The following is an 88014-nucleotide window of genomic DNA, read 5'->3' as shown; positions in this document are numbered from 1 at the left end:
ACGACACCTTATATGATCCCGATCACCACCTCAAAGTAGCTCAACAATATCAGACTGCATAAAATTTCTACCCAAAAAGTTTGGTGGTTAGCATAAATAGCCCGGATGTCGAGGGGCGAAGCCCCGAAGACTCCGGGAAAGAAGAGCTCGGGAAAGATATACGACCCCGCCAGGGTGTCGCACTTACCCAGTCAGTCAATCAGTGCGACACCCTGGCGGGGTCGAGGATTGCTTGCGAGGCCGGGTCCACGGGTCTTCGGGGCTACGCCCCTTGACCCGTGGCTAAACACCGTGCACCCCTGCCGGGGTGCCTCGTTCCCCACCCTTCATAATGAGTTGATGGACTTCTGTGCTACTCAAATGCGTCACCCCTGCACCCCTCGTCGACCTGGGGCTTGTTGCTGAGGACTTTAGCTATATTTGCGTAGAGCTGAAAACCACTTGAGCAACCAACCACTATGCGTCAGACGTTCGTCAGAGGGCTCTTGGCTACCCTCTTTATACTCACTTCACTCACCGCTATGTCACAAGTCCACATCTACCAGGGCGCGTACCCGTACAGCAACGAGATCCTCTACACCTGGGATGGAAAGCATCTCTATCAGGGAGCTTACGCCTATAGCACCGAGATCCTCTACACGTGGGACGGGAAGCACCTCTACCGGGGCGCTTATGCCTACAGCACCGAGATCCTCTGCACCTGGGACGGGAAGCACCTCTACCAGGGCGCATACCCGTACAGCACCGAGATCCTCTACACCTGGGATGGGGAGCATCTCTACCAGGGCGCGTATGCCTACAGCACGAGTATCCTCTACACGTGGGACGGGAAGCACCTCTACAGGGGCGCTTACGCCTACAGCACGGAGATACTTTACACGCTGGACGGAGCGGTGCCGGTGCCTGTCTTAGTCGCGGGGCTGCAGCTTTAGGCTCTTGATCGAATTGGTTATCTTTGTCGAAATGAGACAAAAGCTTATGAGATCATCCTTCCTATCCCTCGCCGCACTCCTCCTGACCGCCTGTACTGCCACGGCTCAGGTGCGTGTGCAGCAGTATAATGTCTCCACCCTGCCGGACAATAGTGTCGTCTATGCCCTGCCGGAGACGCACCTCTATGCGACCGTCACCTACCGGATGGTGGTACGACAGCCGGGCGAGCTGGCTCTCTACGCCGATCGTTACCTCGGCGTGCGGGATGCGATCCTGGAGCCCTCCACCTCCTATCAGCTGGTGAGTGTCGACCTCGGGAGCTATGGCGTGCCGAGCGACTCGCTGAGATATGCCGTGGAGATGCACCGCAATAGCAGCGCTGCCAATGTCGCCCTGACGGAGGATGGTCGGCTTGTGGCGGTCAATGTCGACTCTACCATTGAGCTTCCCTCCCTGCCGGTCGAGAAAACGATTGAGGCGGTCCATGATAAGGACTTCGGTGACCTGAAGAGCCTCCCCTCGGACTACATCCGCGCCACCACCACCTCCAAGCGTGCTGAGATCGCGGCACAGGAGATCTATCGCCTCCGGGACAGCCGCACGGCGGTGCTATCCGGTGAGACCGATCAGCCCTTCGCGGACGGTCAGGCACTCCGTATCGCCGTGCAGGGGCTGGATGCCGCTGAGCGAAGCCTCACGGAGCGCTTCATCGGCACTACAGATACCATCACGTACGTCCGGCTCATCCACCCACTCGATATAGTGGAGGGACAGCAGGTGGCAATGCGCTTCTCTGAGCGGGAGGGGCTCCTCTCACCGGACGACCTAAGAGGCGAACCGATCTACCTGGATACGAAGATCACCGAGCGCGCACCGGTGCTCGCCGAGAGGGATCAGAAAAAGAAGGAGAAACAGCTCCGCAAGGGCGTCGTCTACGTCGTCCCCGGCTCAGCCGACATCCGGCTCCTCTATCGTGGCAGCCGCATCGCCGGTGGCAGCTTCCCGATAGCGCAGCTCGGTTCGCTCGAGGCACTTGAGGGCGGGCTCTTCACCGACAAGCGGATGGAGACCTCCGTCCGCTTTGATCCCGCCACTGGCGCCATCCTCAAGGTCGACTCCCGTCCCCGCCAGTAAGTTTGCTCTACACCGGAAGGAATAAAAAAAGTCCTCGCAGTGCTGTGTGTACTGCGAGGACCTTTTTCCATTACATGTCCGTATTGAGCCGGCGGTATAGAGACTGGAAGTAGGGGGCGGCGTAGTCGGCGGGGCGGAGGACCTGGTCGTCGCAGAGGACGACATCGAGGTCGAGTGCCACCTCTCCGCCCGGGGTGCGGACGCGCCCCGCTCTCTCCTCCAGCTCTTTCATCCGCCGGGCGAGCACGTCCGGTTCCTCCCGGCTGTCGAGGATCAGCAGCGCATTTCGGTAGAGTCGCCCACTACCCTTGGCATCCTCCGACGTCATCGCCTCCGTCAGCTGCGCCTCGGGGAGAGCCTCAAGGATCAGCTCCCGTAGAGACCTTGCCCGATCCGCATCATAGGTGGTCCCGGCAAGGATGATATAGTGATGCGAAAAGGGCACTCCCAGTCCCTCCAGCCGAAGCCCGATGAGCAGCTGGACAAAGCCACGCGCTGCGAGGTAAAGGAGGAAGGCAGTCATGAGCCGCGCATTACCGTCCTCAAACGGCATGCCGAAGTCTACCACAAAGAAGAGCACCACCGCCACCAGCATACTCCACATCATCTCCCGCGTCGCCGTCATGCCGATGAAGACACCGTCCATCACGAAGCCTATGCAGCCAGCCAGCGGGATCACCACCACGTAGGGCAGATACAGGAGCGCCTGCTGCAGCACCTCCTCCCGGTCGGTCAGGAGTGCCAGCAGCTCCCCTCCCGCGACGGCATAGATCGCTGTGACGATCAGCCCGAGCCCGATCCCCCAGCCGAGCAGTCGCCGCACCGCCGTGCGCACTGCCTCCCGCGACCGCTGCCCATAGGCGTCTCCCACGATCGCCTCGCCCGCATTGGCAAAGCCGTCGATGAAGTAGGAGAAAAGGGTGAAGAACTGGTACAGCAGCGCATTCCCCGCCAGGGTCAGCGTCCCCATACGCGTCCCGGCGTAGACAAAGTAGACGCTCACGCACGCCATCAGCAGGGTGCGGAAAAAAATGTGGACATTCGTCGAGAAGTACCGCTCCAGCTCCTCCCCGAGGGCGCTCAGCCGGTGTGGCAGCGTCACCTTTCCCCTCCGCACATAGAGCAGCAGGACACCGCCGGCGAGCAAGAGCATCCCTAGCCACTGCGCCACCAGAGTACCGATGGCGATGCCCTCTATCCCCCGCCCCTCGCTCAGCACGAGGAAGGCCGAGAGCCCGATATTGACGAGGTTGGTGATGATGCTGACCGCCATCGGGTACCAGCTGTTTTGCATCCCGATGAACCACCCATTCATCGCATTCGTCGTCAGTATCGCCGGCGCCCCCATCACTACGATGGCGAAGTAGATCAGCGCATACCGCTCCACCTCCGCCTCCGGAGCGAGCACGGAGAGGATCATCCGCGAGAGAGGTGTCTGCAGGAGGATGATCAGTAGTCCGCCGACCAGCCCTATGAGGAAGGACTGCGCCAGCGTCCGTCCCATGCGCTCCCGGCTGCGGCTCCCGTAGGCCTGCGCCGTGAGGCCGGAGGTCCCCATACGGAGGAAGGAGAAGACCCAGTAGATGAGGTTGAAGAGCGTCGTCGCTATCGATATGCCGGCGATCGGCGCCGCATCCTCCAGGTGACCCGTCAGCCCCATATCCACCAGCCCGAGGAGGGGCACGGTGAGATTGGAGACAATATTGGGGAGGGCGAGCCTCAGTATGCGGCGATCGAGGGAGCGACCGGAGGCAGACGACATAGGGTGGACTACTTTGTGAGTGGTTTCTCTAAGAGGTTACTGTCCCCGTAGGAGAGGAAGCGGAAGTCGTGGTCGAGCGCAAAGCGGTAGATCTCGCGCCACTCCTCGCCGACAAAGGCCGCCACAAGGAGCATCAGCGTCGAGACCGGCTGGTGGAAGTTTGTGATCAGCTTGTCCACCAGGCGGTAGCTGAAGCCTGGCTCGATGATGATCTGCGTGTCGCCGATCAGTGCCGGGCTCCCACTTCGCTCCAGATAGTCGATCAGCGCATCGAGTGCCTCCGGCACCGACACCTCATAGGTCCGCTCGTAGGGCATCCACTGACCGACGTGGAGCGGCTCCTCCACACCCTCCAGGACGTTGATCCCCATATAGTATAGGCTCTCCAGCGTGCGGGTGGAGGTGGTGCCCACGGAGACGATCTTTCGCCCTGCCCGCTTCTGCTCGGCGATGGTCCGGAGTGCCTCCACCGGCACCTTGATCACCTCCTTGTGCATCTCGTGACCGCCCATGGTGCTGCTCTTGACGGGGGCAAAGGTCCCCGCTCCCACATGCAGCGTCACGCGCGTCTGACGGATCCCTCGCTCCTCCAGCTCCCGTAGCACCCGGTCGGTGAAGTGCAGCCCGGCGGTCGGAGCGGCGACACTCCCCTCGATCCGTGCGTAGACGGTCTGATAGGTGACGAGGTCGGAGGCCTCGGTGTCGCGATTGAGGTAAGGCGGTATCGGCAGCTCGCCCACCTCCTCGAGGATGTCGGCAAAGGAGCCATCGGTATCCCATGCGAAGCGAACCAGTCCGTCGCCCACTCGCTCCACGGAGAGCGTGCCGCCCGAGATCGGTCGCGTGAGACGCTCCTCCTTCCACTTCGACGCATTACCGATCATGCAGTGCCAGGTGACGCTGTGGTGCGAGGCAAAGGACTCCTCATAGAGTTTCGGCTCGTAGGGATCGAGGCAGAAGACCTCGATGCGTGCGCCGGTGGAGCGGTGGAAGACGACGCGGGCATTGATCACGCGCGTGTCATTCATCACCATCAGGTCCTCTGGTGAGAGCAGGCTCGGCAGATCGTAGAAGTGGTGCTCGCTGATCGTCCCCTCGGGACTGAGGTGGAGTAGCTTGGAGTGATCCCGCTCCAGGAGGGGGTACTTCGCGATGCGCTCCTCGGGCAGAGGGTAGCTGTAGTCGCTGATGCGTATATTCTTATAGTCGTCCATAATCTGATCCTTTTGTGACTGCAAAAGTACCCAATTTGCACATACTGCTCCGTCTCCCCGACAGTCGTACCTGCTCCTTCTGCCCAAGTTTTTGGAGAGAAAAAAGGGGAAAACTACAGCCTGTAGGTGAGGGCAAGGGCGAGGTCGGTGGTGAGGGGACGGTCGGAGGTGCGGGTGAGGGCGATGCGACTGTGGAGCGCGACGTGTCTGCCGAGATGCCACCGGAGCCGTCCGGTCAGCTGCACTCCCTGCCCACGCAGCATCGTCCCGCCATAGAGGTAGGGCATCCAGAGCAGGGTGCTGTGCATCACCTGCCCCGCTGTGAGCCGGAAGAGCCTCACCTCGCCCTCTGCCAGCATAGACGTCCCATCGTCGTAGCGCACCCTCCCCGTCACGCCGCCTCCGAGACCCTCTCCCTCGGTGTGGAGCAGCCGAACCTCCTGTCGCGTGAACCACCTCGCCCCATGCCTATAGTCGCTGCTGTACCGGATCGTCCACTGACGAGGCTTATCCGGCACAGCGAGCCACCGGAGCGTCAGGAGAGAGGAGCCGTGGTAGTCGCTCTTGCCCACTCTCGCCATGAGTATCGTCCCTGAGGGCGAGCCGGCGGCAGTACGACGAAAGCGGTCGACCACCACCATGCCGGTGACGTATCGTGCCACCTCGCCGCTCCACTGTAGCCGATACCCCCGCTCGTCCCGCCCTGTTGAGTAGTGCCCGTCTCCTGTGCCGTAGGGGGAGTAGCGCTCTCGACCGAAGTAGCGACCCGAGAGGGTGAGCGCCCCCAGCATCTCGTCCAGGTAGGAGAGGCTGCCCTCAGCGGCCCTCTGCTCTCCCGGTGCTAGGGTCACCTCGCCCGATGCGATCACCCGCTCCCCCATCCAGTAGCCGTCGATCGATCCCTCCCTCAGCACCCGCGATGCGGGATAGCGCACTGGAGGCAAGAGCAGAGTCCCCGAGTGGGAGCGGTGGCGGTAGATCAGCCCTGTCGCGCCGATGTGGGCGCTCTCGCTCTCGTACGAGAGGTAGCCCCCGACCATCTCCCGCCGCGCTGTATGGCGATGGCGGAGGGAGGGGGCATCGCGGTGGAGCCCGGTCCTGTAGAGTGTCTGAAGCCTCTGCCCCTCGATCCGTGCATCGATCGGCTCGTACCCGCCGAGGAGCACCAGCTGCATCGGTCCGAGGTCCTGCGCCACGGCCAGCCCCCGCAGATAGTCGTACTCTCTCGCCGACCGGTGGGGACGCAGGTCGCGTGTCATCCGATCCGGGATGCCGGTCCCGTAGATTGAGGAGGAGAAGAAGGAGCGTCCCTGCCCCATCAGCAGTCCGCGACCCGTCGTGAGGCGAAAGTCACCGAGGAGAATGGCTCTCCTCTCGTCCCGGTACCGGAGCGTGCCGCTGAGGTGATCCATCCATCCCTCGCGGACCGGGCGGAAGGGCTCTCCCCGGTCCGTCTCCCCCACTAATGCCCAGTCGAGGTGCTTCCCATTGTCCCCCACGGAGCGGATCAGCAGCGAGGCGGACCCCTCCTTGTAGAGCGATCCCACTGCATGCTCTCGCCGAGGTCGGGGAGGGCGGTCGTCCGCGGTGCTCACCGTGAGGTAGGGGTAGAGTAGGGATAGGAGGTGGAGCTCAGCGCCCTGCACCTCCTTGAGGTCGTAGACCGAGCCTAATCGCCCGCTCTGTGAGCGGAAGAGGAGAAAGTTTCGGATAAAGAATGGATCCAGGAGTGGTACGCGCGCCAGCTCGTCTGCCGTGGCGGTATTGAGGTCCAGCGGATGAAGCTCCAGCCGCTCCAGCTCCTCGGCCGCCCCCTCGCGCGCCTCATCGTCCTCGATGAGCGCTAGGATAGCCTCCGAGGAGAGGCTCTCCTGAGCGACTACCCGCATGCATAGGCAGGTCAGCCCAACCAGCAGGAGGAGACGAAGGCCTCTACCGGCGCTGCTCCTCCTCACCGTTGTCGAAGAGAGTAGGGCGGTGCTTCGTCGCATCGCCCACGATCCGCTCCATGACGCATCGTCGCACGAAGTCGGCCCTTGACCGACAGGGATGGCGCCTGAGGTACCGCTCGATGATCTCCATCTGGCTCTCGGAGAAGAGCACCGTCACCCGCACCGTATGTGGCTCCTGCCGGATCGTCTCTCCCCGCCGTCTCGATCGTCTCATGCTGTGGACTCTTATCTCTCGCTGGTAGTCTGTGACAGGTAGCCGCGCCGGTATACGCCTCGATCGAAGTTCCCCTCCGCTCCGCCTCACCTCCTGAGGGCAAGCACTTAGCGGTATGAGGCTATCGGGTCCGGTCATGGCTTACTATCCTTACTCGGTGGTAAATGTACCTCTTTTTGCCAAAAGGCTGCCCGCTCCACCCATCCACTCCAGGTCTCTTGCGTAATGACCTGTCCCCCAGCCTCGACATCTCTAAGCGCTCTGAGGCAACTCTAATACCGATATTAGAGTTGCCTAATATCGGTATTAGACGACACTAATATCGGTATTAGATTTTAGCCCCCTCGACCCCGCCCGACTCGTCCGACAAGGTAGCGCGCCGTGAGGTGAGGTGGCACGTCGCAGGTGAGGGGGCAGGGTCGTGTTATTTTATTATCTTTGCTTTGTTTTTGAAATAATTTATCGGTGAGGCTTAGTCTGCTTGGCGGATGGGGTCTCGCTCTTCTCTATTATTTATGGACTGGCTAACCAATCTCTTTCTGCAGCACGGCGTCGCACAGGCGATCGTCGTCCTGTCCCTTACGATCGCCGTGGGGCTGCTGCTGGGGAGGATCAAGTTCTGGGGCATCTCCCTCGGTACTGCGTTTATCCTCTTCGTCGGCATCCTCTTCGGCCAGCTGGGACTCTCCATCGATCCAATGATCAATAGCTTCTTCAAGGACTTTGGTCTGGCGATCTTCGTCTACTCCATCGGTCTGGAGGTGGGGCCCAGCTTCTTCTCAAACCTCAAGTCTAAGGGCGCCAAGCTGAATGTCCTCGCCGCCATCGGTGTCTCGCTGGCAGCGGTGGTGACGGTGGCACTCTTCTACATCACCGACATCCCGATGCAGACGCTGGTGGGTGTGATGAGTGGCGCGGTGACCAATACCCCGGGACTTGCCGCTGCCCAGCAGACCTATCAGGACATCACCGGTGTCGCTGATCAGTCGATCGCTCAGGGCTACGCCGTCGCCTATCCGCTCGCCGTGGTCGGCATCATCATGACTATCGTGATGACGAAGGTGGTGGCTAAGGTCAATACCGATGAGCTGGAGAAGCGGCTTACCGCACAGTCTGACGCGGAGACCAGCGAGACGGAGGGTGTCTCTGTCGAAGTGACCAATCCGGAGCTATTTGGGAAGACGGTCGTGGAGCTGAAGAAGCTGGTGCCGGACACCGGCTTCGTCGTCTCTCGTGTGCTGAAGAAGGATACCGGCGAGACTGTCCTCGTGAATGGTCTGACACGATTTGAGGAGGGAGACAAGCTCTTTGTGATCCTCAATACGACCAACGAGCAGGATATCATCTCGGCTGTCGGTAAGCTCGACACATCGGATCACGTGACCTGGGTGGAGAAGTCTCAGGACGTGATCGCCCGCTGGGTGCTGCTCTCGGATAGTAAGCTCAATGGTAAGACGCTCAAGGACCTGAAGCTGAGGGAGCACTTCAACGTCAGCGTGACGCGCGTCGATCGCGCCGGCGTGAAGCTGGTGGCCGTCCCTTACCTGAAGCTGCAGCAGGGCGATAAGCTCCTCTGCGTCGGCGGAGAGAAGAGTGTCAGCGCTGCGGCACACTCCTTCGGGGACTCCTCCAAGGCGCTCAATAAGCCCAATCTCTTTGCCATCTTCCTCGGGCTGATCCTCGGTATCATCCTCGGCATGCTGCCGATCGTGATCCCCGGTCTCTCCGCCCCGCTCAAGCTGGGTCTCGCCGGTGGTCCGCTGATCGTGGCCATCATCGTCGGCCGCTGGGGTGCAGAGTTTGGCCTGCCGACCTACACCACCACGAGTGCCAACCTGATGATCCGCGAGATCGGCCTCTGCGCCTTCCTCGCCTGCGTCGGTCTCGGTGCCGGTCAGGGCTTCATAGAGACGCTCACCCAGGGAGGCTACGCGTGGCTCGGGTACGGACTCCTGATCACACTCCTACCGCTGATCGTCGTGGCATTTATCGGGCATAAGTTCTACCGCTTCGACTACTTCACCCTCGCCGGTATGATCGCCGGTATGACCACCGACCCGCCCGCACTAGGCTACGCTCAGACGCTCACCTCCCGCAATAAGCCGCTGATCGGATATGCGACCGTCTATCCTCTGGCGATGTTTATGAGGATCCTGATGGCGCAGCTGCTGGTCCTGCTCTTCTGCGCGTGACGGCAGAGTGACGCTCTACGAGGCGACCGCCCCTCTCGGTGATGAGGAGGGCGGTCGCTTCTTTGTACTTAACGGTAAAAAAGGTATTTTTGCCATCGGGGGTCTCCACACGCTTGATCGCACGGAGAGCCTCCTGCCGGTCCGTTACGGGCAGAGGAGAGATAAGACTATAATAACTTACAACCTATAAACCAACTAACCACATGGCACAACGTCATCCTAAAGGGCTGCTGGTGCTCGCCTTGGCAAACATGGGCGAGCGCTTCGGCTACTACACAATGCTGGCCATCCTGACCCTGTACTTGCAGGCAAAGTTTGGACTCTCATCGGCCACTACGAGCTGGATCTACTCGATCTTCCTCGCCCTGATCTACTTCCTGCCCGTCTTCGGTGGTGTGGTAGCAGATAAGTGGCTCGGCTACGGTCGCACGATCTTGATCGGAGTGGTCGTCATGTTTGGTGGTTACCTGCTACTCGGTATGCCCTTCGGCGCCGGTCAGGCGGGGCTCGCCATTATGCTGGGAGCACTACTCCTGATCTCGCTCGGTACGGGACTCTTCAAGGGAAACCTCCAGGCTCTCGTAGGTAAGATCTACGATGACCCGAAGTATGCGAAGGGCCGCGACATCGCTTTCTCGATCTTCTACCTCTTCATCAACGTCGGCTCCCTCTTCGCCCCCAGTATGGGACAGGCGATCACGAATGGAGTGCTGAAGAATCACCACTTCGCATACTACAACGCCGACATCCCGGCCAACTACAACCGCTTCAACGACCGTCTCCTCTCTGCTGACGAGGAGACCTCCTTCATCCAGGCTGTCCAGGATAAGCATGGCGACTGGGCAACGATGACCGCTGAGGATCAGAGCAAGGCGATCAAGAAGGCGAAGTCCGATGAGGGTGTCCTCTTCCAGGAGGATGCTCGTGAGGCAGAGTTTAATCTCAAGCTCGCTGGGCTCAACCAGTACACCGTCACCGGCAAGATCACCGATCCCGCACTTATGGTGACCGACGAGGACTATCGCCTCGCTAAGTCTCGCGTGCCGGAGCAGCAGGCTGCCCGCCAGGCTATCCTCGACCGCGTCGCAGCGGCAGAGGTGCCTGCTGATCTCGTGACCCTCGAGGAGGGCGTGGAGTCTAAGGGCTTTGCTCGAGACTTTGGCTACGAGTACGTCCAGACCGCTCTCTCCACCTCGTACAGCTACGCCTTCTTCGTCGCCTGTATCTCGCTGGTGATCTCGATCCTGATCTTCGTCCTGGGACGTAAGACCTGGAAGTTTGCTGACGTGACCGCCAAGCAGGCGATGAGCCATGCTGCTGAGCAGGGCAAGAAGGTAAGACCGATGCCCAAGAAGGAGGTCCGGGAGCGTATGTTTGCCCTCATCCTCGTCTTTATCGTGGTGATCTTCTTCTGGATGGCCTTCCATCAGAATGGTCTTACGCTGACCTTCTTTGCTCGTGACTACACGGTGAGTCAGGTAGACCCGACCACCTACGGTCTCTTCAATATCGGTATGCTGGTGGCCTTCATCGTCTTTATGTACGGTATCTACTCCATGACGATGGGTCTCCTGGGATCGGAGAAGAATAAGAAGCTCGGTCTCGGCCTGCTCGTCGCCGGTATCGTCGGCCTTGCGGCAGTCTACCTGACGCAGATAAAGCCGCTCGAGGGTATGCAGAATATCACCCCGCAGATCTTCCAGCAGTTCAACCCCTTCTTCATCGTCCTCCTGACGCCTATCACGGTCGGTATCTTTGCTGCGCTGGCCGCTAAGGGCAAGGAGCCGAGCGCACCGCGCAAGATCGGTATCGGTATGATCATGGCAGGAGCCGGCTTCCTCGTGATGCTGATCTGCGCCCTGACCAATCAGCTGCCTGCCCCCGGATCACTCAATGGCGGTACCAGCCCGATCCTGGTACAGCCGGAGTGGCTCATCGGTACTTACCTGACACTGACGGTGGCCGAGCTCTTCCTCAGCCCGATGGGTCTCTCCTTTGTCTCCAAGGTGGCTCCACCTCAGTACTCCGGTCTGATGCAGGGAGGATGGCTTGCCGCCACCGCCGTCGGCAATATGCTTGTCGGCGTGATGGGCAACCTCTGGGACAAGATCTCGATGCCCACCTTCTTCATCATCCTGATCGCCTGCTGCGGTATCGCCGCTGTCTTCATCTTCGCCATCATGGGTCGCCTCGAGCGCGTGACCGAGGATAAGCCCGAGGAGGTAGAGGCGTGATGAGGCGATAGAGGACTATTGCACATCCTAATGGAAAGGGGCAGCACCTGAGTATGATCAGGTGCTGCCCCTTTCCTTTTTTTGTCCCCCTCCTCCTAAGGCGAGATCGATCTCCGGCGATGGCTCTCTGCCTAGGATGGTGACCACGTAGGGCGTAAAGGGTAAAGCCCTCCCTCCGATGTCGGAGAGAGGGCTTTACGCTCAGTGGAGTAGGGAGGTACCTATCAGAGGAGGTAGGGGTCGTCCTCCCACGGGGTCAGCGTGGTGGGGTCGGCGACATTGGTGTCTCTTCCCTCGGGGGGCAGATCCTCGGCACTCTTGGGCTCTGCCGGTTTCGTCGGGTGGTCTAGCTCCTTATCCCGGGCACGCTCCGCCTGCCAGTCCTCACGGGAGGTCTCGCCATTGGAGGAGGTGTCGACGGTGGAGATGTCGATGCCGAGCGCCTCAGCCACCATCTCCCCGTACTTCGGGTCGGCCTGGTAGCAGTGGCGGATGTGACGGTGCTTGATCTGCATCGTGGAGTCGCCCATATTGCGTGCGGTATTCTCCGCCAAGACGAGCTGCTGCTCCGGCGTCATCGCCCGGAAGAGCTGTCCCGGCTGGGTGAAGTAGTCGTGGTCGTCCTCACGGAAGTCGTAGTAGTCGACGCGACCACCCTCCTGGGCAGGATTTTGCACCTCGGGGTTGCTCTCCCAGTCGCCATAGCTATTGGGGTAGTAGTGGAGCTCGCCACCGTTATTCCCATCCACGCGCATACGCCCATCGCGGTGGTAGGAGTGCGGCTCCTTGACCCCGAGAGGGGAGTTGACCGGTATCTGGTGGTAATTGACCCCAAGTCGGTAGCGCTGAGCATCAGCGTAGGCAAAGGTGCGGAACTGCAGCATCCGGTCGGGAGAGATGCCTATGCCGGGCACCTGGTTGGAGGGGTCCATGGCGAGCTGCTCGATGTCCTGGAAGTAATTCTCAGGGTTGCGATTGAGCTCAAACTCACCCACCTCCATGAGGGGGTAGTCCTTCTTGGGCCACATCTTCGTGAGGTCAAAGGGGTTATTCTTCATCTCCCGCGCCTGCTCCTCGGTCATCACCTGGATGTACATCTTCCAGCGGGGGTACTGCCCCTCATTGATCGCCTCCTGCAGGTCTCGGCCGTTGCTCTCGCGGTCCTTGGAGACCACCTTCTCCGCCTCCTGGTCCGTGAGGTTTTGGATGCCCTGCTGGCTGCGGAAGTGAAACTTTACCCACACCCGCTCGTCGTCCTCATTGATCAGGCTGTAGGTGTGGCTGCTAAAGCCGTGCATGAAGCGGAAGCTGGAGGGGATCCCTCGGTCGGACATCGTGATCGTCACCTGGAGGAGAGACTCAGGGAGTGAGCTCCAGAAGTCCCAATTGATATTAGGACTGCGGAGGTGGCTCTTCGGGTCGCGGTGGACGGCATGGTTGAGGTCGATGAAGAGCTTCGGGTCGCGGAAGAAGAAGACCGGGGTGTTATTCCCCACAATGTCCCAATTGCCCTCCTCGGTGTAGAAGCGTACGGCGAAGCCTCGGATGTCTCTCTCAGCATCGGCGGCGCCTCTCTCGCCTGCAACGGTGGAGAAGCGGGCGATCATCTGACACTCGTTGCCGACCTTACTGAAGATCTTAGCCTTGGTGTACTTAGTGATGTCGTGGGTGACGCGGAAGGTCCCCCAGGCGCCCCAGCCCTTGGCGTGCATACGCCGCTCGGGGATCACCTCGCGATTGAAGTGCGCATGCTTCTCAAAGAGCCAATGGTCCTCCATCGTGAGAGGACCTCTCGCTCCGGCGCTCTGCGAGTCATCGTTATTAGGCACAGGCACTCCGCCTGAGCGGGTCATCCGCCCGGGGTGGACGGTGGCGTTGCGGCTTGAGGGATCGTCCTTGAGGCCGTTTTTCTTCATCGGGTCTTTTTCCATGGTTAGTCTTGGTTTTTTGTGGTGTAAAGTGCTCTTTCGACCTCAAACTTATCGAAAATCATGGAGTCGCGCAAATGGGATCACGGGGAGAGAAGCTGTAATCCCCATTGCATTAGCGGAATAATAGTAGTACCTTTGCACCACTTTTCGGATACAATAATCTGCGATCTTGACCATCGGCTCCGATGGAAGGGAGGAGCATATGAGTTAATAGCGATATGAAGAGAACATACCAACCTCACGTCACCAAGAGAAAGAATAAGCACGGCTTCCGCGCTCGTATGGCATCTGCCGGCGGTCGTCGCGTGCTGGCTGCACGTCGCGCTAAGGGGCGCGCCAAGCTGAGCGTCTCGGACGAGTTTTCCGCTCGCTAAGCCCTCCCGGTGACCTAAGTGATCTACAGACCTTGACTGATACATTGTATCGGTCAAGGTCTTGGTCTTTTTTGGTAAAAACTGCGCCAAATCGGGAGGGAACATTTTGCAATCACACTATTTATCACTAACTTTGCCCTACACGAAGGGCGACTGGCTCTCGGGCTCGGTCACCCGGACATTAAGTTTGACACTAAACAATCATTACAAGATTATGAAACTAAGAAATGTAATCCTCGGCTCACTCCTCGGAGTATTTGCCCTCGGTGCAACTGCCAACGCTCAGATCGGCGTCATCGTACGTGGTGGCTACCAGGCTGCCAACATCACCGGTAGCTCTATCGACACCAAGATCACTCACGGAGCCCGTGTAGGTGCTGCTGCCGACATCACCGTATACGATGGTGGTATGAGCCGCATCTCCATCCAGCCCGGTGTAGACTTCGCTATGAAGGGCTACAAGGTGGGTGAGATCAAGAAGGACGACAAGGCCGGTCTCAGCACCACCACCAGCCTCTACTACGTGGACATCCCCGTCCTCGCTAACTTCTCTTTTGACCTTGGCAATGACCTTGGTGTCTTCGTCAATGCCGGTCCCTACCTCGGTGTAGGTGTCGGTGGTAAGGTGACCGGCGAGGGTAAGCTCTTTGGTCTCGAGGGCAAGTCCGAGAAGGACATCAAGCCCTTCGACAAGGATAACGGCATGCTTAATCGTCTCGACTGGGGTGCTCAGGTCGGTGCCGGTGTGGAGTACAACCACTTCCAGGTAGGTGTGGGTACACAGTTCGGTATCGGTGACATCCGTAACGACAACTGGAAGAAGGCCGATAAGGATAAGGCTATCCGCAACAGCAACTTCTTCGTTACTGTCGGCTACCGCTTCTGATCCATAGGTTAGAACCTTAATGAATACAGGCGGGTCGTCTCTTAACTGAGGCGACCCGCCTTTTCTTCGTACATTTGTCCCATAAGAGTGACAGTGTATGACCGGAAACGGAGGTAATAAGCAGAAACTAAAGCAACGGCAGAAGCTCTCTGCTCGGCAGATCCAGCTGATGCAGATGGTGATGCTCCCGCAGACGGAGCTCTCGCAGCGCATCAAGCAGGAGCTGGAGCGCAACCCCGCACTCGAGGAGGGGAGCGACGAGCCGGGAGACTACGAGGAGTTGCCCGAGGGTGAGGGGGGCGTCGCGGAGAGCATCGATGCCGATGACTACACTGATGTGGATGAGATCCCCGGCTCTGCCTACAAGCATACCGCCCGCTCGGAGGGTGCCTCGGCGACAGAGATCCCCTTTGCCGACACGCCGACGCTCCCGGAGTACCTCCGTCGCCAGCTCTACATGACCGATCTCGATGAGGAGCAGCGGCAGATAGCCACCTTCGTCATCGGCAGCCTCGAGGACGATGGCTACCTGCGGCAGACGACGGAGGGACTGGCAGACGATCTCGCCATCTATCAGGGGATCTACTGCAGCCCGGAGGAGGTGGAGGCTGTCGTGCGGGCGATACGGACTCTTGACCCGCCCGGTGTGGGTGCGAGGGATCTGCGGGACTGCCTCCTCCTGCAGCTGGAGCGACGGGCTCCAGAGACACCGGCCATCAGCCTCGCCAAGCGACTCCTCACCGATCACTTCGATGAGCTCTCCAAGCGACACTACAGCGCCCTCACCGAGGCGTGCGATGCCGATGACGACCAGATCCGCGAGGCGATCCGGCTGATCGTCTCGCTCAATCCCACCCCCGGGCTCGACTTTGGCACCCGGATGGAGGGAAATGCCCAGACGGTCATCCCCGACTTCGTCGTCACGGAGAGCAATGGCGACCTCGTGGTCACGCTGAATAATGGCGACATACCCGAGGTGAGGGTCAATCGCCAGTTTGAGGACGAGATGAGCGCCTATACCGGTGACCTGAGGAGCCTGCCGAGGGAGCAGCGCGAGACCGGGAAGTTTGTCAAGGGTAAGCTCGACGCCGCCCGCACCTTCGTCGATATGATCCGCCAGAGGCGCGAGACCCTTATGTCCACGATGATGTGTATCGTGGATATGCAGCGCGAGTACTTTCTCAGCGGTGATATGTCGACCCTGCGACCGATGATCCTCAAGGACGTCGCCGACCGCATCGGGTACGACATCAGCACGATCTCTCGGGTCACCTCGACCAAGTATGTGCAGACCGACTTTGGCACCTTCCCGCTACGCCACTTCTTCAGCGAGGGGACGATGCGCAACGATGGGGAGGAGATCTCTACCCGCCATGTGCGGCAGATCCTCCGAGAGATCATCGACGAGGAGGACAAGCGTCGCCCGCTCTCCGATGAGGCGCTCAGCAAGGCACTCGACGAGCGCGGCTACGATGTGGCGCGCCGCACCGTCGCCAAGTATAGGGATGGGATGGGGATCCCTGTTGCAAGATTGAGAAAAGAATTCTAAATTTGTACTGGAAATATTTGCCAACCAAAACAATAGACAACACTATGAACTTTCCTGAAAACCTGAAGTACACCCAGGACCACGAGTGGATCCTCGTAGAGGGTGATCAAGTAACCGTCGGCATCACCGACTTCGCTCAGCAGGAGCTGGGAGACATCGTATTCGTCGACGTCGACAGCGAGGGCAGCACCGTAGAGGGCGGTGAGGCATTCGGCTCCATCGAGGCGGTCAAGACGGTCTCTGACCTGATCGCTCCCTGCACCATTGACGTCGAGGAGGCCAATGCTGAGCTCGAGGATGCACCCGAGCTGGTCAATCAGGACCCCTACGGCAAGGGCTGGATCATCAAGGGCAAGGTCGCTGATGCCGGTGCCATAGAGGGACTCCTCTCTGCCGCTGACTACAAGGCTCTCGTAGAGAAGTAATCTACTTCGGAAATCATGACAATACAAGGGGAGAGAGGCGACTTGTGTCGTGCTCTCTCCCCTATTTTATTACATATAAAGAGACTACTAAGCTATGGCTGATAAGAGTAAGCCCATCGTCAGCGTCATCATGGGCAGCACCAGCGACCTGCCGGTGATGAAGAAAGCGCTCGACCTCCTCGAGCAGATGGAGATCCCCTTTGAGCTCCTGGCGCTTTCCGCCCACCGCACTCCCGAGGAGGTGACTGACTTCGCCACCCACGCCGAGGAGCGCGGCATCCGCGTCATCATCGCTGCAGCCGGTATGGCGGCACACCTCTGCGGTGTCATCGCTGCACAGACCACCGTGCCGGTGATTGGCGTCCCGATCGCCTCCACCCTCTCCGGTATGGATGCGCTCCTCGCCATCGTCCAGATGCCCGGCGGCATCCCCGTCGCCACCGTGGGCATCAATGGCTCGCTCAATGCCGCGCTCCTCGCCGTGCAGATCCTCGCCGTCGCCGACAGAGAGCTTGCTGAGCGCTACCGCGCCTACAAGGAGGGGCTGAAGCAGAAGATCGTTAAGGCTAATGCTGACCTCGCTGAGGTGAAGGACTACAGGTACAAGACCAATTGATACTGTTGCACGAAGGCGATCTGCTGCGTTGCTTTCGGAATTCGGCCTCGGTCACGTACGTGAGTACGCTCCCTTCGGCCTCATCCTCAGCGCCTTGCATCTCATCCTTCGTGCAAAGTCTCAGCACATTTGAAACAAATGTGCGAGAATGGCACTTCGTGCAACATTCTCAATTGATACCTGTCTCATACGGACAGAGAAAGGGCTCGCAGGATGGATGACCACTCTGCGAGCCCTTATAAGATCGCGCCGGGGACTTTGGATAACTCCGAAAGTAAGGATTTGAGGATGAATCGTGCTTTGTAATCCGCCCGCCCATAAAGAGCAGCGGCACGCCATCGCAAGATCCAAGGGTCTCGGAATTGTTTTAATATTGACGAGTTTCCCGTGTGCCCGACGCGAATGTCTATACTTAGATACCACCTCTTGTGGAGGTAGCGAAGCGCTCCCGCTTCTTATTTCTTTGTATCACAAAGGTAGGAAAATCAATTCGCATTTGCAAGTCTCGCCCCTACAGCCAGTCCTTTCTTTAAGTCGGAATCCACCTGGCCCGGTATTGAGAAGGAGGGGTCCCCAATCGGTAGGGGAGGGGAAAATCACGGGGAGGGGTGACGCATTTGAGTAGTACAGAAGCCACGCAGCTCATTCTGAAGGTTAGCAAACGAAGCACCCTCAAGGGTGTCGCACCATCAAGCCTTCCCACCGAGTGCGTCACCCCCTGCCCGATCAGCCCGCTCCTCAGAGAAATCTCTAATACCGATATTAGAGATTTCTAATATCGGTATTAGATAGAGCGCCTATCCACGGGCATGGGACACCCCTCCCTTATGGGCTCCACAGCTAAGGCAATAGATAGTGGATGAGGAAGTAGTTAGAGCCTTTGGAAACTTTTGTCACCACCCACCCCACCAATCCACCTCCTCCGTTTCCTCGCCCCCCCCTCCCGGCTCATCAGACTTCGAGTCGGTCCTATTATGTTCGACAAGCATTATCTTTAGCAAGCATACTTTTTCCATAGATTAAATTTATTGACAGAGATGACGCATTCGAATGACTTCTGTAAGGCTCAATGCGTCACCCCTGATTACGGGCGGGAGTGTTTTAGCCAGCGGCAATAATTGTGTAAATTTGTGGTGTAGTATGAGTATGAGTAATTTCTTCGACAACCTCCCCGAGGATATCACCGGCATCTCCGACCGCATCGACCAATTGATGGGGGAGACGCTGGAGAGTGACTCCCCCTCGCTGCGCCACGCGGTGGAGCTTTTCCGTCGTCACCCGGGCAAGAGACTTCGGTCGATGCTGATGGGTGTCGTCGCCTCCGCTTACGGCGAGATCTCGGACCGGGTGGTCCGGGGCGGGACATTTATCGAGATGATCCATATCGCCACTCTGATCCACGACGATGTGATCGACGATAGCGACACACGTCGCGGGACTCAGGCGCTCCATGTGCTCTTCGGCAATCGTAAGGCGGTGCTGATGGGGGACTATGTGCTCTCCAGGGCGATCCTCCTTGCCGTGGAGCTGGAGGAGCCACTCGTGCTACAGATCCTGAGCCACGTGGGTGAGTCGCTCACGGAGGGCGAGCTGATGCAGGACGATGCCGCACAGCTGGCCGAGACGAGTGAGGAGTGGTACTACGACATCATCCGTCGCAAGACCGCCTCCCTACTGGCCGCCTCTGCCACCCTCGGGGCGATCCTCGCCGGCAGGAAGGACGAGGAGACTACGCTCGAGATCAGCGAGGCGACGGTGAACCTGGGGATGGCTTTCCAGATCCGGGACGACCTATTTGACTACCTCCCCACTCCCGAGCTCGACAAGCCCGCCGGCAATGATCTGCGGGAGCATAAGGTGACTCTTCCTCTCATCTACGCCCTGGAGCATAGCGGGCGCAAGGGGGAGCACGCTCGCCGACTGCTCCGACAGACCGAGCTGAGTGAGGAGGACATACGCTCCCTGACCGACTTCGCCATAGAGTACGGTGGGATCGACTACGCTGAGCAACAGATGCATCGCCTCCTGAGCGAGGCGAAGGAGCACTACGCCCGGGTGATCCCCGAGGGGCGTAGTCTCGACCTGCTCTACCGGCTGTGCGACTACATTGCAGAGCGAGAGAAGTAAACGGCCTATTTTTTTCACAAAATAATTAGAGACAAAGTATGAGAAGATTAGTACTGGTACGCCACGGACAGAGTGAGTGGAACCTGGAGAATCGCTTTACCGGATGGACCGATGTGGACCTGACCGATAAGGGTATCCAGGAGGCTGCCGCTGCCGGCAAGACGCTGAAGGAGAATGGATTTCACTTCACCCTCGCCTACACCAGCTACCTCAAGCGTGCCATCAAGACCCTCAATATCATCCTCGATAAGATGGATCTCGACTGGATCCCCGTCCGCAAGACCTGGCGCCTCAATGAGAAGCACTACGGCATGCTGCAGGGGCTCAATAAGGCTGAGACTGCAGAGAAGTATGGTGACGAGCAGGTGCACGTCTGGCGCCGTAGCTACGACGTACCGCCCACGGAGCTGGAGAAGGACGATCCTCGTAGCCCCTTCCAGGACACGCGCTACGCTCACGTGGACCCCAAGGACCTGCCTCTCACGGAGAGCCTCAAGGAGACCGTGGAGCGGATCCTCCCCTACCTCCACGAGGAGATCCTGCCATCGCTGAAGGACAATGAGGATGTCATCGTCGCCGCTCACGGCAACTCCCTCCGTGGTATCGTCAAGGTGCTGAAGGGGATCTCTGACGAGGATATCCCCGCGCTGAACCTCCCGACCGGCATCCCCTACGTCTTTGAGCTCGACGAGACCGACAACTATCGCGTGATCAAGGACTACTTCCTCGGCGATCCTGAGACGATCAAGAAGCTGATGGATGCCGTTGCCAACCAGGGCAAGGCTAAGAAGTAAGCTTCCCCCATCATACTAAAAGAGAGGCTGTGTCGCGACTTGCGGCACAGCCTCTCTTTTGCTTTTCCCCTTACCGATCAGATCTGACCGTAGCCCTCATAGGTGGGGGCGGGTTTGGGATCAGGCCCGTAGGCGTTGGGTCCGGTCTTGCCGGGGATAAAGGCGACAACCAGCATAGCCAGTCCGGCGAGCATTGAAAGGAAAGAGACAATACCTGTCAAAGCTTGGGGGATGACTCCCGGAGCGATCACCATAAGCAGGCTGATAATGGTACTGAGGACCGACAGCCCGCCGACCACCCAGAAGAGACCGGTGGAGAGTCCCACATCGTGGAAGCGACGACAGCCTACCGCCAGCGTCGGCGCCAGTAGCAGGATCCCCACGATCGTCAAAGCCCAGAAGAAAAGATTTCCACCCATAAGAGAATAAATGTACTCCTTGTCACCAGGGTTCTGTGCCATATACTGCGCTATCTCCGGGTCAGCAGCGAGATCTTTGCCAAAGGTCATCCCCATGGGGATGGACAGGAGCGAGGTGATGAGTAACTCGAAGAGCGCAAAGCTCCACCACTCCTTGCGGCGCGCACGTCCGGAGAAGTCAGAGTACTTCTTCGTGATGCAGCGGACGAAGTAGCCCCAGACAGAGAGATTTTCGCCCTGAGGGGCGGTGTTGTTGTTTTGGATCACTTCCATTGTCAAGTTTGTATTTGAGGTTATGAGTATATCACTCGCCCTTGGGAGCGAGACCGTACTTATTCTTTTTCTTACCACCGGGGATGATCGCCACGCCGAGGATGAAGATCAGCGCGCAGGCGGCGAGGAGCATCGACAGGACAAAGAATCCCGGTCCCCCGAGACCGCCATAGGGGGTGAAGAAGAGCGGGATCGGCAGCAGGACGAGCAGCATACCCAGCAGGACGGGCCAGGCAGGCAGGTTGCAGTCATGGAAGCGACGCACCGCCACAGCCATCCCCGCGAGGAGGAGCCAGAGGGCGAGCAGCCCGACGATACAGGTGATGATGACGCCTGAGCCGGCGAGCGGGTCCGTGACGTCTATCCATCCGAGAGAGGACGCCCCGGCGACGATGCCGCACAGCAATCCCCCAAAGAGGATCGCAAAGAGCATATACCCCCAAAATTCCCTCCTCCGTGCCCTGCCTGTAAAGGTGACACACCTGCGAGTCATACATGAGATAAAGATCCGGAAGAGTGACTCCTGCTCCTCTACTTGCTTGCTTGGTATCATAATAGTTGAGTGCAAAAAAATATCCTGCCTCCCTTAGCTGAGAGACAGGATAAAGATACCAATTTATTTCTACCGCAAAACCTCCTCCTCCGGCCGCGGTGGCAGGCTCTGTCGGGGGTCGGGACCATATTTATTAGTTCCCTTCTGCCCCGGCAGGAGGTGGATTACGAGGTCAGCGAGGGCGACGACCCCGACGACAATGGAGAGCACCCGGAAGAGGGAGCTCCCGAGGTCTGCTGCACCATACCTCAGCGCCACGACTGTCGCCCAGGCGAGTGCCGTCCCGCGGAGTATCCAAAAGAGCCACGCTGGCAGCCCCACATCGTGGTACCGCCTACAGCTCACGGCGAGCGTCGGGACAAAGAGCACGACGGAGAGCAGCCGGATCACCCACACCAGCACCGGCGCATCGAAGTAGGGTCGGTCGCCGTAGCCGGAGAGGATCCCCTCTATGCCGAAGGGGGTGATCAGTGTCGCCTTCGTCACTTCCACCCCGTCCAGTAGTGCCTGCGCTGCAAGGATGAGGAGGTAAAAGAGGACGACGAAGAGGTAGTAGCTCCAAAACTCCAGCCTCCGCGACCGCCCGCCGAAGCTACCATACCGGCGCGTGAGCGCGGTCCAGAAGTAGCTCCACAGCGTCAGGTGTCGCTCTCCCGGTATGCGGGGAGCTTGCTCCATGAGGTCAGCCACCGGGTCAGACGATCTCGATGTCCATCTGTGCCCCGCGGCGCTTCGGGTCAGGACCGTACCTATTGGGTCCATTCTTCCCCGGCATCAGCGCCACCACGACAACAAAGAGATGGAAGCCACAGACCACCAGCTCGGAGATGAAGTTGAGCGTCGCCTCCAGCTCGCCCTCAGCGATGTCGCTGTCGATCAGCCCCATGACGAGGAAGAAGAACTGCACCGCAAAGAGGATCAGGAAGACCCCGGTCGATATGCCCACGTCGTGGAAGCGTCGCACCGTCACCGTCACCATGGGGATGAAGAAGATCGCCAGCACCAGCGGTATGAGCCAGAAGGTCCAGGTCCCCTGTGCCATGTCGAGGTAGAAGCCGGGATTGCTCAGCTCCACCTCGGAGGGTCCATACCCCTTGATCGAGAAGTAGGTCTCCACGCAACAGATCAGCACCGCCAGCAGTACGAAGACAGCGTAGAAAGTGACAAAGCTCCAGAAGGCGAAGCGACGCGCCCGACCACTCAGGTCGGCATAGCGGGTCGTGATGCAGCGGACAAACCAGCCCCAGAGGCTCCGAGGCTCCTCCTGTATCGCCGGTGCGGAGTACTCCTCATCGACGTACTGATGTGATCGCGGCTTCTCCGCCTGTTGATGATTCGTTTTACTCATGATAGATGAAGTCTATAATATAAGCCTGCTCAGCAGTGTGCCCGACACCACTCGTAGGCATTGACAAAAGCCTCAAACCATGGCGTCACCTCGTCCCCCGCCTCAGGGTAGTACCCACACTGCCAGGGGAAGACGGAACGCTCAGGGTGGGGCATCATCGCGAGATGACGCCCGTCGTCGCTCACAAGCGCCGCAATGCGGTCGGGTGAGCCATTGGGATTGCCCGGGTAGGCCTCGTAGCCGTAGCGGACAGCCACCGAGTAGCTGTGGGGGTCTGCTGAGAGGTCAAAGCGTCCCTCACCGTGTGCCACCCAGCAACCGAGCTTCGTGCCGGCAAGGCTGCCGAGCATCACGCTATTCGTCTCGGGGATCTCGAGGGTGAGGAAGGTGGACTCAAATTTTCCGCTCTCATTGTGCAGCAGACGGAAGCTCCGCTCCTCGCCGTAGAGGAGGTCCAGCTTCCCCATCAGCTGACAGCCGTTGCAGATACCGAGTGAGAGGGTGTCGGGGCGGGCGTAAAACTTCCGCAGCGCCTCGCTGGCTCGGTCGTTGTACCGGAAGCCTGCGGCAAAGCCGGTAGCCGCCCCCAGCACATCGCTGTGGGAGAAGCCTCCACAGAAGACGATCATACGGCACTCCTCCAGTGTCTCGCGACCGCTCATCAGGTCGCTCATGTGGACATCCCGCACGTCGAAGCCGGCCAGCCAAAGGGCGTAGGCCATCTCTCGCTCGCCATTGGTCCCCTTGTCGCGGATGATGGCGCAGGTGATGCCGCTCCGCTCCTTCCGATCCCGGCTCTTGCCGTAGTCAGCGAGCGTGCGTCTCTGCCCGGGACGTAGCCTGTAGTCCAGCGGCTGAGCGAGCTGCTCCCTTGCCCTCGACTCAGCGCACCCCTTGGACGCCTGCTCAGGCTCCATAAGGCGCGACGGCGTCTGCCAGGCACGGCGCATCTCATCGATGTCTATCTCCTCCTTGCCGATGCGCATCAGCCGCTCCTTGATCGGGAGGGCGGCGATGACAGAGGCGACACCCGCCTCCTCGAGTGACTTCATCACGCCCTCCGGGTCAGCCACCTGGATCAGCACGCCTGGATTCTCGGCAAAGAGCACCTCCTCCAGCGGTCCCTCACTGAGGAGATCGGCTGAGAGCTGCAGCCCACCCTCGGTGCGCGCATAGCACATCTCGAGGAGAGCGGTGACGAGACCGCCGGCGGACAGGTCGTGGATCGCTAGGATCTTCCCCTCATTGACCAGCTCCTGGATCGCACCGAAGGCGTCAGCAAAGTAGTCCAGGTCCACGATGTCGGGCGCAGTGGAGCCCACCTTGCCGAGCGTCTGGTAGAGAGCAGAGCCTCCGAGGTGACGATTGCAGAAGGAGAAGTCGACGTACAGCACGGCGCTCCCCGGGGCATCCTTCAGCACCGGGTCGGGGATCCGGCGGACGTCGGTGACCTCGGCTCCCGCAGTGACGATCAGTGTACCGGGAGCGGTGACCCGCTGCCCGTCGGGGTAGGTCTGGGTCATCGAGAGGGAGTCCTTGCCGGTCGGGATATTGATCCCGAGGGCTATGGCAAAGTCGGATGCCGCCCTGACGGCAGCGTAGAGCCGGGCATCCTCACCGGGGTTGCGACAGGGCCACATCCAGTTGGCGGAGAGCGATACGCTCTCGAGCCCCTTCCGTAGGGGTGCCCCGACGATATTGGTCAGCGACTCGGCGATGGCGAGACGGGAGCCCGCCTCAGCGGAGATCATCGCTGCCACCGGTGCGTGACCGAGGGCCATCGCCATACCCGCCTCCCCCCGATAGTCGAGCGCCACGGCACCGAGGTCAGAGAGGGGCAGCTGGAGCGGACCGCAGCACTGCTGGCGCGCCACCTTGCCGGTGACGGAGCGGTCCACCTTATTCGTCAGCCAGTCCTTGGAGCCGACGCTCTCGAGCCGCTGCACGTCGGCGATGACATCAGCGAGCTTCCGTCCGGCGAGCGGACTCTTGTCGGGGTCGGCAAAGGTGGTCTCCCTTGTCTCATCCTCCATAATCGTCTTGGGGGCGGAGCCGAAGAGGTGGCTCAGCCGCAGATCCAGCGCCGCCGGTGCGCCTGTCTCCTGGTGGTCAAAGACCAGCTTCCCGCTCGCCTTGGCCTCCCCTACGGGGTAGAAGGGGGCACGCTCCCGCTCGGCAATGGCGCGCACGTCCTCGAGGTCCTCCTTATGGATCAGGATGCCCATACGCTCCTGCGACTCATTGCTCAGGATCTCCTTGTCAGAGAGCGTCGGGTCACCGATCGGCAGGCGGTCGATGTCGATCTCTCCACCGGTCTCCTCCACCAGCTCGGAGAGGCAATTGAGATGCCCTCCGGCACCGTGGTCATGGATGGAGATGATCGGATTCCGCTTCCCCTCCGCCATGGCTCGGACGACGTTGGCGACCCGCTTCTGCATCTCAGGATTGGAGCGCTGGATTGCATTGAGCTCAATGGCGTCAGCGTAGCTGCCGGTATTTACCGACGAGACAGCGCCACCACCCATACCGATCCGGTAGTTGTCTCCCCCCATCACGACGATGGCATCGCCCTCCTCGGCCTTGCCCTTCTCGGCATCGCGCTTCCGTGCGAGACCGACACCGCCGGCGAGCATGATCACCTTGTCGTACCCCCATACTTCGCTGCCCTCCCGGTGCTCAAAGGTGAGGAGCGAACCGACGATCAAGGGCTGGCCAAACTTATTTCCAAAGTCCGATGCCCCGTTGCTCGCCTTCGTCAGGATCTCCTGAGGCGTCTGGTAGAGCCAGGGGCGGGCAGTGATGGCGCTCTCCCAGCGACGCGACTTGTCGAGCCGGGTGTAGGGCGTCATGTAGACCGCAGCACCGGCGAGGGGTAGGCACGCCTTACCCCCGGCGAGCCGGTCGCGGATCTCGCCGCCGGAGCCGGTGGCTGCACCATTGAAGGGCTCCACGGTGGTGGGGAAATTGTGCGTCTCAGCCTTCAGCGCCAGCACCGTCTCGGTCTCCTCGGTGCGGTAGAGGTCGGGGCGGTCCATCCGCTCCGGGGCAAAAAACTCCGCCTCCGGTCCCTCCACAAAGGCGACATTATCTGCATAAGCAGAGACGATGCCATTGGGATTGAGCTTACTCGTCTTCTTGATCATCCCGAAGAGGCTCTCCGGCATCTCCTCCCCGTCGATGACGAAGGTGCCGCCAAAGATCTTGTGCCGGCAGTGCTCGCTATTCACCTGCGAGAAGCCGAAGAGCTCCGCATCCGTGAGCGGACGCCCCAGCTCCCGTGCCACCCCCTCGAGGTAGTCGATCTCCTCATCGGAGAGAGCGAGACCCTCCTCGCTATTGTACTTCCGCAGATCCTCCACCGGCAGGAGGGGAGCCTTCTCGATCTTGGTGTCGAAGAGTCCCTCGTCCAGCGTCTCGTACTGCCGCAGCAGCATCCTATCGTAGGGCACGCCCGGCTCAGCCTCGAGGAAGGCCTCCACCCGCTCGACGGAGTCGATGCCGACAGTGTGGGCGATCTCGGTCGCATTGGTACTCCACGGGGTGATCATCTCCGCCCGCGGACCGATGAAGGTGCCCGCAAGTGGAGCCTTGACCTCCGTGGCTCCGTCAAAGAGCCAGCCGAGGGTCTTGTGATCCTCCTCGGACAGGGGTGCGGTGTGCTGTACGGCATAGACCGTACCGAAGTTGCGGAAAAAAGATATCATATCTCAGTCTCTCTTATGTATGGAAGCGGGTACCTCACCCTCGGAATCGCTCACCTGATGGCGGGTGAGCGATCCTCCGGCAAAGCCCATCACAAAGCTACCAAATTCTTTGACTTCACAGCCCCACCCCAAGAAAAATCATTGGAATGTGGCACGAGGACCTTACAGTCACCGAAAGCCCTCCTCTCATCACCCTCTACCGGGTCGCTGGGAGTAGGGAATTTCTTTTACCGATATTAGTGATCACTAATATCGGTATTAGATTTACCCGAGAGCGACCGCGCAAAAAAAAGCTCCCCGCTCTGAAGATCAGAGTGGGGAGCCCATCACGCTTTAGTTAGGAGTAAATAGACCTATCAGAAGGTATAGGTGGCGCCGGCTACGAAGTGGATCGGTGCGGCGGGGAATTGTCTCAGGTCTTGATCGCGACTTACCTCCTTGCCGGTCTCATCCAGCAGACTGTAGGCATCGTAGATGTAGCCATAGGTGGAGTAGCTGCTGCTGAAGAGGTTGAGCAGCTGCAGGCTCAGGTCGAGGGAGCGGTGACTCTTTAGGTCGATCCCGTACTTAGCCATCAGGCTTCCGGTGTAGTAGCCCGGTAGGCGATGTCCCTCATACCCACTGTTGTCCACGTAGCGCGCGCCAACGTAGGTGCCGGAGAAGTCGATGTAGAGATTGTCAAGAGGCATCCAGGTGAGGGCGTGGTTGGCAATGACGGAGGGGCTGTTGGCAATGGGTGTCTCATCCATCTTGTAGTCCTTCAGGCGTGCCCACTCCCAAGAGGCGTCATAAACGCTCTCAGAGTAGGTGTAGTCAAGGATCCGATTGCGGGAGAGGGTCGCATTGGCAGAGAGGCGCAGCTGCTTGATGATCTGCCAGTCAAAGCCCATCTCCACACCTGAGCGGTAGCTCTTGGGGACATTGACCATCAGTAGCTCACCCACGTCGCTGAGCTTGCCGTTGGGGACGATCTGATCCTTGTAGTGCATGAAGTAGCCGTTTACGAAGAGGCTCACCGGTCCCCACGTCTGCTCGGTGCCGATCTCGAGGTCGCCCATGTACTCGGGGCGGGGGAGGATCTCATTTCCCTTGTCATCGTACTCACGACTCTCGGTGAACATCTTGCGATTGGGCTCCTTGGCTGCAGTCGTGTAGGAGATGTAGTAGGAGTGGTTGCGTGAGGGGTGGAAGTTGAATCCAACCTTAGGGAGGACAAAGTTGTAGGTCGGAGCGTTGGCGCCATCAAAGTTGAGGACATCCATCTTGCCGGTCTTATCGGACTTCTTGTCGGAGAGTCCGTGCATGGTGGTGCGGGAGTAGCGGTACATCACGTCACCATAGGCGAGGAGATGGTCGGTGATATTCCACTCGCCCTTGAGGTAGGTAGCGATGCCGGTGACGGCGGAGGAGTTGCGGTAGTACTCTGAATTGGGGTAGAAGGGACCAAACTCAGTCTTCGTCCCCTTCGCAATCCCGTCGACCCAGGGGAGGATGCCATAGTGGTCGCCCCAGTAGTGATTTCCGGAGAGACCAAAGTTGATACGCCCCTTCTCACCGGTCCACATAGCATTGAAGATCCCACCGGCGAAATGGTTGTCGAGGTACTTCTCTCGCACAAGGTCAGCCTTTGTCTTGTTGCTCATCGGGACGACGAAGTACTCCCGGAGCTTGCGCTCATTCTTATACTCTCGGGTAAATCCCTTACCACGAGTGTAGTGGAGGGTCACATCGTAGCTGAAGTTGTCCGTCGGCTGATGCTTGAGGATGGCATAGGTGTGGCTCTGGCGGTAGTTGTCGGTCTGGTCGGAGTAGAAGAGCTGCTTGGAGAGTTCTTTCTCGCCCTTATTCATCAGCCCATCCGGATTGTAGCGACGACCATAAGAGTCTATCATGGACTGATTGACTCCTGTCCACGCGACTTGAGTATGCTGGTCACCGAGATTGTGGATCAGCTGGAGGGAGTAATTGTCGCCCCCCTTGTAGGCCTGGAGGAGGTAGGAGAATCCCTTGTTTCCGCTACGATCCCGGTATCCATTGCCGGACGTGCGGGAGAGGAAACCACCGAAGCGCCAATTGCCCGCCAGAGCTCCTGTAGTGAGGTGCACCATATCGCGGCGCATACCGTAGGAGCCCCAGTAGGTGGAGACACTACCACCGGCCTCGGCCTCGGGGATGGCGATGCGCATATCCATCGTCGCACCGAAGGCTCCGGCGCCGAAGGTGGACGACCCGGCACCGCGGACGATGACGATATCGGAGAGACGGCTGCCGAAGTCGGGCATATTGGCCCAGAAGACCGCCTGGCTCTCGGAGTCATTGACCGGGACGCCATTGACGGTGATATTGACACGCGAGGGGTCGACACCACGGATGGAGAAGCCGGTGTAGCCGCCCATCGTGCCGGCATCCTGAGTGATCAGGAGGGAGGGGGTGCCGCGGAGGAGCGTAGGCACGTCCCACGCCGTGGTATGGAGCTTCAGCTCGGGGAGCTTGATCGTCTGCTTGGTGACCGGGGTGAGCTGTCCGGGGCGGATGCCGAGGACCTCCACAGCATCCAGATCGTACTCCTGAGAGACATCCTGGGCGCTGGCGCCGAGGAGGAGAGCTCCGCTGAGAGCTCCGACAGACAGAAGTCTGGAGATAAGATTTTTCATGTATCTGCTCTATATAAAGATGATAAAGTAAGTGTCGCACTCGGGCACTAAGCCCACAGGGTGTGGGCGAGCAGATCTTGATGATGGGGGACTACCTACACGGAGGCGGTCGGTATCACGCACTTTCCTACGTCGGAATGATCCGGACAGGTTCGGAGGGTCTGCTCTCAGCCTGCCCCTTGCGGACAGGCACCCCTAGGCGAAGACAACGGGACTTCTCTCGTTGCGGGGGCAAAGGTAGTTATATTTTCCTAATGTCCCTCTTCTGATCTAGGTAAATTCAGGAAAGTGGTAGATTTGCACCTCAATGACTCACCTATATAATAAGAAACACAATATGAAGAAGTCCTTACTCCTGCTCCTCTCTGCCGGGCTGCTGGCAGCCGGCACTATCGCCTGCACTAAGGAGAGTACCGCTCCCCGCCTCAGGGGAAGCAACCTCCCCCAGAGCCTCGAGGGGCAGTACGCTACGCTCATCAACGCTGATGGTGAGCGGATCGACTCCGCCCAGGTCTCTGCCGGAGCCTTTGAGCTTGTCCTCCCCGACACCGTCTCCCTCGCTCGGTATGACCTCCAGCTGGGGGACCGCGCCATCGGTTACTTCTCCGAGAAGGGGACCTCGACGATCGTCCCCGACAGCGTCAGCCAGAGCTACACCTACGACGAGACCTCCACACCGATGAATCGCCAGCTGGCGACCCTCACCGAGGAGTACAATAGCGCTTACGGAGACTACGCCCGCGAGAGCATCGCCCTCCAGGAGGCGTACAAGGCTGCCGGAAATAAGGTGACCCCGGAGATCTCCGAGAAGGGAGCCGAGGTCTCGGATCGCTTCTCCACACGGGTGGCAGAGATTGCCCGTAAGTGCTTTGAGCAAAATAAGGATAACGAGCTGGGGCGGATGGCTCTCTCCCTCTATCCCACCTCCGATGCTAAGGGCTTCGTCGAGCTCTACGAGTCGGCAGGTGAACTGGTGAAGGAGGACTCGGACTTGAAGAAGCTCTATCAGCTACAGCTGGCGGAGCAGAAGACGAGTGCCGGGCAGCCCTACGTCGATGTGACGATGACTGACGAGACCGGTAAGGAGATCCGCGTGAGCGAGCTGCGGGAGGAGGGCAAGTATCTCCTCATCGACGTCTGGGCCTCCTGGTGCGGTCCCTGCCGTGCCGCTATGCCGCACCTCGCTGAGATCGTGAAGGGTCATCCCTCTACGATCAAGGTGGTGAGCATAGGAGGTATCAATGAGACCTTTGAGGCAAATACGCAGGCTCGTAAGGAGCTCGGCATGACCTGGACCACTGTCTTTGACTCCACGAGCGCCTTTGCCGATGCCTACGGCATCCAGGCTATCCCGACCATGATCCTGATCAATCCTGAGGGGACCATAGAGCTTAAGACGAATGACGCCAACGAGATGAGCACCAAGATCGCCGATCTTGGCCTCTGACCCTTTCTTTTCCCCACACAGATAGCGATGGGTGTGCCGTCTCCACGGAGGCAGCACACCCATCGCTCGGTTTACCCCCCTGTCAGCCCCGCAAGATGGCGGATGATTCGCCAAGAATTTATTAAATTTGTGGGGTAAGAAAGAGATCAATACACTAATAAAACCCTATAGCAATGGCAAAGATCCAAGACTACAACTTCGGCGGGAAGCGCGTCTTCGTGCGCGTCGACTTCAATGTCCCTCTGGACGAAAATCTCCAGATCACGGACGACACCCGCATCCGTGCCGCTCTCCCGACCCTCAAGAAGATCCTCGGCGACGGAGGTCGTCTCATCATCGCCTCCCACCTCGGCCGTCCCAAGACCGGTGCCGACCCCAAGCTCTCCATGAAGAACATCCTCTCTCACGTCTCTGAGCTGCTCGGCGTGGACGTGAAGCTCGCTCCCGATTGCGTCGGTGAGGAGACGAAGCGAATGGCGATGGACCTCAAGGATGGCGAGGCACTACTGCTGGAGAACCTTCGCTTCCACGCTGAGGAGCAGGGCAAGCCGATGGGCCTCCCCAAGGACGCCTCCGAGGAGGAGACCGCTGCTGCCAAGAAGGCTGTCAAGGCGAGCCAGAAGGGATTTGTCAAGGAGCTGGCAGACCTCGCCGAGGTGTATGTGAATGATGCTTTCGGCACTGCCCACCGCGCTCACGCCTCCACAGCACTGATCGCAGACTACTTTGATAAGGAGCACAAGATGTTTGGCTACCTGATGCAGAAGGAGGTGAATGCGGTCAATGAGATCCTGAATAACGCCAAGCACCCCTTCACCGCCATCCTCGGTGGCTCCAAGGTCTCCACAAAGATCGACGTGATCATGAATCTCCTCGGCAAGGTGGATAACCTGATCCTCACTGGTGGTATGACCTACACCTTCATGAAGTCTCGTGGCGGTAAGGTCGGCAAGTCTCTCCTGGAGGAGGATAAGCTCGATGTGGCGCGCGAGATTGAGGAGACGGCAAAGAAGAATGGTGTCCGCCTCGTACTCGGCGTCGACTGTGTTGCAGCTACCGACTTTGCCCCCGATGCCGATAGCAAGGTGGTCCCCTGCAATGAGATCCCGGATGATCGCGAGGGGCTGGACATCGGTCCGAAGACGATCGAGCTCTTCCGTGAGGTGATCCTCCAGTCAAAGACGATCCTGTGGAATGGTCCTGCGGGAGTCTTCGAGTTCGATAAGTTTGGCAAGGGCACCGAGGCGGTCGCTAAGGCGGTTGCCGAGGCGACGAAGGGTGGTGCTTACTCTCTCGTCGGCGGTGGCGACTCCGTAGCGGCGATCAATAAGTACCACCTCGCTGACGAGGTGAGCTACGTCTCCACCGGTGGTGGTGCGCTCATCGAGGCGATTGAGGGCAAGACGCTTCCCGGCATTGCCGCGATCGAGAAGTAAGTCCTCTGGTAGGATAAAAAGAAAAGGCGGGCATCCTCCGGTGTAGAGGATGCCCGCCTTTGTTCTTTCATTGCTGCCTTTACAGACCCCGAAGGGAGCGACTCCTCTATGCGCTGATCAGGGCTGACGCATCTGAGCTTTACAGCTAAGAAGGACGCACCCATGCCGGGGTGCCTCAGCTGGACGATAGGTTGGGCGGGACGTGAAGCACCCCGGAGGGGTGCCTTTTTCTTAGCCCGCGGTCGAGGCACGAAGTGCCGAAGACCCCGGGTTACCCGAGAGACGCCTTAATATATACGACCCCGATAGGGTGTCGGTCCCTCAAGGAGATCTCCATTACGACCGACCCCTAGCGGGGTCGATGGATTAAAGAGGGCTCTGCTTACCCGGGGTCGTCGGGGCTTCGCCCCTCCGACCACCGGGCTATGAAGGACGCACCCCTACCGGGGTGCCCCCAGCCGGGCGGTAGGCGGGGCGGGACGCGAAGCACCCCTCCGGGGTGCCTCTTCTGCCAAACTGCTATACGCACTGAGGATCTGCCCGAGCGGTCACCTGCAGGGGCGCATCGGTCCTTACTCTTCACGATGAACTCAAATGCGTCCCCCCTATGCGCTGATGTCTTACGGCGAGAAGGAAATTTCTTTTACCGATATTAGATGAGTCTAATATCGGTATTAGTCCGGGTGCTGATTATCTGACGCTTGGCGATGGGGCTTCCTTACAGCTCCATACGGCTGCGCTGCTTGGAGGCGTGTGCCTTGCGGTCCGCCTCCGTGGGGTGAAATGCCGACCGTGTCGCCATCTGCTCCACCAGCTTGCGGTCATCGCCACTGAGCCGAGAGGGGATGTGGACCTGGATCGAGATCAGCTCGTCCCCTCTCCGGGCATCATCGACGGAGGGTAGTCCCTTATTCCGCAGTCGCAGGATCTCACCGGGCTGGGTCCCCGGCTTGATCGTCACCTTGACATCCCCCTCGAGGGTCGGTACGATCACCTTGCCACCGAGGATCGCCTCATCGATCGGCAGGAGGAGGCTGTAGAGCAGGTCGCTGCCGTGGCGCACGAAGCGCTCATCGGAGCGGACGGCAAACTCGACGATCAGGTCACCGCTCACACCATCATTGGGGCCCGCATTGCCCCCACCGCGGACGCGCATCTGCATGCCGTCCTCGACGCCAGCGGGGACGTGGATCTCCTGTACCTCCTCGCCCGACTTTACCCCCTGGCCGGCACAGTGGGAGCACTTCTTACGGATCTCCTTGCCGGTGCCGTGGCAGGTAGGGCAGACGCTCTGGGTCTGCATCTGACCGAAGAAGGACTCCTGAGTGCGGATCACGGTGCCCGATCCGTGGCAGGTGGGGCAGGTGACGACGTCACTCGGGCTCTCGGCTCCGGAGCCGTGGCAGTGCTCGCAGGGGACCTGCTTCTTGATCTTAAGCTTCTTCGTCGTCCCCTTGAGTACCTCATCGAGGGTCAGGTGGACCCTTATGCGCAGGTCGGATCCGCGCATCTGACGACTGTAGCCACCGCCGCCTCCACCGAAGCCACCGAAGCCACCGAAGCCGCCGAAGCCACCAAAGAGATCGCCAAACTGGCTGAAGATGTCCTCCATAGACATACCTCCGCCACTGAAGCCGCCCGCCCCGGCAGCACCATCGACACCGGCGTGGCCAAACTGGTCATACCGCTGGCGCTTCTCCGGGTCGCTCAGGACACTATACGCCTCGGCAGCCTCCTTAAACTTCTCCTCGGCACTCTTGTCGCCCGGATTGCGGTCCGGGTGGTACTTGAGGGCAGTCTTGCGGTACGCCTTCTTGATTTCATCGGCTGAGGCCTCCTTGGTGAGCCCCAGTATCTCGTAGTAATCTCTCTTCGTCGCCATATCTCTTACTTGCCCACCACCACTTTAGGATGGCGGATCACCTTGTCATTGAGCACATAGCCCTTGAGGACGCAGTCGATGATCTTCCCCTTCTGCTCCTCCGTGCCGTCGCTCATGGCGACAGCCTCATGCAGCTCGGGGTCAAAGTCGACGCCCTGTACCTCCATCTCATGCACGCCCTCGGAGCGGAGGGCGCTGATGAACTTATCCCTCACCAGCAGCACGCCCTCCTTGACAGCATCGACATCCGTCGCCTGGTCCATGCTCTCGATGGCGCGGTCAAAGTCATCCAGCACGTCCAGCATCGTCACCACGGTCCGCTCGGCGCCATACTTCATGAGGTCGGACTTCTCCCGGAGGGTGCGCTTCTTGTAGTTGTCAAACTCCGCCCTCAGACGCAGGTAGCTGTCCTGCAGCTCAGCGTACTTGTCGAGCAGATCGTCTACCCTCGACTCCTCCTCATCCTTGGGCTCCGGGGTGGGGGTCTCATCGTCTGTCGGGGTGGTCTCCTGCTGCTCTACCTGCTCCTCTACCTGCTCCTCCGGATCCTTCCGGTGGGGGGCATTCTTATGCTTCTTATTCTCCTTCATATCTCGATAAAATACTATTGTCTCTTACGTGACCGCACACAAGAGGGGCGGTCGGCATCCTTTGGTATGCAAAAAGGGTACCAGACCGCCCGACTATCTCCTACGCTGTCAGTTACGACCGGTATGACCGAAGCCGCCCTCGCCCCTGTCAGTGTCGTCGAGCTGGTCGGTCTCGATCCACTCCACCTGCTCGTAGCGCGCCAGGACCATCTGGCAGATCCGCTCTCCCGGCTCGATCGTGAAGGGCTCGCGGGAGAGGTTGATCAGCGCCACACGGATCTCTCCGCGGTAGTCGCTGTCGATGGTGCCGGGGGTATTGAGCACCGTGATGCCGTGCTTCATCGCAAGTCCACTGCGGGGGCGTATCTGCACCTCGTACCCCGCCGGGATGGCGAAGTAGAGTCCGGTCGGGATCAGCGCCCGGTCGAGTGGCTCCAGCGTCATCGGCTCCTCGAGAGCGGCACGGAGGTCGAGCCCGGCTGAGCCGGCTGTGGCGTGGGTGGGGAGCGGTTGTCCGCTCTTATTCACTATCCGAATGGTCGTAGACATGGGTAAAAAAGGGTGAGTGGGGTCAGAGGTGGAGACCATTATTCTTGATCGCCCGCTGCAGTCGCTCCCGGAAGCGCCGCTCCTGCTTGGGTGAGAGGCTCACCTCGATCGGGAGGTAGAGGATCCGGCTGCGCTCCTCGGGCGTGAGCTGGTCAGCGTGGCTCAGGAGCCGCATCCCATCCTTCTCCGTGGTGATGAGGAAGCAGTCCGGATCCTGGATCAGCTCCCTGAGCTCCTCCAGATCATCCTCGTCATACGGATGGTGGTCGTCGTACACGATCAGCTCCTCCGTCTCCGGGAAGAGCTCCCGTACCTTGTCGAAGAAGTGCTCCGGGTCGGCGATACCGGCGACTGCGGAGATGCGTGACTCCGGGGTCGGGGCCGGGCCGGGCTGATCGGTGTCAAAGAGGGGGGTCGCCGCACCATACACGGGACGGCTGAAGTAGACATCCTGGTAGTCCTTGAGCGGAAGCTCGCCCATCATCATCCTTAGGTCGATCGGCTTGCAGTCGTCCGGGGTGTGGGTGACGATGATCGACTCCGCCCGATCCGCAGAGGAGGGGTCATCGCGAAGCGTACCGTAGGGCATGAAGCTGTCGCGCGTGAATGGGTGGTCGTAGGCTGTGAGGACGATGCTGTAGGCGGGGATCACCGCCCGGTGCTGAAATCCGTCGTCCATCACCACTACCTCGGGGCGTAGCTCCTCCGGCATCTGCTCGAGGGTCTGCAGGGCTCGCTTCCGATCCCCATCCACATAGACAATGACCTCGGGGAACTTCCGCTTGATCTGGAGCGGCTCATCCCCCACCATGGAGGCATCATCGTCTACGGAGACCACCGTAGGACCCTTGCCGGAGCGACCATAACCCCGCGTCAGCACTGCGATCCGATACTCGTTGCGGAGCATCCGGATCACCCGCTCGACGTGCGGTGTCTTGCCGGTCCCCCCTACAGTGACGTTGCCGATGCATATGACCGGGATAGAGGACTTATACCCCTTGAGCATACCCTCATCGTAGAGGAAGTTGCGCACTCCCACGCCCCACCCGTAGAGTAGGGCGGGGACCTTGAGTAGGATATTGTGACTTCCGATCCTCACGATGAGCGATGCTTCTCCTTATCCTTACCGCAGCAGTGACGGCAGCAGGCTGCTCTCCCGGGGCTTGCTGATCCAGAGACCCTCCTGCAGCTCGTAGGGCACCTGAGCTCGGACACCTACCTGGCTGTCCAGCATCCGGGCGGCGTACTCCATCAGGCGGTCCTCCCGGCTGGCTGTCATCATCCGCAGGCGAGTCTCCAGACTGGTGCCGAAGAGAGACTCCCAGAAGTCCTCCTTCTCCACCATATCGACCACCTTGTAGTCGTCGAGGTCGGCGAGGCGGGCTGCCTCCTCAATAGCCGTATCGAGGGTGCCGAGCTTATCAACGAGACCGAGACGGAGGGCATCCTGCCCGAGCCATACACGACCCTGACCAATCGAGTCGACCTGCTCTTTCGTCATGTCACGCCCCTCAGAGACGCGGGTGAGGAATTGGTCGTACCCCTCCTCCACGTACTTCTGCATCAGCGCCTGCTCCTCCGGACGCATCTCGCGAGTGGCGTCTCCGAAGTCAGACATCTTATTTGTCTTCACGGTGTCAAAGGTGAGCGCCAGCTTATCGGCCGTGCCCTTGAAGGTGGGGAACATCCCGAAGATGCCGATCGAGCCGGTCAGCGTGTAGGGCCCGGCGATGATCTCGCTCGCATTGGACGAGATGTAGTACCCGCCCGAGGCGGCCATGCCACCCATCGAGACGACGATCGGCTTCTGCTCCTTGAGCCGGATCACCTCGCGGCAGATCAGCTCGGACTGTGCGGCGGAGCCACCACCTGAGTTGACGCGCAGCACCACCGCATCGATGTCATCGTCATCGGCGATCTCGTGGAGCTTGTCGGCGATGCGCTGATCGATCAGCTTGGATTGCGTCGCGAAGGGGTTGTCATTGGACGGGCGACCATCCACGATATTGCCCTCGGCGTAGACGACAGCGATCTTATTGATCGACTTGACCGGCTTGCGTGCATTGAGCACCAGGTCTGCGCGCACCTCGTCCAGCTCGTCCGCATCCTCATCCTCGTAGATCTTGGAGGCGAGTACCTGCTCAATGTCGGTCTCGTAGACGAGCGAGTCGACCAGTCCGTACACTAAGGCGGTATCGATGCGGCTCATGAAAAGACCCTCGTCGGCATAGCGGTGGAAGACCGCCTCATCGATCCCGCGTGCCTCGGCCATCTCGCTCACCGTCCCCTGCCAGAGACCATCTAAGAAAGTCTGCGTCTGGAGCCTATTGGCCTCACTCATATGGTCGAGCATGTAGGGCTCGACGGCGCTCTTGAAGGTACCGACCTTGAAGATCTGAAACTTCACCCCGAGCTTCTGCAGGAGACCGGTGTAGAAGGGGATCTGCGAGCTCAGTCCCGACAGCGCCATCATCGCCTCCGGACCAGCGTAGATCTTATCTGCCACGGAGGAGATGTAGTAATTGCCGAGGGTAAAGGCCTTCCCGTACGCGTAGATCGGCTTGCCTCCCTCCTTGAAGCGCAGCAGCGCGTCACGGATCGCCTGCGCGGTGTCGAAGCTCATGAAGCACTGGTCCAACCTCAGCACGATGGCGTCCACCTTAGAGCTCGTCCGTGCCTCCTCGATGGCGCGGACGATCTCCGGGAGGGTGTAGCTCTTCTTGTCGCCATCTCCACCGAAAGCAACGATCGAGCTGAAGGCATCGTCCGTGGAGGTGTCGGCTATCTCGCCCACAGGGTCGAGGAGTAAGACGCTGCCGGAGGAGAGGGTCGTCTCCGTCTTGACCTTATTGCTCTTGATCAGGTCGGTGATCCCACCGATCATCGCCCCGAGGATCAGCATCGAGAGGATGATGACTACCACATTGGCCAGCACAAATCCTAGACAGGATGCGCCCACCATTTTGAGAAAATCTTTCATTACCGAAGTTGTATGTTGTCTTTGACTTATATCCCGGATGGTACTCCCTCCACCCTCACCCACAAACTTACCAATCTTTATGAAATGATAGAAATTAGCACCCGAAAGTCCTTTTCTTACACAGCGGTCTAAGAGCGGTAAGAGCTGCATCTATTACCGGCATTAGACTAGTGGTGTCCTCTGGTGGTCCCGGTGTGTATGCCCAGCAGGGGCTATGCTGTGGGGCATTTTGTAGCGGTCTTATTCTTCGTACCTTTGCCGGATAATAAACAAAGAATACTTATTTGATGAGTGTAAGTCATACCGAGGGCACCTTCGATATGCTCGCCAAGACGATGGCGGGCCTGGAGGATATCCTCTGTAAAGAGCTGGAAGCCCTGGGCGCGTCTGATGTTAAGCCGGGGCGTCGTATGGTTGCTTTTAGGGGCGATAAGCGCCTTCTCTACAAAGCCAATGTCCATCTGCGCACCGCTCTGAGGGTGCTGGTCCCGATTGATCAATTTGAGGCTACTAATGCGGACGAGCTCTACGAGCATCTGCATAATGATGTGAACTGGGGGGACTTCCTGGAGCCCAATAGCTCTTTTGCCTTCGACACGGTGGTCTACTCGGATGTCTTCACACACAGCAAGTTTGTCGCCTACCGCGCCAAGGATGCGGTGTCGGACTTCTTCCGGGAGCACGCCGATCGTCGCCCCAATGTCGCGGTGACGGATCCGGACGTGCGCTTCCACGTCCATGTCGCTGACACGGTGGTGACGCTGGCGCTCGACGCCTCTGGGGAGTCGCTCCATAAGCGGGGCTACCGGGTGGCGCAGGGACCTGCACCGATCAGCGAGGTGCTGGCAGCGGGGATCCTGATGCGTGCCGGATGGGATGACAGCTGCGTCCTGCTGGACCCGATGTGTGGCTCGGGGACGTTCCTGACTGAGGCGGCCCTGATGGCAGCGCATGTGCCACCGGGTATCTTCAGGGATCACTTTGCCTTTGAGCGGTGGCTCGACTTTGACCGGTCGCTACTCGATGAGGTCCTTGAGGACTGGGATGAGGTGGAGCCGAAGCATAAGATCTATGGCTCGGACATCAATCCTAAGGCGATCGCCATCGCCCGAACGAATATCCAGCGTGCAGGCGTGCAGAAGTACATTGACCTCAATGTCTGCCCTGTCGATGCCTATACGCTCGACAACCGACCTGCCGACACCGGGCTCATCGTGATGAATCCGCCTTATGGGGAGCGTATGCGCCCTGAGTCGGTCGAGGGGCTGTATGGCTCCATCGGCTCGACGCTTAAGCACGCCTTCTCGGGCTGGAAGGCGTGGATCATCTCCTCGGGCCAGGAGGGATTTGATGCCGTGGGGCTGAAGCAGTCCGTAAGGCAGGAGCTGTACAATGGCTCCATCCCGTGTGAGCTGCGTGGCTACGAGCTCTTTGCCGGGAAGCGTGACGAGCATCTGCAGGAGCTGTCGGATGCGGGAGAGCTGGAGCCTCTCGAGGAGCGTGGTTCATTCTATAGAGAGCAGGAGAACTTCCGTCGATCGATGACTGGTTACCGTAAGGATGATCAGACCTTCGACAGCGACCGGGAGCGTCGTCCGCACCGGAGTGGCAAGCCCTATGGGAAGCGTCCCGCTGGTGATGGCGAGCAGTCAGAGGATCGTCTGCGTCGCTTCGAGCGTCGCCCGTATAGGAGTCGGGATGGTGAGCAGTCAGAGGATCGTCCGCGTCGCTTCGAGCGTCGCCCGTATAGGAGTCGGGATGGTGAGCAGTCAGAGGATCGTCCGCGTCGCTTCGAGCGTCGCCCGTATAGGGGTCGGGATGGCGAGCAGTCGGAGGATCGTCCGCGTCGCTTCGAGCGCCGTCCGTATAGGGATCGGGATGGCGAGCAGTCGGAGGATCGTCCGCGTCGCTTCGAGCGCCACCCGTATAGGGATCGGGATGGCGAGCAGTCGGAGGATCGTCCGCGTCGCTTCGAGCGCCACCCGTATAGGGATCGGGATGGCGAGCAGTCGGAGGATCGTCCGCGTCGCTTCGAGCGCCGCTCCGGTGGGGAGGGCTTCCGCCCTCGTCGCTCTGACCGCAGAGACGACAGCCAGCCTGCCTTCCGCGCGAAATTAGGCGATGATGATCGCCAGGAGCGTCGGCCTCGACGCTATGATGACCGTGAGGAGCGACCCCGCTCTTTCCGCCCCCGTCGCCGAGAGAAGGACTCGGAGGAGTAAGATAGGAGGCAAGCCTCTTTTATCCATAAAAAAAGGAGATCTGATCACATCGTGGATCAGATCTCCTTATATTATATGGTATGCCAGCCGGTCAGACGAGGTGTCCGAGTAGGGTGGCGCTGGTGACGTCGTCGATGTGGCAGCGGACCGTGTCACCGAAGTGTATGCCCTCCTTTTTGTCAAAGACCACCACCTTGTCCTGCGAGGTGCGGCCGGAGAGCTGGGCTCTGGATCGCTTGGAGAAGCCCTCCACGAGGACCTCCACATCCAGTCCGATCTGTCGCCTATTCGACTCCTCAGAGAGTCGGCGCTGCAGGTCGATCATACGGCTGAGCCGGTCGATCTTGACCTCCTCGGGCACATCGTCGGCGAGGTACTTGGCAGCGTAGGTGCCGGGGCGCTCCGAGTAGTAGAACATGTAGGCGCTGTCGAAGGGGACCCACTCCATCAGCTCGAGGGTCTCGCAGAAGTCCTCCTCCGTCTCGCCACAGAATCCGGTGATCATGTCGGTGGTGATGGCGCAGTCGGGGAGGATCCGGTGGATCGCCTCGACTCGCCTCTTGTACTGAGCGACGTCATACCCGCGACGCATCCGCTTGAGTACGGCATCGGATCCACTCTGGAGGGGCAGGTGGATGTGGCGACAGATATTGGGATGCGCTGCCATGGCGTGGAGGGTCTCATCGGTCATGTCCATGGGATTGGGTGACGTGAAGCGGATCCGCATCTCAGGAGCCCGATCGGCTACCATACTGAGGAGACGTGGGAAGTCGGTCGTCTCTCCTGCCTCGTCCGTGTAGGAGTATGCGTCAACCGTCTGTCCGAGGAGCACCACCTCCCGATAGCCCATCTCCCGCATCATGTCGAGCTCGGTGAGGATGCTCTCCACCTCCCGGCTCCGCTCCCGCCCCCGAGTGTAGGGGACGATGCAGTAGGTGCAGAATTGGTCGCACCCTCTCATTATAGATAGGTATCCTGAGATGTGGACCCCGGGGAGCTTTACCGGCACGATGTCGGCGTAGGTCTCGGATCGGGAGAGGGTGACATTGACTGCCGGCTCACCCGCCTCGGCGGCGCTGACGAGATTGGGTAGGTCTTGGTAGGAGTCGGGCCCGGCGACCAGGTCGGCGTGGTGCTTGGTGATGAGTGCTTCCCTCACATTCTCCGCCATACAGCCCAGCACACCGATGACGATAGGGCGGGCGAGCCTCTCCCGCAGAGCTCTCAGCTGGGAGAGGCGGGTATAGATCTTCTGCTCCGCATTCTCTCGCACAGAGCAGGTATTGAGGAAGATCGCATCGGCTTGGTCGATCTCCTCAGTCATCTCGTACCCTATGGTCTGCATTACAGCGCGTATCACCTCGGAGTCAGCGACATTCATCTGGCAACCGTAGGTCTCTAAGTATAGGTATTTCGTTGTCTGCATCTTATGGCGTCTCTTTAGCGACCGCAAAGGTACGAAAAAGGGTGGGGGCTTAAACCATTCCGCCCTTTCGGCATCAGACGCATAGGGAGGAAAGGTGGATGGTGTCGCTTATTTGCTTAAATTTGGATCACAATCACTGACTTAGAAGCACCTGAGACAATGCACAAGCTACTGATCATCATCGCTCTCATCGTAGTAGGTAGGCTCTTCTCCGAAGCAGGTAGGCTCCTCTCCTCTCCGAAGCGCGATCGGACGAGGACGGGAAAGCCGACTCGTGGTAAGATCAGGGGCGAGGCCGAGAAGGGCAAGGAGGTGGAGCCGGGTGATCTCCGGCGGGCGCTGAGCGAACTCCTAAAGCCAGCGGTAGAGCCCGAGAAGCCTCATCGGAGGAAGCGGACAAAGCAGATGCCCCCGGTGCCTCAGGTCGTGGACGAGATGAGAGGACCTGCTATGACCCCGGCCTCCACCGACACGACGATGCGGATGAGGGACTACCACAGCACGCTCAGGCCGAGCGAGTATATCCTACAGCGACGTCAGGATGAGATGGAGCACCTCTCCCACTCAGTGGCTAACGAGCCAGAGGAGTGTCTCGGGAGCGAACTCTTCGACACTGAGGATAGGAGCCAGACCCTCCGCGATGCGATCCTGAGAGCAGAGATCCTGAGACGGAGAGGGGCTTAAGTCTCGTAGGAGGAGTGCAAAAGCCTGATTTGGTCTCTCATTTGAGCGATAGGACAGCGATTTTGATGAAATAAGATTTTATTTACTACCTTTGTATCGAAATGGCAGGTAGTCCTCAAGCCGGCTCTTGACTGAGCGGTGCGAGAAGGCCTAACCAAAACAGATAACATACATTATTAATATACACTAACGAACTTAGGAAATTATGAGAAAGACTCTTCTTACTCTCTCCGCAGTTGCTGCAGGCCTCATCGGCATGTCAGTAAACGCACAGGAGGTTAAGTCCAACGAGGAGTACCTCGCTGAGACCCCCGCCAACAAGGTGGCTTTTGAGCCCACCAGCAGCCACTGGTTCATCCAGGCTCTCGGTGGCATCAACGTCCCCTTCTACACTCACTGGAAGGATGGTGCTGTCGTAAAGGCCCAGAGAGACGCAGCCTTTGGTGACAAGTTTAGCTGGAGTGCCGGCATTGCTGTAGGTCAGTGGCACAACCCCTACTTCGGTACCCGTCTGGCTATCGACTACAACAACATCAAGGCCTTTGGTGCCGCTAAGCCTATCGAGCTTCGCGCCATCAATCCCCACTTTGATTTCCTCTTCGACATCACCAATTACTTTGCTCCCTACGATGCCAATCGTGTCTTCCACGTAGTGCCCTACCTCGGTCTGGGTTACTTTGGCTCCAACATTATGGGTGTGGATCAGAAGGCATCTGATGAGAACTTCAAGGCTATCTTCACCGACACTAAGGTGAATGGTGCTAAGGATCAGTTCTTCGGTGAGATCGATCACGCTATCTCTGCCAACCTCGGTATTGACTTCAACATCAACTTCACCCCGCGTGTGGCTCTGACCATCGCTCCCCAGGCTACCTTCGTACCTGGCTACGACAAGGGTGACATCATCACTGGCGTTCGCGGTGGTCTTACCTTCAACGTAGGTGACGTAGAGTTCAATGGTGTACAGCCTATGGACTGGGATCTCGTCAATGGCCTCCAGAGCCAGCTCAACGACCTCCGCAGCCAGAATGCTGAGCTCAGCAAGCGTCCCGTACGCTGCCCTGAGTGCCCTGAGGTACAGTCCGCTGCTGTAGCTCAGAGCTATGAGAATGTCGTTTACTTCCGTATCGACAGCTCTAAGATCGACAAGAACCAGGAGATCAACCTCTACAACACCGCTGAGTACGTCAAGGCTAACAACACCCCGATCACCGTCACCGGCTACGCTGACGTACAGACCGGTACCTCTGACTACAATATGCAGCTCTCTGAGAAGCGTGCCCGCAACGTTGCTGACAAGCTCATCAACGAGTATGGTGTACCTTCTGAGCTGATCACGATCGACTACAAGGGCTCTGACGTTCAGCCCTATGACATCAACGCCTGGAACCGCGTAGTCATCATGAAGAGCAAGTGATCTGATCCCTTAGGGAACACTCACTAATCTACCGAGAGGTCTCACAGGATTGCCTGTGGGATCTCTCTTCTTATTTGGGGACTCAAAAAAAGTGTCCCCGTAGTCTACATTTTTAGTCCTTAATAGATAGAAAGAGACCCGGAGAGACCATAGGAGACAATCCCCTTATGTGGAGGTGGTATATTTGCGTCACTAAAGCTTTCAGAGAAGTTAAGTGCCCATATCTCAGCCAAGACGACACTGTCACTGCCTTGGATCATTGAGAAAATAGCTACATTTGACACTGTATTGGGCTATTGTGATAAAGCGTTAGTCTATAATATGTGGTACGCAAAGATAACATCGTCATGAATGGAGATAATGGCAAGCTGCTGATCTATCAGGTGCTACCCCGTCTATACGGCAACGTGAGCGGGAAAAATCGCCCCGGTGGTTCAATAGAGGAGAACGGTTGCGGTAAGCTGAGTCACTTCACCCACGAACGACTCGCGGACCTCAGAGGTCTGGGCTTTACTCATATCTGGTACACCGGTATCCTCGAGCATGCCACCACCACCCCTTACCCGGGGATCACGCACGATCACCCCGATGTGGTGAAGGGGCGTGCCGGTTCTCCCTATGCGATCAAGGACTACTACGATGTGGATCCCGACTTGGCCGATGACCCGGCTGCGAGGCGGGACGAGTTTCGCCGGCTGGTGGATCGGACGCACGCTGCCGGACTGGGTGTGATCATCGACTTTGTCCCCAATCATGTCGCTCGGCAGTACCACTCGGACTGCAGACCACCACTGGAGGAGGACTTCGGGGAGCAGGACGATCGGGGTATGCGATTCCGCCGGGACAACAACTTCTACTACCTCACCGATCAGATGCTGGTGATCGGCTCAGACTACGGACCTGAGCCAACCGCCTACTCGGAGTATCCCGCACGGGCGACGGGCAACGATGTCTTCCACGCTCAGCCTACTCGGGACGACTGGTACGATACGGTGAAGCTCAATTATGGCGTCGACCCCGACACCGGTGAGACACACTTCGAGGAGCCGGTCCCTGACACTTGGACCAAGATGTACCACATCCTCTACTACTGGTCTGTGCTCGGTGTCGATGGCTTCCGCTGCGATATGGCGGAGATGGTGCCGGTCCCCTTCTGGCGCTGGGTCATTAGAAAGCTCCGTCCCGACTTCCCGCAGTTGCTCTTTATCGGCGAGATCTACCAGCCGTGGCGCTACCGGGAGTATCTGGATGCGGGGTTGGACTACCTCTACGACAAGGTCGGTCTCTACGACACCCTCGTGGGGATCCTCAAGGGAGAGCGCGCTGCCTCCGACATCACTTCCGTCTGGCAGTCGCAGGAGGGGCTGTCGGGGCTGATGCTCCACTTTATGGAAAATCACGATGAGCAGCGGCTCGCCAGCGACTTCATCGTCGGCACGGGAGCCAAGGGGATCCCTGCCGTAGCGGTCTCCGCCCTGATCGACGGCGGACCGATGATGATCTACTTCGGGCAGATGCTCGGGGAGCATGGTATGGATGAGGAGGGCTTCTCAGGACGAAATGGTCGGACCACGATCTACGACTACTGGTCGATGGAGTCGATGCGGGCACTACACCACCCAGTCCTGCTGTCGGAGGAGCAGCAGGAGCTCCGAGAGCGGTATCGTCGCCTATTGGAGGTGGCACGCTATCCGGTCTTTTACCACGGGCTGTTCTTTGACCTTATGTACGCCGTGAGTGACAGGCTGGACCCCTGTAAGCAATACGCCTTCCTCCGCTACAGACCGGGCAGGCTCGCACTCGTCGTGGCGAACTTCGCTGACCACTCCGCCGACCTCGCCCTGCCGATCCCGGAGCATGCCTTTGAGACCCTTCGCTGTCCCCAAGGGAAGAGCTGTCGCCAGCTGGATCTCGGCACGGGAGAGGAGGTGGTGGTGACCTTAGAGAGCGACCGACCATACCGCATCAAGGTACGCCCACACGACTACAGCGTCCTCCTCTTTAGCCCGCTTAGTCCCTACTTTCCCGAGTGATATGGATCAAGACATCGAGAGCTACTTTGAACAAAAAGGGGTCAAGCCCACCGCCAATCGCATACTTGTGCTGAAGGCACTGCGTGGCGAGGAGCACCCGGTGACGCTGACGGATCTGGAGCTGACACTCAGTCCGATGGATAAGTCCAGCATCTTCCGCGTGCTGACGCTCTTCTTGGAGCAAGACATTGTCCACGCCTTTGAGGACGGTCGCGGTTTGCTCAATTACGAGCTCTGTGGCAGCGAGGGTCCATGCGACCGGCAAGACGAGCACATCCACTTCTACTGCGAGTCGTGTCGCCAGTCCTTCTGTATGGAGGACCTCCCGCTGCCGGCGATGGAGCTACCGGAGGGCTATACGCCCCACTCGCTCTCCTTTGTCATCAAGGGCGAGTGCCCGAGGTGCCGCCGACAGCACGAGAGCGACTGATTAGGCGGTTTTCGTAGCGGTCTACCCTTTGTCCTCTTTTGGATAAAGGGTAATCGCCTTATCGGAATGAACGTAAATAACATAAAAAATAAGTATCTTGCGCCTCTGTTTCTACACCGATTTTTCCACTTGTTTTATGATGAATCGAAGACTTTGTATACTCTTTTCGCTCCTTCTGATGACCGCCCTCACTATGGTGGCGAGTGCTCAGTCAGGGAGCGGCCACCGGGTCATTACCGGTCTCGTAATCGAGGCGAATGGGGAGCCAATCCCCGGTGCCACGATCTACGCACCGGAGTCCTCTAAGGGGGCGATCTCTAAGGTAGACGGCTCCTTCAGCATTGAGGTCCCTGTCGGTGAGAAGACCCTCTCCGTCACCTATGTGGGAATGTCCACGGTGGTGCTCAGCCTCAAGCCGGATAAGTCCTACTACAAGGTCACCCTCTACGAGGATGTGGCCAAGCTGGACGAGGTGGTAGTCACCGGCTACCAGACGATCTCGAAGGAGCGGGCGACCGGATCCTTTGCCATCATGGGTAAAGACGATATCAGCAAGAAGCTTGACACCTCACTGCTTAAGCGGCTGGAGGGAGGGATTGCTGGACTGCAGTCGCGCGGGGGGAGTGAACTGCAGATCCGTGGTGTCACTTCCCTCATGGGCTCCTCCAAGCCACTGATCGTGGTGGATGGAATGCCACTTGAGGGAGATCTCTCGAGCATTAATCCCTCTATGATTGAGCGAGTGACGGTGCTCAAGGATGCCGCTGCCGCCTCTATCTATGGAGCGAGAGCTGCCAATGGCGTCATCGTCATCAATACCGTGAGTGGCTCTCGAGATGGAGGTTTCAGCCTTTCCTATGACGGCACAGTGGAGGTGACGGCGAAGCCCTCGTATGACTACCTTCACCGTCTCTCCTCTGCTCAGCTCGTCGATCTATCGGAGTACGTGATGGAGAGTCAGTTTTCAGGAGTAACCTGGTCTGCCCTCTCATCGCTGAGACAGTCGTATCCCTACTTTATGGAGCTATACTCTAAGCGCACCGAGGGGCTGATCACCGACGCAGAGTATCAGGCAGAGCGTAGTCGACTGGCAAGCTATAGCAATACCGACGATATAAGGGATGCGCTTCTTCGTACAGGGCTTATGCAGACGCATAATGTCAGCATGATCAAGTCTGGGAAGGGTAATCGCTTCATCGCCTCGGTCAATTATGCCGGTAACCACCCGACGGATGCCCTGTCACGTGATCGATCGATAGGTTTTTCGCTCCGTAATCTGATCGACTTCTCTGACCGTCTCTCTAGCGATATTTCCGTGTCGGGTAACTATGGGCGATCCTACTCAGACGATGGTTCGCCCAGTGCGCTCAGTCTCCTTTATAGCCTTCCCTCCTACGTCCCCATCGTGGACAAGGGATCCTATCTGAGTCTCCCTACGGAGCGCAGTGAGCACTCCAAGGCTGATCTCCTGGCGAAGGGGCTGGAGAGCGAGGAGTACAATCCTCTCCGTGATCGTAGCTTAGAGTGGTCTCGAGGGGAGAGTAGCTACACACGCGTCAATGCGAAGCTGTCCTATAAGCTGCTCACCGGACTGACACTTGATGGTCAGCTGCAGGTGGAGAAGGGAGCCAAATATAGTAAAAGCTATTTCGACGCCACCTCCTACACGGTCCGGGAGATGCGTAATAATGCCACCGTCATTGAGAATGGCGCATACGTCTCCTATATCCCCAAGGGAGGTCAGCTCAGCGAGACGAGGAGTGGGATGACCGGCTACACAGCCCGGCTTCAGGCCAATTACGACACCAGCTTCGGCGAGGACCACCGACTGACTGCCCTCGCCGGTACGGAGTGGCGCAGGATCCACTCCACCTCCACCTCGTCCTACCTGATGGGCTACGACGATATTTCTTTGGGATCGGTACCCTATGACGCCGGTAAGCTTGCCAATCTCTCTGGGACGATGTCGATGAGCGGTCGCTTTACCTTCCCCTCCAATCACTACAATCGGGTGACCGACCATGACGATCGCTTCATCTCGATGTACGCTAATTTCTCCTACGACTACCTGGATAGGTATAATCTCACCGGAAGTGTCCGCATCGATCAGTCCAATCTCTTCGGCACCGATCCGAAGATCCAGTACAAGCCACTCTGGTCTCTCGGTGCCGCCTGGGCGATGCATAAGGAGGACTTCATGAAGGAGGTGACCTGGGTCGATCGTCTTACGCCCCGCCTTACCTATGGTATCGGCGGAAATATCCCTAAGGTCGGAGGTCCCTATATGATCGTCCAGACCGGTCAGTATGGAGAGATGAACCGCCTGCCCGGCAGTACCATCCAGACACCGCCCAATCCCTCCCTCACCTGGGAGCGGACAGCGACGCTCAATCTCGGTCTCGACTTTGCCATCCTCCACAACCGTATCAGCGGATATATCGACCTCTACGACAAGGCGACGAGCAACCTCCTCGGTACCCGATCCGGTGATCCGACACTTGGCTGGCCAAGTCTCCTAATGAACTATGGAGCGATGAATAACCGCGGTGTGGAGCTGACTCTCCATACCATCAATCTCCAGAGCCCGGACTTCCGCTGGAGCACGGACTTTACCTTTGCCTTCAATCGCAACAGGATCCTCGATGTAGACGAGCCGAACAAGAGCGTCAATAAGTACATCATGAGTGACTATGGTGTGCAGGCCTCCGGGTATCCGGTCAATAGCCTCTTTGCTCTCCCCTGGGCCGGACTCTATACCACCGACGAGGAGGGCAATCGGATCGAGCAGGGACGCCCGCACGTCTATACCACCACCCCTGATGGTAAGAGAGTGGCGGTCACAGAGACGGAGCGTATGGAGGATCTGATCCACGTCGGTACGCTCACCCCGGTGTGGAATGGCGGTCTCACGAATACTCTTGAGTACAAGGACCTGTCGCTCTCCTTTGCCTTCGTCTACTATGGCGGTCATAAGTTGCGCCAGGTGGTGGCTCCCTACCTCTCCGGACTCAATTTTGTCACTGCCGGGACCAATACGGATGCCGACCTGATCCACGCTTGGCGTAAGGAGGGCGATGAGGACAACCCCCTCACCACACCTCTTTTCTCAGGTAATGATCCCACCGATGGCGAGAAGGCTTCCTGGTACGGCGCTGACAAGCACGTCCTCTCCGGGAACTATATCCGTCTGAGAGATGTGGTACTCGCGTACAGACTGCCAGCGACGCTTCTCCGATCGATGCACCTGACCGATGTGACGCTACGTCTCCAGGCCAATAACCTCTGGTACTATGCTGCCAATGGTAAGGATATTGATCCTGAGGCTTACTCCTTCGGGGTGGGGACACCGGCACGACTGCCACAGGTGCCTGCTTCGTTCTCCTTCGGACTCTCACTTACGCTCTAACCTATCGACTCGTAACGTATGAAAGTGATATACAAAACACTCGCCCTCCTCGTGCTCTCACTGATGCTCTGCGGCTGCAAGGACTTCCTCGGGAATGTCCCCAAGGGCTACCAGATACCGACTAAGGTGGAGGAGTATGAGCTGCTACTCAATGACGACAAGCTGACTTCCCTTGCCTCCTCCGAGTATGATCTGATGGCGGATGAGATCTATGTGCCTGCCGCACTTAATGAGGAGCTCTACTACCAGACGACGCTGAAGAATATGACCCCTGTCTGGAGGCGCATCTATCTCTACCAAGCACCTTTCTATGGTCCTGACAAGCCGGATGTCAATTACGAGTCAGCCTACAGTAGGATCTTTACCTACAACTCCATTCTCACCGGACTGAAAACAGCCTCCGGAGACGAGACAGAGATGTCTCGAGTCCGTGCGGAGGCACTTGTCGGTCGTGCGCTGGAGTATCTGACCCTCGTCGGCATCTATGGCCCGTCGTATGATAAAGAGCGTGCTGCAGAGACTAAGACGATTGCTCTGCTCACCGATAACGACATCAATCATAAGGATCTCTCGCCCGCTACTCAGGAGAAAGTTTACCGCCAGATCATCGCAGACCTGACGGAGGCACTGCCTGCTCTGCCCGACCAGCCCTCCGGTAATGCGTACCGTATGTGTAAGGGAGCAGGCTACGGCATCTTCGCCCGCGCCGCCTGGCAGATGAGGGACTACGAGACAGCGCTTAAGTATGCCCGTAAAGCACTGGAGACTAAGAGCGAACTGGTAGACTACAAGTCGCTTGACTTTAACGAGGGAGAGTGGCAGGCCGGGGTGCGCAATAACTACCCTGAGGCTCTCCTCAATCCGGAGAACATCCTCATCCGTCATCTCTCGCCTCTCGGTGGTCTCGATGAGTATGTCCTTGTTAGTCATGAGACTATTGGTCTCTTCGAGGGAACAAAGGATCGACGCCGTGAGCTCTTCATCACGAGTGTACCTGGAGGAAGTGCTGAGAGTTGTCCGCCGGGAGAGCTGGTCTGGAACCCTGCCATCCGCCCCAATGTCGGCATCTCCACCCCTGAGATGTACCTTATTGCCGCGGAGTGCGAGGCTCGGGTCGGCAGCAGAGATGAGGCACTTCGTCTCCTCAATCATCTGCGCGACTACCGCATCGTGGACAATAAGCCCCTCCGGATCAGTGACAAGACCGAGCTCATCCGGGCGGTGCTCGATGAGCGTCAGAGAGAGTTTCTCTTCCGTGGCTTCTTCCGCATCGTCGACCTGAAGCGACGCGCTCAGGATCCCGACTTTGCTGTCACCGTCACCCACCATGACGAGCAGGGCAACCCGGTCGTTGCCTCGCCCTCCTCACCGGACTACCTGAGGGTGCCACTTCCCGCCAAGGTACTTGCCTTCTGGGAGCATCAGAAGTAACATCAAGGTGGTCATACTACCTATGGATGAGGAGACCTCCGGGCTATCGGATGTCTCCTCATCGCATAGGTGGGCTTAGGTGAAGTGGCGGGGTGATCCTGTGAGCAGCCCTTCGAGGAGGACTCCATCTCGAGGAGGCGGGAAAGGATGACAAAAAGGGTACCTTTGTGGCGAAAATACAAGGACTATGACAGCTGTATATCATACGGTGACGCTTGACAATGGCTTGCGGTGCGCTCTCCTGCCCACCCGGAGCCGAGTGGTGTGGTGTGGCTTTGGGATCCACTCCGGGAGTCGAGACGATCCTGAGGAGTTGCCGGGGCTTGCCCACTTTGTCGAGCACACCATATTCAAGGGGACGATCCATCGCCGTGCGGATCACATCCGCAATCGGATGGAAGTGGTGGGTGGCTCCATTGACGCCTATACCACCAAGGATGAGACGGTCGTCTATACCGTCGGTCCGCGAGGCGAAGTATCCCGCGCCGTGGAGCTGCTCGGAGACCTGATCCGGCACAGCACCTTCCCTGACAAGGAGCTGGAGCCGGAGCGGGGCGTAGTCCGTGATGAGATCAACCTCTACCGGGATACGCCCTCGGACCGGATCTTCGACGAGTGGGACGAGCGCTTCTTCCGTGATCGGACCCTCGCCCATCCCATCCTCGGTGACACTCGGAGCCTCGACAGGATGCGGCGGGAGGATCTGCTGAGCTATGCGGAGCGCACCTTTCGTCCCGAGAGACTCCTCTTCTTCGTGATGGGGCAGGTGACGCCTAAGCGCTTCGAGGAGCTCTGTCGCCGGTATCTCTCGGAGCCTTTCTCCTCCGAGGTGAAGCCCTCTACTCGTCCGGAGCTGTCGCTTCCCATAGCCCTTGCCGACGAGACGCCCTACATCGTCCACAGCCGCACCCACCAGGCGCATACGCTCCTTGGTGGTCTCGGTGCTACCTACAATGACCCCGACAGAGCTGCGCAGAACCTTCTCCTGCAGCTCTTGGCCGGTGATGGAATGAATACCCTCCTGAATGTCGAGCTTCGGGAACGCCGCGGCTGGGTCTACAATGTCGAGGCCTCTGTCACCTGCTTCCCCGACGTGGGCTGGTGGCAGATCTACTTCGGCAGCGATGACGACCATGCCGAGGAGGCGCTGCGTATCGTCCTCGAGGAGCTTGATCGCTTGATGCAGGAGCCTCTCCGTGAGCAGGTGCTGAGAGCGTGGAAAAAGCAGACGAAGGGGCTTGCCCTCGTCTCCTCCGAGCAGTCGGAGTCCACCTTCCTCTCCTTTGGTCGCCAGATGCTTCTCCGTGGTCGGTATGAGACACTGGAGGAGTACTTCGATCGCATTGACTCGGTCACGACGGAGAGTCTAATGGAGACGGCTCGTCGCCTTTTTGCCCACCCGTTTACACTGATATATAATGGTAAGAAATAAGCTAACCCTTCTCCCCTGCCTCCTGAGCCTGATCTTGATGTCCGCCTCCTGCGGGGGAAAGAATGAGAGCAGTCGCGAGACCACCACTGAGGGAGAGACCCGGGTGGTGGCGGAGACGCCTTTCTCAGCCGACTCCGCCTACGCTGCCGTGGCGCATCAGGTCGCCTTTGGTCCCCGTGTACCGGGGAGTGAGGCGCATAAGCAGTGCGCTGCCTTCCTCTCGGCGGAGTTGGCCCGCTATGGTCTCGATGTGATCGAGCAGCCGATGACCCTGACCGCCTACGATGGCACCCGGCTGGAGTGCGTCAATATCATCGGTCGGTATCGTCCCGAGGCATCGGAGCGGATCCTGCTCTTTGCCCACTGGGACACGCGTCCCTATGCGGATGCGGAGAGCGACCCCGCCAAGTGGCACACCCCGATCGATGGTGCCAACGACGGCGGGTCGGGTGTCGGTGTGCTGCTGGAGATCGGGCGGCTCCTGCAGACGAAGGGGCTGCGTGAGGGGCTGGGCGTGGACATCATCTTCTTTGACGCAGAGGACTATGGAGTGCCACAGTTTGCCGAGTATGACGGCGACACGGAGAAGACTTGGGGCTTGGGTGCTCAGTACTGGGCCAAGAATCCCCATACGCCCGACTACCGAGCAGACCTTGGCATCCTCCTCGATATGGTCGGCGGTGAGGGGGCGGCATTCTATCGCGAGTACTTCTCGCAGGAGAGTGCCGGTCGCGCTGTGACGGAGGTGTGGCAGACGGCCCACGACCTGGGGCACGGGAGCTACTTCCACAATGCTGTGGGGGGTGGCTTGGTGGATGACCACGTCTTCGTGATCCGTCACCGCCGCATCCCCTGCCTTGACATCGTCGACTACGACCCGGCACGCGCGACGGGATTTCCTGCCACCTGGCACACCCTCGACGATACCATGGAGCACATCAGCCGAGAGACACTGCAGGCGGTAGGCTCCACGGTCTGGACTGTGCTGACGAAGAAATGAATGAGTAGATAAGTGAGAGAAAAAAATGACTATCAACGAGATACAAGACGAGATCATCGGCGACTTTGAGCTCACCGATGACTGGATGGAGCGCTACGAGATGATCATCGAGATGGGGAATGACCTCCCACCCTTCCCCGATGAGGAGAAGACTCCCGAGCATATCATCGAGGGGTGCCAGAGCCGCGTGTGGGTGGTGGGTCACCCTCAGCCCGATGGAACGATCCACTACGAGGCGGACTCCGATGCCATCATCGTCAAGGGGATCATCGCCCTCCTCCTCCGTGTCGTCGACCGACAGCCGGCAAAGGAGGTGGCTGAGGCTGACCTCTACTTCATCGACAAGATCGGGCTGAAGGAGAATCTCTCCCCCACGAGATCCAATGGTGTCCTCGCCATGATCCGCGACATCAAGCTCATCGCTGCCGCCTCTCTCGTCAAGTAAGGTAATGAAGATCATAGCCGAAGCCTCCATCCCCTATCTCAGAGGGGTGCTGGATGAGCTGGGTGAGGTCCGCTATCTCCCCAATCCTGAGATCACTCCTGAGGCGGTGCATGATGCCGACTGGCTCATCGTACGGAGCATCACGAAGTGCACTCGAGAGCTCCTCGAGGGCTCCTGCGTCAAGCTCATCACCTCCGCCACGATCGGCATCGATCACATCGACATCGACTTCTGTGAGGAGGCAGGGATCACCTGGTATAACGCCCCCGGCTGCAACGCTCAGTCAGTAGGTCAGTATGTCGGCTGCTCGCTCGCCCGCTGCTGCAGCGAGAAGGGAGGTAGCCTTGTGGGCAAGACCTACGGCATCGTCGGTGCCGGTCATACCGGTATGGCGGCAGCGCACTACGCTAAGGTGCTGGGTATGGAGGTGCTGCTCAATGATCCTCCGCGAGCAGACGAGGAGGGTAGGGGGAAGTTTGTCTCCCTCCAGACACTGGCCGATGAGTGCGACTACATTGACCTGCATGTCCCGCTCACCTATGACGGTGACTATCCCACCTACCACTTGGTGGACAGCACTTTTATCAAGAGTCTTCGCCGGATGCCTGTCCTCATCAATGCCTGTCGCGGTGGGGTCACGGACACCTCCGCTCTGCTGATGGGACTGCGAGATCGCCGTCTCTCCAACGTCATCATCGACTGCTGGGAGGGGGAGCCACATCCCTCACCGGAGCTGGTGGAGGCGGCCTGGCAGGCGACGCCGCACATCGCCGGCTTCAGTGCGGATGGCAAGGCCAATGGCGCCCGAACCTGCCTCCTCTGGGGGCTTCGCTTCTTTGGCCTCACCTCGAGCCGTGTCGATAAGATCCGCCCCGAGCCACCGGTGAATCCCCTCATTGATCTCAACGACTTTGAGGAGGGTAAGCGCATTTGGGGGGCGATGCTCCGTACTTTTGATCCCAAGAAGGTGGATGAGGAGTTTCGCCGGAGATACGACACCGACTTTGAGGCGATGCGGAGCGAGTACCCCTTCCCGCGCGAGCCAAGGGCCTATGTGGTCACCAACTATCGTCCCGAGGAGGGACAGATCCTCTCAGCGCTTGGCTTCGCCCTCCGCCCGTAATTATAGAACTGGTTGAGGGGGGGTAAAAAACGCTCCCGCCACAGGGAATAGATCACCTCGGATGAGAGACAAATCTAATACCGATATTAGGCGCGTCTAATATCGGTATTAGATTTGTCTAATATCGGTATTAGTTAGACTGCAGTTTTGGTGGGTTTTGTGCCCTCCTCGTCCCCGGACTGCAGGTGACATCGTCCTCTTTTGCATTCTATAAGAATAGGATGTGTCCACAACTCACAGAAATAAGGTAACTTTGCCCGAAGTGACCGGACTCCCTCTTGCCCATCGTGCGCAGGGGAGGGTCACTCCGATGATATTCAGTAGATAAACCAAGTCACAGGACTCATGTCTATACGTAGCCGTAAGCCGGTCGGACCGGTCTCAGCTCTTCTCTTGCTCGTAATGCTCCTATACTCCTGTAATCAGGATATGGGAGACTATGTCCGTCCGGTCTATACCGACTACACGGTGCCGGGTCAGGTGGTCCTTACCTTCCCTAAGGTCAATGGTAAGCAGCTCCCTGCAGCCCGCTTCAGCATTGACCACATCAACCACCGGATATACAATAAGACGCCCCTCCCCTATGGATCGGAGATTGACTCCGCCTACCTCTCCATGGCCGTGAGCAACCAGCTTAAGGTCACGCTCCGTAACCTGAGCACCGACAAGAGGGTCGCGTGGAATATGGTCGGCAGCGACACGACGCTGATCAGCTTTAAGGGCGGACGGATGGAGCTGACGATCCAGACGGATAAGAAAAAGGACAATCAGTCGGTCACCTACGACTTCCGTGTACTCACCTATGGGTACGACCCCAATAAGATTGTCTGGACTGATATGTCCAATGGTCTCCCGATAGCGACGGAGGAGACCCGCATGGTCGTCCTGCCGGGCGACAGGCGCTACCTCCTTAGTCGGCTCGGGAGGGAGACCTCTCTCCTTGAGATCTCGACCCTCGATCCACTCGTCATACGTCAGGTCACGGAGGCCCACCTGCCTGAGGGCCTGAGGCCTTATACCGCCTACACCTCGCCTAAGGGCGATACTTGGGCGCTGGATGCCGAGGGACACCTCTTTTCCTCCTCCGATCTCAAGACGTGGCTCCCCGCCACTCCTGCAGGTGTTACGGTGACGCAGCTCCTGAGTGTCAGGACTGGGGCGGTCTATATGGTGGGAACTGAGGATGGTAAGGCCTACTCGATCTATCAGCTCGATAAGCAGAGTAAGGTCACATCAGTGGTCGAGCAGGTGAGGGAGATGTTCCCGGTCCGCGACAGCTATGTCTATGAGTATGAGATCGCCTCGACGCCTCACATGCTCCTCTTCGGTGGTTCGCTTGCCTCCGGTCTCCCTATCAGCACCGGCTTTTTCTCCTCCGACTTAGTGGAGTGGGGCGCACTGCCCTCCAAGGTGGTCTACCCCTACAAGGGTGCTCTCTACGTCACCACGACCGACCGTGAGACGCTCTATCGTATCGGTGGAGTATATGATAAAGGTCCTCAGTCTACTATCTACAAGAGTGACGACAATGGGGTCACCTGGACCCGGATGGAGACCGAGAAGGCTCCGGGTAAGGACTTCCTCCCGATCTCTCATGCAGGTGGATACTACTACGAGTCGCCTAAGGGGGAGAGCCTCTTCATCTTCGGTGGCCGAGTGGGACACGACGAAGAGCCAACGCGCCGTGTCTGGCGCGGGACGATCGATCGCTCCGCCGGCATCATCAATGATTTCACTCAGAAGTAAGACATACGTATGTCCTCTCCCGCCGATACGCTCTTAGCTCAGCTCGACCCTGATCGCATCCCCGCTCACGTTGCCATAATTATGGATGGCAATGGTCGCTGGGCTCGTGAGAGGGGTCTCGAGCGAAGAGACGGACATCGTGCCGGTGTGCAGTCGGTCAGTCGCATCGTCCGTGCTGCTGCCCGCTGCGGGATACGCTACCTGACGCTCTACACCTTCTCCACAGAGAACTGGCGCCGCCCCAAGGCTGAGGTCGATGCGCTGATGACCCTGCTGGTCCGCTCTGCGGTAGAGGAGCTCGCCACGCTGGAGGAGAATAACGTCCGCCTGCGTACCATCGGGGACCTCGAGGGGCTGCCCGAGGAGCCGAGGGAGGCTCTTATGGGGCTGGTGGAGAGTACGAAGTCAAATACCGGCATCACTCTCGTGCTTGCCGTCAATTACTCCTCACGCTCCGAGCTGACCAGGGCTTTCAATAGGCTCCTGAGTGAGCGTCACGGAAGTGTAGAGCCCATCACACCGCATGACATCTGCACGCACCTCGACCTGCCCGACCTGCCGGATCCCGACCTACTGATCCGCACCGGTGGGGAGTGTCGGGTCAGCAATTTCCTCCTCTGGCAGCTCGCCTATACCGAGCTGTATTTCTGCGACTGCTACTGGCCTGATTTCGATGCAGCAGACCTCTACCGTGCCCTCATCGACTATCAGTCTCGTCAGCGACGATTCGGTCGCACCGGCGATCAGGTGGTCGATGTCGACTGCGGTGATAAGACCTCCGACCACTCCTGATGATCTCCACGCACCGCTATATATCCCCTTCCCGGGAAGAAACGCTTCATCCTAACGCATGAATATCCTACCCTCACCGCTTCGCTGCCTATTTCCTATGACAAGAAGCCTGAATACCACACCCTCACGGCTGCTCGCCCTCATTGCTGCTCTGCTCGTCAGTGGCGTTGCCATAGCACAGTCGGAGCACACGATCGCCTCATCGGACAGCCTGGCAGCTCTGCCGGATGTCTCCTACACCCGCCCCGTCTCGAGAGTAATCGCCGGGCTGAGGGTGGTCGGCAATGAGAGCTACGAGGATGTGGTGGTGCGCAACGTCTCCGGTCTCCGTGTCGGTCAGCGGGTTACCGTGCCGGGTGAGGAGATCAGCCAAGCGGTACGCAACTATCTCCGCAATGGACTTTTCTCCAACGTCCGCATCGATGCCGACCGCATGGAGGGGGACTCGGTGTGGCTCTCAATCCATATCACTGAGCGGCCACGCCTGACACGCTTTGAGATAAATGGGGTGAAGAAGAGCGAGGAGAAGGATCTCCGCACTGGTCGGCTCCAGCCACTCGCTCAAGGGACCTTTATCACTCCTAATATCCTCGACCGATCCGAGATAGAGATCAAGCGCTTCTACGACGCCAAGGGATTTAGCAACATCGAAGTACACACCTCCGTCCTCGAGGACAACTCTCGCCCCGGCTATGTGGTGGTGATCTTTGATGTCAATAAGAATGCGAAGACGAAGATCTCGACCATCAACTTCATCGGTAACGAGATGCTGAGCGACAACGCCCTGAGGCGCGCCATGAAGAAGACGAATGAGGTCTTCAATCTCTCCAAGCGCCCCTGGAGCAGTATCCTCGAGATCTTTGGCACCAAGAAATATGTCGAGAAGGAGTACAAGGAGGACCTGAAGAATATCCTCAAGGCCTATCACGCCAAGGGTTACCGCGACGCTGAGATCCTTCGCGATACGATCTATATGGCGGACGACGGGAAGAAGATCAATATCGACATCGAGGTCTACGAGGGACCGAAGTATTACATCAAAGCGATCAACTTCGTCGGTAATACCAAGTACCCGACCCTCCAGCTCCAGCAGGTCCTCGGCATGCGCCCCGGCGATGTCTACAATCAGAAGAAGCTGATGGAGCGTATCTCTCAGGATGAGGATGCGGTCTCCAACCTATACTCCAATAACGGCTACCTCTTTGCCTACATGGTACCCGTGGAGACCGAGGTGAAGGGAGACTCCGTTGCCCTCGACATCCGCATCCACGAGGGCAAGCCGGCGACGATCAATAAGGTGGCGATCCGAGGCAACTCGCAGATCTACGATGAGGTGGTTCGCCGCGAGCTCTACACAAAGCCGGGCATGCTCTTCAATCGCGACTACGTCATGCGCTCCATGCGTATGATCGCTCAGATGGGCCACTTCGACCAAGAGAAGATCGTCCCCAATATTGTCCCTCACGAGGAGAACGGTACCGTGGACATCGAGTGGCAGCTCACGCCGAAGTCCAATGATCAGGTCCAGCTGTCGATGGGATGGAGCCAGACCGGCCTACTGCTGATGGCGGGACTGAAGTTTACCAACTTCTCCCTCCGCAACTTGCTTGATCGCTCCACTTACCACAACTTCCTCCCCCGTGGTGACGGACAGACGCTCTCGCTCAATGTTCAGACTAATGCCCGCTACTACCAGAGCTACGGCATCAGCTTCATGGATCCCTGGTTTGGGCGCAAGCGCCCCAATATGTTCAGCGTCTCGGTCTCGTACTCCCGTCAGACAGACATCAACCGCCGATTCTACTCCGGTCAGCAGCAGAGTCTGATGAATAGCTACGGCGGCTATGGATACGGTTATCCCGGAGGCTATGGCTACGGCATGGGCTATCCGGGTGGGTACGGCTACGGTATGGGCTACCCCGGAGGATACGGCTACGGAGGTATGGGTGGCTACGGTATGGGGTACTACAATCAGTACTACCGTGAGGCGATGACCAACCTCTACGAGCGCGCTCTTGACCCGGATAAGACCCTCGACATGCTTCGCTTCAATATCGGCTACGGTAAGCGACTCACCTGGCCGGATGACAACTGGCAAGTCTCCCTCGGGCTGACCTACAATATGTACCGGATGCACAACTGGGGCTCCTACTATTACAGCTTCGGTATGGAGAATGGTGTCGCCAATGACATCAACCTCTCGCTCAATCTCTCACGCTCCTCGATCGACAACCCGATCTACACCCGTCGAGGCTCCAGCTTCGCCTTCGAGGCGCAGTCGACCCTGCCGTACTCCCTCTGGGATGGCGTCGACTACTCCGACCCGAAGCTCTCTGATGCCGACCGCTACCGCTTCATCGAGTACTATAAGGTGAAGGGCAAGGCTCAGCTTTTTATCCCCCTTATGGACCCGATCAATACCAAGCGCACCCCCGTCCTGATGGCGAGTGCAGAGTCCGGTACGATCGGCTCCTTCAGCCCCTATAAGCGCTCTCCCTTCGGCACCTACTATATGGGTGGTGACGGTATGTCCTCCTACTACGGGTACCTCAATGAGATGATCGGTCTTCGCGGCTACCGCAACGGCTCCATCTCCGGTGCCAGCGGGCGCGGTGCCTATGTCTACTCCAAGGTTTTTATGGAGCTCCGGTATCCGGTGATCTTTGAGAATCAGGCAACGATCTGGGTACTCGGCTTTGCTGAGGCCGGTAACGCCTGGGAGTACCAGAAGGACTTTAATCCCTTCCAGCTTAAACGTTCTGCCGGTCTGGGCGTCAGAATAATGCTACCGCAGCTTGGTCTGATGGGTATTGACTGGGGCTACGGCTTCGATGCCCCGGACGGGTCTGCTCAGATCGGAGGCAGCAATGTCCACTTCGTCCTCGGTCAGCAATTCTGATCCCGGGCGTTAGATACAACCTACATTAAGACAGTAAGCATTATGAAAGAGATAAGAAAAACGGCTCTCCTCGCACTCGTTGCCCTCATGACATCAGTCGGGATGACGCTCCCCTCTCAGGCGCAGGACTACATCACCTATGCTCTGGTGGATATGCAGTATATCCTCACCAATATCCCTCAGTACAAGGAGGCAACAGAGCAGCTGCAGGAGACCGCCAAGGGCTACACAGCTGAGGTGAAGAAGCTCCAGGATCAGGCAGGCACACTCTATGCCGACTACCGTAAGCAGATGGGCTCCCTCTCCGCTGACCAGCGCGCCTCTCGTGAAAAGCAGATCGTTGAGCTGGAGAATCGCGCTGCTGAGCTACAGCAGAAGTACTTCGGTCCCAAGGGTGAGATGGCGAAGCTCCAGGAGCAGCGCATCAAGCCGATCCAGGACAAGGTCTACGAGGCGATCAAGCTCTACAGCCGCAAGTATGGTGTCTATATGGTCCTCGACCGCGCTGCCGGCATGGGTACCATCGTCTATGCCGATCCCGCCGCAGATATCAGCAATGACATCCTGAAGATCCTTGGCATCTCTGTGAAATAACGTACCTTTGTGCGTCTCATAATCCTGAATATAAATCAATAACGTAAGATACATTTTCATGAAAAGAACGTTTCTCATCCTCTGTGCCGCGCTCCTCTTCCCCATCTTTGCCGGTGCTCAGAGCCACAAGATTGGTATCGTAGACTCTCAGAAGGTACTCAGCGAGATGCCTGAGATGAAGTCCATGCAGTCTGAGCTCGACAACCTCGCCAAGAAGTACGAGGATACCCTCGTGCAGCTGCAGAAGGAGTTTCAGACCAAGTACCAAGACTTCGTCAAGGAGCAGGAGACTATGGTCGAGTCCATCAAGAGCCGTAAGCAGCAGGAGCTGGAGGACCTCTCCAAGCGCATCCAGGACCTCAATAACGTGGCCCAGCAGGATATGCAGAAGAAGCAGGTAGAGCTCTTCGCCCCCATCCAGACCAAGCTTCGTGAGGCGATCAATAAGGTCGGCAACGATGGTGGCTTCACCTATATTATGGACGCCAGCCAGATGCTCTATGTCGGCAACGGCAGTGAGGATGTCACCTCTCTCGTGAAGTCTAAGCTCGGTCTCTGATAGCAATCCGAGCTCACCGCTCGCACCTTCACACGAAGGTCACACTGATAAGTCATCCCCGATAGGTCACGCACCTCTCGGGGATGTTTTTTTATCCACGATGCTGCTGACCCCGATCGCCCCACCTCCTGTGGCGCAGGGTGAGACCGGACGATCGAAAATCACTAAATTTGCCGTAAGACCCTGAGGGGAGGTTTTCTCACCACAGAATAGAATAACTGACAGTAGGCTGCTAACCATGGCAAAAGTGAAGGAGACACCGATGATGTCTCAGTACAACCGGTTTAAGAGGAAGTACCCTGACGCAATACTGCTCTTCCGCGTCGGGGACTTCTACGAGACATTCTCCGATGATGCCGTCACCGCTTCCCAGCTACTGGGGATTACTCTGACCAAGCGGTCCAATGGTGGCGCCTCTGAGGTCCCTCTCGCCGGCTTCCCTTACCATGCACTCGACGTCTACCTGCCTAAGCTGGTATCGCAGGGGAAGAGAGTCGCCATCTGCGACCAGATCGAGGATCCCAAGCTCACCAAGACTCTGGTAAAGCGGGACGTGACGGAGCTGGTGACGCCGGGACTGACGATGGAGGATACGGTGCTGGATGCCGGGACCAATAACTTCCTCGGTGCCTTGGTGTCGAAGGGCGGGCGCACCGGTGCCGCATTCCTTGATCTCTCCACGGGCGAGTTTTGCACCGCTGAGGGTGTCGAGGAGGATGTGGCGAAGATGGTCGTCTCCTTTGGCCCTAAGGAGATCCTCCTGGAGCGGGGTCGGGAGGCATCTGTGGCTGCCGCCATGGGGGAGCAGTGGCACTACTACCCCCTCGAGGACTGGGTCTTCACCGTCGACTACGGCAGGGAGCGACTCGAGAGGCACTTCAATACCCGCACCCTTAAGGGCTTCGGCATAGAGGAGAAACCACTCGCCATCATCGCCTGCGGGGCGATCCTTTACTACCTCGAGGCGACGAAGCACACCCAACTGAGTCATGTGACGACGCTTCACCTGATCGAGGAGGACCACTTTGTCCGACTGGACAATTTCACTCGGCGCAACCTTGAGATCATGCGCCCGCTCACGGAGGACGGCTCCTGCCTCCTGCAGGTGCTGGATCATACGCATACCCCGATGGGTGGCCGTCTGCTGAAGCGCTGGCTCTCCTTCCCACTCCTTGACCTGCATGAGATCGAGCGACGCCAGACCTGTGTGGCTGCCTTCTATGAGCAGTCGGAGCTGTCCCGCTCAGTGGCGGATCACTTGGCCGGCATAGGTGACCTGGAGCGACTGGCAAGCAAGGTGGCAGTGGGTCGCATCTCGCCCCGTGAGCTACTCCAGACGGCAGCCGGGCTGCGACTGATACGCCCGATGATGAGTCTCCTCACCGACTCAGGTGAGCAGGCACTCTGCGAGCTGTCACTCAGGCTCGACCCGGCGGAGGAGTTGGCATCAAAGATCGAGCAGTCCATCGACCCCGATGCACCGGCACAGGTGGGCAAGGGAAGGGTGATCCGTGCTGGCGTGAGCAGCCGTTTGGATGAGTTGCGTGCCATCGCCGGTGGGGGAAAGAAGTACCTCCTCGAGATGCGCGAGCGGGAGAGTCGTGAGACCGGGATCCCCTCGCTGAAGATTGCCTTCAATAACGTCTTTGGCTACTACATCGAGGTGACCAATGCGCACAAGGATAAGGTGCCGGAGGACTGGATCCGAAAGCAGACCTTAGTCAATAGCGAGCGATACATCACCCCGGAGCTGAAGGAGTATGAGCAGAAGATCCTCGGTGCCGAGGAGCGGATCAGCATCCTCGAGGCAGAGCTTTACCAGGATCTGATCCGGGAGGTGATGGGGCATATCCGCGTCCTGCAGAGCAATGCAGCAGCCCTCTCAGAGATCGACGTGCTGAGTACCTTTGCTTACGATGCGGTTACATACGATTACCACCGTCCGGTGGTGGACCGAAGCGCTGTCATTGACATCAAGGAGGGGCGCCATCCCGTGATAGAGCGGATGATGCCACCGGGCGAGGAGTATATCCCCAATGACGTCTTCTGCGACCCGGAGACAGACCAGATCATGGTGATTACCGGACCCAATATGTCGGGTAAGAGCGCACTCCTGAGGCAGACCGCCCTGATTGTGCTGATGGCTCAGGTGGGCTCCTTTGTCCCGGCACGTGAGGCACGTCTCGGCATCGTGGATCGGATCTTCACCCGCGTGGGGGCATCGGACAACATCTCGCGTGGCGAGAGTACGTTTATGGTCGAGATGACCGAGTCGGCGATCATCCTCAATAACATCACCCCCAATAGCCTCGTCCTCGTGGATGAGCTGGGGCGCGGCACCTCCACCTACGATGGCATCTCGCTGGCACAGGCGATCGTGGAGTATCTGCACAATAATCATCGCGCTCACCCTAAGACCCTCTTTGCCACCCACTACCACGAGCTAAACGAGCTGGAGGGTGTCCTGCCGAGGATCCGAAACTATAATGTCTCTGTGAAAGAGGCCGATGGCAAGGTGATTTTCCTCAGGAAACTGGTTCCCGGAGGCTGCGAGCATAGCTTCGGCATCCATGTGGCACGGATGGCGGGGATGCCGCGCGAGATCGTGAGCCGGGCTGAGGAGATCCTCAGTCAGCTTGAGCGCAAGGCGGGACACGGATCTCCATCATCCGTTGCCGCTGACGAGACCACCGATGGTCCGATGAAGCTCAGCTTCTTCCAGCTCGACGACCCGACCCTCTCCGCGATCCGCGATGAGATCAAGGGGCTCGACATCGACAACCTTACCCCCCTCGAGGCTCTCAATAAGCTCTCTGACATTCGCCGCTTGATAGGGATGAAGTGACCTTACGAGGCTACTCCTCGGCCCACATAATGGACTTTGACAGACCATTTGTATTACTGCACGATCTGTCTTTTCAGGCAAACTTTCGCAAGAAATAAATTATTTGTAGTATATTTGCCCGAAATATGGGAATTGTACCGAATAAGAATATTTTGCGCGAGGAGGCAGTAGCAGGTCGTCAGTCCTCTGCGCACCGGACGATGCCGATGACCAAGGGGCTGCTTGCCCTCTCGCCCCTCCTCTTTTTCCTCATTTTTTACCTCGGAGTCAGCCTGCTGGTCCGCGACTTCTATGCCGTCTCGATCACGGTCGCCTTTTGCCTTACGGCGATCTATGCGATGGTGTTGCCTGACGGACACTCTCTTGAGAGACGCTTAGAGATCTTTGCCCGAGGGGCGGGCGATAGTAACGTCTTGCTTATGATCTGGGTCTTCATCCTTGCGGGGATATTCTCCTCTGTGGCACAAGCGATCGGAGCCATCGATGCGACGGTGGGACTGCTGCTCTCACTGCTCCCGTCGAGGGTAATGTATGCGGGGCTATTTGTCGTCAGCTGCTTCATCTCCTTTGCCCTCGGATCGAGTGTCGGTACGATCGCTGCTCTCGTACCAATAGCGAGTGGGATGGCAACGGAGATGGGCGGAGGCGCCGGGCTGATCACGGCGATCATCGTCGGTGGTGCATTCTTCGGCGACAATCTCTCATTCATCTCTGACACCACCATAGCCGCCACCCGCACGATTGGCGTGCGGATGAGGGATAAGTTTCGCGCCAATGTCCTGATAGCACTACCGGCTGCCCTACTCACGCTCCTGCTCTACCTGATGCTCGGTCAGGAAGTGCCGGAGGCGATGGTCAGCACCACCGGCTCGTGGTATCTGATGCTGCCCTACCTGGCTGTGATCCTCCTCGCCGTCAGTGGGGTAAATGTCCTAGTCGCCCTGACCGCAGGCATCCTCCTCTCGGTGCTGGTGGGTCTCGGTAGCGGCTCCATCACCTCGGTCGGAGTGATGACGACAGCAGGCAAGGGGATCGCCGGGATGAGCGACCTGATCATCGTGACGCTGCTTGCCGGCGGCTTGCTGGAGCTGATCCGTCAGCGGGGCGGGATAGACTTCATCGTCGAGCGCCTGACAAAGCGTGTGTCCGGAAAGAGGTCGGGCGAGCTCTCCTTCGCCGCCCTTGTGGGGATGGCTAATGCCTGCACGGCCAATAATACCATCGCCATCCTGACCACCGGCGGGATCGTGCGAGACCTCGGCGCGAGGCTGGATGTCGACCCACGGCGGACAGCCAGCATCCTCGACATTACCTCCTGCATCGTGCAGGCTGTCCTCCCCTATGGCGCTCAGATGCTGATCGCCTCGGGGCTCACAGGGCTCTCCGTGACGGAAGTCCTCCCCTCCATGTACTACCCGATGATCCTCTCCGGGGTACTCCTGCTCTCGATCCTCCTTCGCTTCCCTTATCCGGGGCGGAATGCCTTGCCTCAGGTCACCTACCGCTCAAAGCCGGAGCGCGCCGGCACTCCGGCATCGTAGTAGTGCTTGACGCACTGCATATCGGTCACTAAGTCTGCAGCGGCGATCAAGTCTGCCGGGGCATAGCGCCCTGTGCAGATCACCTCCACGTGTGGCTCTCGGGCACGGATCACCTCGAGCAGCTCCTCCACGGTGAAGAAGTGGAAGTAGAGCGCTATCGTCACCTCATCCAGCACCACCACATCCCACTCCCCCGTCGACATCACCTCCGCCGCCCGAGCCAGCCCCTCCCGACCGTGGCGCACATCCTCCTCCGATGGCTCGTGGATCAGTGCGCATCCGAGACCAAATTGCTCAAAGTGAATCGACGGCAGCAGCTCCTCTATCCGGCACTCGTGATACCGCATACTCTTGACGAATTGCCCCACGAAGACCCGCTTCCCGGCCAAGGCAGCACGCACCGCCAGCCCGATGGCAGCGGTGGTCTTCCCCTTCCCATCTCCGGTGTATACCTGGAGGTATCCTTTCTTCTCTCTCATAATAGCTCTTCTCTCCGCTTGACGAAAACAAAAGTAGTAAATGTCAGATTGATAGACAATCTTGCGATGCCAACAGACCTTGACGAGTCAATGATGGTCCTTTAGGTGGTAGGGATGTGGCGGTTTTTGGCTAAATTTATCCCATCAAAAACGGAATAGATAAAAACACACACCTTAGACTATGGCTGAACTTCATCCCACCGAACTCTATGTCGACCGCGAGATCAAGCTCGATGATGACAATTACGTGGATCGAGATGAGAGCTGGATGTACTTCAATCACCGCATCCTCTTTGAGGCCCAGCGGGAGGATATCCCTCTCTTAGAGCGGGTCCACTTCCTCGGTATTTACTCGAATAACCTTGACGAATTCTTCCGCGTCCGCGTCGCCTCGATCCAGCGCAATATCGAGGATGACGACAGCGGGTCCGGCAAGGTCAAGCGGAGCAAGAAGCTACTCTCCAAGATCTATGAGCTCAACGAAGCGTACAAGCAGGAGGTGGACCGGACCTTCCGCAGACTGATGAAGGAGCTCTGGGAGGAGCATATCCATGTGGTCGATGAGACGATGCTGACGCCCGAGCAGGAGCATCAAGTATTTGACATCTATGCGCGGAAGCTGAGCTCGACGATCAATCCCCTCTTCCTTGATCGCATCCCAGACCCTCAGGAGCAGCTCGATGAGAGCAACTACCTCGCAGTGGACCTGAGGCAGGTCGATGACGAGGGCAAGGTGCAGAGGAGTGACATCGCTGTCATCCGTCTGCCACAGTCCGGGGAGGAGCGCTTCGTCCGACTGCCGGATGACCCGGAGGGGAATAAGTGTGTCATGTTCATCGATGACGTGATCCGGTACAATCTTAAGAACATCTTCGGTGGCCTTCCATACAATAGTTACGAGGGGTATACTTTCAAGTTTACAAAGGACGCCGATGAGGACTTGGTGGAGGACAATTCCTCCCTTGGTCTCCTGCAGCAGGTCTCTCGCGGTCTGAAGAAGCGGAGTCTCGGAGAGACGCTTCGTGTGGTCTATGACCGCAAGATGCCGAAGCAGATCCGGCAGATGCTCTTTGAGACTGCCGACCTGGATAAGAATGATGCCCGCGTCGCCGGGTCGAGGTACCACAATACCCGAGACCTGATGGACTTCCCCGACTGCGGTCGCACCGACCTCCTCTACACCCCGTGGCACCCGATTATCGGTCGGCATGCGGACTTTGAGACCGGTATGCTCGACTCTATCCGGCGTAAAGATCAGTGGCTCCACTTCCCCTACCACAGCTTCGACACCTTTGTCCGGGTGCTGCAGGAGGCGGCGATCAGTGAGGACGTGCAGGAGATCAAGGCGACGATCTACCGCGTGCCGCGCCACTCCTCTGTCGTCAAGGCACTGATGGCGGCAGCGCGCAATGGTAAGGAGGTGACCTGCGTGATCGAGCTGCTGGCGCGATTTAATGAGGAGAGCAACATCTCCTTTGCTCAGAAGATGCGGGACGCCGGCGTGCGGGTGCTCTTTGGACCCGGGTACCTCAAGATCCACAGCAAGCTGGCGCTCATCAAGGCACGGAAGGGCAATATCGCCTGCATCGGCACCGGCAATATGCACGAGGGGAATGCCAAGACCTACACCGACTTCATGATGATGACCTCGCGTCGTGGCATCGTCAATGATGTGGAGCGGGTCTTTGACTTCATCGAGCAGCCCTACCTGGCGACCCACTTCAGGGAGCTAATGGTCTCGCCCAACTCCATGCGCAGCCGCTTCATCCGGCTGATCGACACTGAGACTAGGAATGCGGAGCAGGGACTGCCCGCCTATATTCACGTCAAGGTAAATCACATCGTCGACGAGGAGGTGGTGATGCATCTCTACCAAGCCTCGCAAGCCGGGGTGGAGGTGCGGCTGCTGGTGCGTGGCAATTGCTCCCTCGTGCCCGGGATCAAGGGGGTGAGCGACCATATATCTGTCAATGCGATCATCGACCGCTACTTAGAGCACTCGCGGATCTTCATCTTCTGCAACGGTGGGAGGCCGAAGTACTTCCTCGGCTCCGCCGACTGGATGAGCCGAAACCTGGACCGGCGGGTCGAGGTGGTTACCCCCGTCTACGATCCTGACCTCAAGCGCGAGCTGGAGCTGGTGGTCGACTACGGGCTGCGGGATGTCTCCCAGGGACACTTTGTCAATGAGCAGGGGCGCTGTCCGCGTCGACTGTCGGCTGAGAAGCCGTGGTTCCGCAGCCAGGAGGCTCTCTACCAGCATTATTTGGAGGAAATATAAAGGGATAGCATTATGTTTAAGAAAAAGCACTACGCCGCCATCGATATCGGATCCAATGCGGTCCGCCTGCTCATCAAGTGTCTCACCGATGATCCGGAGCAGCCACTCTCTAAGGTACAGCTCCTCCGCGTCCCCCTCCGTCTCGGTGAGGATGCCTTCGTGAAGGGGAAGATCTCCAAGGGGAAGGCAAAGGACCTGATCCGCCTTATGCTCGCCTACAAGTACCTCATGCAGATCTACGAGGTGTCTCACTATCGGATCTGCGCCACGTCCGCGATGCGCGATGCGACCAATGCCGCCAAGGTAGTCGACGAGGTCGAGGCGGCGACGGGGTTTCGGATCGAGGTGATCTCCGGTGAGGAGGAGGCTCGTCTCGTGGGACACAGCCGGGTAAGACAGCTTGTCCGGGATGAGGAGACCTACTACGTCATGGTGGACGTCGGAGGTGGCTCGACCGAAGTGTCGATCCTGAGGGGGAGCCAAAAGGTGGACTCCCGCTCCTTCAATATCGGTACCGTACGACTGCTGAGTGGTCTGGTCCGCAAGTCGGAGCTGGAGGAGTACCACACGTTCCTCGACTCAATACATGAGCGCTGCGGAGATCTGGAGATCTTCGGCACCGGGGGGAATATCAATCGTCTCGCCAAGATCAATGGCACCCAGACCCCGTGGGGCAAGGAGATCACCACCCCTCAGCTCCACGAGATCTACGACATACTTGAGGGGATGGACCTCGATGAGCGGATGTCAAAGTACGGGATGAAGCCCGACCGCGCCGATGTGATCATCCCGGCGGCTCGCATTTTCATCGCTGCTGCCGACCGCCTCGGGACGACGAAGATTATGGTCCCCAAGCTGGGCCTCGCCGACAGCATCATCGACCGTCTCTACGAGGAGGATGAAGAGTAGGGCGCGTGAGTGAGGAGCGGATACGCTCGCTGAGGTATGGTGATCGGCCCGCCCTCTGGGTGCTGGTCGCCTGTCTCGTCGGCTGGATCCTTGCCTACCATCATCTCTTGCTCTATGGGGGAGTAGCGCTGGGACTGCTCGCAGTCGCCGCTTTTCTCCTCTCTCGGAGGCGAGGGTGGAGGCTGGATCGCTTCTTCCTCCTTCTGCCACTCCTCGTGATTGCCTACGGCATCTATGCCGATCAGCGGTTCCGCTCGCTGGGATCAATGCCCCGCTCAGTTACGCTCCAGGATGCCTCGGTGAGAGTCAATTATCCCGTCGCCTCCTCGGCTGAGAGCGCCATCCGGTACGATGCAGCTCTGCTGACGAGCGATGGAGGGGAGATCCCTATCCTCCTCACCCTGCCGGGAGAGTCGGCGGAGCTCTATGGGATGATGCTGCGGGGCGACCTCGACCTGGTGGCACTACTTGGCGACACACTTCCCGGCTCCTACGGACGTTACCTCCTCGGAGAGGGGTATGTGTCGCAGGCGTACGGGCAGAGCTTAGAGACCGCCGGGCGGGCCCGGACCATCCGCTGTCGGCTGATGGAGGGACGGCATCACCTGATCAGCCGCTTCGACATGGCTGTCGGTGATCGTCTGACGGCAGCGGATAAGGGACTGGTCTATGCGCTCTGTCTCGGCGAGCGACTTCACCTACCTCGGTCGGTGAAGTCCGACTTTACCGCCTCCGGCGTGGCACACGTGCTGGCGGTGAGCGGGTATCACCTCGGGATCGTCTTCGGTCTGCTGAGCGGACTCTTGGGGCTGCTCCTTCCCGCCTACCGTCACAGGAGGCTGCGCTACCTGCTGATCTTCCTTGGACTGCTCCTCTACACACTGCTGACAGGTGCCTCGACCGCCACGATGCGCGCCTTCGTGATGAGTGGCATCTACCTCCTCGCCAAGCTCCTCGGGCGACGAGCCGATCCGGTGCAGGTGCTGTCGCTGACGCTCCTCTTCTTCCTCTTCCTCAACCCTCTTTCGATCCTAAGCGTCGGTCTGCTCCTCAGCGTCAGCGCCGTCTGGGGGCTGATGAGCTTCATGCCCATCCTACTCCGGCTGGTCAGCCCCTCACTCAGCTCGCTCCGCTTCGTCTGGAGCAGCCTCGCAGCCTGCATCTCGGCTCAGATAGGCGTGCTACCCTTTCTCTTCCTCTTCTTCGGTAGGGCAGCGGGGAGTATGCTCTGGAGCGCTATCCCGGTCGTGGCGCTGAGCGGTCTGCTCATCCCGGTGGGACTGGTGACGCTTGCCCTCCCCTCGCTACCGGGTCTCCCCTGGCTGCTAAGCCTCCTCTCCGAAGCGATGCGGGCGGTGACGGAGACCTTCGGCACGCCGGCGCTGAGCCTCACGGTGACGATGCAGTACGACCTTGTCCTCGTCGTCCTCTACTACGCCATCGTCCTCACTGCCCGTGAGCTCTTCGTCCGGCTCTACAACCGCCGGACACCCTACGACTTTTTATAAGGAAAAACGGATACCATCATATGACTGACTCTTCATCCCTCTGCTATCTTCTGAAAGAGAGCGAGCAGGAGCGCATTGTCCATGCAGCGGCCCGTCTGGCTCGGCGACTTCATGCCGGGCAAGTCGATAAGGCAGGCGTTGATTACTTTTCCGGTCACCTCACGACTGTTGCCTCTATGGGTGCTACTTGGGAGGAGAGAGTGGTGGGCTACCTCCATGATGCTGCAGAGGATACGCCTCACACGGTGGACGAAGTGCTACACATGCTCGCTGAGGAGGTTGGCACCCCTCTGCCTGAGGAGTGCGTGGCTCGGCTTGCGGATGCTCTCCGTCTGCTCGATCACCACGCCTCGCCGGACCGTGAGAGCTACATCACGGCTGTGGGCACCTGTCCACTCGCCACCCGGGTCAAGCTACACGACCTGACCCACAATATGGATCTCTCCCGTCTCTCAAGTCCCACTCGGCAAGACCTCGACAGACTGGAGCGCTATCGTAGGGAGTACGACTACCTCAGCAGTCTCTACTAAGAGACTTTCATGGCGGACGGGGAGACAAGGTATCGTCGTGTCCCATAGGTTTGTGTCGGCATTTGTCCGAGCATTTTTTTCTTGATGCTCGGTCTGTCTCAGCTCGACTTGGTGTGGGGGTAAAGTGCTATCTTTGCTATATACCACTATAGACGATGAAAGGAATAGTACTTGCCGGCGGGAGCGGCACCCGTCTCTACCCGATCACGAGAGGGGTCTCCAAGCAGCTGCTGCCGGTCTACGATAAGCCGATGATCTACTACCCGATCTCCACCCTCATGCTGGCGGGGATCCGGGAGATCCTTATCATCACCACACCGGAGGATCGCGCCTCCTACGAGCGGCTTCTCGGGGACGGGAGGTCGATCGGTGTGCGCTTCTCCTACGCTGTGCAGCCGGCACCGGAGGGGCTGGCTCAGGCTTTCCTCATAGGGCGCGACTTCATCGGAGAGGAGGATGTCTGCCTCGTGCTGGGAGATAATATCTTCCACGGTGCCACCTTCACCGGTCTGCTGGAGTCGGCTGTCCGGACGGTCGAGAGGGAGCGTCAAGCGGTGGTCTTCGGCTACCGGGTGAGCGACCCGGAGCGATACGGGGTGGTGGACTTCGACAGCGAGGGGCGAGTGCTCTCCATTGAGGAAAAGCCCAAGGTGCCGCGGTCTCACTTTGCCGTGGTGGGGCTCTACTTTTATCCCAATGACGTCATCCGGGTGGCGGAGGGTGTGAAGCCCTCGGCCCGCGGGGAGCTGGAGATCACGAGCGTCAACCAGCACTACCTCGCTGAGGGGCGTCTCCGTGTGGAGCGCTTCCCGAGGGGCTTCGCCTGGCTCGACACCGGCACCCACAGGTCACTGAGTGAGGCGGGTGCTTACATCGAGGCGATCGAGAAGCGTCAGGGGCTGAAGGTGGCGTGCCTCGAGGAGATCGCCTACAGCCGTGGATACATCACGGGGGAGGAGCTGCGCCGGATCGCTGAGCCGATGCAACAGAACGAATATGGTCAGTACTTAATCTCTCTATTAGAAGAAGAATCGTGAATACCCCTAATGCTCATATCCTCGTCACCGGCGGGGCGGGCTTCATCGGCAGTGCGCTGCTTCGCCGTATGGTGGAGCGCTACCCGGAGAGCCATTTCTACAACTTTGACGCGCTCACCTATGCCGGCAATCTGGAGAACCTTGCTTCGGTAGAGGCGCACCCCAATTACCACTTCATCCAGGGCGACATCGCTGACTACGACTTCGTCCTCCGGATAATGCAGGAGTACCGGATCGATGGGATCATCAACTTTGCCGCCGAGAGCCATGTCGACCGGAGCATCAAGGATCCCTTCGCTTTCGTGCGGAGCAATGTACGCGGCTGTGTCTCACTCCTGCAGGCAGCCTGCAAGGTGTGGCGGCAGGAGGGCGGCTTCGACGGCAAGCGCTTCTACCAGATCAGCACGGACGAGGTGTACGGGTCGCTCGGGCCGGAGGATCCCCCCTTCTCCGAGACCACCCGGTACGACCCTCACTCGCCCTACGCCGCCTCCAAGGCATCGTGTGACCACTTTGTCCGCGCCTTCCACGACACCTACGGGCTGCCCACGCTGATCTCCAATTGCTCCAATAACTACGGACCCTACCAGCACCCCGAGAAGCTTATCCCACTCTTCATCAATAATATCCGTGAGGAGCGTGAGCTGCCGGTCTACGGCGACGGCCGTCAGGTGCGCGACTGGCTCTATGTCGATGACCACGCTGCGGCGATCGACCTGATCTACCACCGGGGCAGGGTGGGTGAGACGTACAATATAGGTGGTCACTGCGAGCGGGAGAATATCGAGGTGATCCACACCCTTATCCGTCTCGTGGACGAGGCGCTTGGGCGCCCTCAGGGGAGCTCTGAGCGCCTGATCCGCCACGTGGGCGACCGCCCGGGGCATGACGTGCGCTACGCCATCGATGCCTCCAAGATCGAGCGCGAGCTGGGCTGGCGACCGGAGCATACCTTTGAGGAGGGACTTCGGAAGACGGTCGACTGGTACCTGTCTAACGAGCAGTGGCTCGCCCACGTCACCTCAGGCGCATATCGCTCCTACTACCAAGATATGTACTCGCACCGCTGAGATTCGTCAGATTTTGTAGGGAAAATGGTATCTGATACCACTTACCCTGCAAAAAATGACCAGAAAAGGACTGACTTATGGATGAGAAGGTGAGGGTGACAGAGACAGAGATCGAGGGCGTGCTGATCCTCGAGCCGCGAGTCTACACGGATGAGCGGGGGTACTTCATGGAGAGCTACTCCCGCGAGAGGTACGAGGCGATCTGCGGGACCACCTTTGTCCAGGACAATGAGTCAAGGTCGTCCTATGGGGTAGTGCGGGGACTCCACTACCAGCGCGATCCCCATGCTCAGGCGAAGCTGGTCCGCGTCATCGTGGGGCGTGTGTGGGACGTGGCGGTAGACCTTCGCCCCGACTCTCCGACCTATGGGAAGCATATCGCCGTCGAACTGACGGAGGACAACCATCGACAATTCTTCATCCCACGGGGCTTTGCGCACGGCTTCTGCGTGCTGAGCGACGTAGCGGTCTTCCAGTACAAGGTGGATAACTACTACCACCCCGAGAGCGAGGGAGCGGTGGCGTGGGACGATCCGACGCTCGCCATACCGTGGCCCATCCGCCCCGAGGAGATGATCCTGTCGGAGAAGGACCTCCACAATCCTCGCCTCTCCGGTCAGGATCTCGGCACCCGGATCCCCCTCTTCCCGCTCTAAGAAATAGGAAGACCGCACCACAGGCAAGCCTATGGTGCGGTCTTCTGCTTTATGTAAGGAGATTACTTCTTCGGGGCAACGATCTCCACCTCTACTGAGGCCGAGGCGTTTGATCCCTTGAGAGTGGCGGTCAGCTTGCAGCTGCCGGTCTCACCGCTCGGGAGATTAAAGTTCCCCATGACAGCATTGTACTCCACTAATTTGCTATTGGAGGAGCTCCAGTCAAATTCGTATGCCGTGTCGCCCTCAAGTACCTGACCGTCCTTATCCAGCACCACCGGTGTGAGGGTGAAGTCAGTGGTGTAGGTGCTGAAGGTGAGCTTCGCCGTCACCTCCTCATCCACACCGTCCACCTCATGCATGATGGCGACGCGAGCACCTGCAGGGAGCGTCACGGTCTCCTGCACAGCTTTCTTAACGATCACCTTGCACTCGACCGGCTTGGCGCCCTTGGCTGAGATGGTGACGGTGCAGTCCCCCTCGTTTATACCCTCGACGGAGCCGTCGTTATTGACGAGCGCAATGGTGATCTCACCCTTCCCCTCGATGTACTTCTTGCCGCCCTTGAAGGAGAAGGAGACTGTCTCTCCCTCTGCCGGAGCCGGGGTGAGGGTAGGCTTGATGGTGATCTTCTTCCCCACCTCGACGGTGTACTCCTGTTGATCCGTTGTGATGGTGTAGGTGTACTCCCCGGGATTGGGCTCGGGATTGGGAGTGGGGTTGGGCGTGGGATTGGGAGTGGGCTCCGGTGTGGGAGTGGGCTCCGGTGTCTTCCCGCCCTCATCGATCACCTCGAGGGTACAGGTGGCGGACTTGCCACTGGAGAGACGGGCGGTAATGATCGCCTTGCCTGCCTTGACCCCCTTCACCTCACCGCTGCTCCTGTCGACCTGAGCCACCTCGGGGTCGGATGAGCTCCAGGTGAGCTTGATCCCCTTGGCGTCCTTCGGGGTGATGGTGGCGGTGAGCTTGAGTGTCTCGCCCACCTTGAGCTTGGCGGTGCTGGGGTTGATGGTCACGGTGGCGCTCTCCGGCGTCGGCTCGGACCCCTCGCCGGGCCTTTTGCAGCCGGGTAAGGTCAGGAGGAGCAGAGTGACGGAGAGGAGGAGGGCTCTGAGTTTGATTTTCTTCATGGTGTACATTATTCTTGATTGTTTTGGTTAGCAAAAAAGTACGGCTGATACCTTTACGGCCGTATGTCATTCCTTAGGAGCCTCCACGACCAGCGTGCAGACATCCTCTGCGCCATTGGCGAGGGAGGCGGTGATGGTGACGGTGCCGGGTTTGAGGCCGGTGATCCAGGCGGCACTGATGCCGGTGCGTGGCTTGGTAGGGGTCCCCTTCACCTCCGCGATTGATGGGTCGGAGCTGGTCCATGTGACGGCGGTCTCCTTGGCATTACGCGGAGAGACCTTGGCACGGATGAAGAATTCCTTCTGCCCGACGGTCATCCGGTAGCTATGCCCATCGACGAAGGTGACATTGGGGTTGTAGAGCTTCTTCGGAGGGATGGTGAGGAGTGTAGCCGCCTGCTTCTCGAAGTCTGTGGTCGAGTTATTCGTGTCCTGGAAGCGCTCGCCATTATACTTCCGCTGCAGGGAGTAGCCCCGCCAGCTTCCCTGCTGTGCATCGCTCTCCCTTCCCTCCCGGACGCTATTGTACCCGGCATCGATCTCCTTGGAGACTCGGGTGCGCTTATAGTTTTTCTGGGGGCAGATCGAGACCGCATCGATGACCCACTCATTGGGGAGCTTGACGCAGTGGGCATCGCCCTTGACGTGCGCCTTGTGGTGGGGTGTCTCGAGGCTGTGGAAGGAGTTTTCGTGTCCTGTCTCGTAGTCCCACCAGTACTTCTCTTGATCAAGATCTGTCGGGGGGACTCCCAGCTTGACGAGGAGGAGGGTCCGGTTTTCCGGGACATCAAATTGTCCCTCGCACTCCGGATTATTGTACTGAAAGCCCGCAAAGACGGGGATCAGGTTAGGCACCGTGTTGGTGTCCTCGAGGTAGTAGAAGTAATTGTTCCGCATCTGTGATGGGGTGAGCCACTCGAAGTCGGCACCTGACAGGTCGCACGCCTTCTTATTCTCCGTCGAGGTACCACCGATGAAGAAGCTCTCGCTGACGAAGGTGTACTTCTTCATCATCTCCTCTCGACTCAGTGTGTGATTGACCGCCACCGCTGTGAGTACTTTCTCCTCTCCCGGATTGATGGGATAGTCGTGTCCGCTCCCGGGGAACATCATAATGTTATCCACCGGGCAGTGAGTTTCGGTAAATTCCTCGTCCCCCTTGAGGTCGATCGCCAGATCCATCTGGAATGCCGTCCTCGCTATGCAGAGACTGTCGAGGTAGATCACCTTGGAGGTGGGATTGTAGATGATGATGTACTTGTCGTAGTCGTAGGATGCCGGTCCCACAAAGCCGCTGCCCCACTTTACATCGGGGGTGTAGGTGCCGGAGCTGAATACCTCCTTGATCATCAAGTGGTCGTCGCTGACCCGCTTCTCTTCCTCCTCCGGTCGAGTGAGTCCGAGGCAGCTACTGAGGAGTAGCACTAGTAGCGGAAGGAGGTAGGAGGGATGTATCTTCGTTTTCATGTCGATAGGATTGTGTAATCAGAGAAACCATGACCCGTAGCCGTTGCCACCGGTACCGGTCACACCGTGAGTCTTGAGGTTGGAGACCGCCTCATACGCCTCTTGAGGCTTCAGCCCGATCTCCCGTCCCAGCTGGAAGTAGTAGGGCTCATTGGGATCCGGGTCCGTAGGGTCGCTGTCAAAGACGGTGGCATACTGCTTCATCGGGATATTGATCCGGATGATCTCCTGCCAGCCCGACTCGGGTCGCAGATCGTCGAAGTCAGCGCAGACAAAGTCATTGTGAGGGGCCTTGCCATTGCGTGCATGCTCCGCATCCTTATCCGCGGGGATGACCCTTTTCTTGCCTTTCTCGCACTTCATCACCTGTACGGCGAGGTAAAACTGGGGCTGGAGGTAGCTTCCCCGCTCATACTTTACTCCACCGCCCATATGTGGCTTCGTTCGTGCCAGAGGCCACTGGCGGTAGTCGGCACCCTCGTCCTGGAAGTCAAATTCGAGGTGCCCCTTCAGCCCTACATAGTCCTGGTCCTGGGGCAGCGAGGCGAGGTAGTACTGGCTCCGGATCAGTGGTGGCAGGAGGCGGATGTTGTAGAGCGTCCGCACGCCATCCGCCATGTCGTTCTGTGTCCAGGTGTCACGATAGGTGTAGGTGAAGATGTAGGGTCGCGTCAGAGCCCTTCGCTCCTCCAGGCTCTTTGCACCGGCAAAGAGGGCGGCCGGGACAGGCTTCTCCTCTCTGAAGGCACGCTCATCCAGCGCCATCGGTCGGTCGATCATGGTCATCGCCTCGGGTGAGAGACCATTGCGGAAGCGCACGTCCATCACGTCGTAGGGCTGACCCTTGTCGTCTCGGTCGCTGACGGAGAAGAAGAGCTGATACTCCTCTGAGGCGTCGTAGATCTTGTCGTTGATCGGGTTCCCCTTCTTGTCATAGAAGTAGAGGCAGAGTCCCCAGAGCTTCTTCGTCCCACCGATGATGCGGAAGTACTCAGGTCCCACGGTGTCAAGAGCCTGCCCCCTCTCCTTCGCTGCCTCCAGCTCCAGGAAGGTGGCTGTAGACTCTCGATCCATCTCCACGCGGATGCCATCGGGTGTATTGTGGATGACGCAGAATTGCTCCTGCTTCCAGGGCGCATTGGGGTAGACGTAGTTGCCGTGGAGCTTGCCCTGACCATGGTCGTGCCCCTCCTTGATCATCACGAGGCAGGTGGCCCAGTCGGCGAAGGCTCCGTCGGGGTCGGGATTTGGGAGTGTCCCCTCCACCACGGGTCCGTGATCCTCCTCGGTGGCGAGGTGCTTGTCGAGGAAGTAGAGGTCTGCCTTGGTCGTGGGGGTCTTCTTATTGATCAGTGGGTTGCGTTCCTCCGGGACGGAGACGTCAAAGAGCATAAACTTGCGGCACCCGCTGCAGAGTAAGAGCAGCGCGGTAAGCATCAGGAGTATGGGAGTCTTGATGGTCTGCATGGCTGTGTGATCTTAGAATAATACACTCGGACGGCGACGATAGTAGCTATTGTCCTCTCCGTAAAACATATCCCTCAGCTCCGTCTCCGAGGCATCGGGGAAGTACCGCCTGACATCGCTCACCAGTCGCTCCACCGGTCCGTCAGCATCAGCGATCACCCGCACGGAGATCGGGTAGCACATGTCAAAGCTATTCCACGAGCGAGAGAGCTCGTAGGACTTGTAGGTGGTCACGCCGTCAAAGGGTGGAGCCTGGTTACCTCCGTTGGTCATGTATTTCCCAAAGAGGAATCGGGTGCTCTCCCCATTGCTCGGCTGTGTCAGGATGTGGGCGATGGAGACCTTGAGCTGGAAAAGAATGTCCGACTGCTTAAAGTTGAGTATCCCCTTCATCCCCATCGGCTCCAGTGGGTACAGCCCGCCGTCACCCTCCTCGTAGATCCCACGGCGGAAGCGGAGGAGGTTGACGATGTGTCCCGTCCGGATCCGTCCGAGGTCGTCCTGATCCTCAAGGACTGTCCCGAGAGACTCCTCCACAGGGTCGGTGTCGCGGTACTCGTAGTCGAAGATCTCCGGCGTGAGCTTATTGAGTGCATAGGAGTCAAGCGTCTTGTAGAGCCGGTAGTCCCTCCCTTGGTACCGGTAGGTCTCCTCCACACTCTTGGTAGAGGTGCGGCGCTCCGACTCGAGGGCCAGTGCGTAGTCGTACCGTAGACCATTGGGCTTATGACCCTCAGTGGGGACAAAGACATTTGCCTGCGACATACGGGTCGCCGGGAGTAGTCCCCCGTCGGCATCGGTCTCAAAGGTGTAGCGATCGATGTAGAGGCTGTCCGGCGTCATGGGGAAGGCGATCGGCAGTCCGGAGAGGGAGTAATTGTCGATGGTGAAGAAGTGCTGGTGCACGAGGATGGTCGAGTTGGGGTCATCGTAGCCGACGTCCCTCGGTGTCTTACCCTCCATAGCGTGCCAGCGAGTGAATTGGTGGTTGATCAGCTGACCATTCATGTCGTAGTACTTCAGCTCGAGCGCATAGCAGTACCTACTGCTCTTCACCACGTCGAAGTGCTCTCTCGGTGAGACGATCGTCATATTCCCGTCCTCATCCTTGGAGATCTTGATCTCTTGGTAGAGCGGCACCGGCGTGGGCTTTTGGTCATCGAGGTCATAGGCGGTGAAGTAGTAAGGCTCATCGCTCACCTCGCCCGCCGGATCAGCGTGCCGCACCGCCAGTCTCAGGATGGCCTGCACGGTGTAGATCTGCTCGTGTCCTACCACCACGGTCTCGATGAAGGGGGCGGGCGCTTTCACTATCTTCTGCATCGTATCCTTGCAGCCCGTGAGAGCCAGTAGGAGGATAGCGATGGCGGGTAATATCTGTCTCGTCATATTCATTTTGCTTTAAAACTCTACTACGGTGCGGATCGTATACTTGGCTCCCATCGCATGAGCAAAGAAGCGGAAGCGATCGGTGTACTCCTTGTACAGCGCATTCAGCATATTGTCAGCCACCAGCATCAGCTTAACGCTTCGTCCGCCGGGGAGATCATACTTCAGCTCTGCATTGGCATTGAGGAGGAAGTAGGGGTCCGGGGAGTCTGGTGCCAGGTCTTTCTCCGGATCAAAGCGCACCTGCTTTGTCACATACTTACCGTCCAGCGTCACATCGGCGTGCCACCTCCGCTCCTTCCCGAAGTCGATCCGGTAATTGGCACCCAGACCATAGCGATCCGAGGGCATAAAGGGTAACCAGCAATTCTGCGTGAGGTTGCGGGCGTTGATCCACTCACCGGTCATCTCTATCGAGAGACCGCTCAGCGGCTCCACCCTGACGAGGAGGTCCCCACCAAAGAGTCGGGCATTGTCCTGACCATAGATAAATTGCGGGTACTTCCCGCTCGGGTGATTGTGGAAGCGTCTCGCCCCCTGCCCGATATTGTCGTAGATGTAGTTGTGTACGTACTGGAAGAATGCACTCGGCTCGATCAGCAGCCACTCATTGCGGTAGCCCATCCCGAGGACCGGCTTCACGCCCACCTCCGGGAGGAGGTCCTTATTTCCCACCACCCAGTAGGTGCCGTGATGGAGACCGGTGGCGTAGAGCTCGTTGATGTCCGGCGGTCTCCAGGCAAGACCGACATTGAGCCGGACGTCATAGTTGTCGTTCAGTCTGTAGTGTGCTGCCAGACTGCCCGTGATGGCGGCGTAGACCTTAAAGTCCCTGTAGTACTTAAAGGAAGCGAGACTCGTGTAGCCATGCACGTCCATGGCCTTGTAGTCGTACCGCAGACCTCCCGAGAGGTCGAGGTTGCCGAGCTTCATCTTGTGGATCACGAAGCCACCGAGGGTCAGTGCGGCAAAGTTGGGGATAAAGGCGGGCTGCTTCGTCCCGGGGACATTGTAGTTGTACTGATAGCTGGAGCAGAGACCCGCCTGAGTAGACATGCCGAGCACCTTCCAGTCGCCTTCCCACGCCAGGTCAGAGGTCATGGTGGTGAGGAGGAGGTCCTGCATCGGCAGCCAGCTGAGGTCATCCCGCTTACGGTTCTCAAATTCCTGCCTCAGGTTATCCTGATACGATACCTTCAGCTCCAGATTGTGTCCCTCCGCCACGCGGTAGTCCACCTCGCCCTTGAGGGTAAAGTGCTGTGTCTGCTGGAAGGGCGGCTTGATCTCGTAAGAGAAAGGCTTGATCATACTCTCATCCGGGCGCCCGATCTCGAAGCGTGTCATCAGCTGCTCAAGGTCGGAGACGGAGCTGAAGAAGTAGATCCCGCTGCGAGACGTATAGAGGCTCGAGAAGAGCGTAGCAGTGATAGGCCCATGCTCGTAACCGGCGTAGGCGGAGAAACCGATGTTGTTAAATCCCGTGTTATTGAGCAGATACTCGGCCGTCCCATAGTCGCCCGACTTATTGTACATCGCATGGAGACGCATCCCCCAGTCGCGGTAGCCGACCTCCACCGATCCCGCACCATCGAAGGCTCGCCCATTGGTGGCATATCCGAGGTTGATCTTGCTCCGTGCGTAGAGTCGCTTGTGTCCATAGGGTAGGGTCGCTTGATTGAAGAGCACGACGCCACCGAGAGCACCCTGGCCGTAGCGGACGCTCTCCGCCCCCTTGATCACCTCGATGATCGAGGCTCCGGTATGGTCGATCTCCGGAGCGTGGTCCTCACCCCAGCTCTGGCTCTCGAGGCGGACACCGTTGTTGACCAGCACGATGCGGCTGCTGTGCATCCCTTGGATCACCGGCTTGGAGATGCTGCTCCCGGCACTGATGGAGCTGACTCCGGGGACAGACTCAAGGAGCTTGGCAAGGTTGAGCGACGTCCCCTTCTCGAGTGTCGCCGCCTCCACAGCCACTGCCTGCTGGAGATTGGTCGTGTGCTTGAGCTGACCCTCGACGACTAATTCGTCAAATAGGGTCGCATCCTCCTCCAGTCGAATCGTCAGTCGACCCTCCTTGCCCAGTGTGATCGTTTTCTCATAAGGTCTGAAGCCGAGAAACGAGGCAGAGATCTTCGCTCTCTGTGTCCCGGGAGCAAAGACGAGCGTGCATCGCCCCTGAGGATCGGTTACCTGGGTGCGACGAGCAGAGGGCGACTTGACGATGGCTCCGACGACGGGCTCTCCGCTGTCCGCCTCCACGATGGTGATGACGAGCAAGAGATCCTTGGGGGTCGTCTCTGCCGCCCTCGCCTCCGGTGTCAGGAGCGACAGCGTCAGGAGCAGCGGGACAAGGATCCTGCAGATGCTGTGTAGTGGTGACTTGTGCATGGGGGTATATCCTTACGAGTGGTGATTGCCGTTAGAGGCAATGCGGTTTTATGACTTTTTATACCAAAGTGATTTATTTTTCACTGCTGCAAAGGTAGGAGCTAATTGGGCGCTGCTCCATCCTTACTTATTGGTATTTCCCATCCTGCTCTATACTCATAAAGGATGACTACAAGCCCATAATAGATGCGCATGACGACTCTGCCGCACTGCGGGTCGGCCTGGTGCGGTGATGACCCCATAGTGCCGATGGCGGTCTAAGCGCTTGCAGATGTGTCCCATCCCTATGGGACTGGAGTCTCTCCCACAAGAGAGTGCAGGGGGCAGGGGTGACGCATTTGAGAGCTACTGAAGCCCTCGACTTATTATGAGGAATAAAGAACGAGGCACCCCTGCCGGGGTGCGGCGCAGTTCGTCCGACCCGTTCGACTCGTCCGATAAGAGGGCACCGCTCTTATGCGTCACCCCTGGCCTCCCGGAGCTTTCCCCGCTCCCTCGGGCGCTATTTTGGTACCTTTGCTGGGAGAGACAGAAGAGAGAGACAAGATGGACTTTGAACTCATATCAAGCTACAAGCCGACCGGTGACCAGCCTCGGGCGATCGCTGACCTGGTCCACGGCGTAGAGCGGGGGCAGCGCTTCCAGACGCTGCTCGGCGTCACCGGCTCCGGTAAGACCTTCACGGCGGCCAATGTGGTGGCCGAGGTGCAGCGGCCGACGCTGGTGCTGTCGCACAATAAGACACTGGCGGCGCAGCTCTACGGAGAGTTTAAGAGCTTCTTCCCCCACAACGCTGTCGAGTACTTCGTCTCCTACTACGACTTCTACCAGCCGGAGGCCTATCTCCCCACCAACGATCTCTACATCGCCAAGGACATGTCGATCAATGACGAGATCGAGAAGCTCCGACTCCGCACCACCACCCAGCTGCTCTCCGGTCGGCGCGACATCATCGTCGTCGCCTCCGTCTCCTGCATCTACGGTATGGCCAATCCTAAGGACTACGCCGCCAAGAAGATCCTCATCCGCAGTGGTCAGCAGATCGAGCGGGACGATCTGCTCCATCAGCTGGTGCAGATCTACTACACGACCGCTCAGGGGGAGTTTAAGCCCGGCACCTTTCGCTCCAAGGGCGACACTGTCGACCTCTTCCCCGCCGTGGAGGACTACCAGGGGATCGCCTACAGGATCGAGTTTTGGGGCGACGAGATCGACCGGATCTCCTCCTTTGTCCCCCTCACCGGTGAGGAGATCGAGGAGCTGGACGAGGTTTTTGTCTACCCGTCCAATCTCTTTGTCACCACCAAGGAGCAGACCGACTGGGCAATGGCGGAGATCAAGAAAGATCTCGACAAGCAGACGAGCCTCTTCGAGCAGGAGGGGAAAAAGATGGAGGCTGACCGACTCTACGAGCGGGTCACCAACGACCTCGCCATGCTGGAGGAGCTCGGCTACTGCTCCGGCATCGAGAATTACTCCCGCTACTTCGATGGGCGCAAGCCGGGCGAGCGTCCCTACTGCCTCCTCGACTACTTCCCCGAGGACTACCTGATGATCATCGACGAGAGCCACGTCACGATCCCCCAGGTGCGGGGGATGTATGGTGGCGACCGGCAGCGGAAGGAAAACCTCGTCTCCTACGGCTTCCGCCTCCCGGCGGCGATCGACAATCGCCCGCTCCGCTTCGACGAGTTTGAGCAGATGCAGGGCGATGTGATCTATGTCTCCGCCACGCCGGGCGACTATGAGCTGGAGAAGAGCGGCGGCATCATCGTCGAGCAGCTGATCCGCCCGACGGGACTCCTCGACCCGAGGATAGAGGTTCGCCCGACTGAGAATCAGATCGATGACCTCGTCGAAGAGATCAATACCCGCATTGAGCGGAATGAGAGGGTGCTCGTCACCACGCTGACGAAACGGCTGGCGGAGGAGCTGGCGGAGCACCTCGCCGACCTCGGGATCAAGACGGAGTACCTCCACAGCGAGGTGGTGACGATCCGCCGTGTGGAGATTATGGAGGGGCTTCGGCGGGGAGACTTTGACGTGCTGGTCGGGGTCAACCTCCTCCGTGAGGGACTCGACCTGCCGGAGGTGTCGCTCGTCGCGATCTTTGACGCCGACAAGGAGGGCTTCCTCCGCAACCACCGCTCCCTCACCCAGACCGCCGGTCGTGCCGCACGTAATGTCAATGGTCTAGTCATTTTTTACGCCGACAAGATCACCGACAGCATGCGGATGACGATGGACGAGACTGAGCGGAGGCGAAAGATCCAGATGGCGTACAATGAGGAGCACGGCATCACGCCCCATCAGGCGATCAAGTCCTCCACCAGCTCGATCCTCGACATGACCGGACCGAGCAAGACCTCCGATGCTGCCACCCCGCGGGAATATCGCATCGAGCACGCCAAGGAGTCAGCGGCGGAGAAGAGCCTCGACTTCCTCAAGACGGATAACCTCGCTGACAAGATCGAGAAGACCCGCGAGGCGATGCAGGCAGCCGCCAAGGCGCTCGACTTCGTCGCCGCAGCCCAGCTGAGAGACATCCTCTTCGAGCTACAGGCGGAGGAGGGCGGCTCAGAGGTGGCGACGGAGCTGGAGAAGAGTGCCGCCAAGCGCATCGCCGCGCGCGACCACGAGCGGTCGGCGCACGAGGCGAATAAACTGGGGAAGAAAAGGCGCTGACCCATGACCGATAGCTCCTGGATGACGCCCGGACAGCGGGAGGCGATGGAGCGCTTCCGCTCCTTCATCAGCAGCGATGACGAGACCGTCTTCGTCCTCCGGGGCTACGCCGGCACCGGCAAGACCACCCTCCTCCGCTCCTTTGTCGACTACATCAGCGACCTCGGCGCACTCTATGTGCTTGCCGCCAGCACCGGCCGTGCGGCCAAGATGCTCACCCTCCGCACCGGCATGGAGGCGCAGACGCTCCACTCGCTCATCTACCACTTCCACCGCTTCGGCGACAGCATCAAGGACCTCCTCGAGGATGAGAAGGAGGAGCACCGACATCCATTGTCGGACGAGGAACCGGCGGAGGAGATGCTCTCCCTCTTCAGCGCCTCCACCATCTCCGATGATGAACGGCAGTGGGGGCTGCGGGTCTACTTTATCGACGAGGCATCGATGATCTCCGATCGGGAGACGAAGGGCGGGATGCTCAGCTTCGGCAGCGGCAACGTCCTCGCAGACCTCTTTAGGTACGACCCCGAGGGGAAGTTCGTCTTCGTCGGTGACGACAGCCAGCTCCCACCTGTGGGGCAGGACTACTCCCCCGCCCTCGTGCCGGAGTATATGGAGATGCTCTACGATGTCCGCGCCACAGGCTGCCAGCTCACGGAGATCGTCCGGCAGGATAGCCGGAGCGGCATCGTCCTCGCCGCTGCCGAGATCCGCGCCCTCTACCTCGATCCCCCGGAGGTGAAGTGGGGCACCCTTCCCCTCAAGGGCTACGACGACATTGTGATCTGCAATGACCAGGAGACGCTCGTGAGGGACTACCTCACAGCGATTGGCGACAAGGACTTCGACCGCTGCACCTTCATCTCCCTCTCCAATAAGCGCTGCGCCGAGGTCTCCCGCCGCGCGAGGGAGCTCTACGGCTATATGGCGCCCGTGGAGGTGGACGACCTCCTCCTCGTCACCCAAAACGACCTTACCACTGGCCTTGCCAATGGCGACCTCATCGAGGTACTCGAGGTCTCCCTCTCACGGAAGAGGGTCCGCGGCGGGGTCACCTTCGTCCCCGTCCGGGTGCGGAATATCGACGACAGTGCCGAGTACGAGACCCTGCTGATCCTCGACCTGCTGGAGCAGGACGCCCCGGGACTCTCCTCCGCCGACTACAAGGCGCTCTACAGGGACTTCGCTCTCCGGATGCGGAAGGAGGGGACCAAGCCAGGCTCTCGGGGTTTCCGGAAGTCCCTACGGGAGGATCCCTACCTCAATGCGCTCCACTGCCGCTACGGCTACGCCCTCACCTGCCACAAGGCGCAGGGTGGCGAGTGGCCCGAGGTCTTCATCGACCTGCCGGTCTGGCTGATGAAGGAGCCCAAGAGCGAGGCCTACCGCTGGGTCTACACCGCCCTCACCCGCGCCAGGTCCGTCGCTCACCTCGCCAAGTCCTTCGTCATCAAGTAGCAAAAAAGTCACACGATCTTCATCACGGTTCGGCCTGAAAAGAGTAACTTGCTTGCGTAGTGAAGTAGTCACCCGCTATTTAAGGACTTAAGCAATGTGATCTTATGGAAAGTACCATGTTCAGATCCACACTTCTGGGTCTGCTGACACTCCTTATGGCAGGATGTGTCAATCAGCAAAGTCCCCTGGATCCTCATGGATCTGCCGAGCTGTCTCACGACCGACAACTCATGCATCGTACATGGGAGCAGGTCTATGTACAGTCTGATTTTGGGTTCCTTCCGAGCTTTTCCGACAGGGTGCTTCTCCCTGCAGGTGGTGTGGAGACCTCTCTTTCGGATGAGGCGAATGTGGAGACCCTAAGTGAGCTTGTCGACTTCCTAAACAGCAAGCTTGTGGGTGTCGTGCCGCCGGAGGGCTTCTACTTCCGGGCAATGGCTGACATCACTCTGACGGTCAACCGAGAGAGTGGTCGCATCTCGGTAGATCAGATCGTCCTGCAGAGATATGATCAGATGCCAAAGGATATCCTCTTCCCTTATGCCGCTGCTGAGGCTATACTTCAGACGGATCATCCCGACTTGGATCCAACACAGATCCTATTACGCACGGCTAAGTCCAGGAAGTATGCCATTGAGTGTGAAGGAGGAGTAAAGGACGGCGAGCGAATTGTCGTGGAGAGAACTATCTCCGGAGCCAAAAAGGCTTTTAAATTCATCGATGAGTGCATTGACGGAGGTGGCTGCACGAAGACCTGCAAAGCCAATCTGACACTAGTCCTCTGAGTTGTTTCCTTAGTAAACAACTCTCGCCCCTGTCGATCGTGACGGGGGCGAGAGCTTTTTTTGCGCCAATGCCGGTGGTGACGTATGTGGAAATAGTCAGTCGGTGGTAGGCCTGCATCCGAAGGATGCCTATGGAGTGAGCGTCCCTGCCGGGGAGCTACCCTCCTTACCACAACGATCCACCTCCCGATGGGTAATGGATCCCGTCAGGGATCCCAGTTTCCTATCCACAGGTCGAGCCGCAATAGCGGCGAAGACCTGTGGGCAGAACGACGCTCTGACCACGACCCCTTGCGGGTCGCAGGGAGAGGGGATGGCTGCTCTGCGACACCCTTGCGGGGTCGCGATCGTTTGTGATGCCTGATCCACTGGCCTTCGGGGCTACGCCCCTCCGACCAGTGGCTGGGAAGCGAGCACCCGAAGGGGTGCCCTGCTGACCTCCTTAGGGGACCCCGGTAGGGGTCCATTCTTCTTAGCTGTAAGTTTGTCACATGATCGTTGAGGGGCTTTTGAGCCCCGCTCAAAAGCCCCTCAACGCCACTCAAACAAAGGAGATAAATCTTTTGGGAGCT

64 protein-coding genes and 1 riboswitch are annotated in these 88014 nt (G+C 58.7%); of the genes, 41 read left to right on the top strand and 23 right to left on the bottom strand.

Features of this window, described 5'->3' with window-relative positions:
• Positions 1–458 precede the first annotated feature (458 nt).
• Positions 459–932, top strand: coding sequence for a hypothetical protein (locus tag QZR17_RS04765; protein WP_297128313.1), 474 nt, complete (start codon positions 459–461; stop codon positions 930–932).
• A 46-nt stretch (positions 933–978) separates the two neighbouring features.
• A complete protein-coding gene (locus tag QZR17_RS04760; protein ID WP_297128310.1) occupies positions 979–2067 on the top strand; it encodes a DUF4831 family protein in 1089 nt (362 codons plus the stop codon).
• A gap of 70 nt (positions 2068–2137) precedes the next feature.
• Here QZR17_RS04760 and QZR17_RS04755 read toward each other — a convergent pair whose 3' ends face one another.
• From QZR17_RS04755 to QZR17_RS04740, 4 genes are all read right to left on the bottom strand, one after another.
• Positions 2138–3829: an MATE family efflux transporter gene (locus QZR17_RS04755; RefSeq protein ID WP_297128307.1), complete on the bottom strand. Its 1692-nt coding sequence runs from the start codon at positions 3827–3829 to the stop codon at positions 2138–2140.
• A gap of 8 nt (positions 3830–3837) precedes the next feature.
• Positions 3838–5043 (bottom strand): S-adenosylmethionine:tRNA ribosyltransferase-isomerase, encoded by a 1206-nt coding sequence (locus QZR17_RS04750; RefSeq protein ID WP_297128304.1) that lies wholly within the window; start codon positions 5041–5043, stop codon positions 3838–3840.
• A gap of 113 nt (positions 5044–5156) precedes the next feature.
• A complete protein-coding gene (locus QZR17_RS04745) occupies positions 5157–7034 on the bottom strand; it encodes a helix-hairpin-helix domain-containing protein (protein WP_297128301.1) in 1878 nt (625 codons plus the stop codon).
• A complete protein-coding gene (locus QZR17_RS04740; RefSeq protein WP_297128298.1) occupies positions 6976–7209 on the bottom strand; it encodes a hypothetical protein in 234 nt (77 codons plus the stop codon). The genes QZR17_RS04745 and QZR17_RS04740 overlap by 59 nt, the downstream gene beginning before the upstream one ends.
• Before the next feature lie 515 nt (positions 7210–7724).
• Here QZR17_RS04740 and QZR17_RS04735 point away from each other — a divergent pair.
• Both QZR17_RS04735 and QZR17_RS04730 read left to right on the top strand, forming a co-directional pair.
• Positions 7725–9401 (top strand): putative transporter, encoded by a 1677-nt coding sequence (locus tag QZR17_RS04735; protein ID WP_297128295.1) that lies wholly within the window; start codon positions 7725–7727, stop codon positions 9399–9401.
• A gap of 203 nt (positions 9402–9604) precedes the next feature.
• On the top strand, positions 9605–11635 hold the full coding sequence (locus QZR17_RS04730) for a peptide MFS transporter (protein ID WP_297128292.1): 2031 nt from the start codon (positions 9605–9607) through the stop codon (positions 11633–11635).
• Between the two features lie 224 nt (positions 11636–11859).
• Here the strand turns inward: QZR17_RS04730 and QZR17_RS04725 are convergent, their stop codons facing one another.
• Complete coding sequence (locus QZR17_RS04725; protein WP_297128289.1) at positions 11860–13551, bottom strand: catalase; 1692 nt, start codon at positions 13549–13551, stop codon at positions 11860–11862.
• A 233-nt stretch (positions 13552–13784) separates the two neighbouring features.
• Here QZR17_RS04725 and rpmH point away from each other — a divergent pair, with 233 nt between their 5' ends.
• The 7 genes from rpmH (at position 13785) to gpmA (ending at position 20337) form a co-directional block, all read left to right on the top strand.
• A complete protein-coding gene (gene rpmH, locus QZR17_RS04720; protein WP_083289720.1) occupies positions 13785–13940 on the top strand; it encodes a 50S ribosomal protein L34 in 156 nt (51 codons plus the stop codon).
• A 214-nt stretch (positions 13941–14154) separates the two neighbouring features.
• Positions 14155–14826, top strand: a complete 672-nt coding sequence (locus QZR17_RS04715) for a porin family protein (RefSeq protein WP_297128285.1) — start codon at positions 14155–14157, stop codon at positions 14824–14826.
• Between the two features lie 97 nt (positions 14827–14923).
• A complete protein-coding gene (gene rpoN / locus QZR17_RS04710; RefSeq protein WP_297128282.1) occupies positions 14924–16375 on the top strand; it encodes an RNA polymerase factor sigma-54 in 1452 nt (483 codons plus the stop codon).
• A 44-nt stretch (positions 16376–16419) separates the two neighbouring features.
• The gene (gene gcvH / locus QZR17_RS04705) at positions 16420–16800 is read left to right on the top strand and encodes a glycine cleavage system protein GcvH (protein ID WP_070464182.1); all 381 of its coding nucleotides are present in this window, start codon (positions 16420–16422) and stop codon (positions 16798–16800) included.
• 94 nt (positions 16801–16894) lie between these two features.
• Positions 16895–17416, top strand: coding sequence for a 5-(carboxyamino)imidazole ribonucleotide mutase (purE, locus tag QZR17_RS04700; RefSeq protein WP_296165151.1), 522 nt, complete (start codon positions 16895–16897; stop codon positions 17414–17416).
• 1146 nt (positions 17417–18562) lie between these two features.
• Positions 18563–19543, top strand: a complete 981-nt coding sequence (locus QZR17_RS04695; RefSeq protein WP_297128279.1) for a polyprenyl synthetase family protein — start codon at positions 18563–18565, stop codon at positions 19541–19543.
• Positions 19544–19581: 38 nt separating this feature from the next.
• Positions 19582–20337: a 2,3-diphosphoglycerate-dependent phosphoglycerate mutase gene (gpmA, locus tag QZR17_RS04690; RefSeq protein WP_297128276.1), complete on the top strand. Its 756-nt coding sequence runs from the start codon at positions 19582–19584 to the stop codon at positions 20335–20337.
• Positions 20338–20414: 77 nt separating this feature from the next.
• Here the strand turns inward: gpmA and QZR17_RS04685 are convergent, their stop codons facing one another.
• The 6 genes from QZR17_RS04685 to QZR17_RS04660 all read right to left on the bottom strand — a co-directional run bounded on the left by QZR17_RS04685 (position 20415) and on the right by QZR17_RS04660 (position 29288).
• The gene (locus QZR17_RS04685; RefSeq protein ID WP_297128273.1) at positions 20415–21029 is read right to left on the bottom strand and encodes a DUF805 domain-containing protein; all 615 of its coding nucleotides are present in this window, start codon (positions 21027–21029) and stop codon (positions 20415–20417) included.
• Between the two features lie 31 nt (positions 21030–21060).
• Positions 21061–21582 carry a DUF805 domain-containing protein gene (locus QZR17_RS04680; protein ID WP_297128269.1) on the bottom strand — a complete coding sequence of 174 codons (522 nt, stop codon included), beginning with the start codon at positions 21580–21582 and terminating at the stop codon, positions 21061–21063.
• Between the two features lie 69 nt (positions 21583–21651).
• Positions 21652–22272: a DUF805 domain-containing protein gene (locus QZR17_RS04675; protein WP_297128266.1), complete on the bottom strand. Its 621-nt coding sequence runs from the start codon at positions 22270–22272 to the stop codon at positions 21652–21654.
• A 4-nt stretch (positions 22273–22276) separates the two neighbouring features.
• Positions 22277–22930, bottom strand: a complete 654-nt coding sequence (locus QZR17_RS04670; protein WP_297128263.1) for a DUF805 domain-containing protein — start codon at positions 22928–22930, stop codon at positions 22277–22279.
• 29 nt (positions 22931–22959) lie between these two features.
• The gene (gene purL / locus QZR17_RS04665) at positions 22960–26634 is read right to left on the bottom strand and encodes a phosphoribosylformylglycinamidine synthase (RefSeq protein ID WP_297128260.1); all 3675 of its coding nucleotides are present in this window, start codon (positions 26632–26634) and stop codon (positions 22960–22962) included.
• Between the two features lie 356 nt (positions 26635–26990).
• Positions 26991–29288: a TonB-dependent receptor plug domain-containing protein gene (locus QZR17_RS04660; protein WP_297128257.1), complete on the bottom strand. Its 2298-nt coding sequence runs from the start codon at positions 29286–29288 to the stop codon at positions 26991–26993.
• A 106-nt stretch (positions 29289–29394) separates the two neighbouring features.
• A riboswitch (TPP riboswitch) is annotated at positions 29395–29495 on the bottom strand.
• 130 nt (positions 29496–29625) lie between these two features.
• Here QZR17_RS04660 and QZR17_RS04655 point away from each other — a divergent pair.
• Together QZR17_RS04655 and QZR17_RS04650 are read left to right on the top strand one after the other, a co-directional pair.
• Entirely contained in the window at positions 29626–30735 is a 1110-nt protein-coding gene (locus QZR17_RS04655; protein ID WP_297128254.1) for a TlpA disulfide reductase family protein, read from the top strand.
• 173 nt (positions 30736–30908) lie between these two features.
• The gene (locus QZR17_RS04650; RefSeq protein ID WP_297128251.1) at positions 30909–32171 is read left to right on the top strand and encodes a phosphoglycerate kinase; all 1263 of its coding nucleotides are present in this window, start codon (positions 30909–30911) and stop codon (positions 32169–32171) included.
• Between the two features lie 718 nt (positions 32172–32889).
• On the opposite strand, the gene dnaJ is transcribed toward QZR17_RS04650, so the two are convergent.
• The 5 genes from dnaJ to sppA form a co-directional block, all read right to left on the bottom strand.
• Positions 32890–34053 (bottom strand): molecular chaperone DnaJ, encoded by a 1164-nt coding sequence (dnaJ, locus tag QZR17_RS04645; protein ID WP_296158740.1) that lies wholly within the window; start codon positions 34051–34053, stop codon positions 32890–32892.
• 5 nt (positions 34054–34058) lie between these two features.
• Positions 34059–34643, bottom strand: a complete 585-nt coding sequence (locus QZR17_RS04640; RefSeq protein ID WP_297128247.1) for a nucleotide exchange factor GrpE — start codon at positions 34641–34643, stop codon at positions 34059–34061.
• A 108-nt stretch (positions 34644–34751) separates the two neighbouring features.
• Positions 34752–35192, bottom strand: coding sequence for a dUTP diphosphatase (gene dut / locus QZR17_RS04635; RefSeq protein ID WP_297128245.1), 441 nt, complete (start codon positions 35190–35192; stop codon positions 34752–34754).
• A gap of 22 nt (positions 35193–35214) precedes the next feature.
• Complete coding sequence (gene lpxK, locus QZR17_RS04630; protein ID WP_297128242.1) at positions 35215–36291, bottom strand: tetraacyldisaccharide 4'-kinase; 1077 nt, start codon at positions 36289–36291, stop codon at positions 35215–35217.
• Between the two features lie 24 nt (positions 36292–36315).
• Positions 36316–38172 (bottom strand): signal peptide peptidase SppA, encoded by a 1857-nt coding sequence (sppA, locus tag QZR17_RS04625; protein WP_297128239.1) that lies wholly within the window; start codon positions 38170–38172, stop codon positions 36316–36318.
• Between the two features lie 287 nt (positions 38173–38459).
• Between sppA and QZR17_RS04620 the strand changes: the two genes are divergently transcribed.
• Complete coding sequence (locus QZR17_RS04620; RefSeq protein ID WP_297128235.1) at positions 38460–40394, top strand: THUMP domain-containing protein; 1935 nt, start codon at positions 38460–38462, stop codon at positions 40392–40394.
• A 91-nt stretch (positions 40395–40485) separates the two neighbouring features.
• Here QZR17_RS04620 and miaB read toward each other — a convergent pair whose 3' ends face one another.
• On the bottom strand, positions 40486–41820 hold the full coding sequence (gene miaB, locus QZR17_RS04615) for a tRNA (N6-isopentenyl adenosine(37)-C2)-methylthiotransferase MiaB (protein ID WP_297128233.1): 1335 nt from the start codon (positions 41818–41820) through the stop codon (positions 40486–40488).
• 159 nt (positions 41821–41979) lie between these two features.
• Between miaB and QZR17_RS04610 the strand changes: the two genes are divergently transcribed.
• From QZR17_RS04610 to QZR17_RS04530, 17 genes are all read left to right on the top strand, one after another.
• Positions 41980–42504, top strand: a complete 525-nt coding sequence (locus QZR17_RS04610) for a hypothetical protein (RefSeq protein ID WP_297128230.1) — start codon at positions 41980–41982, stop codon at positions 42502–42504.
• A 205-nt stretch (positions 42505–42709) separates the two neighbouring features.
• The gene (locus QZR17_RS04605; protein WP_297128226.1) at positions 42710–43921 is read left to right on the top strand and encodes an OmpA family protein; all 1212 of its coding nucleotides are present in this window, start codon (positions 42710–42712) and stop codon (positions 43919–43921) included.
• A gap of 323 nt (positions 43922–44244) precedes the next feature.
• Positions 44245–45954 (top strand): alpha-amylase family glycosyl hydrolase, encoded by a 1710-nt coding sequence (locus tag QZR17_RS04600; protein ID WP_297128222.1) that lies wholly within the window; start codon positions 44245–44247, stop codon positions 45952–45954.
• A gap of 1 nt (position 45955) precedes the next feature.
• The gene (locus tag QZR17_RS04595) at positions 45956–46384 is read left to right on the top strand and encodes a transcriptional repressor (protein ID WP_296158796.1); all 429 of its coding nucleotides are present in this window, start codon (positions 45956–45958) and stop codon (positions 46382–46384) included.
• Between the two features lie 136 nt (positions 46385–46520).
• Positions 46521–49790 (top strand): SusC/RagA family TonB-linked outer membrane protein, encoded by a 3270-nt coding sequence (locus QZR17_RS04590; protein ID WP_297128219.1) that lies wholly within the window; start codon positions 46521–46523, stop codon positions 49788–49790.
• 18 nt (positions 49791–49808) lie between these two features.
• The gene (locus QZR17_RS04585) at positions 49809–51221 is read left to right on the top strand and encodes a RagB/SusD family nutrient uptake outer membrane protein (protein ID WP_297128216.1); all 1413 of its coding nucleotides are present in this window, start codon (positions 49809–49811) and stop codon (positions 51219–51221) included.
• A gap of 187 nt (positions 51222–51408) precedes the next feature.
• Positions 51409–52653, top strand: coding sequence for a pitrilysin family protein (locus QZR17_RS04580; RefSeq protein ID WP_297128214.1), 1245 nt, complete (start codon positions 51409–51411; stop codon positions 52651–52653).
• Positions 52640–53653 (top strand): M28 family peptidase, encoded by a 1014-nt coding sequence (locus QZR17_RS04575; protein WP_297128213.1) that lies wholly within the window; start codon positions 52640–52642, stop codon positions 53651–53653. The genes QZR17_RS04580 and QZR17_RS04575 overlap by 14 nt, the downstream gene beginning before the upstream one ends.
• Positions 53654–53678: 25 nt before the next feature.
• Positions 53679–54098, top strand: coding sequence for a SufE family protein (locus QZR17_RS04570; RefSeq protein WP_297128210.1), 420 nt, complete (start codon positions 53679–53681; stop codon positions 54096–54098).
• 4 nt (positions 54099–54102) lie between these two features.
• Positions 54103–55221: an NAD(P)-dependent oxidoreductase gene (locus tag QZR17_RS04565; protein WP_297128207.1), complete on the top strand. Its 1119-nt coding sequence runs from the start codon at positions 54103–54105 to the stop codon at positions 55219–55221.
• A 345-nt stretch (positions 55222–55566) separates the two neighbouring features.
• Positions 55567–56967 carry a DUF6242 domain-containing protein gene (locus tag QZR17_RS04560; RefSeq protein ID WP_297128203.1) on the top strand — a complete coding sequence of 467 codons (1401 nt, stop codon included), beginning with the start codon at positions 55567–55569 and terminating at the stop codon, positions 56965–56967.
• A gap of 9 nt (positions 56968–56976) precedes the next feature.
• A complete protein-coding gene (uppS, locus tag QZR17_RS04555; RefSeq protein WP_297128200.1) occupies positions 56977–57759 on the top strand; it encodes a polyprenyl diphosphate synthase in 783 nt (260 codons plus the stop codon).
• Between the two features lie 97 nt (positions 57760–57856).
• Complete coding sequence (gene bamA, locus QZR17_RS04550) at positions 57857–60658, top strand: outer membrane protein assembly factor BamA (protein ID WP_297128197.1); 2802 nt, start codon at positions 57857–57859, stop codon at positions 60656–60658.
• A 42-nt stretch (positions 60659–60700) separates the two neighbouring features.
• Positions 60701–61252, top strand: coding sequence for an OmpH family outer membrane protein (locus QZR17_RS04545; RefSeq protein ID WP_297128193.1), 552 nt, complete (start codon positions 60701–60703; stop codon positions 61250–61252).
• A 58-nt stretch (positions 61253–61310) separates the two neighbouring features.
• Complete coding sequence (locus tag QZR17_RS04540; protein ID WP_296158626.1) at positions 61311–61811, top strand: OmpH family outer membrane protein; 501 nt, start codon at positions 61311–61313, stop codon at positions 61809–61811.
• Positions 61812–62049: 238 nt separating this feature from the next.
• Positions 62050–64656: a DNA mismatch repair protein MutS gene (mutS, locus tag QZR17_RS04535; protein ID WP_297128190.1), complete on the top strand. Its 2607-nt coding sequence runs from the start codon at positions 62050–62052 to the stop codon at positions 64654–64656.
• A 125-nt stretch (positions 64657–64781) separates the two neighbouring features.
• Complete coding sequence (locus QZR17_RS04530; protein ID WP_307983353.1) at positions 64782–66197, top strand: Na+/H+ antiporter NhaC family protein; 1416 nt, start codon at positions 64782–64784, stop codon at positions 66195–66197.
• Here the strand turns inward: QZR17_RS04530 and QZR17_RS04525 are convergent.
• Positions 66155–66676 (bottom strand): cob(I)yrinic acid a,c-diamide adenosyltransferase, encoded by a 522-nt coding sequence (locus QZR17_RS04525; protein ID WP_297128187.1) that lies wholly within the window; start codon positions 66674–66676, stop codon positions 66155–66157. The two genes, QZR17_RS04530 and QZR17_RS04525, sit on opposite strands and share 43 nt — an antisense overlap.
• A 181-nt stretch (positions 66677–66857) precedes the next feature.
• Here QZR17_RS04525 and QZR17_RS04520 point away from each other — a divergent pair, with 181 nt between their 5' ends.
• From QZR17_RS04520 to rfbC, 7 genes are all read left to right on the top strand, one after another.
• Positions 66858–68957: an RNA degradosome polyphosphate kinase gene (locus QZR17_RS04520; protein ID WP_297128182.1), complete on the top strand. Its 2100-nt coding sequence runs from the start codon at positions 66858–66860 to the stop codon at positions 68955–68957.
• A 12-nt stretch (positions 68958–68969) separates the two neighbouring features.
• Positions 68970–69866 (top strand): Ppx/GppA family phosphatase, encoded by an 897-nt coding sequence (locus tag QZR17_RS04515; RefSeq protein WP_297128179.1) that lies wholly within the window; start codon positions 68970–68972, stop codon positions 69864–69866.
• Between the two features lie 5 nt (positions 69867–69871).
• A complete protein-coding gene (locus QZR17_RS04510) occupies positions 69872–71374 on the top strand; it encodes a ComEC/Rec2 family competence protein (protein WP_297128176.1) in 1503 nt (500 codons plus the stop codon).
• Between the two features lie 20 nt (positions 71375–71394).
• Positions 71395–71904, top strand: a complete 510-nt coding sequence (locus QZR17_RS04505) for a phosphohydrolase (RefSeq protein WP_307983352.1) — start codon at positions 71395–71397, stop codon at positions 71902–71904.
• A gap of 155 nt (positions 71905–72059) precedes the next feature.
• A complete protein-coding gene (gene rfbA, locus QZR17_RS04500; RefSeq protein WP_297128173.1) occupies positions 72060–72941 on the top strand; it encodes a glucose-1-phosphate thymidylyltransferase RfbA in 882 nt (293 codons plus the stop codon).
• Entirely contained in the window at positions 72938–74011 is a 1074-nt protein-coding gene (rfbB, locus tag QZR17_RS04495; RefSeq protein WP_297128169.1) for a dTDP-glucose 4,6-dehydratase, read from the top strand. Before rfbA ends, rfbB begins: the two co-directional genes overlap by 4 nt.
• Positions 74012–74100: 89 nt before the next feature.
• On the top strand, positions 74101–74667 hold the full coding sequence (gene rfbC, locus QZR17_RS04490) for a dTDP-4-dehydrorhamnose 3,5-epimerase (RefSeq protein ID WP_297128315.1): 567 nt from the start codon (positions 74101–74103) through the stop codon (positions 74665–74667).
• Between the two features lie 62 nt (positions 74668–74729).
• Here rfbC and QZR17_RS04485 read toward each other — a convergent pair whose 3' ends face one another.
• The 5 genes from QZR17_RS04485 to QZR17_RS04465 all read right to left on the bottom strand — a co-directional run bounded on the left by QZR17_RS04485 (position 74730) and on the right by QZR17_RS04465 (position 82514).
• The gene (locus tag QZR17_RS04485; RefSeq protein WP_297128166.1) at positions 74730–75800 is read right to left on the bottom strand and encodes an Ig-like domain-containing protein; all 1071 of its coding nucleotides are present in this window, start codon (positions 75798–75800) and stop codon (positions 74730–74732) included.
• 66 nt (positions 75801–75866) lie between these two features.
• Entirely contained in the window at positions 75867–77267 is a 1401-nt protein-coding gene (locus tag QZR17_RS04480) for a DUF4876 domain-containing protein (protein ID WP_297128163.1), read from the bottom strand.
• 18 nt (positions 77268–77285) lie between these two features.
• Positions 77286–78734: a hypothetical protein gene (locus tag QZR17_RS04475; protein ID WP_297128160.1), complete on the bottom strand. Its 1449-nt coding sequence runs from the start codon at positions 78732–78734 to the stop codon at positions 77286–77288.
• A 12-nt stretch (positions 78735–78746) separates the two neighbouring features.
• Positions 78747–80123 (bottom strand): hypothetical protein, encoded by a 1377-nt coding sequence (locus QZR17_RS04470; RefSeq protein ID WP_297128157.1) that lies wholly within the window; start codon positions 80121–80123, stop codon positions 78747–78749.
• Positions 80124–80135: 12 nt separating this feature from the next.
• Positions 80136–82514 carry a TonB-dependent receptor gene (locus QZR17_RS04465; RefSeq protein WP_297128154.1) on the bottom strand — a complete coding sequence of 793 codons (2379 nt, stop codon included), beginning with the start codon at positions 82512–82514 and terminating at the stop codon, positions 80136–80138.
• A 546-nt stretch (positions 82515–83060) separates the two neighbouring features.
• Between QZR17_RS04465 and uvrB the strand changes: the two genes are divergently transcribed.
• The 3 genes from uvrB to QZR17_RS04450 all read left to right on the top strand — a co-directional run bounded on the left by uvrB (position 83061) and on the right by QZR17_RS04450 (position 87442).
• On the top strand, positions 83061–85199 hold the full coding sequence (uvrB, locus tag QZR17_RS04460) for an excinuclease ABC subunit UvrB (protein ID WP_297128150.1): 2139 nt from the start codon (positions 83061–83063) through the stop codon (positions 85197–85199).
• Positions 85200–85202: 3 nt separating this feature from the next.
• A complete protein-coding gene (locus QZR17_RS04455) occupies positions 85203–86657 on the top strand; it encodes an AAA family ATPase (RefSeq protein WP_297128147.1) in 1455 nt (484 codons plus the stop codon).
• A gap of 116 nt (positions 86658–86773) precedes the next feature.
• Entirely contained in the window at positions 86774–87442 is a 669-nt protein-coding gene (locus QZR17_RS04450; protein ID WP_297128145.1) for a hypothetical protein, read from the top strand.
• The last annotated feature ends 572 nt before the right edge of the window (positions 87443–88014 follow it).

Source organism: uncultured Porphyromonas sp., assembly GCF_900541275.1.
GTDB lineage: Bacteria > Bacteroidota > Bacteroidia > Bacteroidales > Porphyromonadaceae > Porphyromonas_A.
This window is presented reverse-complemented; position numbering and strand designations above follow the sequence as displayed.

Excerpts from the sequence above, each read along its gene's own strand:
- QZR17_RS04765 (WP_297128313.1), top strand. The coding sequence starts at position 459 with ATGCGTCAGACGTTCGTCAGAGGGCTCTTGGCTACCCTCTTTATACTC.
- QZR17_RS04760 (WP_297128310.1), top strand. The coding sequence starts at position 979 with ATGAGATCATCCTTCCTATCCCTCGCCGCACTCCTCCTGACCGCCTGT.
- QZR17_RS04755 (WP_297128307.1), bottom strand. The coding sequence starts at position 3,829 with ATGTCGTCTGCCTCCGGTCGCTCCCTCGATCGCCGCATACTGAGGCTC.
- QZR17_RS04750 (WP_297128304.1), bottom strand. The coding sequence starts at position 5,043 with ATGGACGACTATAAGAATATACGCATCAGCGACTACAGCTACCCTCTG.
- QZR17_RS04745 (WP_297128301.1), bottom strand. The coding sequence starts at position 7,034 with ATGCGACGAAGCACCGCCCTACTCTCTTCGACAACGGTGAGGAGGAGC.
- QZR17_RS04740 (WP_297128298.1), bottom strand. The coding sequence starts at position 7,209 with ATGAGACGATCGAGACGGCGGGGAGAGACGATCCGGCAGGAGCCACAT.
- QZR17_RS04735 (WP_297128295.1), top strand. The coding sequence starts at position 7,725 with ATGGACTGGCTAACCAATCTCTTTCTGCAGCACGGCGTCGCACAGGCG.
- QZR17_RS04730 (WP_297128292.1), top strand. The coding sequence starts at position 9,605 with ATGGCACAACGTCATCCTAAAGGGCTGCTGGTGCTCGCCTTGGCAAAC.
- QZR17_RS04725 (WP_297128289.1), bottom strand. The coding sequence starts at position 13,551 with ATGAAGAAAAACGGCCTCAAGGACGATCCCTCAAGCCGCAACGCCACC.
- rpmH (WP_083289720.1), top strand. The coding sequence starts at position 13,785 with ATGAAGAGAACATACCAACCTCACGTCACCAAGAGAAAGAATAAGCAC.
- QZR17_RS04715 (WP_297128285.1), top strand. The coding sequence starts at position 14,155 with ATGAAACTAAGAAATGTAATCCTCGGCTCACTCCTCGGAGTATTTGCC.
- rpoN (WP_297128282.1), top strand. The coding sequence starts at position 14,924 with ATGACCGGAAACGGAGGTAATAAGCAGAAACTAAAGCAACGGCAGAAG.
- gcvH (WP_070464182.1), top strand. The coding sequence starts at position 16,420 with ATGAACTTTCCTGAAAACCTGAAGTACACCCAGGACCACGAGTGGATC.
- purE (WP_296165151.1), top strand. The coding sequence starts at position 16,895 with ATGGCTGATAAGAGTAAGCCCATCGTCAGCGTCATCATGGGCAGCACC.
- QZR17_RS04695 (WP_297128279.1), top strand. The coding sequence starts at position 18,563 with ATGAGTAATTTCTTCGACAACCTCCCCGAGGATATCACCGGCATCTCC.
- gpmA (WP_297128276.1), top strand. The coding sequence starts at position 19,582 with ATGAGAAGATTAGTACTGGTACGCCACGGACAGAGTGAGTGGAACCTG.
- QZR17_RS04685 (WP_297128273.1), bottom strand. The coding sequence starts at position 21,029 with ATGGAAGTGATCCAAAACAACAACACCGCCCCTCAGGGCGAAAATCTC.
- QZR17_RS04680 (WP_297128269.1), bottom strand. The coding sequence starts at position 21,582 with ATGATACCAAGCAAGCAAGTAGAGGAGCAGGAGTCACTCTTCCGGATC.
- QZR17_RS04670 (WP_297128263.1), bottom strand. The coding sequence starts at position 22,930 with ATGAGTAAAACGAATCATCAACAGGCGGAGAAGCCGCGATCACATCAG.
- purL (WP_297128260.1), bottom strand. The coding sequence starts at position 26,634 with ATGATATCTTTTTTCCGCAACTTCGGTACGGTCTATGCCGTACAGCAC.
- QZR17_RS04660 (WP_297128257.1), bottom strand. The coding sequence starts at position 29,288 with ATGAAAAATCTTATCTCCAGACTTCTGTCTGTCGGAGCTCTCAGCGGA.
- QZR17_RS04655 (WP_297128254.1), top strand. The coding sequence starts at position 29,626 with ATGAAGAAGTCCTTACTCCTGCTCCTCTCTGCCGGGCTGCTGGCAGCC.
- QZR17_RS04650 (WP_297128251.1), top strand. The coding sequence starts at position 30,909 with ATGGCAAAGATCCAAGACTACAACTTCGGCGGGAAGCGCGTCTTCGTG.
- dnaJ (WP_296158740.1), bottom strand. The coding sequence starts at position 34,053 with ATGGCGACGAAGAGAGATTACTACGAGATACTGGGGCTCACCAAGGAG.
- QZR17_RS04640 (WP_297128247.1), bottom strand. The coding sequence starts at position 34,643 with ATGAAGGAGAATAAGAAGCATAAGAATGCCCCCCACCGGAAGGATCCG.
- dut (WP_297128245.1), bottom strand. The coding sequence starts at position 35,192 with ATGTCTACGACCATTCGGATAGTGAATAAGAGCGGACAACCGCTCCCC.
- sppA (WP_297128239.1), bottom strand. The coding sequence starts at position 38,172 with ATGAAAGATTTTCTCAAAATGGTGGGCGCATCCTGTCTAGGATTTGTG.
- QZR17_RS04620 (WP_297128235.1), top strand. The coding sequence starts at position 38,460 with ATGAGTGTAAGTCATACCGAGGGCACCTTCGATATGCTCGCCAAGACG.
- miaB (WP_297128233.1), bottom strand. The coding sequence starts at position 41,820 with ATGCAGACAACGAAATACCTATACTTAGAGACCTACGGTTGCCAGATG.
- QZR17_RS04610 (WP_297128230.1), top strand. The coding sequence starts at position 41,980 with ATGCACAAGCTACTGATCATCATCGCTCTCATCGTAGTAGGTAGGCTC.
- QZR17_RS04605 (WP_297128226.1), top strand. The coding sequence starts at position 42,710 with ATGAGAAAGACTCTTCTTACTCTCTCCGCAGTTGCTGCAGGCCTCATC.
- QZR17_RS04595 (WP_296158796.1), top strand. The coding sequence starts at position 45,956 with ATGGATCAAGACATCGAGAGCTACTTTGAACAAAAAGGGGTCAAGCCC.
- QZR17_RS04590 (WP_297128219.1), top strand. The coding sequence starts at position 46,521 with ATGATGAATCGAAGACTTTGTATACTCTTTTCGCTCCTTCTGATGACC.
- QZR17_RS04585 (WP_297128216.1), top strand. The coding sequence starts at position 49,809 with ATGAAAGTGATATACAAAACACTCGCCCTCCTCGTGCTCTCACTGATG.
- QZR17_RS04580 (WP_297128214.1), top strand. The coding sequence starts at position 51,409 with ATGACAGCTGTATATCATACGGTGACGCTTGACAATGGCTTGCGGTGC.
- QZR17_RS04575 (WP_297128213.1), top strand. The coding sequence starts at position 52,640 with ATGGTAAGAAATAAGCTAACCCTTCTCCCCTGCCTCCTGAGCCTGATC.
- QZR17_RS04570 (WP_297128210.1), top strand. The coding sequence starts at position 53,679 with ATGACTATCAACGAGATACAAGACGAGATCATCGGCGACTTTGAGCTC.
- QZR17_RS04565 (WP_297128207.1), top strand. The coding sequence starts at position 54,103 with ATGAAGATCATAGCCGAAGCCTCCATCCCCTATCTCAGAGGGGTGCTG.
- QZR17_RS04560 (WP_297128203.1), top strand. The coding sequence starts at position 55,567 with ATGTCTATACGTAGCCGTAAGCCGGTCGGACCGGTCTCAGCTCTTCTC.
- uppS (WP_297128200.1), top strand. The coding sequence starts at position 56,977 with ATGTCCTCTCCCGCCGATACGCTCTTAGCTCAGCTCGACCCTGATCGC.
- bamA (WP_297128197.1), top strand. The coding sequence starts at position 57,857 with ATGACAAGAAGCCTGAATACCACACCCTCACGGCTGCTCGCCCTCATT.
- QZR17_RS04545 (WP_297128193.1), top strand. The coding sequence starts at position 60,701 with ATGAAAGAGATAAGAAAAACGGCTCTCCTCGCACTCGTTGCCCTCATG.
- QZR17_RS04540 (WP_296158626.1), top strand. The coding sequence starts at position 61,311 with ATGAAAAGAACGTTTCTCATCCTCTGTGCCGCGCTCCTCTTCCCCATC.
- mutS (WP_297128190.1), top strand. The coding sequence starts at position 62,050 with ATGGCAAAAGTGAAGGAGACACCGATGATGTCTCAGTACAACCGGTTT.
- QZR17_RS04530 (WP_307983353.1), top strand. The coding sequence starts at position 64,782 with ATGGGAATTGTACCGAATAAGAATATTTTGCGCGAGGAGGCAGTAGCA.
- QZR17_RS04525 (WP_297128187.1), bottom strand. The coding sequence starts at position 66,676 with ATGAGAGAGAAGAAAGGATACCTCCAGGTATACACCGGAGATGGGAAG.
- QZR17_RS04520 (WP_297128182.1), top strand. The coding sequence starts at position 66,858 with ATGGCTGAACTTCATCCCACCGAACTCTATGTCGACCGCGAGATCAAG.
- QZR17_RS04515 (WP_297128179.1), top strand. The coding sequence starts at position 68,970 with ATGTTTAAGAAAAAGCACTACGCCGCCATCGATATCGGATCCAATGCG.
- QZR17_RS04505 (WP_307983352.1), top strand. The coding sequence starts at position 71,395 with ATGACTGACTCTTCATCCCTCTGCTATCTTCTGAAAGAGAGCGAGCAG.
- rfbA (WP_297128173.1), top strand. The coding sequence starts at position 72,060 with ATGAAAGGAATAGTACTTGCCGGCGGGAGCGGCACCCGTCTCTACCCG.
- QZR17_RS04485 (WP_297128166.1), bottom strand. The coding sequence starts at position 75,800 with ATGAAGAAAATCAAACTCAGAGCCCTCCTCCTCTCCGTCACTCTGCTC.
- QZR17_RS04480 (WP_297128163.1), bottom strand. The coding sequence starts at position 77,267 with ATGAAAACGAAGATACATCCCTCCTACCTCCTTCCGCTACTAGTGCTA.
- QZR17_RS04475 (WP_297128160.1), bottom strand. The coding sequence starts at position 78,734 with ATGCAGACCATCAAGACTCCCATACTCCTGATGCTTACCGCGCTGCTC.
- QZR17_RS04470 (WP_297128157.1), bottom strand. The coding sequence starts at position 80,123 with ATGACGAGACAGATATTACCCGCCATCGCTATCCTCCTACTGGCTCTC.
- QZR17_RS04465 (WP_297128154.1), bottom strand. The coding sequence starts at position 82,514 with ATGCACAAGTCACCACTACACAGCATCTGCAGGATCCTTGTCCCGCTG.
- uvrB (WP_297128150.1), top strand. The coding sequence starts at position 83,061 with ATGGACTTTGAACTCATATCAAGCTACAAGCCGACCGGTGACCAGCCT.
- QZR17_RS04455 (WP_297128147.1), top strand. The coding sequence starts at position 85,203 with ATGACCGATAGCTCCTGGATGACGCCCGGACAGCGGGAGGCGATGGAG.
- QZR17_RS04450 (WP_297128145.1), top strand. The coding sequence starts at position 86,774 with ATGTTCAGATCCACACTTCTGGGTCTGCTGACACTCCTTATGGCAGGA.